The following is a 115343-nucleotide window of genomic DNA, read 5'->3' as shown; positions in this document are numbered from 1 at the left end:
CGAGCCCTGCCCAATCAGCAGCAAGGGGAAACCATCCGGAAACGCCGCACGGTCACTGTTGAAGCCGTATCCATTGGGCAGGTAACGCGCACGCTGCTCCGGGCAATGTACCAGGCGTACGGCTTTGCCCAGCAACTCACTCAACCAGGCCGCCGCGGCATCGCCAGCGTCCGGCACACGCAGGGTATCGCGCCAGATCGTCACGCCGCGCAGGGCGTCATCGGCAGGCGGCACTGGCACCCGCAACGGCGCCTGTCCAGGGGCTTGCAGCAGCAAATGGCCGCTGTCGTCATCGCTCGCGTCGATCTGGCCAAGTTGTGGCCAGGCACGCTGGGTCAGGAAGCGTCCGTTTTCTTCCTCGACCACCATCCAGCGCCGGTCGCCTTGCAACCCCAGCAACCCCACCGGTGATGCCTTCAGGCTTTGCGCCTGCCCCGACTTCACCGGGTATCGATACAACTCACTGAGAAACATCCCTGCTGCCTCGCTTCATGCCAAAAGCCAAGCTTATACCTGGCCGGCACAACGTTCACGCAGCGGTGGTATCCAGCAGCAGGCGCTGCTTGACCACATCGACCAGGCGATCAGGCTGGAACTTGGAAAGGAAGTTGTCACAGCCCACCTTCTTCACCATGGATTCGTTGAAACTGCCCGACAGCGAAGTGTGCAGCACCACATAGAGCTGGCGCAGACGGGCATCGCTGCGGATCTCGGTGGTAAGCCGATAGCCGTCCATCTCCGGCATTTCTGCATCGGTGAACACCATCAGCAGCTTTTCGCACACGTCCTCGCCGGCGTCGGCCCAAGCCTTGAGCATGCGCAGCGCCTTCAGGCCATCACTGGCCACATGCAGCTTCATGCCCAGCTGGGACAGGGTATCGCGCAATTGCGCCAAGGCCACACTGGAGTCGTCCACCAGCAGCACTTCGCGGCCGCGGGCGCGGGCCAGCACTGGGTCGGCGAGCTTGTCGCCAGAGACCCGGGCGTTGTAGGGCACGATCTCGGCCAGCACCTTTTCCACGTCGATCACCTCCACCAGCTTCTCATCGACCTTGGTGATGGCAGTCAGGTAGTGCTGGCGACCGGCACTGGAAGGCGGCGGCATGATCGACTCCCAGTTCATGTTGACGATGCGGTCGACACCGCCCACCAGGAAGGCCTGCACCGAGCGGTTGTATTCGGTGACGATGATGGTGCTGTCCGGCCCCGGCTGTAGCGGGCGCATACCGATCGCCTGGGACAGGTCGATCACCGGCAGGGTCTGCCCACGCAGGTTGACCACACCGCAGACATAGGCGTGGCGCTGGGGCATCAGGGTCAGCTTGGGCAGTTGCAGTACTTCCTGCACCTTGAACACGTTGATCGCGAACAGCTGGCGACCGGCCAGGCGAAACATCAGAATTTCCAGGCGGTTCTCACCCACCAGTTGTGTGCGTTGGTCTACCGTGTCGAGAATGCCAGCCATTGGAAAGCCCCCAGGCTTGAGTCGTAAAAGGTGAAGTCATCTACCCTGTATCGGCGGCTTCACGCACACCTTGACCCTTGCAGGAAAATGCCGCGCGGATAATTGATATCACTTTACCATCATGCTTTACTGCCGACACGCCGGGGCAAATCAGGGGCACGACAAAAGTTCCCTACCCTAGCCGTTGATCAGGGAAACCCTTAGCAGCAATCGGGTGCAACCTGATGTTCGCGATATCCTTTAGCCATTAATGTGACGCCATTCTCATTGCATGAATGGAGTCAGGCTTTTGCTAGCTATCGTTTCGGCGTGCCCGCCCCCTGCGCCTACCCCACGCGCGGGGATATGATGATGGACACTGCCTTATCGTTCGATGACGCCCTGCAGGGCTTTCTGCTGGATGCCCAGGTACTGCTGACCCAGGCCCAGGAATGCCTGCAGCATCTGGAGCTTATAGACAATGACCCGGATGCCTGCAGTTGCCTGAACAACACCCTCGACACTATCGCCCGTCAAGCTACGCGCCTGGGCCTGCGTGAAGTTGCCCACTACACCACCGCCCTGCAACAGTTGCTCGCCCCGGCCTGTCACGGTGGCTGCCTGCAGCGTGAAGCCCTACCCGCGATAGGGGCGTGCCTGACCTTGCTGGCCTGGCAGTTGGAGCTGGTCGATAGCCGTACAGGGCGGCTGAACCTGGACATCGGCGAGCAACTGGTGCTGCTGGGTGAATTGGCCAAGGTCGTACAACCCCCCTTTGCGCCAGCCTGTGCGTCCTGCGATGAAGAAGGCAACGCGTGCATTCACCCGCACAGTGACGCGGCAACCGGCACTCTCCCCAACCGCTCTAACCGCATGCATTAACCTGACGCAAAGTGCAACTAAGCAACTTTATTGAAACCCGACCATGGTCGAACTTTGAAAGTTCACCAGGCTTTCGGTGCATGCCGTTGAATCATTGCCGCGCTAGTTACAGCACAAGTGGGTACAGCGCGATTAAAGGGTGGCACTTTGCTACCCGAAAGCGCCCGACCAGTAGGCGTTTCAACGCGTTACCCGGCCGCGACCGATGCAATGCAAAGTGGTAATATGCGCCCCCACAAACGCTTGCGACCGGAACAACGGTGGCAAGAATACGTGTTCAAAAAAACAACGAAAGTACTGCGCCAAAGCCTCTGAGCAGCATTGTGCAAGGCCTCCATCAGCAATACTTCAGTGGCCTCCCTACCTATGTTTCCACGCTTGAAGACTTCTTTGCATTGCTGCTCCCGCGCCGCCGTGCTGCGCTGGGCAACAGTCGGGCTGTGCGTGGCCTCACTGGTTGCCAACATGGCGCTGTACCTGGCCAACCAGACAATCCCGGCCAGCCTGCTGGTGCTGCAGTTGGTCGCCACGCTGGGGGCTGTTGTACAACTGGGCCTGGGCGCCAGATCGATCCACCTGCGCCCCGCCGAGCTGGCCGAGCGCATGCTCAAGGTGCAAGAAGACGAGCGCCAGCATCTGGGCCGGGAACTGCACGACGACATCGGTCAACTGCTCACCGCTGCCAAGCTGCAACTGCAGTGGCTGCAACGGCGCATGCCCGACGAGTTGCAGGGGCACTGCGACGCCCTGCGCAGCACGCTGGATGACACCCTCGGTAACGTGCGCGATGTTTCCGCGCTGCTCAACCCCCGGCAGTTGGCCAGCCTTGGCCTGGAAGCCAGCCTGCGCGCACACCTGGTACGCACCCTGGCCAGCAGCGGCGTGCACTGGAGCCTGGCGTGCAACCAGCGCCTGGGCGGCATCGACGAAGCCGTGGCCATGGCAGTGTTCCGTATTACCCAGGAGGCAGTGACCAACATGCTGCGCCACGCCCAGGCACACAACTTGGTCATCCGCCTGCAACGCACCCCTGAGGGGCTGGCGCTGTCGATCCACGACGATGGTCGTGGTTTCGCCCCTGCCCGGCACCCGGCCGAGGCCGGTCAGCGCGGCCTGGCCGGCATGCAGGAGCGGGTAATCGCGCTGCAGGGCAGCCTCGAGATCACCAGTCAGCCTGGCCGAGGCACGCAGATCGAAGCGATGTTCCCGTGGTCCCCGCGCACCCAGCAACGCGCCAGGAGTATTATCAACCATGACCTGTAGACTACTGCTGGTAGATGACCACTCGCTGATCCGCGCCGGGGTGCGCGCACTGGTCTGCGACATCCCCGGCTATGACGTGGTCGGCGAAGCCGACGACGGCAACCAGCTACTGGACCAGGTGCGCGCACTGGCGCCCGACATCATCTTGCTGGACATCTCCATGCGTTCGACCAGTGGCCTGGACGCCCTCACCCAACTGCGGGCCAGCGGCAGTACCTGCAAGGTGCTGATCCTGTCCATGCACACCGACCCGGACCTGATCATGCGGGCCCTGGAAAGCGGCGCCCACGGCTACCTGCTCAAGGATACCAGCGCCAACGAGCTGGAACAGGCGCTGGGTGCCGTCCGCCACGGTGAGCGCTACCTCAGCCCGGCCATCGCCCACACCGTCATCAACCAGGCGCTGCGGCACACCCAACAAGGCAAGCCAAGCGCTGGCGAACGGCATAATCTGACTTCACGGCAACTTGAGATCCTGCGCCTGATCGTGCGCGGCAAGTCCACCCGGGAGATCGCTGGGGGCCTGGGCCTGTCCATCAAGACCGTGGAAACTCACCGCTCGCAAATCATGAAGCGCCTGCAGATTCACGACGTGGCCGGCCTGGTGCTGTTCGCCGTACGCGAAAAAATCATCAGCCTGGATGACTGAGCAACGGCGACCCGGCCGGCAGGTGCAGGTGCAACGCCGCCGGCCTTGCCTGAAAGCGCAGGCTGGCAGCCTGCAACGGCTCGCCATCGAGATTGATGTCCAACCCTTGCGAACTCTTGATCTCGACCCATGGCAGCCTGGCCCGAACGAACAGGCCGTCACCACCCAACAGGTCCCGCAGAGCCCCCACCACTTCCTGTGGGGCAGGCAGAATAGCGACGTCAAGCAAACCGTCGTTGACCATGGCTTCGGGGCACAGCACCTGCCCTCCCCCAGCCTGTCGGCCATTGCCGATACCCAGCGCCAGCAAATCCCCTTGCCAATGGAAGCCCGGCCCCTGTAGCTCCACCGAAGCCGCCTGTAGCTCACTGAAGCGGGACAACCCGGTGAACAGGTAAGCCGCAGCGCCCAGCACTTTCTTGAGGTCTTCGGAGGTATTGGCAGTGACCTGGCTGCCAAAGCCACCCGTGGCCATGTTGAGGAACAGCTGATCGCCAGCCTGCCCCAGGTCTATCGGTTGTGGCGCGACATTCAGCAAGGCCAGCGCCGGTGCCGGCTCCAAGGGGATGCCAGCGGCTTTGGCAAAATCGTTGGCCGTCCCCAAGGGCAACAAGGCCAGGCTGGCTTGAGCAGCAGCCAGGCCCATTGCCTCAGCCACATCACGCAACGTGCCGTCCCCGCCACCGGCGACGATATGGCTGTAGCCCGCTGCCAGTGCCTCGGCGACCAGCCGTTGGGCGTCGCCCGCCTCCCAGGTAACCCGTACGTCCAGCACCCAGCCACTATCGCGCAGGTCGCCCACGGCGCTGCGCACGTCTTCGTTCATCGCCTGCTTGCCGTGCAGCACCAGCATTGCCTTGCGCCCTTGCATGTATGCGTCTCCGTAAAATGGACCACCCCCTATCTCGACCACTGGCCCGCCCGGATCGTTGCATGCCCTGGAAAAAACACTGGGCCGGCGCCACGCCGGCAACTGATCGCGTCGCCGGTCATTTTTTCCACACTTGGCAATCCCGGCTATGCTCAGAAAATACCCCTATTGCCATGGACGCGCCCGGCAGTGGCTCCCCCACTGCTGCCAACGGGCGCGTTTTGCTATCTGCAGCCTTTCTTGAGGACTTCGGGTCATGCGCATTCTCTGGACACTGCCCTACCTGCCTTGGCCGACCACCAGCGGCCACAAGACCCGGCAATACCATCTGCTGCGTGCGCTGGCCCAGCGCGGTCACCGGATCACCCTGCTGGTGCAGTCGAAAATCCCTCTCAGCGATGCAGCACGCGAGGCCCTCGAGCCACTCCTCGAACGCCTGATCGTGCTACCCCGCAGGCCGCTGCACAGCCCACTCAACCTACTGGCATCCCCCATCATCGACTACCCCATGCGGGCAATCATCAATGGCCTGGCGCCTTGCCTGCGGCACCGGTTCGAGCAACTGCTGGACGAACCCTGGGACGTGATCCAGATCGAGCACAGCTACAGCTTCCAGCCGTTCGAAAAAGCCCTGCAGGCTCGCAGGCTGCCCTACATGCTTAGCGAGCACACCCTGGAGTCGGTAATGGGCGGTGCCTGCCACGATCGCCTGCCGCTGTGGCTGCGCCCGCTCAACGCCTTCGACCGCTGGCGCTACCGGCGCTGGGAACACCGTGTGCTGCGCCAGCCCACCGAACTGGTGGCTGTCAGCGCCCACGATGCCGAGCTGATCGCGCAGATCAGCGGGCGCCCGGTGAATGTGGTGGTCAACGGCGTGGACTGTGATTTTTACCAGCAGGTGCAACCTGCGCTGCACAGCCAGCGTTTGTTGTTCGTCGGCAATTTCGAATATGGCGCCAATCTGGAGGCCATCGAGTGGGCACTGGACGACATCATGCCGAAGGTGTGGATGAGCAACCCGGCGGTGCGTCTGGCGATCGCCGGGCATGCCATGCCGGCCAACTGGAAGCTTCACTGGAACGACCCACGCATTGAATGGTTCGGCTACCGCCCCGACCTGCGTGAACTGCAACGACGTTCCGCACTGTTCTTTGCCCCCCTGCGCTATGCCGGTGGCTCGAAGGTGAAAATCCTCGAAGCGATGGCCGCAGGCTTACCCGTGATCACCACCGAAAAGGGCGTTTCAGGCCTGACCGTGAATAACGGCGAGCACTACCTGGGCAGTGACGACGGTGATCAACTGGCATTGCTGATCACCCAGTTGCTCAATCAGCCCTGGCGCATGAGCCAGTTGAGCGATGCCGGGCGCCAGTTTGCCCGCCAGCGCCACGACTGGAGCGTGGCTGCCCAACAACTGGAAACTGTGCACATACGCCTGACTCAGGCGGCACCGGCCGAGGCCGCGCCGCTGGCCAGTGCCTGGCTGGGCCGCTCAGCCAAGTAGCTCGCTGAAGGGGATGAATGGCACGTTGTCGCCCTGCTTCGGCGTGCTGCCCTCACGCACTTCCACCAGCCCCTGCGCCCAGGCGGCGCTGCGCAGCACACCCGAGCTCTGGTTCTTGTAGATGCTCACCCGGCCTTGCTCGATGCGCGCGCGCAGATATTCGCGGCGCGTACCCGGCTTGGGCCAGTCAAACCCAGCCGGCATGTCGAAACGCAACGGCGTAACGTCAATCACACCCTGACGACGCAGCAGGTAGGGCCTGGTCAGCAGACCGAAGGTGACCAAGGTCGAGGCGGGGTTGCCCGGCAAGCCAATCACCGGCACGCCCTGGAAGTGGCCGAAGGTCAGCGGCTTGCCCGGTTTGATCGCCAGCTTCCACAACGCCAGTTCGCCGGCCTCGCGCAGGGCAGCACCGAGGTAGTCGGCCTCGCCCACCGAGACACCTCCGGTGGACAGAATCAGGTCTACACCACCCAGTTCAGCCAGGCAGGTGCGAGTGCGCGCCAGGTCATCCGGCAGGATGCCGGCATCGACCACTTCGCAACCCAGCCGCTGCAACCAGCTGATCAGCAGACTGCGGTTGCTGTTGTAGATCTGCCCGGGCCCAAGCGGCAGGCCTGGCTCGACCAGTTCGTCACCGGTCGACAGCACCGCCACTTTCACCTTGCGCACCACGTCCAGACGGCCATGCCCCAAGGTCGCCGCCAGGCCCAGTTCGATCGGTCCAAGGCGGGTGCCGGCGCTCATCACCTGCTCGCCCTTGCGGGTTTCCTGGCCTTGAGGGCGTATGTTCTGCTCGGCGCGCAACACTTCGAGAAAGCGCACCCGGCCATCTTCGAGTACTTCGGTGTTTTCCTGCATCTCGACGCAGTCGGCTCCCTCCGGCACAGGCGCACCGGTGAATATCCGCGCGCAGGTACCCGGTTGCAGCGGCTGGGGCGCATGACCGGCGAAAATACGCTGGCTGACCGGCAGCGGCTGGCCCTGCCAGTCAGCCAGGCGCAAGGCATAGCCGTCCATGGCGCTGTTCGGCCAGGGCGGCAGGTCGAGCGAGGCCATCAGGTCGGTGGCCAGCACGCGGCCCTCGGCTTCGGCCAGCGGCAGGTTTTCGGTCTCGCGGATCGGTGCAGCTTCGGCCAGCGCCAGCAGTTGCTCCAGCGCCTGTTCCACCGGCATCAGCGGCCGGGCCTGGCTGACCTCAGCCACGGCTGTCACAGGCCGCTGCCTGCTTCAGGTGCGCCACGAAGTTGCAAGGGCGATGACGGGCATCGAGCTGCTCGGCCAGGATGCCATCCCAACCGGTACGCACAGCGTTGGTGGAGCCCGGCAGGCAGCACACCAGTGTGCCGTTTGCCAGCCCGGCCAAGGCACGCGACTGCACGGTGGAGGTGCCAATGTCGGCCACGGAAATCTGCCGGAACAGCTCACCAAAGCCGTCTACTTGCTTGTCCAGCAGGCACGCCACCGCCTCTGGGGTGCTGTCGCGACCAGTAAACCCGGTACCGCCCGTAATCAGCACCACTTGCACGTTGTCATCGGCGATCCATGTGGCGACCTGGGCCCGGATCTTGTACAGGTCATCCTTGAGCAGCACGCGCTCGGCAAGGCGGTGACCGGCGGCGCTCAGGCGGTCGACGAACATCTGGCCAGAGGTGTCGGTGTCGAAGGTACGGGTGTCGCTGACCGTGAGTACGGCGATGCTTAGCGCCACGAAGGGGGTATCTGCCTTGGCTTTCATGGGTGTCCGTCACAACAGGATGAGATGGACGCAGTTATATCACAGCGCACCTTTTCCAGCGTTGCCCCCCTAAGCCTTGCCTTGGGTCAAGGGGACAAATTAGTCGCTATGCTGCACTTGGAGTGAACTTGCACTAACGTCCTGCGTCATAAATGTCATCTAGCACCATCGCACTTGGAGAAACACGATGATCAAACGGACCCTACCCGCCTTCCTGCTTGCCTTGGGTTTGGGCGCCCTTGCTGGCTGCTCGACCCCAACCGTCATTACCCTGAACGATGGCCGGGAGATCCAGGCAACCGACAAACCGTCCTACGACGAAGACTCTGGCTTCTATGAATTCGAGCAACTCGACGGCAAGCGCACACGCCTGAACAAGGACCAGATCCGCACCGTCAAAGAGCTCTGATCAAGGCCCCGTTCAGGCTATGGCCCTTTAAACAACAAGGGCTTGCGAGCAAAAACGGGATGCAGTAGGATTTTGTTCATCGGAGTGTAGCGCAGCCAGGTAGCGCGTCTCGTTCGGGACGAGAAGGCCGCAGGTTCGAATCCTGTCTCTCCGACCAAATCCTTGTCAGAAAGCCCGCCATGTGCGGGCTTTTTGTTGTGTGCGAAAAATACGTCAGTGCGCGGTTTCAGCCTATATGGGCACCTGCAACCCCTGCAGATCCAGTCAGGCACTCAGGCGGGAGGTGACTTCGCCCAACTGCCCTGACAAACCATGCAGGCGCTGCCCCGCCTGCTCGGTATGCTGCACCGCTTCCTGGTTGGCCGTGGCAATTCGGGTGATTTCGATCAGGTTGCGCGAGATATCTTCAGCCACACTGGTCTGCTCCTCGGCCGCTGTGGCGATCTGCCGGTTCATGTCGCGGATCGCCTCCACCGCCTGGGTGATACGTTGCAGCATCTGGCCGGCCTGCTCGACCTGCTCAGCCCCTTCCCGGCTACGTTGCTGGCCACTTTCGATGGCCTTGACCGCCTCCACAGCCCCCGACTGTACCGCCTCGATGATCTGGTGAATTTCTGCAATCGACGCTGCCGTGCGCTGGGCCAGGCTACGCACTTCATCGGCGACCACCGCAAAACCACGCCCGGCTTCGCCAGCACGGGCTGCTTCGATGGCCGCGTTAAGCGCCAGCAGGTTGGTCTGTTCAGCAATGCCGCGGATCACTTCCAGCACTTTGCCTATCCGTGTGCTGTCATGCTCCAGATCGCGAATTACCGTTGCCGTGCCGGCGATTTCGCGGTTGACCAGCCCGATGATGTCGATGGTCTGCTGCATCACCTGCTCGCCGGCCTGGGCGCTGTGGTCGGCGTCATCGGCCGCGCGGGCAGCCTCGGCGGCGTGGCGAGCGACCTCTTGGGCAGTGGCGGACATTTCGTGCATGGCCGTGGCCACCTGGTCGGTACGCTGGAACTGGTCATGAGTACCGCGGGCCATATCACCGGCAATACTGCGCAACTGGCCGCTGGCACCTTCCAGCTCCTGAGCGTTGTCCTGCAGCCGGCCGACGGTATCGGCAAGGAAGTCACGCAGGGTGTTGGCCGCTCGCGCCAGGCGCCCCAGCTCATCCTCCCGACGGCTGTCGACCCGGGCAGCAAAGCAGCCCTGGCTGAGCTGCGCGACGTACTCGATCAACTGGCGGATCGGCTCGATCAAGCTTCGGTTGACCAGCCACAGGCTGAGCAGCCCCACCAGCCCCGCAGAAGCCAGCATCACCACCAGGCCCAACCATACCGTGCGCTCGGCACTGGCATTGATGCTGGCTGCACGCTGGCGAGCATCGGCGCGCAGTTGCTCGACCAGTTCGCTCATCTGCTCACTGGCGGCACGATCCACGCCTTTGACCGCCCGGTCGCCCGCTACCGGGTCGCCGCCTGCCGCAAGGAAGGCCTGGCGGCCTTGCGCATAGGCCTGGCTCAACTGGCGGTGGCTGTCGCGCAATTGCTGCAGCGACACCTTGAGCCTGGCATCGCTGTTGTCGATCAATTGCCCGAGCAGTTGCTGTACTTGCTGTTCGCGGGCCTGGAACTGCTGCCAGTACTTGTCCATCTCCGCAGGCTGGCGCCCGCGCAGCAGCACGTTCTTCCATTCCTGCACCTGGATCTTGAACTGCAGGTTGGCTTCGTCAATCAATTGCGAGGCCCGCAGCGGCCCGTCGACCAGCTCGGCGTAGCCACGCACGCTGGACGACAGGAACTGGAAACACACCAGGGCGATCAGCAGCATCGCCAGCACACTGCCGCCGAGCAGCGAGAGAATTTGCACTCTGAGGGATTTACGCAACATCGAGGGTCTCGGAACCAGAGGGAGTAGGCTGAGGCCGCTGTACAGCCTCATTACTGGCAGGCCAAAAAAAAGCTGCCATTACGCAATGGCAGCCAGGTCGAGCACTTACGCAACAGTTGAGGCAAATCTTCTCAGGCAATTACTACAGAAATGTTACAAAGCCACGACACGCTAGCCCGTGGTGAACTGCAGCGCTGCCAGCCGCGCATACAGCGGGCTGTCCTCGATCAACTGACGGTGGGTGCCGACCGCCACCAGCCGGCCTTGGTCGATGACCGCGATGCGCTCGGCATGCTGCACCGTGGCCAGGCGATGGGCGATCACCAGCGTGGTACGGCCGGCCATCAGGCTGGGTAGCGCTTGCTGGATCAAGTATTCGCTTTGTGCATCAAGGGCACTGGTGGCTTCGTCGAGCAACAGGATCGGCGCATCGACCAGCAAGGCCCGGGCAATCGCCAGGCGCTGGCGTTGCCCGCCAGAAAGGCCGATGCCGCCCTCCCCCAGTTGTGTCTGGTAGCCTTGGGGCAGTTGCCGGATGAATTCGTCGGCATGGGCGCCGCGGGCTGCTGCTTCGACTTCGGCCAAGGTCGCCTCGGGCCGGCCATAACGAATGTTGGCCTCCACTGTGCCACGGAACAGCGAGGGGTTTTGTGCCACCAAAGCGAACTGCCGGCGTAGCTGGTCGGGATCAAATTCGGTAACCGGCTGGCCATCGAGCAGGATGCGCCCTTGCTGTGGGTCGTAAAAGCGCAGCAACAAATCGAACAGGGTCGACTTGCCTGCCCCGGAAGGGCCAACCAGGGCGACGGTCTGCCCGGGCTCGATGGTCAGGCTCAGGCCGTCGACAGCTGCCACCGTGGGCCGTGAGGGGTAAGCGAACACCACCTGCTGCAGTTCGATTCGCCCGCTGGCCCGCTGCTGTGGCAGCAGCTGCGCCACGGCGGGCGGCAGGATGGCACTTCGCGCTGCCAACAGTTCGGCAATGCGCTCAGCGGCACCCGCGGCCCGTTGCAGTTCGCCGATCACCTCACTGAGGGTACCGAAGGCGCTGCCGACGATCAGACTGTAGAACACGAATGCAGCCAGCTCGCCTGCGGATATACGCCCGGCGATCACATCCATGCCGCCGACCCACAGCATCACCCCCACCGCCCCCAACACCAGAACGATCACCAGGGTAATCAGCCAGGCACGCTGTGTAATCCGCTTGCGGGCAACAGTAAACGCTGCTTCGACCGTATCGGCGAACAGTTCGCGGTCGTGCGCCTGGTGGTTGTAGGCCTGCACGGTCTTGATCTGCGCCAGCGTCTCAGCCACGTAGCTGCCCACATCGGCGACCCTGTCCTGGCTCTGCCGCGACAGGCTGCGCACACGACGGCCGAACAACAGGATCGGTGCCAACACCAGCGGCAGCGTTACCACCACGATGCTGGTGAGCTTGGGGTTGGTGATGAACAGCAATACCACACCGCCAATGACCATCAGCGCATTGCGCAGGAACATCGACAGCGATGAACCGATCACTGATTGCAGCAAGGTGGTGTCCGCAGTCAGCCGAGACTGGATCTCGGAGCTGCGGTTGTCCTCGAAAAAACCTGGGTGCAGGCCGATCAGGTGATTGAAGACGGCACGACGGATATCGGCCACACAACGCTCGCCAATCCACGACACCAGATAAAAACGGCTGAAGGTACCCACCGCCAGCGCCAGCACCAGCAGCAGGAACAGCCCGATGGTTTGATTGAGCTGGTGCGCGGAGCGGGTCATGAAGCCTTGATCCACCAGCAGGCGGATACCTTGGCCCATCGACAGGGTGATGGCAGCGGTGACCACCAGCGCCAGCAATGCCAGCAGCACCTGGCGGCGATAAGGGCGAACGAACTGCCAAGCCAGGCGCAAGGCGCGGCGTTGGCGCGGGGAAACCGATTCGGGCATGACGACGACCACAAAAGGTGGGGAAGCGGCAGCCTACCACTCATCCCGGTCGGGAGACTGCATGAAGGTTGCTATAACGCATCGATCTAAACAGCTTATGGAGCTTTCACAGGGTTTCTGCTGGACTGTTGCTGCCGTGACCCGGAAGCTGTCACAGGCCAGTCACGGCGCAGGGCTACCCTGAGCTTGAACCTGAAGAGGAGACAGTGCATGAGCTTGCAGCATGGCAGTGATAACCAGAAGCCCCAGACCTCCCCGCAACAGCAAGTATGCGGTTCGATCATCGACGCCAAGGGGCGCGAAGTGCCGATCACCGAGCAGATGATCCAGCAGGCCTGCAAGGCCCTGGAAGAAAGCCGTGTCGAGCGCGTACGCAAAGGTTGATCGGCGAATTCTTTGCAACCCGGCGCTTGCGCCGGGTTTTTATCTGCCCAGCCAGTGGGCTTGGCCGCCCCAACGGGCAACCGCACCTACCTGCAAGATCAAGACAAGGCTTGCTTAGACCAACACCCCACCCAAGGCACTGACCAACTGTGCCAACTGCGGCGCCTCCCCGTGCAAGCGCACTGCCAGCCCCTCGATCTCGCGCCTAGGTGGGTATTGCTTGCGCAACTGGTCGAACGCCGCTCGCTGTTGCTGCGGATCATCGCTCAGGCTACGGCGGAAATCGGCATCATCACGGCGCGGGTCATACACGGCGCGACACAGGGTGGCCATGGCCCATGACAGGTCGGTGCTGGCATCCAGCTCGATCTGCGCCAGCGGTGGTTTGGGCAGCAGCTCGGCCAGTCGCACCTGCTCGTTCACACCGAGGAAGCGGCAAAGCGCTTGGTAGATCTGCGCCGTGCCACGTTGGCGGCCATCGAGGCTATAGCCGGCAATGTGCGGCGTAGCGAGGGTGCACAGGTCGGCCAACGTCAGGTCGACCTGCGGCTCCCCTTCCCACACATCCAGCACCGCGTGCACGTCTTCACGGTCCAGCAGCAGCTCGCGCAGGGCCACGTTGTCCACTACCGGGCCACGGCTGGCGTTTAACAGCCAGGCGCCCGGGCGCAACTGTGCCAGCTGCGCCTGCCCCAGCAGGTGCCAGGTCGGGTGCTGGCCGCCGCGTTGCAACGGGGTATGCAAGCTGATCACATCGCACTGCTGCAGGATGGTTTCGAGGCTGACGTAGTCGCCGCCCTCGGCGGCCTGACGCAACGGGTCGCACACCAGCACCTTCCAGCCCAGGCCATGCAGCACCCGCACGAGGCGGCCACCCACTTCACCCGCGCCCACTACGCCATACACGCGTTCAGGCAATGCCACGCCATCCAGTTCGGCCAGGGTCAGCAGGCTGCCCAGCACGTAATCGACCACGCCGCGGGCATTGCAGCCAGGTGCGCTGCTCCAGCGGATGCCAGCTTCTGCAAAGTAATCCAGGTCCAGGTGATCAGTGCCGATGGTGCAAGTGCCGACAAAGCGTACACGGCTGCCTTCGAGCAGCTGACGGTCGACCTTGGTCACGGAGCGCACCAGCAGGATATCGGCATCCTTGACGCTGGCAGCATCGAGGCTTCGGCCAGGGTAGCGGCGAATTTCACCGAAACCCTGGAAGAAGGCATCGAGCAGCGGGATGTTCTCGTCGGCAACTATCAGCATGGCGCTCTCCTGTCTGGGGAGCGCAGTGTAGGCGCAACGCCGGGCGTGTTCCAGAGCGATTCAGTCGGCTTTCTTGCGGATCCAGTACAGGAAAGTGCCGGCGTCCTCTTGCTGCTGCAGCAGCTCGTGGCCGAGGAAGTTGCAGAACTTGGGGATGTCGCGGCGGGTCGACGGGTCGGTGGCGATGACCTTGAGCAGGCCGCCAGCGGCCAGGTTGCGTACGTGCTGGTGCAGCATCATCACGGGTTCCGGGCAGTTCAGGCCGGTGGCATCGAGGATGGCGTCGGGGGTGAAATCGGTCATGGGGGGCTCCGAAAATGATCGCTATTGTCGCGCATAGCGCGACGCGGTCCAAGCACGGCTTTCAAACCCAGCGCTCTTGATCTTGATCTTGATCTTGATCTTGATCTTCGCGACTTCTGGAGGCCGAACGCAGGCCTTGCGGAGGCAGGTGACGGGCATGGATGCCCGTCAAGCGCTGAGGCCCCAGGATGGGGCCTTCGGCGCGGTCCTGCCGGGAGCAAGGCCGGAGTGAGGGGACCCCGGAGCGCAGCGCAGGGGCCGGATGATGGGAGCGCAGCGTTTTTTGGTTACTTTTTGTCGCGTTTGACAAAAAGTGACTCGCCGTAAGGGCGAAAAGGTGAGTCAGAGTCGCCATCGCAAACGGACGGTTCGCTGAGTCAAAACAGACGAATTTGCTTCTTGCTTCTTGCTTCTTGGATGTGAGCATCCACATCAAGTAGGTATTCATTTGCGACGGTGGCGCATAGTCACCTTTCCGCCCTTACGGCGGGTCCCTTTTTGTCGTGGCAAAAAGGAACCAAAAACCGTCGGCTCCCATCATCCGGCCCCTGCGCTGCGCTCCGGGGTCCCCTCGGCTCCGGGCTTGCTCCCGGGAGGACCGCGCTGCAGGCCCCATCCTGGGGCCCAGCGCTTGACGGGCATCCATGCCCGTCACCTCCCTTCGCAAGCCCTGCACTCGGCCTCCTGAAGTCGCAATCTGCGTCGCCTGAACTATCGCGCGCTTAGAAGCAAAAGCAGAAGCAGAAGCAGAAGCAGAAGCAGAAGCAGAACGACGTGCTGGCCTCAGCGTGGCTTCAAGTCGAGCCGCCGCAGGTGGCAGGTTACTTCTTCACGGTCGTGGTACAGCTGCTTGCAGGCAATCGACACCCTGATCTTGCGTGCCTTGAATGTTGCCTCCATACGGTCGAGCAGGCGCCGTACTTCGGCATAACGCTGCTTCATTGGCAACTTCAGATTGACCACCGCCTCGCGGCACAGCCCCTCACCCAGCCAGGTTTCAATCAGCGAGGTGGTACGCGCCGGCTTCTCGACGATATCGCACACCATCCAGTCTACCGGCTGCTTCGGCTGCCAGGTAAACCCATCGGCCATCAAGTGCTGGACCAGGCCGGTGTCCATCAGGCTTTCGGCCATCGGCCCGTTGTCGATGGCTGTCACCAGCATGCCGCGGCGCACCAGCTGGTAGGTCCAGCCACCCGGCGAGGCTCCCAGGTCGACGCCGGTCATGTCATCACCCAGGCGCTGCTCCCACTGCTCACGCGGAATGAACTGGTGCCAGGCCTCTTCCAGCTTGAGTGTCGAACGGCTAGGTGCCTCGCGAGGGAACTTCAGGCGCGGGATGCCCATGGGCCACAAGGCGCTGTTGCTGGCCGATGCAACGCCGACAAACACCCGGCGGCCGCTGATGAAGGTCAGCAGCAAGCGTGGGCGACCAGGGTCGTCTACCAAGCGGCCGGCCTTCTCCAGGGCCTTGCGCAACGGCACTTCGAACTTTCGGCAGAAGGTGGACAATTCCTTGCCTTCGTTGCTGTCCAGCACCTCTAGCCAAAGGCTGCCGAACACCGGGAAATCAGCCAACTGCGCCAGCAACACACTGATGCGGTCACTTTCCGGCAGTTCGACGTAACCGCCACGTGCCCACTGCCGCGGGAAAATCAGCTGGTTGAAACGCAGTTCCCCCATCAAGCGCTCGGCACCGCCCTCCTCGCTACAGACAAACTCGGCACTGGCACTTTGCGGCTTGCCTTTGGCATAGCCGGCAACACCCAGGCGGGCGGCATGTTCGCTGATTTCGGCGCAAACCTCGCCCTCGAAACCGGGCCGGCAATGCATGAACAGGGTATTCATCTCTCACTCCACTACGGCTGGCGCACCACAGGCGCCGGCAGGGCGGCGATGATAAAGGAAGTTCGGAACCTGCGACACGCCCCGCCGGTCCAGAAAAAGGTCAGGTAGCGTAAACCGGTCTAACCTGACCATTCAGCCAGGTCCGTGCCGTGCGGACCGATACAGAGCGGTGCTGCAGGCAAACCGTGAATATTTGCCGGGCACCGGTGCAGAAGGAGTTGGCAATGCCCTCGCTCGATAGCCTGAACACCCTCAAGCCCCTCAAGGTCGGCGACAAGACCTACCACTACTTCAGCCTCACCGAGGCCGCCCGCCAGCTGGGTGACCTGCAGCGCCTGCCCATGTCGCTGAAAGTGCTGCTGGAAAATCTGCTGCGCTGGGAGGATGGCGCGACCGTCACCGGAGAGGACTTACGCGCCATTGCCCAATGGCTTGGCGAACGGCGCTCCGACCGCGAGATCCAGTACCGCCCGGCGCGGGTGTTGATGCAGGACTTCACCGGCGTGCCCGCCGTGGTCGACCTGGCGGCCATGCGCGCCGCCATGGCCAAGGCTGGTGGCGACCCGCAACGGATCAACCCGCTGTCACCGGTCGACCTGGTGATCGACCACTCGGTAATGGTCGACCGCTACGGCACGCCGCAAGCCTTCGCCGAAAACGTCGACATCGAGATGCAACGCAATGGTGAGCGCTATGCCTTTCTGCGTTGGGGCCAGAGCGCATTCGACAACTTCCGCGTGGTCCCGCCGGGCACCGGCATTTGCCACCAGGTCAACCTGGAATACCTGGGCCGCACGGTATGGACCCGTGAGGCTGATGGCCGCACCTATGCCTTCCCCGATACCTTGGTGGGCACAGACTCGCACACCACTATGATCAACGGTCTGGGCGTCCTCGGCTGGGGTGTCGGCGGCATCGAAGCGGAAGCGGCCATGCTCGGCCAGCCGGTATCGATGCTGATCCCCGAAGTGATCGGCTTCAAGCTGACCGGCAAGCTGCGAGAGGGCATCACTGCCACTGATCTGGTGCTGACCGTGACGCAGATGCTGCGCAAGAAAGGCGTGGTGGGCAAGTTCGTCGAATTCTACGGCGACGGCCTGGCCGAGCTGCCCCTGGCAGACCGCGCGACCATCGCCAACATGGCACCGGAATATGGCGCCACCTGTGGCTTCTTCCCGGTCGACCAGGTCACCCTGGACTATCTGCGCCTTTCGGGCCGCCCCGAAGCGACCGTAAGGCTGGTCGAGCAGTACTGCAAGGCGCAGGGCATGTGGCGCCTGCCCGGCCAGGAGCCGTCATTCAGCGACACGCTGGCACTGAACATGGACGAGGTCGAAGCCAGCCTGGCCGGGCCCAAAAGGCCGCAGGACCGCGTAGCACTGGGCCAGGTCAGCCAGGCCTTCGACCACTTCATCGAGCTGCAGCCCAAACCGCTGGCCAAAGAGGTTGGCCGCCTGGAAAACGAAGGTGGCGGCGGCGTGGCGGTGGGCAACGCCGATCAGGCCGGCGAGATCGACTACAGCCATCAGGGCCAGACCCACACCCTGCGCGATGGCGCCGTGGTGATTGCCGCGATCACATCATGTACCAACACGTCCAACCCCAGCGTGATGATGGCTGCCGGGCTGGTGGCGAAAAAAGCCCTGGAAAAAGGCCTGCAACGCAAACCTTGGGTCAAGAGCTCGCTGGCGCCGGGCTCCAAGGTGGTCACTGACTACTTCAAGGCAGCCGGGCTCACGCCTTACCTCGACCAGCTTGGCTTCGATCTGGTCGGTTATGGCTGCACCACCTGCATCGGCAACTCCGGCCCGCTGGACGAGGCGATCGAAAAAGCCATTGGCAGCGCCGACCTCACCGTGGCCTCGGTGCTATCGGGCAACCGCAACTTCGAGGGCCGCGTGCACCCACTGGTCAAGACCAACTGGCTGGCCTCGCCCCCACTGGTGGTGGCCTACGCCTTGGCCGGTAGCGTGCGCCTGGACCTGACGCGCGACCCGCTGGGGTCAGACAAGGACGGCCAACCGGTCTACCTGCGGGATATCTGGCCGAGCCAAAAGGAAATTGCCGAGGCCGTGGCCAAGGTCGATACGGCGATGTTCCACAAGGAGTACGCCGAAGTGTTTGCCGGTGATGCGCAATGGCAGGCAATCGAGGTGCCACAGGCCGCCACTTACGTGTGGCAGGCTGACTCCACCTACATCCAGCACCCACCGTTCTTCGACGGCATCGGCGGGCCGCCGCCACAAATTGCCAATATTCACGGCGCACGGGTGCTGGCGCTGCTGGGCGACTCAGTGACCACCGACCACATTTCCCCCGCCGGCAACATCAAGACCGACAGCCCGGCCGGGCGCTACCTGCGGGAACAGGGTGTGGAGCCACGCGACTTCAACTCCTACGGTTCGCGGCGTGGCAACCACGAAGTGATGATGCGCGGCACCTTCGCCAACATCCGTATCCGCAACGAAATGCTGGCAGGCGAAGAAGGCGGCAACACCTTGCATGTGCCCACTGGCGAGAAGCTGTCGATCTACGACGCGGCCATGCGTTACCAGCAGGAAGGCACCCCGCTGCTGGTGATTGCCGGCCAGGAGTACGGCACCGGCTCGAGCCGCGACTGGGCAGCCAAGGGTACCAACCTGCTGGGGGTCAAGGCCGTGCTGGCAGAAAGCTTCGAGCGTATTCACCGCTCCAACCTGGTGGGCATGGGCGTGTTGCCGCTGCAATTCAAGGCTGGGCACAACCGCAAACAGCTGGGGCTGACCGGCAAGGAGCAGATCGATGTACTGGGGCTGGACGGCGCACATATCCACCCCGGCATGAGCCTGCCATTGCGCATCACCCGCGAGGATGGCCAACAGGAACAGATCGAGGTGCTATGCCGCATTGATACCCTGAACGAGGTGGAATACTTCAAGGCGGGGGGGATTCTGCATTATGTGTTGCGCCAGATGATCGCCGGTTGAGTCTGGCCGAAGATTCGTTCCGTTCTTGAAACCGAGCGCCGCGGGGGCGGCGCTCAATCTCTGCAATCAATGAATCAAATATCCATTCAATAAAACCAGCGGCTTGCCGATACCTGTCGAAAGCCCTGCGGACTATCACCCATGCGTAACAACCAGCCGATTACCCAGAGAGAACGGACTTTCCCTGCCCAGCAGCGGTTGATCTCCACTACCAACGCCAAGGGTGTGGTCACCTACTGCAACGATGCCTTTATCGAAATCAGTGGATTCACCCGCGAGGAGCTGACTGGCGCACCGCACAACCTGGTGCGCCACCCCGACGTACCGCCTGCCGTGTTTGCCCATATGTGGCAAACCCTCAAGCAGGGCCAGCCGTGGATGGGTATCGTCAAGAACCGCTGCAAGTCCGGCGACCATTACTGGGTCAACGCCTATGTCACCCCCATCTTCGATAACAACCAGGTTGTCGGCTTCGAGTCGGTGCGGGTCAAGCCCACCGCCGAGCAGATCCGCCGCGCCGAGGCCCTGTACCAGCGCATCAACCAGGGCAAGCCGCCGGTACCGCGCCGCGACAAGTGGCTGCCAGTGCTGCAGGACTGGCTACCGTTCATCTTGATCAGCCAGGTGGGCTTCCTGATCGGCAACTGGCTGGGTCATTCCTGGGGCTTTGCCTTGGCCGCAGGGCTTTCGGTACCACTGGGCCTGCTCGGCCTGAGCTGGCAGCAGCGCGGCCTCAAGCGCCTGCTGCGCCTGGCCGAGCAAACCACTTCCGACCCACTGATCGCGCAGATGTACACCGACAGCCGTGGCGTGCAGGCGCGCCTGGAAATGGCCATGCTCAGCCAGGACGCACGCATGAAAACCTGCCTGACGCGGCTACAAGACAGTGCCGAACACCTGAGCGACCAAGCACGCCAGTCCGATGCCTTGGCGCACAAGAGCTCTTCTGGGCTGGAGCGCCAGCGGGTGGAGACCGAGCAAGTCGCCGCCGCAGTAAACCAGATGGCCGCCACCACTCAGGAAGTGGCCAACCATGTACAGCGCACCGCCGATGCCACCCAGGAAGCCAACCGGCTGACCAGCCAGGGCCGGCAGATTGCCGGAGAAACCCGCGAGGCCATCGAGCGCCTGTCGGCGGCAGTGGGCGAGACCGGCCAGACGGTTACGCAACTGGCCAAAGACAGCGACGAGATTGGTGGCGTGGTCGACGTGATCAAGGGCATCGCCGACCAGACCAACCTGCTGGCGCTTAACGCAGCCATTGAAGCGGCGCGCGCAGGTGAAATGGGCCGTGGCTTTGCAGTGGTGGCTGATGAAGTGCGTCAGTTGGCCCAGCGCACCGCCGAATCCACCGGGCAGATCCACGGCCTGATCGCCAAACTGCAACAGACCGCCAGCAACGCAGTGCTGACCATGGAAACCGGCCACCGCCAGGCACAGGAAGGCGTCGATCGGGTAATGCAGGCCGACGAGGCGCTGGTAGGCATCAGCGAAGCGGTGGCCAATATCACCGACATGGCCACCCAGATTGCAGCTGCAACCGAGGAGCAGACCGCAGTGGCTGACGAGATCAGCCGCAACATCAGCACCATTGCCGAACTGGCCGACCAGACCGCGGAACAGGCGCAGCACTCGGCACTGCTGAGCGAAGAACTGACCAGCACGGCGGGCAGCCAGTATTCGCTGGTAGAGCGCTTCAACCGCTGAAGCTCGCGACTTGGCCCTCCACCGCGGTGGAGGGCACCGGCTCTGCCGGTGTTCGCGGGCAAGCCCGCTCCTACAACGGAATGTGCCGAATCACCTACGCGTAGGAGCGGGTTTACCCGCGAATACGGTAGCGGCGGCGACAGTGAACGGCGGGTGGAGATTGGCCAGCAGGCCCGGCCCTTTCCCGGGTAAGTTCGCTTGCGGTGTTACCAGTCCAACCGCAAGCGGCTCTCGAAGTAGCGCTCTTCGCCACTCAGCGGGTCCTCGAAACGCAGGCTCTGCGCCAACAGTTTCAGCGGCCGCTGGTAGTCATCCTCTTCGTTGAGCAATTGCGGATAGAACGGGTCATTGCTGATCCCTGCCCCCAAAGCCGCCATGTGCACACGCAACTGATGGGTCTTGCCGGTCACTGGCGACAGCCCATAGCGCCATCGCTCACCGTTCTTCTCCAGCACCTCGGCCAGGGTTTCACTGTTGGCCTCCCCCTCCACTTCATGCATGCGGAAAAATGGCTCGCCATGCACCAGGCGGCTTTTGTGCACCAGCGGAAAGGCATGCTGTGGCATGGCAGCGGCAATGGCTTGGTAACGCTTGTCGATACGCCGCTCGGGGAACAGCCGCTGGTAGGCGCTGCGGCTGTGCGGGTTGGCGGAAAACAGCACAAGCCCGGCGGTGTGCCGGTCAATGCGGTGCAACGGCACCAGGTGCGGGTTGTCCAGGCGCCGGATCAGGCGGCGCAACAAGGTCTGCTCGACGTATTCACCGGTCGGCGTCACCGGCAGGAAATGCGGTTTATCGGCCACCACCAGGTGCTCGTCCACATGCAGCACCACCTCTTGCACCGGGATCGGCCGTTCGTTCGGCACTTCGCGGAAATAATGCAAACGCATGCCACGCTTGTAAGGCAGGTCGGCGGCAACTGCCTGCCCCTCGGCATCCAGCACCCGGCCACGGGCGAAGCGGTCAAGCCACTGGGCGCGGTCGATGGCCTTGAAATGATCACACAAGCAATCGAGCACAGTCACCCAGTTACCAGGTGGCAGGCACACCGTACTGGCTTGCTGGCGGGCGGGGTCGAAAGGCGTGGTCATGGGTGGACTCGAGACGTTCATGGCCGCGCATTATCGCCCAAGCCCGCCCCCTCAACCAGCCTGGGCCATCGCCTCGCAGCGATCCTTCAGCCAGCGCAGTACTTGCACCGGCTCCCAGCGGCCAGGGTCGTAGAGTGCATAGAGCAACCCCTCATAGCCCACCACATCCAGCCCTCGGTGGTAACCGGCCCGCTGGAACAAAGCCTCGATCTCGGCGAAGCAGGTATTGAAGTGGACTTTGCCGAACGGCGTGCAGTCGCCGGTCACCAGGCCTTCGAGGCGCAGTTCCAGAACGGCGTCAGCCACCCGGTCCACGGGCATGCGGTTGACGCTGTACTTGAGTTGCTCGACATTGAGCATGGCTTCACCTCGATACTGTATTTATATACAGCATACGAACATCCCCTTGCTGCCGTCAATGCGCTTCATTGCAGCCCCGCCAGGTAGCCGCTGCCTTTGCGCACGGTCAGCACCTGCCTACGCGGCGTGCCGCGCGTCACCGACAGATGCACCCATTTGTCGAACTCCAGGATAAGCTGATCGAAGGGCACCGCACTTTCGCTGATTCGCCGGACGGTCTCGCGCGGGCTGACCTCGATCACCGTGAAGTCCGCCGCCAGCCCTTGCACGTGCTGGCTATCGGAGGCGCCACCGATCAACCGATTGACCCTTTCACTGCGATACCCACTGCTGATGATGATGGGCGCGTCGAACAATGCACGTACCTGTTCCAGCGCACCACACAGTAATTGCAGGTTGGCCCTGGCTTCGAGGGGCGGTGCATTATCGAACCCGTCGCGGGCGGCGAGCTGGGAAACGGTCATTTCATCGAGGGTGAAATGTGGAGTGATCAACATGGCGAGCTATTCCGATGATGGAGAAGGTTACCGGCGACGGTGCGCCTCCACCGGATCATCAGCTCGCTTCACAGATCATGGAGCAGGGTTGCAACTCCTCTGCAGCCATCATTGCCCAAGAAAGGCCACCACTTGTTCGGTATCGAACGGCCAGTGCAACTCGGCGCCGTTGTCACAGCGCCGCAGCACCGGAATGATCAGGCCATAACGTTCGAACAAAAGCTCGCTCTCGGCGATATCGACCAGCTCTACCAGCAGGCCATGATCGACGAGAGGCATCAACACAGCCTCGGCCACTTCGCACAGGTGGCAGCCGAGGGTGCCGAACAGTTGACATTCAGGCAGCATGTGGCAGGTCCCGGGTTGGCATACACAGAAGCCTATTCTAGGCGCGCCACGCCCACCCTGCACCTGACCAGGCTCAATCCTGGCTGGTAGCACCGATCCGGTGCAGCGACAGGTCCGCCCCCTGGAACTCCTGCTCATGGCTCAAGCGCAGGCCATGCAACGCACGAATGGCTCCGTACACGGCAAAGCCACCGGCCAAGGCCACCAGCACGCCCATCAGGCTGCCCAGCAGTTGGCTGACCAGGCTGACACCCCCCAAGCCACCCAACGCCACCTGGCCGAACACGCCACAGGCAATGCCACCCCACACGCCACACAGACCATGCAACGGCCACACACCCAGGACGTCGTCGATTTTCCAGCGATTTTGCGCAGCGGTGAAGGTCCAGACAAACAGAGCCCCCGCCACCAGGCCGGTGGCGAGCGCACCCACCGGGTGCATCAGATCGGAACCTGCGCAAATCGCCACCAGCCCGGCCAGCGGGCCGTTATGCAGGAAGCCCGGGTCGTTGCGCCCGGCCAGCAACGCTGAAAGGGTGCCACCCACCATGGCCATCAACGAGTTGATCGCCACCAGGCCGCTGGCGCCCTGCAAAGTCTGCGCACTCATGACGTTGAAGCCGAACCAGCCGATGATGAGGATCCACGAACCCAACGCCAGAAAGGGAATGCTCGACGGCGCAAACGCCACCAATCGCCCATCACGGTAACGCCCACGGCGCGCCCCCAGCAGCATTACCGCGGCCAGCGCCAGCCAGCCCCCCATGGCGTGTACCACCACAGACCCGGCAAAGTCGTGGAACGGTGCGCCGAAGCGTGCCTGCAGCCAGGCCTGCACGCCCAGGTTGCCGTTCCACACCACCCCCTCGAAGAACGGATAGACGAACGCCACGATCAACGCCGTAGCACACAACTGCGGCACGAACCGCGCCCGCTCGGCAATGCCCCCGGAGATGATCGCCGGAATCGCCGCCGCGAAGGTCAGCAGGAAGAAGCACTTGACCAGCGCATAGCCATGGTCGACAGCCAGCGTTGTCGCCGGCTGGAAGAAGTTGACCCCATAGGCGATCCAGTAGCCTATAAAGAAGTAGACCAGCGCCGAGATGGCGAAGTCGCTGAGGATCTTCGACAAGGCGTTGACCTGGTTCTTGTGGCGCACCGTGCCCACTTCAAGGAACGCGAAGCCGGCATGCATGGCCAGCACCAGAATGGCGCCCATGAGAATGAACAGGGTGTTGGAACCGTGGACCAGAGAGTCCATAGCGCTGTGCATGTTTTCCATGAAATAGGCAGACCTGCTGAAAAAGGCACCAGGACAGTTCAAGAACCTGCATCCCTGCACCGAATCGGTGCCAGCCACTACCCTGTTCAGGTGAGCGGGGTGAAGCCTGCGTGGTTTTTTCTTGGGTTTGTCGTGGATTGGGTTAAGGTTTATCGGTATCCGCTGCGCGGGCGCTCTGAATTGGCGCAAAACCTGTCAGGGGCGCTCCGCAACGTGGCAAAAACTTAGCAAGGCCCGTACCAGCAGCCGCACTTGAACCTTCCATGCGTGCTGTCACTCGAACTACCAACACTCATCGACAGGGAGAGACCCATGGCCAGCAAATCGGCAAAGAATGCACAAGAGATATTGATGGCTGACTTCCAGGCCTTGGTGCGAGACACCGAGAAGCTGCTGGCCGACACCGCCAACCTGGCCGGCGACCAGGCCGACGAATTGCGCGAGCAGATTCACGAGCGCCTGGCCCAGGCCCGCGAAACCCTGCAACTGACCCAGGACTCGGTACGTGAACGCGGTCAGGCAGCGCTTGGCAGCGCCGAGCAGTACGTGCAGGAAAACCCGTGGCGCGCAATCGGCATCGCAGCCGGCGTCGGCCTGTTGATCGGTCTGCTGGCCAACCGGCGCTAAGGGGAACCCATGGAGAATGACGCCAACGGCGCTGGCGCTTCGGGCAAGCGCCTGGGCGCGGCCATGCTGGGGCTGCTGCACAGTCACATCGAACTGTTCGGTATCGAGTTGCAGGAGCAGAAAGGCCGTACCTTGAGCCTGCTGCTGTTCGCCGGCCTGGCGCTGGTGTTCGCCCTGCTGCTGTTGACCGCGCTGTCCGGGCTGCTGCTGGTGCTGCTGTGGGACAGCTATCGACTGGCCGGTATCATTGGCCTGTGCGTGTTCTATGGCATTGCTGCACTGTACTGCGGCGTGCGCCTGAAGGCGGCGGTGTTCGACGAATCATCGCCCTTCGGCGCCACCCTCGACGAACTTGCCAAGGACAGGGAGCGCCTGTTGCCATGAGCCTGCCAGAACTGCCAAACACGCGTAACCCGCGCGAACTGCGCAAGGCGCTGCTGCGCCTGCGCATGGAAATGCACCGCCAGGAAATCCGTCATGAGTCCGGTCAGTTGCTTGAACCGCTGCGCCGCGTGCGCGGTATGGGCAGCTCGCTACATGAAGGCCTGGGTATCAAGCATGCGCCACTGTGGGGCATCGGTGCCGTGGTGGCGCTGGGCTTTCTCACCGGCAAGGGCGTACGCAGCGGCAACCTGACGCGCCTGGTACGGTTGGGCAGCACCCTGCTGCCGCTGGTACGCCTCTACCTGCAGGGCAGCCGCCGCCCCTGACCAGGGTTCGCCCCGGCAGAAGCAGCCTTGTGCTGCGAAGAGGCCCGTTCGATCGATACGAATGCATCGTAGGGCTGACCTCTTCTTCGCAGCACAATGCGCTTCCTGCAGGGTATGCTGCTGCCTTCGAACGACAGGAGACCGCGCCTTGGACTGGCACACCTTGCTTACCCGCGAACGGCTGGGCAAAGCCCTGTACAGCGCCGATGAACTCGGGCGCAGCCCCTTCCACAAAGACCATGACCGCATCATTTTCTCCGGTGCCTTCCGCCGCCTCGGCCGCAAGACCCAGGTGCACCCGGTGTCGAGCAACGACCATATCCATACGCGCCTGACTCATTCGCTGGAAGTCAGCTGCGTCGGCCGCTCGTTGGGGATGCGCGTCGGCGAGACCCTGCGCGACAACCTGCCGGACTGGTGCGCCCCCAGTGACCTGGGGATGATCGTGCAGTCTGCCTGCCTGGCCCACGACATCGGCAACCCGCCATTCGGCCACTCCGGCGAAGACGCCATTCGCCACTGGTTCCAGCAGGCGGCCGGGCGTGGCTGGCTGGACGACATGAGCGATGACGAACGGGCCGACTTTCTCAACTTCGAAGGCAATGCCCAGGGCTTTCGTGTGCTCACCCAACTGGAATACCACCAGTTCGATGGGGGGACCCGGCTGACCTATGCCACCCTCGGCACCTACCTCAAGTACCCGTGGAGCGCCCGCCACGCCGACGCCCTGGGCTACAAGAAGCACAAGTTCGGCAGCTATCAGAGCGAACTGCCCCTGCTCGAACAGATCGCCCGCAAACTCGGCCTGCCGCAGCTGGAACACCAGCGCTGGGCGCGCCATCCGCTGGTGTATCTAATGGAGGCTGCCGATGACATCTGCTACGCGCTGATCGACCTGGAAGACGGCCTGGAAATGGAGCTGCTGCAATACGCAGAAGTCGAGGCACTGTTGCTCGACCTGGTCGGCGAAGACCTGCCAGAAACCTACCGCCAGCTCGGTCCACGCGATTCTCGTCGGCGCAAACTGGCCATCCTGCGCGGCAAGGCCATCGAACACCTGACCAACGCCGCCGCCCACGCATTCGTCGAGCAGCAGCAGGCGTTGCTGGCCGGGCAACTGCCGGGCGACCTGGTGGAACACATGCATGGCCCAGCCAAACGCTGCGTACTGCAAGCCAAGGACATGGCACGCAACAAGATCTTCCAGGACAAGCGCAAGACCCTGCACGAAATCGGCGCCTACACCACCCTGGAGATTCTGCTGAACACGTTCTGCGGTGCGGCCCTCGAGCAGCACGGTGGACGTACGCCATCGTTCAAGAGTCGCAGGGTGCTGGACCTGATCGGCAACAATGCGCCAGACCCGCATGCCTCGTTGCACAGCGCCTTCCTGCGCATGATCGACTTCATCGCCGGCATGACCGACAGCTATGCCAGCGAAATGGCCCGGGAGATGACCGGGCGTTCCAGCCCGACCTGAAACGCGTCGGTGCAGCGCAGGTTCGGCCAGGCGCTGCACCACGCTTGCAGGAAACTTCCTACACCAACGGGGGCCACACTAAACGGCATGAATAAAAACTAATGAAAAGTTACCAAAATCGCTTTGACAGCGAGTTAAGCACACCTATTCCGTAGCCCATTTTGTTTTATCTTGTAAGCCGTTTCCCATATAGGCCTAACAGCCACTCCTCGCACGCCTGAGGACTTCCAACTGCGATAAGGTGCCCACTGTCACCCTCAATCGACCGCAGGGAAGTTGAACATGCACTCCATATTTATCGTTGACGACCATCCGGTGATTCGCCTGGCCGTCCGTATGCTGCTGGAAAACCAGAATTACAAGATTGTCGGCGAGTCGGACAACGGCGTAGACGCCATGCAGATGATCCGCGAGAGCAACCCCGACCTGGTCATCCTCGACATCAGCATCCCCAAGCTAGACGGCCTGGAGGTGCTGGCCCGTTTTCAGAGCATGGCCCTGCCCTTGAAGGTTCTGGTATTGACTGCACAGTCCCCGGCATTGTTTGCCGTACGTTGCATGCACTCAGGCGCAGCAGGTTATGTCTGCAAGCAGGAAGACTTGAGTGAACTGCTCAGTGCTATCAAGGCCGTACTGGCTGGTTATAACTACTTCCCCAGCCAGGCAATAAAAAACAACCAGACGACCGACAGTGACCTGCAACTTTTCCGCCAGGTAAATGACCGCGAACTGATGGTGCTTCAACTTTTCGCCCAAGGCCGCAGCAACAAGGAAATTGCCAAAGGCATGTTCCTCAGCAGCAAGACTGTCAGTACCTACAAGAAGCGTCTCATGCACAAACTGCAAGTCAATACGCTGGTCGATCTGATCGAGATGGCCAAGCGCAACGCGCTGGTCTGAACGTGGTCATGGCCCGAGCTATCAATCGCCTGCTGCTCGTCCTGCTGCTGCTCAGCGGCGCGACACAGGCTGGCCATCGCGAAGCCGCGTCCTTTACGTTACTGGCGCGCTCATCGGCCCACCCCGTCCAGCCCGTGCTCACGCCCGAACAACGGCAATGGCTCGAAGGCCGGCAGGAACTGGTGCTGGGCACATCGGCACCCGACTATCCGCCGTTTGACATCACCGGTGGCGGCAACGACTACCAGGGCCTGACCGCCGAGTACGCAAACCTGATCGGCAAGGCCTTGCAGTTGCCAGTGAGGGTGCTGCGTTTCTCCAGCCGGCAGGCGGCGGTGGAGGCGCTCAGGCACGGTGATATCGACCTGCTGGGCAGCGCCAATGGCTACGAAGCGGCCAGTGACGGCCTGGCACTGTCGCGCCCCTATGCCGTCGACCAACCTGTACTGGTAACCCGTGAAGACGAAAACCGGGCACTGGACACGGACCTTGCCGGCATGCGCCTGGGCATGCTCTACCACTATTTGCCCAGACAGGAAGTACTCACCGCCTACCCCAAGGCCGAGCTGCTGGCCTTCGGTTCTTCCAGCCAGGCACTGAATGCTGTCGCGTTCGGGCAGGCCGACGTGTTCATCGGCGATACCATCTCCACGCACTACCAGCTCAACCGTGGTCATCTGCCCCGCCTGCGCATGGCCAACTTCGGCAAACACGAGGCCATCGGCTTCGGTTTTGCCTTGCGTCAGCAAGATACCGTGCTGCTGGACCTGGTGAACACCATCCTGGACAGGCAAAGCCCGGCCATTCGCTCCAGTATCTTCAAACGCTGGAGCGCCGGCAGCGACCTGTTGCTGAGCGATCGCCAACTGCAATTGAGCGCGGCCGAGCAGCAGTGGCTGGAGAAGCACCCCGTGATGCGCGTGGCAGCCGATGACGCGGCTGCACCACTGTCCTACTTCGATGATTCGGGGCATTTCCGAGGCATCACCGCCGACCTGCTGGACCTCATTCGCCTGCGCACCGGGTTGCGTTTCGAAGTGCAGCGCGCCAGTGGCATTGCCGACATGGTCGCCCGCCTCAAGGATGGCCGGGCCGATGTCATCGCCGCACTGGCCAGCGCCGGCAAAGCAGGGGACGACCTGCAAATCAGCCGCCCCTACCTCGAAAGCGCTTATGTGCTGGTCAACCACAAGGACAACAACACATTGAGTTCACTGGAGCAGTTGCAGGGGCATCGCATCGCCATTACCCGCTACAGCACCATGAACGCCATGCTGTCCCGGGATTATCCAAAGATAAGCTGGGTCGAGACCGAAAGCGCGTTCTACTCCATGGCGTTGCTCAACAGCGGGGCTGTCGATGCGGTGATCACCACCCTGATCGACGCCAACCACGCCTTGGCCAGCAACCCCGAACTGGTCATCCGCACCTCGGTCGGCAGCGAACCCGCCAACTTCGCCATGGCCACCACTGCCCCGTCACCGGCGCTGTTGTCTATCCTCGACAAGGCTTTGCTGAGTATCTCACCCGAGGAGCTGGGGGTAATCAACAACCGTTGGCGCGGCTTTGGCAGGCATGAGGATGACAACACCAAAGGCTACAGCCGCCTTGCCCTGCAGGTGGTGCTGGCCACGGCCGTGCTTTTGTTGCTGGCCCTGCTCTGGAATGCCCGCCTGCGCCTGCAGATTCGCCAGCGCCAGCGCGCCGAACGCGCGCTGAACGACCAGTTGGCATTCATGCGCGCCCTGCTCAACGGTACGCCCCACCCCATGTATGTGCGCGACCGCGAGGGTTGCCTGAAAAGTTGCAACTACAGCTACCTTGAAGCCGTGCAGGCCCGCTCCGATCAGGTGATCGGCAAAAAACTCAAGGACAGCCTGTTTGCCGATTCCGAGCAGGCTCGGCAGATCCAGGCGGATTACCAGAAAGTCATGGCGGCGGGTTCACCACTGATCAAGGACCGTCCATTACGGATCAAGGACCGGGACCTGACCATCTACCACTGGATCCTGCCGTACCGTGACTCCCTGGGTGAGGTGCAGGGGATCATCGGCGGCTGGATCGACATCAGCGAACGCCGCCAACTGGTCCTTGAGCTGCGCCAGGCCAAGCAGCAGGCCGACGATGCCAACCGGGCCAAGAGCACGTTCCTGGCGACCATCAGCCACGAAATCCGCACCCCGATGAATGCCGTCATCGGCATGCTGGAACTGGCGGTCAAGCGCGCCGACCAGGGCCGGGTGGACCGCAGCGCGCTGGAACTGGCACACCATTCGGCCAAAGACCTGCTGGGCCTGATCGGTGACATTCTCGACATCGTGCGCATCGAGTCCGGGCACTTGTCCCTGGCCCCGGAGGTGGTCGACCTGGCGGCGCTGGTCGAATCGGTGGCGCGCATTTTCGATGGCCAGGCGCGGCAGAAAGGGCTGGCCCTGGAGGTGCAGATCGCCCCGGCCGCACGCTGCCATGTCCTGCTTGACCCGCTGCGCTTCAAGCAGGTGCTGTCCAACCTGGTGAGCAATGCCATCAAGTTCACCGAGCACGGTCAGGTGCGCATCTGCGTCAGGCTGCTGGATGACGGCACCAGCACACCAGCCGTACTGGAGCTGGAGGTGCGCGACAGTGGCATCGGCATCCACCCCGACGACCTGCAGCGCCTGTTCAACCCGTTCATCCAGGCCAACCCGCACAGCCAGGGCGCCCGCGCAGGTACCGGGCTGGGCCTGGCCATCTGCCGCAACCTGTGCGAAATGATGGGCGGCAGCCTGTCCATGAAGAGCCTGGAGGATGTCGGTACCCAGGTGCGCCTGAAGATGCCGCTGCAACGGGTGGATGGCGCAGAGCAGCCGAAACCGCTGCCCGAGCAGCTCGACGTGCCCGACCCACGGCTGAACGTGCTGGTCATCGATGATCACCCGGCCAACCTGCAACTGATGGCGCAACAACTTGGCTACCTGGGCCTGGAGCACGCCAGCGCCCGCGATGGGCAGGAAGGCCTGGCGACCTGGCGGGAAGGCGACTTCGATGTGCTGGTACTCGACTGCAACATGCCGCACATGAACGGTTACCAGCTGGCGACTGCCGTGCGCGCCGAAGAACGCCAGGGCAAGCGACCACCCTGCACCATCCTCGGCTACACCGCCAACGCACAGCCGGAAGTACGCCGCAAGTGCCTGACCGCCGGCATGGACGACTGCCTGCTCAAGCCCATCAGCCTGAGCACCCTCAGCCAGCGCCTGGCTGGCATTCGCCCGCGCCGCCAGCAATGCCCCCGACGCAAGCTGTACCAGCTGGACGGCCTGGCCGCCGTGGTCGGGCCTGACCCGGTTGACCGTCAGCGCTTCCTGGAAACCTTGCATCAGAGCCTTCAGGCCGACCTGGCCAGCCTGATGGCGCTTCACCCGCAACACGACAGCGGCGCCATTGCCGAGCAGGCCCACAAGGTGCTCAGCGCCGCACGCATGCTGGAAGCCCCTGACCTGATGGCGGCCTGTGAAGCCCTCGAGGCCAGCGACTTGCCCATTGCCCAGGTGCGCCTTCGGCGCCAGGCACTGGCACGGCATATGTGCCGAGTGGAACGTGCCCTGGCCAAGGAATTGGCCACAAGCACGAATACTCAGGCAGGCAACCACACGTGTTAACTGGTAGACTGCGCGGCGTTATTACCTAAGAGGATTGTTTCATGGCCACAAACCGCTCCCGTCGTCTGCGCAAGAAGCTGTGTGTCGACGAGTTTCAGGAATTGGGCTTCGAGCTGAACCTGGAATTCAAGGAAGATCTGGATGACCAGGCAATCGATGCTTTCCTCGACGCGTTCCTGGAAGAAGCCATGGACGCCAACGGCCTGGATTATGTAGGCGGTGACGATTTCGGCCTGGTGTGCTCGGTCAAACGCGGCTCGGTCAGCGAAGAACAGCGCGCTGCCGTTGAAGCCTGGCTCAAAGGCCGCAGCGAACTGACCAAGATCGAAGTCAGCCCGCTGCTGGATGCCTGGTACCCGGAAAAGCCTATCAACAAGGCTGAGTGATACTTGTCAGCTTCGGGCTGAAAGGTTGATTGCTGAAAAGGCCACCCCATTCGGGTGGCCTTTTTATTGGCGATGCTTTTCCGTCGAACGTGACGCATCGCGGCTGCGCTTGGGGCATAATGCGTACTGTTTACGTCGTGGGGCCATCATCTCTTACAGCCCCAAAGCCCTTTTCCCTCGCCGCAGGGTATTCACTCGCTATGATCAAAACGCTTCGTCCCTTCATACTTGCCGGCCTGCTGTTGCCACTTGCCTTGCCCAGCCACGCCGCCGTCAATACCACCCTGCCTGCCAAAGTGCAGCAGGCGCTCAAGGCCAACAAACTGCAGGACACAGCACTGTCGCTGGTGATGCTGCCGCTGGACGGCCCCGGCACCCCGACCGTGTTCAATGCCGATGTGTCGGTGAACCCGGCGTCGACCATGAAACTCGTCACCACCTACGCCGCCCTCGAACTGCTCGGCCCGACCTTCCAGTGGAAAACCGAGTTCTACACCGACGGCACCCTGAGCAACGGCGTGCTTAACGGTAACCTCTACCTTAAAGGTGGCGGTGACCCCAAACTGAACATGGAAAAGCTGTGGCTGCTGATGCGTGACCTGCGCGCCAATGGCGTGCGCACCGTCACCGGTGACCTGGTGCTGGACCGCAGCCACTTCGTGCAACCCAACCTGCCGCAGTTCAACGACGACGGCGGTGATGAAAACAAGCCGTTCCTGGTCAAGCCCGACTCGCTGCTGGTCAACCTCAAGGCCCTGCGCTTCGTGGCGCGCAATGATGGTGGCAAGGTCACCGTCGCAGTCGAGCCGCCGATTGCCAGTATCCGTATCGACAACCAGATCAAGCCGGTAGCCTCGAAGAAATGCACCGGTGATGTGCGCTACAACCCGGTGCCCCAAGCCGACGGCATCAGTGTAACGGTCAGCGGCCAACTGGGTGACGGCTGCAACTCGCAAACCTACCTGTCACTGCTCGACCATCCCACCTACGCCGCCGGTGCCGTGCGCGCAATCTGGAACGAACTGGGTGGCAACATCCAGGGTGGCGACCGCATCGAGAATGTGCCCAAGAGTGCTCGCCTGCTGGCCCGAGCCTTCTCGCCAGACCTGGTGGAAGTGATCCGCGACATCAACAAGTACAGCAACAACACCATGGCCCAGCAGCTGTTCCTGAGCCTTGGCGCGCAGTTCCGCACCGATGCCGATGGCGACGACGCCCGTGCTGCCCAGCGCGTGGTACGCCAATGGCTGGCGAAAAAGGGCATCACCGCGCCGCATCTGGTGATGGAAAACGGCTCTGGCCTGTCGCGTGCCGAACGGGTCAGTACCCGGGAAATGGCCGAGATGCTGAAAGCCGCCTGGAAGAGCCCTTACGCTGCCGAGTTCATGAGCTCGATGCCGCTGGTGGGCATGGACGGCACAATGCGCAAACGTCTCAAGCGCACCGCGATGACCGGTGAAGGGCACATCAAGACCGGCACACTGAACACTGTGCGGGCGATTGCCGGCTTCAGCCGCGACAGCAACGGCCATACCTGGGCGGTAGCGGCAATTCTCAACGACCCGAAACCGTGGGGTGCCTCGCAGGTGCTGGATCAGGTGTTGCTTGACCTGTATCGCCAGCCGAAGCTGGCTGGCAGTACAGCGGCCAACTGACGCCAGCTGCCACTCAGCCGGGCCCGATTGCGCAGTCGATGCAGGAGCGGCTTTGCGTCCCGAAAGGGCCGCAAAGCGGCCCCCACGCCGACCGCGCGCACGGTTTTATACCAGCTCACCCTCCACCCGGTCCCGCCCGGCCTGTTTGGCCGCATACACGCCGGCGTCGGCGCGCAACAGCAAGGCATCGGCGCCTTCGCCCGACCGCCAGCCCGCCACACCGAAGCTTGCAGTCACCTGGCCCACGCCTTCCACCGGTACATTGCGCACCCCTTGCCATAACTCCAGCGCCAGCAGCCGGGCCTGATCGGCATCGCTGCCCGGGCAAAGCACCATGAACTCTTCCCCGCCCAAGCGGCAGAACACATCGGTACGGCGCAAACGCTGAGCGATGCGCTGGCAGAGGCTACGCAGCACCCGGTCGCCGACAGCATGGCCGAAGCGGTCGTTGATGCGCTTGAAGTGATCGATGTCGAGCATGATCACCGCCAGCGGCAAGCCATCGCGCTGGGCCCTTTCCAGTTCGATCTTGAGCCGCTCCTGAAAATAGCGACGGTTATGGATACCGGTCAGCGAGTCGGTGACCGACAGCGCCCGCAACTCTTCCTCCACGCCCTTCAGGTCGGAGATGTCAGTCAGGTAGCCATGCCACAGGGTGCAGCCCTGCTCGCCCACTTCCGGGGTCGCCTCGCCACGCACCCAGCGCATTCCGGCCCGTGGCAGGCAGACTCGATACTCCTCGCGCCAGGGTGACAAGTGTTCGGCCGAATAGCGCACCGAGCGGCGCACGCGTTCCAGGTCATCGGGGTGGATACGCTCGAACACCGCCGAGGCATCCTCACGCAACTGCATCAGGTCGATCTCATAAATGTCATACAGGCCCATGCTGGCGTATGGAAAACACGAATGGCCGTTGGCATCCAGGCGATATTGGTAGATACCGCCCGGCACCTCGGCGCTGAGCTTTTCCAGCAACCGGTCACGCGCTGCCAACGCCTCATGCACCCGGCGCCGCTCGGTCACGTCAATGCAGATGGCCAGGTAGCCAACCCACAACCCCTGTTCGTCGAGCATGGCAGTCACCAGCATGTTGGCGACCAGCTGGCTGCCATCGGCCCGTAGCAAGGTCCACTCGCCAGGCTCGGCCCCGTGCTCCTGCACCGTTTCAGCGAACATCGCCTGGCCGCCAGCAATGGCGCGGCCAAAACGCAAGCTCAAGGCCTGGGCACGCAGGTTCAGCTCCTCCGGCAGTACCAGGTCTTCAAGGCGCAAGCGGCCGATCGCTTCGCTGGCCGCGTAACCGAGCATGCGTTCGGCACCGGCGTTGAACGTGCTGACCACCCCCTTGAGGTTGGTGGCGATGATCGCCACCTGGGTCGCGGCATCCAGCACACTTCGTAGTTGGTTGTGGGTGCCACGCAACGACTGCTCGCTGACCTGCAACTCGGCAGTACGCTGAGCGACCAGGGCCAGGGCGCGCTGACGCTGGCTGAACAGGCTGTAGAGCAGCACGCTGAGCAACAGGCTCAACAGTCCGCCCAACAAACCGACCGCCATCACCGCCGAGGAGCGGTTCGCCTGCGCGAACGCCTGGCTTGGCTGAATGCTCAGCTGGAAATGGTGATCGGCCAGGCGCAACAACTGATTGCTGGCCAGGGCCAAGGGCGCGACCGGATTTTGCGAATCGAACATCACGACGGGGCCTTGTAACCCGGACGGGTCCGTGATGCGCACGACCAGGTTGTCATCAACCGCTACCGGTCGACCGTCGCTGACCAGCTCGCGCATGCTCAGCAACGCCATCACATAGCCCACTGCCGCACCGCGGGGGTCGGCATCGGAAAATACCGGCGCTACCATCAGCAGGCCGCGCCCTGCCGATTGGGTATCGAACAGGGCCAATGGCTCGGACACCGCCATGCTGCCCGGCGCCAGCGCCCGCGCCAGGGCCGCCTGAGGCCCGCTTTGACCAGCGAGGTCCAGGCCATAAGGCAACCCGGGCCGTTCGCTCGATTGGGTATAGAGCACCGGGAAGTAATGGTCGCGCTGCGAAGCCGGGCGCCATTGGCCTTGCGCGTCCTGGTCACGGATCACATAGCCTGGGCCGGTATGGGCACTGGCCAGGCGCTCGAATTCGGCGCGTTGCGCAGCCTCGACGCGCGGCGCCCAGGCATAGGCCAAGGTGCGTTGCAGCAGTGGTCGGGCATAGCCGTCGAATTCGCGCGGGGTGATCTCGCTGGAAAAACTGAAGAACCGCCGCAGCCCATCCAGGCGCTGCTGCTGTTCGTCAAAGCGCTCGGCAATACGGCTGGCGCGCTCGCTGGCCAGCAGCTCGAAGCGCTGGCGCAGCTGCTGTTTATAGAAGGTGTGCGCGGCAAATGCCAAGGCAGCGGTCAACAAGCCGCCCGCCACCAGTGCAATCAGCGCCATCGCCCACGCGGACGCCCTCTCTGTGCACAAGCCAAGCAACCGCGCACGCACGCCACACTTTGACATACACCCATCTCGTCACGTCAGCGTCCTGCGGATTATCTTGCCCTGCCCTCAGTTATAGCTATTGGCCATTAGCCGTGCAATGTACCTCGTCGCCTCAACGAAGCTGCAAACGCCAGGCGCGATGGATACGGTTATTACGGGCGAAGTCCGGGTCCAGGGTCTGCGCGCTGATTTCTTCCACCACGTAACGCGCCATCAGGTGCTCGTCCAGCTGGAACTTGCGGAAGTTGTTGGAGAAATACAGCACACCACCCGGCGCCAGACGGGCCATGGCCAGGTCCAACAGCTGAACATGGTCACGCTGCACGTCGAATACACCTTCCATGCGCTTGGAGTTGGAGAAGGTTGGCGGGTCGATGAAGATCAGGTCGTAGCTGTCACGGTTGCCTTCCAGCCAAGCCATTACATCGCTTTGCTCCAGGCGGTTGCGCTCGGAATAGCCATTGAGTGCCAGGTTACGCCGCGCCCAGTCCAGGTAGGTTTTTGACAGGTCGACGCTGGTGGTGCTGCGCGCACCGCCCTTGGCCGCGTGCACGGTGGCCGTGGCGGTGTAGCAGAACAGGTTGAGGAAGCGCTTGCCGGCAGCCTCACGCTGGATGCGCATACGCATCGGGCGGTGGTCGAGGAACAGCCCGGTATCCAGGTAGTCGGTGAGGTTGACCAGCAGCTTGACGCCACCTTCGTTCACTTCCTGGAAGCGGCCCTCGGTAGCCTGACGTTCGTACTGGCGCGTGCCGCTTTGCCGCTCGCGACGTTTGAGCACTACACGCTGCGGCGAAATGCCCAACGCCTGCGGAATGGCCGCCAGTGCATCGAGCAGACGCGCCTGAGCCTTGTCCGGGTCGACCGAACGTGGCGCGGCGTATTCCTGCACGTGTACCCAGTCCTGGTACAGGTCGACCGCCAGGGCATATTCAGGCATGTCGGCATCGTACAAGCGGTAGCAGTCGATCTGCTCGCGACGGGCCCACTTGCCCAGTTGCTTGAGGTTCTTCTGCAGGCGGTTGGCAAACATCTGCGCCCCTTCCGATAGCCGCGCGGGCTCGCTGGCCTGCGGCACCTGCTGGCGGGCTTCGGTGCCTTCAGGCTGCGCTTCGCGGCGTTCACCGGTGACGAACTGGTCAGGCTGCACCTTGAACAGCAGCAGCTTGCATGGCAATGCGCCGTTCCAGAACGCGTACTGCTTGTGGCTACGAATGCCCATGCGCTTGCCCAGTTGCGGCGCACCAGTGAATACCGCTGCTTCCCAGCCCATGCAGGCCTGGCGCAGGCGCTCGCCCAGATTCTGATAGAGGTACAGCAGGCTGGCTTCGTCACCCAGACGCTCACCGTAGGGCGGGTTGCTGATGACCAGGCCTTTCTGGTTCTGGTCCGGGCGTGGCTCGAAGGTGCTGACTTCGCCCTGGTAGATCTTCACCCAGTCGCCCAGGCCGGCACGCTCGACGTTGTTGCGGCCCGGCTGGATCAGCCGCGGGTCAGCCTCGTAGCCACGGATCCACAGCGGTGGCTTGGCCAGGCCGGCCTGCGCGCGCGCCTGCGCTTCGTCATGCACCTTGCGCCACAACGCCGGCACATGGCCGAGCCAGGCACTGAAGCCCCAGCGTTCGCGCTTGAGGTTGGGGGCAATATCGGCGGCGATCATCGCTGCCTCGACCAGGAAGGTACCCACACCGCACATCGGGTCGGCCAGCGCACCACCTTCGGCCGCGATACGCGGCCAGCCAGCACGGATCAGCACCGCCGCCGCCAGGTTTTCCTTCAGCGGCGCGGCGCCTTGCTGCAGGCGGTAGCCACGCTGGTGCAGGCTGTGCCCGGACAGGTCGAGGGACAGAATGGCCTCGCCGCGGTCCAGGCGCAGGTGCACGCGCACGTCAGGGTCGATCTTTTCCACGGACGGGCGCAGGCCTTCGCGGTTACGCAGCTTGTCGACGATCGCATCCTTGACCTTCAGCGCACCGAAGTGGGTATTGTCGATGCCAGAGCCATGGCCGCTGAACTCCACAGCCAGGGTGCCGTCGGCTGCCAGGTGGTCAGCCCAGTCGACCGCGTGCACACCGTCGTAAAGGTCGTCGGCGTTCTTCATCGAGAAGCGCTTGAGCACCAGCAATACGCGGTTGGCCAGACGTGACCAGACACACAGGCGGTAAGCAGTTTCCATGTCGGCGGCGCCGCGAATGGCCGAGGTGTGCTCGCGCACCTCGTCAAGGCCGAGGCCCCTGGCCTCTTCGGCGAGCAGGCTTTCAAGGCCTTTGGGACAGGTGAGGTAAAGTTCGAAACGGTCCGACATGAGTATTCCAGCGCCTTGGGCTATTTGACTGACGGGGCGACGCATCGCCCCGCGATGTTTGCCCGTACACCTTTCCAGCAGGCGTGCGGGTGGCTTTCTGCGGCACACAACGCGCTGCAGAAAAGCCGGGCCGCCTGACCGATCCGTGCCTGGCCCAGTGGCAAAGACAGCTTAGATCATCAGGCAGTACGCGTAATTCTGGCGATCTGCGGGCCAATGTGACCCTTCGTCGCATTTCAAATTATTTCTGTCATCCGCAAACAACGCTGGCGAAATGACGTCAAAGAACGGCAAACCCCGATCATTGCAGGGCTAAACACCAAATAAGGTTGAGTCGCATTTATTTACTTATCCCCTCACCCTTGGAAAGGTTACGTGCTTATGACAAATCGATCATTCACACCGTGACTCGCATTCGATAGAACTGGTCTCAGGCCGCTTCGCAACGAGGCGGCACTTTCAGCTCGCCACGCCGGCAGCGAGCGCAAACCGGCAGAACGACTCTGCCCGGCCTCGGAGAGGCCGACGGGACATTACAGTCAACAAGTGAGGGCAACACCCTATGAGAAGACTTAAGCGTGATCCGTTGGAAAGAGCATATTCACGTGGCTACCAATACGGGGTCACCGGCAAATCCCGCGAACTTTGCCCCTTCAATCTTCCTTCTGTTCGCCAAGCCTGGATCAACGGCTGGCGTGAAGGTCGCGGTGATAACTGGGACGGAATGACTGGCACCGCTGGCATCCATAGACTCAACGAAAATCACGCCGTTGGCTGAACGAGGACACTGAATTCGATTTACCATGCACGCCCCATCCGGGCGGCGGGCTAAGGCCCAGGGGCCCCTTGAAGGGGCCCTTTTTATGCCTTGGCAAACCTCATCAGCTGTACCCACACTCCCCCTGCAGGGGCGGGCTGGTGAGGTTACCGCGGCATTGCCGCGATAGCATCCACCGCTTCGCGAATCAGCGCCGGCCCTTTGTAAATGAAGCCCGAGTAGATCTGCACCAGGCTCGCCCCGGCTGCGATCTTCTCGGCAGCATGACGGCCTTCGGTGATGCCCCCAGCGGCAATGATCGGCAACTTGCCGCCCAGCTCACCTGCCAGCACCTTGACGATATGGGTGCTCTTCTCCAGCACCGGTGCGCCCGACAGGCCGCCCGCCTCGCCACCGTACGGCAATGCTTCGACACCTTCACGGCCCAGCGTGGTGTTGGTGGCGATCACCGCATCCATGCCCGACTCCATCAGCGCGGCGGCCACCAGCGCCGTTTCTTCGTCGCTCATGTCCGGCGCGATCTTGATTGCCAGGGGCACGCGCTTGCCATGTGCACCGGCCAGTTGTTCGCGGCGCTCGGCCAGGGCGTCGAGCAACTGCTTGAGCGAGTCGCCGAACTGCAGGCTGCGCAGGCCCGGGGTATTGGGCGAGCTGACGTTGACCGTGATGTAGCTGGCGGCGGTGTAGACCTTGTCCAGGCAGATCAGGTAGTCATCGACGGCACGTTCGACCGGGGTATCGAAGTTCTTGCCGATGTTGATGCCCAGCACCCCCTTGTAGCGCGAGGCGCGTACGCGCTCGAGCAGGTGATCAACGCCCAGGTTGTTGAAGCCCATGCGGTTGATGATGGCCGTGGCTTCCGGCAGGCGGAACAACCGGGGCTTGGGGTTGCCAGGCTGCGGACGCGGGGTGACAGTGCCGATTTCGACAAAACCGAAGCCCAGCTGGGCGAAGCCGTCGATGGCCGCGCCGTTCTTGTCCAGGCCAGCTGCCAGCCCCACCGGGTTGGCGAAGTTCAAGCCCATGACCGAAACCGGCAATGACGCCGGTTGCTTGCACAGCATGCCGTTGAGGCCCAAACGGCCACCGGCGCCGATCAGGTCCAGGGACAGGTCGTGGGAAGTTTCCGGGGAAAGCTTGAACAGCAGCTGGCGGGCCAGGGTATACATGGGCGGGCAAGGCTCAGGGTGAGTGAGGGGGCGATTATAGCCAGCGCGGGGCTGACAGGACAGCAAATCGTGGAGCGCTTGGCACATCGGTTGCACCCGTTCAGCCCACAGCCTTATCAGTAAGGGCGAGGACTCTTGTGAACACTGTACCCCGAGCAACGCCCCTGGCCTGGGTCAACGGCAGCGACGCGCCGGAAAAAACCAGCCTGAACATCGGCTACATGGCCCTGACCGACTGCGCCTCGGTCGTGGTCGCCGCCACCCAGGGCTTTGCCCAGCAGCACGGCCTTACCCTCAACCTCCAGCGCCAGGGCTCGTGGGCCGGGCTGCGCGACAAGCTGGTCAGCGGCGAACTGGACGCCGCGCATTGCCTGTATGGCCTGGTCTACGCCGTGCACCTGGGCATTGGCGGCGTACCTGCCAGCGACATGGCCGTGCTAATGGGGCTGAACCAGAATGCCCAGGCTATCAACCTGTCCCCTGCCTTGCAGCGCAAGGGCGTGACCAACCCTGAGGCACTGGCGCGTCTGGTGCACCAGCATGGCGCACGCCTGACGTTCGCCCAGACCTTCCCCACCGGCACCCACGCCATGTGGCTGTATTACTGGCTGGCCAGCCAGGGCATTCACCCGCTGCGCGACGTCGACAGCGTAGTGGTGCCACCGGCGCAGATGGCTGCACACCTCCAGGCCGGGCGCATTGACGGTTTCTGCGTCGGCGAGCCCTGGGCCGCCGACGCCGTGGCCAAAGGCCAAGGCTTCACCCTGGCCACCAGCCAGTCGATCTGGCCGGATCACCCGGAAAAGGTCCTGGCCTGCGCCCGCGTCTTTGCCGAGCAATACCCCAACAGCGCCCGTGCGCTGATCAAGGCGATCCTCACCGCCAGCCGGTTCATCGAGCAAAGCCCGGAAAACCGCCGCAGCACCGCGCAACTGCTCAGCGCAAGCGCCTACCTGGACACCCCGCTGGACAGCATAGCCCCCCGCCTGCTCGGCCATTATGAGGATGGCCTGGGCAACCAGTGGCAAGACCCACACGCCCTGCGCCTGTTCGACCAAGGCCGGGCCAACCTGCCCTACCTGTCCGACGGTATGTGGTTCATGACCCAGTTCCGCCGCTGGGGCCTGCTGCGCGAAGACCCCGACTACCTCGGCGTGGCCCGGCATGTCCAGCAACTGCAGTTGTACAGCGAGGCCGCACAGAGCCTGGGCATCGCTTGCCCAGGCCAACCGATGCGCAGCAGCCTGCTGATCGATGGCTCCCGCTGGGACGGCAGCGACCCCTTCGGCTATGCCCGCAGTTTCAGCTTGCATGCCTTGGGCGACCTGCCCGATGCCCGTGTCGGCGCGTGAGGGGGACGAACATGTTGCGCATCCTGCTGATCGACGATACCCAGAGCAAGCTCGGTCGCCTCAGGGCGGCGTTGAGTGAGGCCGGCTTCGAGATCATCGAAGCCCCAGACCTGACCATCGACCTGCCCGCCTGCGTCGAAACGGTGCACCCGGACGTGGTGCTGATCGATACCGACTCGCCAGACCGCGATGTGATGGAACAGGTAGTGCTGGTCAGCCGTGACCAGCCGCGGCCCATCGTGTTGTTCACTGACGAGCACGACCCCGGGATGATGCGCCAGGCGATCCAGGCAGGGGTCAGTGCCTATATCGTCGAAGGCATCCATGCTGCGCGGCTGCAGCCGATCCTGGACGTAGCCATGGCCCGCTTCGAAAGCGACCAGGCACTGAAGGCGCAGTTGCTGGCGCGCGACCAGCAATTGGCCGAACGCAAGCGCATCGAGCAGGCCAAGGGTTTGCTGATGAAGATGAAGGATTGCAACGAAGAGCAGGCCTATACCCTGATGCGTCGCCAGGCCATGAGCCGGCAGCAGAAGCTGATCCAGGTGGCCGAACAGATCATTGCCATGCATGAGATGCTCGGCTGATGCGCTGAAAATCTCAAGCCAGCCCCACCAGAAGTTGGCCCATCTCTTGCTCAACAAATTTCACCGGTAGCCAACGGCGGTTACCCCACTTGAATCCCGACAAAGACGTCGCTCTCCCCTCCACACCCATGGAGCGGGTAGCGGCGTCTTTTTCGTTCCGTTGTACTACCGAGTGAGGTGTTCGATGAGTGCCAGCTTCTGGAAATCCGGGCATGTGCCCACGCTGTTCGCCGCATTTCTGTACTTCGACCTCAGCTTCATGGTCTGGTACCTGCTGGGCCCGTTGGCGGTGCAGATTGCTGCCGACCTGCAACTGAGCGCACAACAACGGGGCCTGATGGTGGCCACGCCGATCCTGGCCGGGGCGATTCTGCGCTTCGCCATGGGCGTTCTGGTCGACCGCCTGTCGCCCAAGACGGCTGGCCTGATCGGCCAGGTGGTGGTCATCGTCGCCCTCGCCGCAGCCTGGTACCTTGGCGTACACAGCTATGAACAGGCGCTGCTGCTAGGTGTTTTCCTGGGCTTTGCCGGTGCGTCCTTCGCCGTCTCGCTGCCGCTGGCCTCACAGTGGTACCCGCCACAGCACCAAGGCAAGGCCATGGGCATCGCCGGCGCCGGCAACTCCGGCACGGTGTTCGCGGCCTTGCTGGCACCGGCACTGGCAGCGGGCTTTGGCTGGAACAATGTGTTCGGCTTTGCGCTGATCCCGCTGTCACTGGCGCTGGTGGTGTTCGCCCTGTTGGCGCGCAATGCCCCGCAACGGCCCAAGCCGAAAGCCATGGCCGACTACCTCAAGGCACTGGGCGACCGTGACAGCTGGTGGTTCATGTTTTTCTACAGCGTTACCTTCGGCGGCTTCATCGGCCTGGCCAGTGCCCTGCCCGGCTACTTCAGTGACCAGTACGGCCTGAGCCCGGTCACCGCCGGCTACTACACCGCCGCTTGCGTGTTCGCCGGCAGCCTGATGCGCCCGCTCGGCGGCGCCCTGGCTGACCGTTTTGGCGGCATCCGCACCCTGCTGGGCATGTACGGCGTCGCCGCCATCTGCATAGCCGCAGTCGGCTTCAACCTGCCCTCTGCCGCAGCCGCACTGGCGCTGTTCGTCAGCGCCATGCTCGGCCTGGGTGCCGGCAATGGCGCAGTGTTCCAACTGGTGCCACAACGCTTCCGCCAAGAGATCGGGGTAATGACCGGCCTGATCGGCATGGCCGGGGGCATCGGCGGCTTCCTGCTGGCGGCCGGGCTTGGCACCATCAAACAGCACACTGGCGATTACCAACTGGGGCTGTGGCTGTTCGCCAGCCTGGGCCTGCTGGCCTGGTTCGGCCTGCACGGGGTGAAACAGCGCTGGCGCACCACCTGGGGCTCGGCTGCAGTCACTGCAGCGCGGGTCTGAGGCACGCCGATGAGCCTGCTACTGAGCTTTGCCCAGGCCAGCGCCACCGGGCCGCGCGCGGAAAACCAGGACGCCCTGCGCCTGGTGACGCCGGCACCAGAACTGGCCGCCAGCAAAGGCTACCTGTTCGCCTTGGCCGACGGCGTCAGCCAATGTGCCGACGGCGGCCTGGCGGCGCGCGCCAGCCTGCAGGCACTGGCCCTGGATTACTACGCCACCCCGGCCACCTGGAGCGTGGCCCAGGCCCTCGACCGCCTGCTGCTGGCGCAAAACCGCTGGTTGCGCGCCCAGGGCAGCGGCCAGCCGTTGCTGACCACGCTTAGCGCGCTGGTGTTGCGCGGCCGGCGCTTTACCTTGGCCCATGTAGGCGACTGCCGGGTGTACCGCTGGCACGAGGGGAACCTGCAATGCCTGAGCGAAGACCATGTATGGGACCAACCGGGCATGCAGCATGTACTGAAACGGGCACTGGGCCTGGACCAGCACCTGCTGGTGGACTACCTGGAAGGCGAGCTGCAACCGGGCGAATGTTTTCTGCTGCTTAGCGACGGGGTCTGGGCCAGCCTGGGCGAACAGCACATCCAGGCCGTGCTGCGCGAGCAAACTGACCTGCAACTGGCCGCCGACACCCTGGTGGCCAGTGCCCACCTCAACGGCAGCAAAGACAACGCCAGCGCCTTGCTGGTACAAGTCGAGCAACTGGGCACGGCCAACCTGGGCGATACCCTGGCGCAACTGCAACAATGGCCAGTGCCCGGCGCGCTGCGCGAAGGCCAGGTGATCGACGGCTGGCAGGTCGAAACATTGCATGCGCACAGCCGCCAGTCCTTGCTGTACAAAGTGCGCGATAGCCAGAACCAGCCTTGGCTGCTCAAGACCCTGCCCACTGCACGTGAACAGGAACCGGGGGCGGCGCAAGGGCTGTTGCTGGAAGAGTGGTTTCTGCGCCGCATCGCCGGCCGGCACTTCCCCGAGCTACACGCCGCCAGTCAGCGCCAGCACCTGTACTACGTAATGCGCGAATATCCCGGCCAGAACCTGGCGGCGTTGCTGGCCGAACAAGGCCCGCTGCCCCTGCCGCAATGGCTGGAAGTCGCCCGGCAACTGCTGCAGGCAGTCGGTGTGCTGCATCGGCGCAACTTGCTGCACCGCGACATCAAGCCAGACAACCTGCACCTGGGCCGTGATGGCCAGCTGCGCCTGCTGGACTTCGGCCTGGCTTATTGCCCAGGCCTGTCCGAATACCCGCTGCACGAGCTGCCGGGCACGCCCTCGTACATCGCCCCGGAAGCATTCGAAGGCCACCCGCCCAGCCCGCGTCAGGACTTGTATGCAGTGGGCGTGACCCTGTACCACCTGCTGACCGGACACTACCCGTACGGCGAGGTAGAGGCTTTCCAGCGCCCGCGCTTCGGCCAGCCGGTCAACGCCGCGCGCTACCGACCCGACCTGCCGGAATGGCTGCAGCACAACCTGCTGCAGGCTGTGGCGAGCGACCCGACGCAGCGCTTCGAAACCGCCGAACACTGGTTGCTGCTGCTCGAGCGTGGCGACCGCCAGGAACTGCCCAGTCGCCCCCGGCCGCTGCTGGAGCGCGAGCCGCTGAAGGTGTGGCGCACCCTGGCCCTGTTGTCGTTGCTGATCAATCTGATACTGCTGTTCACCCTGCTCAAGGGCTGAACGCGCCTTGCCGATGAGGAAACGCTGATGAATGCAAAAGTATGGCTGGTCGGTGCCGGCCCTGGTGACCCTGACCTGCTCACCCTCAAGGCAGTGCGTGCGTTGCAGCAAGCCGCCGTGGTCATGGTCGACGACCTCGTCAACCCGGCAGTGCTCGAGCATTGCCCGCAGGCCCGGGTAATGACCGTGGGCAAGCGCGGCGGCTGCCGCTCTACACCGCAAGCGTTCATTCAGCGCCTGATGCTGCGCCACGCGCAACAGGGCCGTTGCGTGGTGCGGCTCAAGGGCGGCGACCCTTGCATCTTCGGCCGTGGCGGTGAGGAGGCACTGTGGCTGCAGGGACATGGCATCGAGGTGGAGGTGATCAATGGCATCACTGCCGGCCTTGCCGGAGCCACGCAGTGCGGGATCCCCCTGACTTCACGGGGCGTGAGCCGAGGGGTGACGCTGGTGACGGCGCACACCCAGGACGATAGCGAGCTGAACTGGGCGGCCTTGGCTCAGGGCGGGACAACGCTGGTGGTCTACATGGGGGTGGCGCGGCTGGAACAGGTGCGCCAGGGATTGCTGGCAGGGGGCATGGCGCCGGGAATGCCGGTGGCGATGATCGAAAATGCCTCGTTGCCGCAGCAGCGGGAGTGCAGAAGCGATGTGCAGGGAATGGTGGAAGCTGCGCGGGCGTTTGGTTTGCGTAGCCCGGCAATCCTGGTGATTGGGGAGGTGGTTGGGGAGCAGCAGGCTGTGGGGCGGATCGCAATCGCAGGCTGACTGCAGGAGCAGCCTTCGAGGCCGGTTAAAACCCAGGCAAAGAAAAACCCGGCCGAGGCCGGGTTTTTCATGAAGCTTCAAACCAATTACTTGGCCTGGGCTTCTACCTGAGCTTCAACGCGACGGTTGACAGCACGGCCTTCTTCGGTGGCGTTGTCAGCAACCGGACGGGTTTCGCCGTAGCCAACCGAGTCAACACGGCTGGATTCTACGCCGTACTGCTGGGTCAGCACTTGCTTGACAGCGTTGGCACGACGCTCGGACAGCTTCTGGTTGTAAGCGTCTGGACCCACGGAGTCAGTGTGACCTTCAACCACGGTGGTGGTTTGTGGGTACTGCTTCATGAAGTCAGCCAGGTTTTTGATGTCGCCGTAGCTGTTAGGCTTGACGACCGACTTGTCGAAGTCGAACTTGACGTCCAGCTCAACGCGAACGACTTCGGCAACAGCCGGGCAGCCGTCGGCGTCAACGGTAACGTTGGCCGGGGTGTCTGGGCACTTGTCGACGTTGTCGCACACGCCGTCGTTGTCGGAGTCGGAGCAGACTTCAGCAACTGGAGCAGGAGCAGCTTCAGCTTGCTTCGGGCTACCGCCGAAGTTCAGGCCAACACCAACGCTCGGGGCCCACTCGGTGTCGCCCTGGTCGATGTTGTACTGAGCTTCTACGCCGGCACGGGCATAGAACATGTCGGTGATGTACCACTTGGCGCCAGCGCCAACGTTGGCGAAGGTGGAGTGGTCACGACCGCCACGGCCGGTCTGGCCCAGCGACTGGTGCGAGAAACCAGCGGAAACGTACGGACGGATGGCGTCGTACGGGTTGTTGAAGTGGTAAACGGCGTCCAGGGCGGTGTTCGAGCCCTTGATGTTCTTGCCGTCTTCGCCACGAGCGTTGTGCACTTCGTCGTAGCCCAGACGCAGCTCAACGTCGTCGGTCAGGAAGTAACCGATCGAGCCGCCGAACAGGTTGCCGTCGTTCTTGAAGTCGCGCTGGCTGTCGAAGAATTCTTTCTTGTAGAAGATTTCAGTCTCGACGGCGCCTTGACCTTGTGCCATAGCGCCAATCGAAGTGGCGGCTACAAGCGAACCAATGGCCAAGCCCAAGGTGTTTTTCAATTTCATCCGTTAAATCCCCATCTGGTGATAGTTAAGCAGTCCCACCACAAACAAGAGGGACAACTCGACGGCGAGTCTAGCAGAACTCGCCGGTTCGTTAGAGATATTTGCACGCCACTAAGTTTCATCAAGGCCGGCAAATTTCTCCCGAAGCTTGTCTAGCGCGCGCTTGTAACGCATTTTCGTCGCGCTCAGGCCCATGTGCATGATGTCGGCAATTTCCTGGAACTCCAGTTCTGCGACAAAACGCAGCACCAGAATTTCCCGGTCAATCGGGTTCACATGCACCAGCCACTTGTCCAGCCCGCCTTTTTCTTCCGGCTTTGGAGCTTTGTCCTCGGACGCCTCTTCAACAGGGTCCAGACTCAAGGCATCCATCAACCGACGTTTGCGACGCTCCTTGCGGTACTGGGTAATGCACTCGTTGTAGGTGATGCTGTAGAGCCAGGTCTTGAACTTCGACTTACCCTCGAAGTTTTTCAGCCCGTACAGCACTTTCAGCATCACTTCCTGACAGACATCGTCCGCGTCACGGTCGTTCCCCAGATAACGCGCACAGACGTTGAACAGGGTCCGTTGGTAGCGCCGCATGAGCTCTTCATAGGCGCGGGTAACGTGGTACAGCTCCTCATGCGAACGCGCCACCAACTCTTCGTCTGTGAGCTCGCGGGGGTCATAGCGCATGGGCGGCGAATGAACTTTATTCAAAACGGATCTGGCCGACAGTCAGGTCAATGTCGCCGCGCGACCCCGTGGGTCGAATTTCGCGGCGGCATACATTAACAGCTTTTGTGCGGTTAGCGGCTATTGACGCGCTGTTCAAGCAGCTCGCGGTTAGCCAGCGACACCATTTCGCCATCATCGGTCAGCAGCGTCGTCTTCACCGTACCGATCTCCTCGATATGCCCTTCGACCTCTCCAATCCGCACCTGCTGGCCCACTTGGTACAGCTCGCGCACGTAGATGCCGGCAAGGATCTGCCCGGCAATTTCGCGACTGCCAAGGCCCATGGCCAAGGCAACGGCCAGACCAACGGTAATCAGCCCGATAACGATGACGTGGTTCAGCAGGTCGGTTTTCACTTCAAGCTGGCTGATGGCCACCGAGATGCTGATGATGATCACAAGGCCTTGGGTAATACGCCCCAGACCCGCCGAGTATTCCAGGCCGATACCTTCGGCAGCGCCACGCACCAGGCCGTTGGCCACCTGCGCCAGCAGCACGCCGGCCAGCAGCACCAGGGCCGCGCCGAACACCTTGGGCAAGTACAGGGCAAGCATGTCGAGGGTTGCCGAAACCCGCTCAAGGCCCAACGATTCGGCGGCCGAGACCAGGAAGATGAGCAGCACGAACCAATAGACGATCTTGCCGATCAGGGTCGAGATCGGCACCTGGATACCGCCGCGACCGAGCATTTTGGTGAGGCCGGTGCCGGCCATCAGGCGGTCCAGGCCAAATTTGGCCAACAATTTGGACAGCAGCGTGTCGAGCAGCTTGGCCACCACGAAACCGAGCAGCACCACGACCAGCGCGCCGAACAGGTTGGGGATGAAGTTCGCTACCTTGGTCCAAAGGGCAGTCATCGCGGTGACCAGGCTCTGGGTCCAGAGATCGAGTTCCATATTCAATCGGCCTTATCTGCTTTGCTGCCGGTGGCAGCGTTGCGGGAAGAGTGTCGACGCACCGGCGCAACATGCGCCGAGCCATTGTTCACGGCAATCAGCAGCGCCTGGCTCCAGCGGCCAAGCAGGCTGAACAGATCACCCGCGCCAACCTGGCGGTTGGCGGTTTTCAGCACGCGACCCAGGCAAGCGGCGTCGTCCCGGTCGTCCCGGTCATTGCCGGAGGGTGACGCCTTGAGCAGGTCGCGCAGGGATTCTTCAAACGGATCGTGCATGGGCACCTCGCGCAGTGTCAGCAAGAGACGAGATGGCCGGGCGACGGGTCACACATCCTGTTGGCACGAAGGTTTCAAATTGCACAACTATACCCACCGCAACCGCCGGAACAGCCACCACTGCCCCACGGCCAACCCCAGCACGACGATGCAGGCGAACAGGAAGCCCAAAGGGTTTTCCGCCCCGGGGATGCCGCCGACATTGATGCCCAGCAGCCCGGTGACGAAGCTCATGGGCAGGAAGATGCAGGTGATGATGCCAAAGCGGTACATCGTGCGGTTCATCCGCTCGCTACGCCGCCGGTCCTCGCTTTCCAGCACCAGCGCAGCGCGTTCGCGGGCCAGTTCCAGCTCTTCGAGGTAGCGGATCAGGCTGTTGTTGAGTTCATTCCAGTAATCGGCGTCGGCATTGGCGAACCAGCTCCATTTGCTGCGCGACAACTGCGCGTAGATTTCCCGTTGCGGGGCGAGAAAGCGGCGCAAGCCAGCGGCACGGCGGCGGATCTGCTGCAGGCTGCCCTGCTCCGGGGTGTACCGCTCGTCGGATTCGACCTTTTCTTCCTCCAGGTCGACGAGCTCGGCCAGGTCGCTGACCAGGCCCTGGACCTTTTCGGTCAGCAACTCACCCATCAACAACAACAGTTCCGAGGCCGATTTCGGTCCCCTGCCCTGTTCCAGCAACTGGAGAATTTCATCGCTGGCGCGCAACGGCCGCAGGCGCAGCGAGATAACCCGCTGCGCCTCGGCGAAGATGCGTACCGAAACCATGTCTTCGGGCTCGGCACCCGGGTTGAGGTTGACCCCCCGCAGGAACAGCAACAGCTGTTCGTCCGCCATGGGCAGCAGGCGCGGCCGGGTGTTTTCTTCCAGCAGCAGCTCGCAGGCGAACTCGCTCAGGCCGCTGTCGTGCAGCAGCCAGGAACGGGTTTGCGGATGGCTGCGGTCCCAGTGCAGCCACAGGCTCTGCTCCGGTTGCAACTGCAGGTCGTCCAGTTCGGTACGGGCAATCGAGCGCGCGCCACCTTTGCCATCGAGCACCAGGGCATGCACCAGCCCCCACTGCGCGTTGTCTTCCTCGAACATCAAAGCTCCATCAGCGCGTGCGGCGCATTACTCCGGCATTTTCAGCGGGCTTGGCGAGACCAGCACGCCATTGTTGTCGGCATATACATACTCACCCGGGCGGAAGGTGACCCCGGCGAAGGTGACCACCACGTTGAGATCGCCGATACCGCGCTTGTCAGTCTTCATTGGGTGGCTGGCCAGGGCCTGCACGCCAACGTCGGTCTGGATCAGCACGTCGACATCACGCACGCAGCCGTAGATCACCAAGCCTTCCCAACCGTTTTTTGCGGCTTTTTCGGCGAGCATGTCGCCGAGCAGCGCACGGCGCAGCGACCCCCCGCCATCGACCACCAGCACTTTGCCCTTGCCGTCGAGTTCGACCTGCTCCTTGACCAGCGAATTGTCCTCGAAACACTTGATGGTAACGATCTGGCCACCGAACGAATCGCGGCCACCGAAATTGCTGAACATCGGTTCCAGCACTTGCACCAGGTCCGGGTAGGCGTCACACAGGTCGGGCGTTACGTAATGCTGCATGGGAAGCTCCTGTCAGTCACAACGAAAGCGGGTATCGGCCAAGGCTACACCTTGGAGGCTGTCGTAGTCATCCGGGACCGGGCAGTCATTTGTATTCATCCTGTACCGGTCCTTCCACGCGGGACCGCACCTGCACAGGAACGCGCCGCTATCCAGCGTAAGAGTGGGTTTACCCGCGAATACGGTGGCGGCGTCAACAGTGAACGGCGGGTGGAGATTGGCCAGCAGGGCCGGCCTCTTCGCGGGTAAACCCGCTCCTACACGACGGCCTGCGCCCAATCACCGATGTGGGTNATTGGCCAGCAGGGCCGGCCTCTTCGCGGGTAAACCCGCTCCTACACGACGGCCTGCGCCCAATCACCGATGTGGGTCCACCACCAATCCGGTGTAGGAGCGGGTTTACCCGCGAATACGGTGGCGGCGTCAACAGTGAACGGCGGGTGGTAATTGGCCAGCAGGGCCGGCCTCTTCGCGGGTAAACCCGCTCCTACACGACGGCCTGCGCCCAATCACCGATGTGGGTCCACCACCAATCCGGTGTAGGAGCGGGTTTACCCGCGAATACGGTGGCGGCGTCAACNGCCCAATCACCGATGTGGGTCCACCACCAATCCGGTGTAGGAGCGGGTTTACCCGCGAATACGGTGGCGGCGTCAACGGTGAACGGCGGGTGGAGATTGGCCAGCAGGGCCGGCCTCTTCGCGGGTAAACCCGCTCCTACACGACGGCCTGTGACCAACCACCGACCTGTGTCCACCACCGATCCGGCGTAGGAGCGGGTTTACCCGCGAATACGGTGGCGGCGTCAACAGTGAACGGCGGGTGGAGATTGGCCAGCAGGCCCGGCCCTTTCGCGGGTAAACCCGCGAAGAGGCCATGACAGGTACAGCGAACTCAACTGGCAGGCACAGGGTCGGCAACGACAGTGGACGCATGCACCGGCAGCAGCGGGTTGCGCAGCCAGCGCTCCACCAGCGGCCACACCTGCACCTGCGCGGCCTTGCTCACCAGCATGTCGACATGCCCGAAGGCCTCGAAACCTTCTTCACGACCCAGCCGCAGGAACTGCTTGCGCTCGCCGCCCAACTGCTCGAACAGCTTGCGACAGGCCCACACAGGGTCCTGGAAGTCCCCGGCACCGGCCACCGCCAGCAGCGGTACATCCACTTCAGCCAGCCCTGCCCACCAATCGTGCTTCTTGTCGCCAAAGCGCCCGAACAGGCCGTGCCAGCGCATGCTCTCCAGGGCGAGGCCTATCGGCTCGTCTTCAGGCCCACGCTTGAAACGTGGCCCGGATATCTGCCCCCAACGCTTGAGCACCAGCTTCGCGCCCCAAGCCAGCGGCGGCACTTTCAACGGCCAATAGACACGGCTGATCTGGGTACCGAACACCGCCACGCTGGCCAACTGCTCGGCAGCCAGAAAACCACCGCCCAGCGCAGCTACCAGGGTGGTGCCACCCAGGGAATGGCCAACCCAGTGCGGCGCCTGGCCCGATTGCTCGCGCACGAACGCGTTGATCAACGGCAGGTCATCACGGGCGTAGGCGGCAACGCTGTTGTGTTTCCAGTCATGGTTACGCGGCGACAGGCCGTGGCCTCGCATTTCCGGGATCCAGACATCGAAACTGGCGCGCGCAAGGTAGGCACCCAGGCCAACCCCTTTGGGCGAATACCAGAAGCGCCGATTGGAAAAACTGCCGTGCAGGAGAATGACCGGCACGCCTTGGGCCTGAACCTGGTCGGCCAGCCCCAGACGGGTGATGGCGAGCTCGACGCTGGGATCCGGACCATTACCGGCCTTGATCCGATACACGTCTTCGCTGAGATCGCCGCGGCGCTCGGCACTGAGCAGGGCCACGGGGAATAAAGTGCTGCTGCTTTGCATAAGGTTGCTTGGTGCACAAAAAAGGGCGGGGTCCATTGCTGGAACTCGCCCTGGAAAAAAACCAGGCAGGAGGGCGCCAGACGCCCCCCCGCGTTTACTGCATCAGGCCGCGCCTTGGCCTTCGGCCAGGAAGAACCAGGTCTCGAGTACCGAGTCCGGGTTCAGCGACACGCTTTCGATGCCCTGCTCCATCAGCCACTTGGCCAGGTCCGGGTGGTCCGATGGGCCTTGGCCGCAGATGCCGATGTACTTGCCAGCCTTGTTGCACGCGGCAATGGCGTTGGCCAGCAGCTTCTTCACCGCAGGGTTACGCTCGTCGAACAGGTGGGCAATGATGCCCGAGTCACGGTCCAGGCCCAGGGTCAGCTGGGTCAGGTCGTTGGAACCGATCGAGAAGCCGTCGAAGTATTCCAGGAACTCTTCGGCGAGGATGGCGTTGGACGGCAGTTCGCACATCATGATCACGCGCAGGCCGTTGTCGCCGCGGGCCAGGCCGTTTTCGGCGAGCAGGTCCACGACCTGGCTGGCTTCGCCCAAGGTGCGTACGAACGGCACCATGATCTCGACGTTGGTCAGGCCCATCTCGTTGCGCACACGCTTAAGTGCACGGCACTCGAGCTCGAAGCAGTCACGGAACGATTCGCTGATGTAACGCGAAGCACCGCGGAAGCCCAGCATCGGGTTTTCTTCTTCCGGCTCGTACAGCTTGCCGCCGATGAGGTTGGCGTACTCGTTGGACTTGAAGTCCGACAGGCGCACGATGACCTTTTTCGGGTAGAAGGCCGCCGCCAGGGTGCTGATGCCTTCTACCAGCTTCTCGACGTAGAAGCCAACCGGGTCGTTGTAGCCGGCAATGCGCTTGTCGACGCTTTCTTTCAGGTCGGCAGGCAGGCCCGCATAGTTCAGCAGCGCCTTGGGGTGCACGCCGATCATGCGGTTGATGATGAACTCCAGGCGTGCCAGCCCGACACCGGCGTTGGGCAGCTGGGCGAAGTCGAAGGCGCGGTCCGGGTTGCCGACGTTCATCATGATCTTGAACGGCAGTTCCGGCATGGCATCGACCGAGTTCTGCTTGATGTCGAAGCCCAGCTCGCCTTCGAAGATAAAGCCGGTATCGCCTTCGGCACAGGAAACGGTCACGCCCTGGCCGTCTTTCAGTATCTGGGTAGCGTTGCCGCAACCGACAACCGCCGGGATACCCAGCTCACGGGCGATGATCGCTGCGTGGCAGGTACGGCCACCGCGGTTGGTGACGATGGCACTGGCGCGCTTCATCACCGGTTCCCAGTCAGGGTCAGTCATGTCGGAGACCAGCACGTCGCCTGGCTGGACCTTGTCCATTTCCGATACGTCGTTGATGACGCGAACCTTGCCGGCGCCGATACGCTGGCCAATGGCACGGCCTTCGACCAGCACGGTGCCTTTCTCTTTGAGCAGGTAGCGTTCCATGACGTTGGCGCTGGAACGGCTCTTCACCGTCTCAGGGCGGGCCTGGACGATGTACAGCTTGCCATCGTCACCGTCCTTGGCCCACTCGATGTCCATCGGGCGCTGGTAGTGCTGCTCGATGATCATGGCCTGCTTGGCCAGCTCGCTGACCTCGGCATCGGTCAGGCAGAAGCGTGCGCGCTCGGCGCGGTCGACTTCGACGGTCTTGACCGAACGGCCGGCCTTGGCTTCGTCGCCATAGACCATCTTGATCGCCTTGCTGCCCAGGTTGCGGCGCAGGATGGCCGGGCGGCCGGCCTGGAGGGTGTTCTTGTGCACGTAGAATTCGTCAGGGTTGACTGCACCCTGTACGACGGTTTCGCCCAGGCCATAGGCGCCAGTGATGAACACCACGTCGCGGAAGCCCGACTCGGTGTCGAGGGTGAACATGACGCCGGCGGTGCCGGTTTCGGAGCGAACCATGCGCTGCACACCGGCAGACAAGGCAACCAGCTTGTGATCGAAGCCCTGGTGCACGCGGTAGGCGATGGCGCGGTCATTGAACAGCGAAGCGAACACTTCCTTGGCCGCGCGGATCACGTTATCGACGCCGCGGATGTTGAGGAAGGTTTCCTGCTGGCCGGCGAACGAGGCGTCTGGCAGGTCTTCAGCGGTAGCCGAGGAACGGACAGCAACGGCCATGTTGTCGTTGCCGGCGGCCATTTCTGCGAAGGCCGTACGGATTTCCGAATCCAGGCGTGGCGGGAATTCGGCTTCCATGACCCACTGGCGAATCTGCGCGCCGGTCTTGGTCAGGGCATTGATGTCGTCAACATCCAGCGCGTCGAGCGCGGCGTGAATGCGGTCGTTCAGCCCGCTCTGCTCGAGAAAGTCACGGTACGCCTGAGCCGTAGTGGCAAAGCCGCCCGGCACCGACACGCCGGCACCGGCGAGGTTACTGATCATCTCGCCCAGGGATGCGTTCTTGCCCCCCACATGCTCCACATCATGGACGCCGAGCTTATCGAGGGAAACTACGTACTCTACCAAGGTGATCTCTCCACTAACTGTGTTGGAAAAGCTCAAAAGGCGCCCGCCTGTCTTCTGTGACTTGGCCGGGCGTTTGTGGCCTGTACCTGGAAAATAGGCTCTGCAAATGTGGCAGAATGTCGACAGCCGCATTCGGCAAACCGAACTTATCATATCCAAGAATCGTCATCAGCTTAAGGCCCAGATCGCAAATGAAACGAACCGCGTTCTTCATCTCCGACGGCACGGGTATCACTGCCGAAACCCTGGGCCAGAGTTTGCTCGCGCAATTCGAGAGCATTCCATTCAACAAATTCACCCGTCCTTACATCGATTCGCCGGACAAAGCGCGGGCCATGGTCCAGCAAATCAACGCTGCGGCCGAGCGGGATGGGGTCCGCCCGATCATCTTCGACACCATTGTCAACCAGGACATCCGCGAGATCCTGGCGACGTCGAATGGCTTCATGATCGACATCTTTTCTTCGTTTTTATCCCCACTTGAGCAGGAATTGATCGCCCATTCGTCGTATTCCGTGGGCAAATCCCACTCGATTGGTGGCAATTCCAACTACATGGAACGCATCGAGGCGGTGAATTTCGCCCTGGATAACGACGATGGTGCACGCACCCACTACTACGACAAAGCCGACCTGATTCTGGTTGGTGTGTCGCGCTGTGGCAAAACCCCAACCTGCCTGTACATGGCCATGCAGTTCGGCATCCGTGCCGCCAATTACCCGCTGACCGAGGACGACATGGAGCGCCTGCAGCTGCCGGCGGTGCTGAAAAAGCACCACAGCAAGCTGTTTGGCCTGACCATCGACCCCGACCGCCTCACCGCCATCCGCCACGAACGCAAGCCCAACAGCCGCTATTCCAGCTTTGCCCAGTGCGAATTCGAAGTGCGTGAAGTGGAAAGCCTGTTCCGCAGGGAGAACATCCCCAATATCAATTCCACGCATTTTTCGGTGGAAGAGATTTCCGCCAAGATCCTGGTCGAAAAAGGCGTGGAGAGGCGGTTCAAGTAACGGCCCCGCCCCCTGTAGGAGCGGGTTTACCCGCGAATACGGTGGCGGCAGCGACAGTGAACGGCGGGTGGAAATTGGCCAGCAGGGCCGGCCTCTTCGCGGGTGAACCCGCTCCTACACGACGGGCTGTGTCCAACCCCCGATGTGTGTCCACCACCAATCTGTGTAGGAGCGGGTTCACCCGCGAAGGGGCCAGCCCAGGAATACAAAAAAAGCCCCGGCATCACTGCCGGGGCTTTGTTTTACCTCACCAGAAGGCTCAGGACGGCACCACCGCCGCCTGCCCGCTCATGGCCAGGTCGACCAGCTCGCGGTTCGCCACCGCGTACATCGCATAGTCAGTGCCCGTGGCATTGCGCAAGTCGTCGAGCATGGCGCGCCAGCGCTCCACCATTCCCCGATGCTGCTCTGACCACAACGCCACGCGGGCATCCATGTCTTGCGGTGCATCGACCATCTGCAGGACCGAAATGGTGATCGCCCGCTGCTGCAAGTCGATATCGTCGCGGAAAGCCTCGCGCGCCAGCGCCTGCCAGTTGTTTTCCACCGGCAGGTTGCTGATTTCCTGCAAGTACCAGGTCAGGTCCAGTGCGCTGCCCACGGCGAAGAATGCCTTGGCCACCTGCGCTGGCTCATGGCCGGTCACGTCGGCCGCCTCAATGATCGGCAGCAGGGTGTACAGGTGGCTGGTACCCGCCACCATCCGCGCCAGCAACTCCGGCACACCGGCGTCGACAAAGCCTTGGTAGCGCACCATCCAGCGTTCGCGGGTGGGGCCTTCGAGCAGCTCATCCAGCTTCAGACCCAGCTGCGCGATCTTCGGCCCGAAGTGCGCGGTATCGCGCCCGGCGTCCTGTTCGTTGCGGCGGCTACGCAGGAACCAGCGGGTGGCACGGCGGCCCAGGCGCATCAGCTCGTCCATCAGGGTGAGCTGGATTTCCGCCGGCACCTGATAGTCCAGCGCCTCGATCTGGCGGAACCAGTGCGGCAGGTGGAAGATGTCGCGCACGATCACGTAAGCGCCGGCCACGTTGGCCGGGCTCATGCCAGTCGACTCCTTCAGGCGCTGTACGAAGGTGATACCCATGTTGTTGACCAGGTCGTTGGCGATCTGGGTGCTGACGATTTCGCGCTTCAGGCGGTGGCGGCGCATGGCCTCGGCGAACTTGCTGACCAGGGACGGCGGGAAAGCGGTTTCCATGTCACGGGTCAGGTAGTCGTCGTCCGGCACCAGCGACTTGAGCAGTTGCTCCTTGAGGTCGATCTTGCTGTACGAGATCAGCACCGACAGCTCGGCGCGGGTCAGGCCCTGGCCGGCAGCCAGGCGTTCGGCCAACTGCTCTTCAGACGGCAGGAATTCAATGGCACGGTCCAGCTTGCCCCGCGCCTCGAGGTCGGCCATCAGGCGCTTGTACTCGGCAATCCGCTCGCGGGCGCGGCGGGCGGCCAGCGAAAGCGCCTGGGTCTGCTTGTAGTTGTTGCCCAGCACCAGGCCGGCCACTTCGTCGGTCATGCTGCCCAGCAGCTGGTTGCGCTGCTTCTCGGTCATGTCGCCACCCTGCACCACTTCGTTGAGCAGGATCTTGATGTTGACCTCGTGGTCGGAGCAGTCCACGCCGCCGGCGTTGTCGATGAAGTCGGTGTTGGTGGCGCCGCCATTCAGGCCGAACTCGACGCGGCCGAGCTGGGTCATGCCCAGGTTGCCACCCTCGCCCACCACCTTGCAGCGCAGTTCGTTACCGTTGACCCGCAGCGCATCGTTTGCCTTGTCGCCGACATCGGCGTGGCTCTCCGTACTGGCCTTGACATAGGTCCCGATACCACCGTTCCACAGCAGGTCTACCGGGGCCTTGAGCAGCGCATTGAGCAACTCGGTCGGGGTCAGGCGGTCGGCTTCGATGGCGAAGCGCTCTTTCATCTGCGGGCTGATGGCGATGCTCTTGGCACTGCGCGGGAAGATCCCGCCGCCTTCGGACATGATGCTGGTGTCGTAGTCGCTCCAGGCCGAACGCGGCAGATCGAACAGGCGCTTGCGTTCAGCGAAACTGGAAGCGGGCTCCGGGTTGGGGTCGATGAAGATATGCAGGTGGTTGAACGCGGCCACCAGTTGCAGCTTGTCGGACATCAGCAGGCCATTGCCGAACACGTCACCCGCCATGTCGCCGACCCCGATGACGGTGATCGGGTCTTCCTGCACGTTGATGCCACGCTCGCGGAAGTGACGCTGCACGCCCACCCAGGCACCGCGTGCGGTAATGCCCATTTTCTTGTGGTCGTAACCGGCCGAGCCGCCCGATGCAAAGGCATCGCCCAGCCAGAAGCCGTAATCGATGGCAATGCCGTTGGCGATGTCGGAGAAGGTCGCGGTGCCTTTGTCGGCCGCCACCACCAGGTACGGGTCGTCATCGTCATGACGCACCACGTTGGCCGGCGGCACCACGCCACCGTCCTTGAGGTTGTCGGTGATGTCGAGCAGGCCGGAAATGAAGATGCGGTAGCACGCCACGCCTTCGGCGGCAATCTCGTCACGGCTGCCGCCAATCGGCAGACGGCGCGGCAGGAAGCCCCCCTTGGCGCCGACCGGCACGATGACCGAGTTCTTCACCTGCTGGGCTTTGACCAGGCCCAGCACTTCGGTGCGGAAGTCTTCTTCGCGGTCGGACCAGCGCAGGCCGCCACGAGCGACGTTGCCAAAGCGCAGGTGCACGCCCTCGACGCGTGGCGAATAGACGAATATCTCGAACTTTGGCACCGGCTTGGGCAGTTCGGGGATCAGCTTGGGGTTGAACTTGAAGCTGAAGTACGACTTGTTCTGGCCGTTTGCGTCGGGCTGGTAGAAGTTGGTACGCAGGGTGGCCTTGATCAGGTCCAGGTAGCGCCGCAGGATGCGGTCTTCGTTGAGCACCTGCACGTCGTCCAGGGCGCTCAGGATGGCCTGTTCCAGGCGCAGTTGCTTGTCGTCAAGGTCGTCCTGGGTAAGCTTGCGCGCCAGGTAGAAGCGGGTCTTGAACAACCGGGTCAGCTCACGGGCGATGTCGGTGTGGTTGTTCAGGGTGCTGGCGATATAGCCCAGATCGAAGCCCAGACGGATCTGTTTCAGGTAACGGGCGTAGGCACGCAGCAAGGCCACGTCGCGCCACGGCAAGCCGGCGGTGAGCACCAGGCGGTTGAAAGCGTCGTTCTCGGCATCACCACGGACGATGTGGATGAAGGCATCCTGCAGGGTGTCGTTTAGCTGCTGGATGTCCAGGCTCAGGCCTTCGCTGTAGGTGAAGGCGAAGTCGTGGATCCAGTATTCGCGGCCATTGGCATGGCGCAGGCGATACGGGAACTCGCCGAGCACGCGCAGGCCGAGGTTTTCCAGGATCGGCAGCACGTCGGACAGCGCCAGCGGGGTGTCGGCGTGGTACAGCTTGCAGTGCAGGATGCGCTCGCCCATCTGGGTCAACGGCTGGTAGAAGCTCATGGCCAGCGGCTTGCTTTCCGACAGGTTCAGCACATGCTGCAGGTCGACCACCGCCGAGTGCGCGGCGAAGCGCTCGCGGTAACCGGCCGGGAACCCTTTGGGGAAATCGGCAAGGATGTTGGTGCCCTGGGCTTCGCCGAAGTTCTCCACCACCAGTGCCGAGTAGTCGTCATGCCACGAGCGGCAGGCCTGGATGACTTCGCGTTCCAGCTGCTGCGGGTCGATGTCGATACGGTTCTTGGGGTCGACCCGCAGAATAAGTTGCACACGGGCCAATACCGATTCGGAGAAGAAGGTCCAGAACTCGCAGTCGGTGGCCTTCAGGCGCTCCATCAGCACCTGCTGGATCTTCTGCCGCACTTCGGTGGAGTAGATTTCCCGCGGGACGTAGGCCAGGCAGTAGCAGAAGCGGCCATACGGGTCTTTGCGCAGGAACACGCGGATCTTGTTGCGCTCCTGGATCTGCACGATTGCCATGACCGTGCTGAACAGCTCGTCGATCGGCGTCTGGAACAGGTCGTCGCGCGGCAGCACTTCCAGCACCTGGGCCAGTTCCTTGCCCAGGTGGGCCTTGGGATCGAAGCCCGAACGGCGCTCGACTTCGGCCACCTTCACGCGGATGTACGGAATGGCATGTACGCTTTCGCCATACACCGACGAGGTGTACAGCCCCATGAAGCGGTGCTCCTTGATGACCTTGCCGTCGGCGTCCAGCTGGCGGATCGACACATAGTCCGGGTAGGCCGGGCGATGCACGCGGCTGGGCAGCGCGGCCTTGGCGAACGACAACAGCAGCGGCTCGTTGAGGTAGGCCACAGCGTAGTCTTCGATGCGCAGCTCTTCTGCGGTCAGGCCCACACGCAGACGACGCGGCAGGCCGAGGAACGACTGCTCGTCGTAGACCATCTGGCCGCCATCCGCGTCGCCCTTGACGGTGAATTCTTCATAGCCCAGGAAGGTGAAGTGGTTATCCAGCAGCCACTCAAGGAAGGCCTTGACTTCGCCCTTCTCGTTTTGGGCAGGACCAAAGCCGGTCTGTTCCACCTGCGCCACCACTTCACGCAGTTTGGCCTTCATCGGGTCGAAGTCGGCCACCACCACCCGTACCTCGGCCAGCACCTGCTCGATCTCGCGGGTCAGCACTGTCAGCTCGGCGGCATTGGCGCAGCGGTCGATCTCCAGGTACATCAGTGACTCGTAGCGCACGCCTTCGCCCTGGGTTCCCTTGGGCAGCAGTTCCAACAGCTCGCCCTTGGCGCCACGGCGCACGCTGAGCACGGTGGTTTGCAGGGTGTGGATGCTGTAGCCACGGCGGTTGAGCTCGGTGCGCACCGAGTCGACCAGGAACGGCAAGTCATGGTGCAGCACTTCGACCACGGTATGGGTCGACTGCCAGCCATTGCGTTCGTAATCAGGGTTGTACACCCGCACTTGCGGGTATTCGGGGTCGAAACGCTCGATGATGCGCCAGGCTGACAGGGTGCAGCCGGCCAGGTCGGAAAGCCTGCGCTGGGTGAGTTCGTCCAGAGAGATGATGCCGAAAAACTGCTCGGCGAACAGCGCCACTTGTGGCAGGGACTGCTCGCTGATGTGCTGCGCCAGGGCCGCTTGCAGTTGATGCTGGAAGTCGGCTTTGCTGGCTGCGGTGAAGAACGCCATCTGTGGTACTCCGCTTGGGCTTTGTAATAATTGAAGCGTCGCTGCGTGCGCCGTGTACGGATCAACGATAGCCAACCCGTGGCATGACGGACGGTAAAAAAAACCAGACGTTGAACGTGCGCAGGCACGCCCAGGGCTCGCCGAAGCTTAACGACTGATCGGTCATCTACGCTTGCAGCGCTGCGACAATTTCGGTCAAGGGGCGGTAACTTTACGTTTATGCCTGTACGCAAGACTGTCAGAATTCCCTTCCGTTTCCTTTGACCCGAGCCTGCTCATGCAAATCAACACCGCCCTGCTGTTCGCCACCCCTTGCGATGACGAGGAAGACAACATGGCGACCCTGTGCTGCCACAGCGACAAGGGTCAGATGTTCCTGCTTACCCGTTACCCGGACGAGGACACCGTCGACCTGACGCTGGATGACGAGCCGTCGACGCTGGATGGCCTTAAAGTGACCCTGAGCGCCAAGCGCCTGCTGATCGAAGTGGCGGCCGGCGACCGGGACGCGCTGAAGGGGGATGAAGTACTGGAAATCAACCTGACCAGCGAGCTGAGTGACATGGATGAAGTGAAGGAAACCCTGGAGAATATCCTGGCCGGTACTGGAACCTTGGTCTGCGAGCTTTGAACCCTGCCCCTGCCTAGTGGGAGCGCGCTCCCACAATGATCAGGCCAGCGCCTGCTGCATCTCTTTGGCCTGCACCCGCAACGCCTCGCAAAACGGCTCCACCGCTGCCGATGCCGGCCGATGGTCCGGGCGTATGAGCATCACCTGATAGGGCACCGATACCCGTAACCTGCGGATCGGTAGCCCGCCTTGCGCCGCCTCCAGCCCGCTCAGTGGGTTGATGATCGCCACCCCCAGGCCTTGCCTGACCATGGCGCACACCGAAGCGGCACTGGTGGTTTCGATGACCGTGCGGCGGTTAACCCCGGCCGCACGAAAGTGCTGATCCAGACGCTGGCGGTAGGTATCCAGGCTGGCCAGGTTGATGAAGTCGACCTCATGGAAATCACTCAGCTCCAGTTCAGCCTTCACCTGCAGCGGGTGATGCTCGGGCAACACGCACACCATGTTGGCACTGAACAGCAATTCACCATACGCGCCGCGCGGTATCTGTTCGACTTCAGTCAGGCCAAGGTCATGCTGCTGGGCAACCAGTGACTCCTCCAGCAACGGCGACTCCTGCGCAAGAATGCTCACGCTCACGCCACTGTGCTGCTGGTGAAAGCGCTGGCAAGCCTTGGGCAACAAGGTTTGCGAGAACAGCGGCAGGCAGGTGATGGCCAGCCGGCCCTGCTCGAAGTTGCGGATGGCCTGGGCAAAGCGATCGATCCGCTCCAGCCCGACGTAGGCGCGTTCGACCTCTTCGATCAACAGCAGCGCCTGGGCCGTCGCCACCAGGCGCCCGCCCTCGCGCTCGAACAGGTTCAGGCCAGTTACCTGCTCCAGCCGCGCCAGTTCGCGGCTGACGGTGGGCTGCGAGGTGAACAGCAGGCGCGCCGCACCCGTGACACTGCCAGCGGCCATGATGGCGCGGAACACTTCGATGTGGCGGACGGACAATTTCACGGCAATACCCTGAGATTCGACAATGGGTATATCAGATATGAATGGCAGACAGAAGAATAGCTATTTTTCTGAATCCACCCTTTGGCTCATCCTCGTGGCCTTCCTTATACGAGTAACGCCACCATGACCGCACCCTTCACCCTCCTGGCCGAGGCGGTTCGCCAGCACGGCTCGCCACTATGGGCATACGACACCCGCACCATCGCCGATCGTGTCAAGCAGTTGAACGTGTTCGACACCGTACGTTTCGCCCAGAAAGCCAACCCGAACTTGCATGTGCTGCGCCTGATGCGCGCCCATGGCCTGGTGCTGGACGCAGTGTCGCTGGGAGAGATGGAACGGGCCTTCGCCGCCGGCGCGAGTGTTGACGGTGACCCTGCCGGCGTGGTTTTGACCTGCGACGCGCTGGACCGCCCCACCCTGGAACGCGTGGTGGCGTCAAAGATCGAAGTCAATGCCGGCTCCATTGACATGCTGCGCCAACTGGGTGAACGCTCGCCCGGCCACCGCGTGTGGATCCGCATCAACCCAGGCTTCGGCCATGGCCACAGCCGCAAGACCAATACCGGCGGCGAAAACAGCAAGCATGGCATCTGGCACGAAGAGCTGGACGAAGCGCTGGCGTGCATCAAGGCCCATGGCCTGCACCTGGTGGGCGTGCACATGCACATTGGTTCCGGGGTGGACTACCAGCACCTGGAACAGGTGGCCCGCTCGATGATCGAGCTGATCGGCCGTCTGGGCGTGGACATCGAGGCGTTCTCCATCGGCGGCGGGCTTTCCACCCCTTACCGCAGCACCGACAAACCGGTCGACCTGCAGCGTTATGCGCAGACCTGGGCGGTGGCGCGCAAGGAGATCGAAGCGATGCTCGGCCACCCGGTGCGCATGGAGATCGAACCCGGGCGCTTCCTGGTGGCGGAGTCGGGCTACCTGGTGGCCGAAGTCCGTGCCGTGAAACAGGTGGGGCGCAATACCTTCGTCATGATCGACGCCGGCTTCAACGACCTGATGCGCCCGGCGATGTACGGCGCCTACCACGGCATGACCCTGCTCGATGCCGATGGCCAGGCAGTAGATCGCCCGCGCCAGCCGACCGTGGTGGCCGGGCCGTTGTGTGAATCGGGTGACGTGTTCACTCAGGATGACCAGGCACTGACCCCGCAGGACCTGCCCCAGGCACAGGTGGGCGACCTGCTGGTAATCCACGATGCCGGGGCCTATGGCGCGTCGATGTCGTCGAACTACAACAGCCGGCCGCTGCTGCCGGAGTTCCTGATCGAGAACGGTGCCCTGCGGATGATCCGCCGGCGCCAGACGGTGCAGGACCTGCTGAGCCTGGAGGCGGATATCTAAACACCGTCTCCCACAAGATGTGCGCATGCACAGGATTCTTGCAATCGGCTTGCCCTGCCACGACAATGCGATCAATTCCCATTAATATTGCGATCTTGACGCCATGGCAACGCTCGATCCCCAGGCCCTGCACCAGCTGTACAGCGAAAACAACAGCTGGCTGAAGGGCTGGCTGCGCGCCCGCCTGGGCAACGCCGCCGACGCTTCCGACCTGGCGCACGACACGTTCTTGCGGGTAATGACCGCGCGTAACCCGTTGCCGATCCGTGAGCCGCGCAGCTACCTCAGCGCTATCGCCCGCGCCCTTCTGATAGACAAAGCTCGCCGTCGCATCATCGAAAAAGCTTACCTGCAGGCTCTGGCCCTGCGTCCGGAACCGGTCGAGGTGTCGCCGGAGGTGCGCTTGTCCATCATAGAAATGCTGGTGGCCGTGGACAGCCTGCTCGACGAACTCGGCGCCAAGACCCGCGCCATCTTCCTTGCCGTTCAACTCGAAGGCCTGACCTACGGCGCTGCGGCCGAGCGCTTCGGCGTGTCGATCACCACCGTGAAGAATCACCTGATCAAGGCCATGACTCGCTGCCTGCTGGCAGTCGAAGGCTGACGCCCATGGATCTCAAGACACTCGAAGCCGCTGCCACCTGGTATGTTCAGCTCAACGACGGCGCCAATAGCGAGGCCCGCACCCAGGCCTGGCGACAGTGGCTACAGGCCAGCCCCCTGCACGCAGCCGCCTGGGCGCGGGTAGAAAAGCTGCAGCAGCAATGGGCCATGGTGCCGCCGCAGGCGGCGCTGTCCGGCCTTGGCGCGGCCCAGGCGCAGCGGCGTGACGTGCTGAAAGTGCTGGGCCTGCTGATGGCCATGGGGGGCGGCAGCTGGCTGGCGGCCGAGCAGGTGCCCCATCGTGCCTTGCTGGCCCAGCACAGTACCCGCAGCGGCGAGCGCCGCGCCCTGCACCTGGAAGATGGTTCACAGCTGGAGCTGAACGTGGATACCGCGCTGGATGTGCGCTACGCCACAAAGGTGAGGGCGATTCAGCTGTATCAGGGGGAAATTCTGGTGCGTCCGGTCAGCGATCGTCAGCAGCGCCCGTTCATCGTGCACACCGATGACGGCAGCGTACTGGCCCGCAGTACCGCGTTCAGCATCCGCAAACTGGCGCAGCAGACCCGCGTGGGTGTGCTTGAGGCCAGCGTCGAAGTTCGCCCCCTGCGCCACCCTGATCGAGTGCTGCAACTGCACGCTGGCCAGCAAGTGAGTTTTGATCAGGATGTCGTCCTCGACGCCCATGCACTCCCCGCCGATTCCACGGCCTGGTTGCAAGGCATGCTCAGCGTGAACGACTGGCGCCTTGGCGATTTCCTCGAAGAACTGGGGCGCTATCGTCCAGGTGTGCTGCGCTGTGCCTCGTCGATCCAGGCCATGAGCATTTCCGGTGCGTTCCGCATTGACGACACCGATATCGCCCTGGCCAACCTGCCGAAAACCTTGCCCGTGAAAGTGCGCTACTTAAGCCGCTACTGGGTGAGTGTGGAGCCCGCCTGAGCAACTGCGGAAAAATTTTCGCCGCAATCTTGCTGATTTCGATTCTCGTCCGTCCCTGACACAAGCCGCGACGACAGCGACTTTCTGCCATGACTCGGAAGGACCACGAAATGCCACACCTGCACCCTACCCCAGCAACCAAGCTCAGCCAGGCCGTCCGCCTGGTGCTGTTCGGCATGTCCCTGGCCAGCGCGCCCGGCCTGCTGCTGATGCCTGCCCAGGCAATGGCCCAAAGCCAGGCCACCTACCATGTCCCCGCTGGCTCACTGGGCAACGCCATCACCCAGTTTGGCGTACAGGCGGGTGTGACCATTTCGTTCGACACCGCACAGACGCGCAACCTCGACAGCGCGGGCCTGGAAGGCAGCTTCAGTGTCGAGGAAGGTCTGGCGCGGCTGCTGGGCAACAGTGGCCTGCAGGCGCAGCGTCAGGGCAATGGCGGCTATGTGCTGGTCCCTGCGCAAAACGGTTCGGCCATGGAACTGGCGCCGATGAACATCGACGCCAACCGCCTGGATGCGACCAGCGAAGGCACCCAGTCCTACGCCGCCCGTGCCATCACCATCGGCAAGGGCGTACACACGCTGAAAGAAACCCCGCAGTCGGTCACCGTGATGACCCGCAAGATGCTCGACGACCAGAACCTCAACACACTGGAGCAGGTACTGGACAAGACCCCGGGCATCACCGTGTATGACTCGCCCATGGGCGGCAAGTATTTCTATTCCCGTGGTTTCAACCTGGATGGCCAGTACCAGTACGACGGCGTGCCCTTGGACGTGGGCGGCAACTACGTGCAGGCCAACAGCTTTTCCAGCGACATGGCGTTCTATGACCGCGTCGAGGTGCTTAAAGGTGCGGCCGGCATGATGAAAGGCTCTGGCTCCTCCGCCGGTGGCGTCAACTTCGTGCGCAAACGGGGGCAGGAAAAAGCCGCCACCACCGTCACCCTGTCAGCCGGCAGCTGGGACAACTACCGCGGGCAAGTGGACGTGGGCGGCCCGCTGAACGCGTCGGGCACCGTGCGGGGGCGCGCCGTGGCGACGCTGCAGGACCGCCAGTACTTCTATGACACGGCCAAGCGCCAGGACCAGATACTGTACGGCGCCATCGACTGGGACGTCACGGCCGACACCACCGTGGGCTTTGGCCTGGCTTACGAGGATGTCGATGCCACCCCGTGCTACGCCGGCCTGCCACGCTACGCCGATGGCAGTGACCTGAAGCTGTCGCGCTCCACCTGCCTGGGGGCCAGCTGGAACGACATGCAAAGCCAGCGTATTACCGGCTTTGCCGACCTCAAGCACCGCTTCAACGATGACTGGACCCTGAACTTCGCCTCGATCTACACCCACAACACCCAGGACATCGAATACGCTTATTCCGAAGGCACGGTACCAGTCGGCGCCAGCACCGCCAGCATGAACGTCCGGGCCGGCCGTTTCGACTACGACCAGGACGACTACGGCTTCGATAGCTATGTCGATGGCAAGTTCGAGGCGTTCGGCCTGCAGCACGAGCTGATCATGGGGGTCAACGCCAGCCGACAGAAAACCCATGATTACTTCGCGCTGATGCTGCTGGACGGCAAGCAGGACCCGTTCAACCCATCCTCGAACTTCACACACCCGTCCAAGGCCGATTACCTGGTCAACCCGAGCCGCGGTGGCAGTGTGCCAACCGATACCACTACCACCCAGTACGGCACTTACGCCAACCTGCGCCTGAAACTGGCAGAGCCACTGACCCTGGTGCTGGGCGCGCGGGTCAGCTGGTACCGTAACAAGAGCGACTCCTATACCCAGTTCTACGATTACTGGGTGCATAATCGCAGCCAGGAAAACGGTCAGGTCACGCCGTTTGCCGCCGTGCTGTACGATCTGAACGAGCAGTGGACCGCCTATGCCAGCTACGCCGACATCTTCCAGCCACAGAGCGACAAGGTGAATGCCGAGCGGCAGGCGTTACAGCCAAAGACCGGCGCCAACTATGAAGTCGGCATCAAGGGCGAGCTGCTCGACGGCGCGTTGAACACCTCCTTCAACCTGTTCCGCACTGTCGAGAATCACCGCGCAGAAACGGACTACGTCGATACCTGCCCCTCAGGCGACGGGTATTGCTACAACGACAGCGGCAAGGTCCGCGCACAGGGGTTCGAAGCCGAGATCAGCGGCTCGCCGATCGAGCGGTTGCAGCTGTTGGCGGGCTACACCTACACCCAGACGAAGTACCTGAGTACCATCGAAGACACTGACCCGACCGAACTGACCTTCACCTCCAGCTTCATCCCACGGCACATGCTCAAGGTATGGGGTGACTACCAGTTGGGGGGTGCTCTGGAGCGCTGGACCCTCGGCGCAGGCCTGAACAGCCAGAGCGAGAACTTCCGTACCACCGGCACTACCCGTGTCGAGCAGGCGGGCTACACCGTGTGGAACGGCCGTGTGCAGTACCGCCTAGACCCGAACTGGACTGTCGCGCTCAACGGCAACAACCTGTTCGACAAGAAGTACTACGCCACCATCGGCGCGCCGGCGTGGGGCAACTTCTATGGTGAACCGCGCAATTTCATGGTGACGTTGCAAGGGGCGTTCTGAAGTACTTCCCTGGGTGCGATCGGGCCGCTTTGCGGCCCTGTCAAGCTGCTGGTCGCACAGTCGTTCCTGCAAATCGAAAAGCTCTACCCGCAGATGGTGGCCGAGCAGATCGTCAAGCGCGAAGTCATGGCCGAAAACGTTCGCAACCAGCCCTACCTGCATCCCAGAAATACGCAGTATGTACAGCCATCATTCCATGACCGCTTCCCGTAGTCCGCCCATGTAGTGCTCCAGGCGACTTCGCAGCCAACGCTCGGCCGGGTCGCTGTCGGTGGTGCTCAACCAGACCATGGCAAGCTCCAGTGCAGCAGTCTCGAACGGCAGCGTCTCGGCCTGCAGGTTGCCCCAGCGTTCCATACCCTGTGCGGCATAGTCCGGGCAGCATGCCAGCAGGTCGGTACCGGCCAGAATCGCCGGCAGCGAACTGAACTGCGGCACCGACAACACCACCTTGCGTTCACGGCCGATGTCTTTCAACCAGTCATCGACCACACCCTGGGTGTTGGCGGTTGGCGAAACCTGGACATGCGGACGTTGGCAAAACTCATCCAGTGAAAGCGGCGTGCTGGACTTGTCGGCCCGCACCACCCTGGCTTGCAGGGTGCGTAGAACCTTGCGTTTGGCATTGGCGGGCAGGCCCTTGGTCTGGCTGATACCCACCGTCACGTCGCCCGCCGCCAGCAGGTCCGGAATGCGCCAATAGTCCACATGCTGCACGACCACCACCACGTTTGGCGCCTCCACCCGCAGCGCCCGCAACAGCGGCGGCAGCAGGCCCGACTCGACATCATCGGACAAGCCGATGCGGAAGGTCATCTTGCTGGTCAGCGGGTCGAAATCATGGGTCATGCTGAGGGCGACAGACATCGCATCCAAGGCTGGCGTGAGGTACTTGATCACCTCTTCGGCCCTGGCCGAGGGTTCCATGCGGTTGCCCACTCGAACCAGCAACGGGTCGTTGAACATCGCACGCAACCTGGCCAGCGCGGCGCTGACCGTGGGCTGGGCGACGAACAGCTTCTCCGCGGCACGGGTGAGGTTGCGTTCCTGCATCAGCGCTTCGAATACCACCATCAGGTTGATATCGGCTTTGCGCAGTTCGTTGCGGTTCATGGGTGCTCCCGGGCCGTGCTTGTTGTTCGGGTTCAATTCCAGCATCGACATGCATCCTAGCCGAGTCGAAACCTGCACTGCACTTTATGCAATCGCCATTGCCCCCTACTGCGCGACCGGGGTAATCTTCCGCTCTCTTCCCTTCCGGCCTCCCCTGCCGTGCACCGCCCAGGCGTTGACTCGCGAAGCGGTCATTCATGATGCCGACACTTGCATGGCCGCCGCTCACTGGCGCGCCCATTCGCCATCAATACACTCAGGATGACACCATGATCATTCGCCAAGGCATCGCTGCAGACTACCCGCAGCTGCTCGACATCTGGCTGCGCGCTGTTCGCGCGACGCACCACTTCCTGCAACCCTCCGACATCGACGCACTATTGCCACAGCTGCGCGACGTGTACTTCCCGGCCGTCGACCTGTGGGTTGCGGAAGACACCGATGACCAGCCACTGGGCTTTATCGGCTTCAATGAAAACCATGTGGAAATGCTCTTCGTCGATCCAGCGCACCACCGCCAGGGCATTGGCCGTGCACTGCTGGATTTCGGCCGCCAGTCACGCAGTGCGATGAGTGTCGATGTCAACGAGCAGAACCCACAGGCAACAGCGTTCTATCAGCACTATGGCTTCGTCCAGACTGGCCGTTCACCGCTGGATGGCGAAGGTCGCCCGTTCCCTTTGCTGCACATGAACCTGCCCACCCGGGCTTGAGCACGAGGCACTCACCGCGATGGCCCGCAAAGCGAAGCCCCTACCGCCATCCGACTGGGTCATCCGTAGTGCCCAACCGGGTGGTATCGAGCGTATCGAAGCCTGGTTCGGTAGCCACGGCTACGACCCGCATCGCCACGATACCTATTCGATCGGCCGCACGCTGGCTGGCGTGCAAAGCTTCCACTACAAGGGTTCGCTGCGCAACGGCCTACCGGGCAACACGCTGGTGTTGCACCCGGACGAACTGCATGACGGCATGGCCGGCACCGACGCAGGCTTTCGCTACCGCATGGCCTACGTCGACCCGGCACTGATCCAGAACGTGCTGGGTGGTCAGCCTTTGCCCTTCATCGCTGGCGGGCTGTCCAGCGACCCTCGCCTGTACCACGCCAGCGAAGCGTTCGTGCAGGCAGTGGACCACGCGCTGGAGCCATTGGAAGAACAGGACGCCCTGTATGACCTGGCGATCGCCTTGCGGGCAGTCGGCGGCAAGCCGCGCGGGCGCAAGCGCCTGGATTACCAGGCAGCCGAACGCGCTCGGGCCTTCATCATGGAACACCTGCATGTGGGCATAACACTGGACATGCTTGAACAGGCCAGCGGCCGCGAACGCTGGAGCCTGTCGCGGGACTTTCGCACGCTGTACGGCACCAGCCCCTATCGCTTTGTCACCCTGCGCCGCCTCGACTGCTTTCGCCGAATGATCCTGGATGGCTTCACCTTGGTCGACGCTGCCCTTGCCGCAGGCTTTCATGACCAGAGCCACATGACCCGGCACTTCACCCGCTGCTACGGCGTACCGCCCTTACGCTGGCTGGAGCGTTTGCGAGCGTCACGCTGAGTTACCGCAGGCGCCCGCGCCCCCCGTGAGAACAGGCTTGCAGGATCGTACAAGAACCGGACTCGCCCGGAGCGATAGGCTGACCACTCCACTTTCCGAGGAACTGTCATGCCTGAATCCCGTCACCCACATCCCTCCCTGCCAGTGAACCTGGTCTACAAGGCAGCGCTTATCGAACAGCAATGGAGCCCCAGGGTCGTTGCCGAGATGAACGATTACCAGTTCAAGGTCGTGCGCATCGAAGGCGAATTCATCTGGCACGCGCACCCGGAGACCGACGAAGCATTCCTGGTGCTGGAAGGCACCCTGCGTATCGACCTGCCGGATGGCTGCGTGCATGTGAACCCCGGGGAACTCTATGTTGTGCCACGCGGCGTCGAGCACCGGACCGCTGCGCAAGGCGAAGCGAAACTGATGATGATCGAACCGCGGGGCATTCTGAATACCGGTCATGAAGGGGGCGATCGCACAGCAGAGAGCGATGTCTGGATTTAACAACATTCACCACTTTCAAGCTGTAGTCTCTAGCTTCACAGCAATAATTAACCCTAAAAGATCGTCTTACAGCCATCTGTAACCGTGGCAATTCGCTCGCAGCCCACACTTCGCAACCCGGCACAGGTTCGCCTCGATATAATTGGATCCAATAACGAGGGTGGCCTGCATGCAAGCACTGGAAAGGGACTACGGACACGGCGATGAAGTGGCCAGCCACTGCCACGCCGAAGACCAGCTGATCTACGCCGCCAGCGGCGTGATGCGGGTCAACAGCGAGGGCGGTAGCTGGGTGATCCCCGGCGGGCATGCCTTGTGGATGCCCGCCGGGGTCAGCCATGCCATCCGCATGGAAGGCGTGGTCTGCATGCGTACCTTGCTGCTCGACGCCCACATCGAACGCTGCCAGGTGATCGTCGTGTCTGGCCTGCTGCGCGAACTGATCCTGGCGGCGTCACGGGTGCTGAACCTGCGCGACGGCGCGCATGCTCGGGCGCTGATCCTGTACGAACTCGCCGCCGCCCGGCGCATCGATGCCTTCGTCCCGACGCCGCAGCACGCACGCCTGCGTGCCTGGTGCGAGCGCTTCCTGCAGGACCCGGCCCAGGACCTGACCTTGGAGCAATGCGGCGCTCAACTGAACATGAGTGCCCGCAGTGTGGCCAGGCTGTTCCAGCGCGAGGTGGGCATGTCGTATGGCCAATGGCGCGCCCGTGCCCGGGTGATGCTCAGCCAGCAGTGCCTGGCCGATGGCAAGCCGATCCTGAACGTTGCGCTGGAGCACGGCTACCAGAGCGCCAGCGCATTTACTGCCATGTTCAAGCGCATCCTCGGCTATGCGCCAAGTGATTGGCAAAACGGTACCGCGCGCGAGTACTGAGCCTCAGGTTGTCCCGCTTGCGCGCAGGGTTGTCCCGCTTGCGACAGCGACGCCCATGCAACCCTGGTTAACCTCGTGTCACGACCCTTGAGCGACAATCGTGATGCCCTTACTGCACTCATTTCCCGGCCCTGCCCGGCTTGCCACAGCCCTCGGCATGCTCGCTGCACTCGCGGCGTGCGGCCACCAATCCACTCCTGCCGAACCCCCTCTAGCGCTGCAGGCAGACCCGCTGGCGAACATGCCGGCCGGCGTCAGCAAACAGCCCCTGCCCGAACGCTGGTGGGCACTGTATCAAGACCCCCAACTCAATCGCTGGGTACAGCAAGCCCTGGCGCACAACCAAGGCCTGGCACAGGCCGAGGCCAACGTGCAGGCCATGCTGGCTGGCATCGGCGAGTTCGACGCCAGGCGCTGGCCGTCTACCGACATAGGCGTTGCCGCTACCTATGGCAGAAGCGCCGATGACCAGACGCTGGCCGAGGCGACCGACAGCAATGCGCCGTCGCAATGGCAATTCAACCCGGGCATCGAGCTGGCCTATCAGGTGGACATCTGGGGCCAGGTACGCGCCGCCATCCAACGTGCCAGGGTGCAAGCCGAAGCCAGCGCTGCGGCGCTAGACCTGGTACGCCTGCAGGTGGTCGCCCAGACCACCCGCGCCTACATCGACCAGTGCACCTACGCGGCGCGCCTGGAGGCAGCGAAGCAGGCCTTGCAAACCCTCGACCACAGCGTGCAACTCAGCCAGCGCCAGCGCCAGGCCGGTGTGGCCACTGCCCTCGACAGCGAGCGCCTGCTGGGCTTGCGGGAACAGGAGCGTGCGCAACTGCCGATGCTCTCAGCCCGGCGGCAGATGGCGCTTTACGAACTGAGCATGCTCAGTGGCCAGGCCTCGGTGGACGAGCCCACGACCTGCGTAGCCATCCCCACGCTGTCGACGCCGCTGCCGGCTGGCGATGGCTGGCATTTGCTCGAACGCCGGCCAGATGTGCGCCAGGCCGAACGGGAACTGCAAGCGGCCACCCTGGAGACCGACATCGTGCGGGCCGACCTTTACCCAAAGGTCAGCTTCGGCGCTTCGTTGACGTCTTCGGACCATCACCTTGCCAACCTCGGCGACAGCCGCGCGGTGATGTTCGGCATTGGCCCGCTGATCCGCTGGGAGTTTCCCAACCTGAAAGCCAACCGCGCACGGGTGAGCAAGGCCGAGGCATTGCAGCGGGCACAGGTCGCCCGTTACCACGGCGTGGCGCTGAGCGCGCTGAAAGACGTGCGCCAGGCACTGGCCCGCTACGACGGCGAGCGACAACGGTTGCAGGCGCTGGACGCAGCCCTGGCACACAGCCAGCACAGCTTTGCCCTGGCCCAGGGTAATTACCGTGCCGGCACCGTGGACGGGCTGGCCCTGCTCGACAGCGAGCGCGAAATGATCAGCCTGCGGGCCAGCCACACAGAAGCCCAAGGGCGCCTGGCGCAAGCGCAGGTAAACCTGTTCCGCGCGCTGGGCGGGCGGTGGTAGCGAGAAGCAAGACCAGCAGCGAGCACCGCCCACTGTAGGAGCGGGTTTACCCGCGAAGAATACACCGCGGTGGATGGCACGGGCTTCGCCCGTGTTCGCGGGCAAGCCCGCTCCCACACGGATCGCGCCAGCTTTTAGAAATCGAGCAAGACAGTGGCTCCCACAACCGACAGCCAGCAGGCCCAATTCGAGAATGGAAACCAACCATGAATGTTGCCGTAGACAAACCCTCACCCGCCGAAACTGAACAGCGGCCGAGCGCTAAAACCCGTCGCCGCCTGGCAATCATCGCCAGCGGCAGCCTGGCCGCAATCACCACCCTGCTGGCCTTCACCAGCTACTGGTTCAGCACCGGCCGCTATCTGGAAACCACCGACGATGCCTACGTCCGCGCCGACTGGGTGGCCCTGAGCCCACGCGTGGCGGGCTACGTAGCCGAGGTCGAGGTGGCTGACGACCAGACGGTGAAAGCCGGCGATGTGCTGGTGCGCCTGCAAAACCGCGACTACCGCGCCCGCCTCGACCAGGCCCGGGCTGGCGTGACCGAGGCACAGGCGGCACTGGCCGCCGCCCAGGCCAGCCAACAGGTAGCGACCGAGCGCATCGACCAGCAACAGCAAGCCATCCTGCAGGCCGAGGCCGTCGTGCGCAGCGCCACCGCCGAACAGCGTCGCAGTGAACTGGATGTCCAACGCTACCGTGGCCTGGTGCGTGACGACGCAGCGACCGTGCAGCGCCTGGAAACCGCCAGTGCCCATGCCAGCCAGGCACAAGCCGCGCTGCAAGGTGCCCAGGCCGCGCTGCGCCAGCAACGCTCACAACTGGCCATGGCCAAGGCCCAGTCAGCCCAGGCCGAGGCCAAACAGCAACAACGGGCTGCGGCCCTGGCACGCGCCCAGGCCCACCAACAACTCGCCGAGCAGGACGAGCAGGACACCGTGATCCGCGCGCCGATCACCGGCGTGGTCGGCCAGCGCCGCGTGCGCACCGGCCAGTACGTGGTGCCGGGCCAGCCGCTGCTGGCTGTGGTGCCCCTGCAGCAAGCCTATGTGGTGGCCAACTACAAGGAAACCCAACTGGCCCGCATGCGCCCCGGGCAACCGGTAGAAATACGTGTCGACAGCTTCGCCAGCCAGCCACTGCATGGCCATGTGGCCAGTTTTTCGCCAGCCTCGGGCAATGTCTTCGCCTTGCTGCCGTCGGACAACGCCACCGGCAACTTCACCAAGATCGTCCAGCGTTTCCCGGTGCGCATTCTGCTCGACAAACCGCTGGATGGCCCGCAGGTACTGCCCGGCATGTCGGTGGTCAGTACAGTCGACACACGCCCCGCAGAGGTTGCCGATGCGCACTGAGCAAACGGTCTCGCTGCGTGCCTGGGTAGCGGTGCTTGGCGGCCTGTTCGGCTGCTTCATGGCGGGCATGAACGTGCATGTCACCAGCGCCGCACTGCCGGAAATCCGCGGCTCGCTGGGTGCCAGCTTCGAGGAAGGCTCATGGATCTCCACCGCCTACCTGGTGGCGGAAATCGTGATGATTCCGCTGACGGCCTGGTTGGTGGACGTGTTCTCGCTGCGCCGGGTCATGTGGACCGGCTCGCTCATCTTTCTGATCGCCTCGGTGGCCTGCTCATGGGCGCCCAACCTGGAGGCGATGATTGTAATCCGGGTGATCCAGGGGGCTGCGGGCGCGGTGCTGATTCCCCTGTCGTTCCAGCTGATCATCACCGAACTGCCGGCCAGCAAGATGGCCATGGGCATGGCGCTGTTCAGCCTGGCCAACAGCGTGGCACAGGCCGCCGGGCCGTCGATTGGCGGCTGGCTGACCGATGCCTATTCGTGGCGCTGGATCTTCTATCTGCAACTTTTCCCCGGCATTGCGCTGCTGTTGGCCATCGCCTGGTCGATCGAGGCCAAGCCGATGAAGCTCGAACTGTTACGCAAAGGTGATTGGCTGGGTATCGCGGCCATGGTGATCGGCCTGGGCGGCTTGCAGATCGTGCTGGAAGAAGGCGGTCGGCTGGACTGGTTCGGCTCGCCGCTCATTGTCGGCATGAGCGTGGTCGCTGCCATTGCGTTGGTGGTGTTCGTGGTGACCCAGCTGTTCGGCCAGCGCGCGTTCATCAACCTGCGCTTGCTCGGGCACTACAACTTCGGTGTCGCCAGCGTGGCGATGTTCATCTTTGGCGCTGCCACGTTCGGCCTGGTGTTCCTGGTGCCCAACTACCTCTCGCAGTTGCAGGGGTTCAGCGCGCACGACGTGGGCGTGGCGCTGATCGCCTATGGCGTGGTGCAGTTGCTGCTGGCGCCGTTGATGCCCCGGCTGATGGGCTGGACCAGTGCCAAGTTCATGGTCGCCAGCGGCTTTTTGATCATGGCGCTGGGCTGCTGGCTGGGGGCTAGCCTGAGCGCCGACAGTGCCGACAACGTGATCATCCCGTCCACGGTGGTACGTGGTATTGGCCAGCCTTTCATCATGGTTGCGTTATCGGTGCTGGCGGTGGCCGGGCTGGACAAGCGTGAGGCCGGCTCAGCCTCGGCGGTGTTCTCGATGTTGCGCAACCTGGGTGGCGCCATCGGCACGGCCGGGTTGACGCAACTGGTGGCGACCCGTGAACGCTTTCACAGTGAGCGCATTCACGAGCAGGTGACGCTGTTCGAGCCAAGCGTCCAGGCGCGTATCAACCAGACGGTGCAAAGCTGGCTGCCGCATCAGCAGCAAATGCTGGAAGCGTTGGCGGCGACCATTCGGCGAGAGGCTTACCTGATGGCCTACAGTGATGCGTTCTACCTGGCGTGCCTGGCATTGGTCGGGTGTGCCCTGGCAGCGTTGCTGCTGCGAGCCAGGCAGCAGCATTGACGGCGGTATCGACCTCTGTGGGCGGCCGGAGCGCTCGGCATTCGGCCGCTGTTACACTGTCAACCGATGAAATTGGCGAGCCCGAGCAAAGGTATGAACCCGACGCGCTACTCCACCGTGGCAAAGGACTTGATGCAAGCGATTGCCAGCGGCCGCTACCCGGTGGGCAGCCTGCTGCCGACCGAGTTCGAGCTGTGCGACCTTTACAATGTGAGCCGGCACACGGTGCGTGCCGCTATCAACCAGCTGCTCACCCAAGGGCTGGTGTCGCGCCGCAAACGCGTGGGTACCCGGGTGGAGGCCAGCAGCCCGCGCGGCGGCTATTCGCAGTCGTTGCCCAGTGTGGCTGACCTGGCGCACCTGGCAGACACCCAGCAGCGGGAAATCCAGGGCGTGCGCCACTTTGTCGCCGACCTGAGCGAGGCGGCGAGGCTGGGGCTGGTGCCGGGGGAGCATTACTTCTGCGTGTCGAGCATCCGCGTCGACCGGCAGCACGATGGCGCGCCGCTGTGCTGGGTAGACGTGTATGCACAGCGCGACTACATCGCGGTCATCGAGCTGGCCCGCGAGCACCCTGACCAGCTGATTGCCGGCTTGATCGAACAGCACTACGGCCGGGCAATCGCAGTGGTCGACCAGCAGGTCCGTGCGGTGTTGCTGACTGCGGAAATGGCCCGGGCGCTGAAGGCCGAGGCGGGCTCGCCGGGGCTGAAGATCATCCGCCACTACCGCGAGGAAAATGGTGATTTGATGGCGGTTTCCGAGACCGTGCACCCGGATGACCGCTTTACCTTGGTCACCCAGATGCGCCGCGACCGCTCCCCCGCCTGAACCCGCTCGTACAGGGATGGTCCAACTTTCAGCTAATGAACAGACCGTTGCCCCTAAAGCGCCCCCAGTTGCCTTTCAGCTTCGACCAACTGCCTCGCCCGCGCCGTGCTCACCCGGTGATCGCGTGCCAGCCAGGCGTAGATCGTCGGTAGCACGAACAAGGTGAACAAGGTCCCCACCAGCATCCCGCACACAATCACCACCCCCAACCCAAAACGGCTGTTGGCGCCGGCGCCGCTGGCGAACAGCAGTGGCAGCACGCCAAAAGTCATCGCCGCCGTGGTCATCAGCACTGGCCGCAAGCGTATTTGCGCCGCGCGAACAATGGCGGCGGCACGATCGAGGTTGTCGCGCACCTGAATCTCGTTGGCGAACGCCACCATCAGGATGCCATGCTTGCTGATCAGGCCGATCAGCGTTACCAGGCCAATCTGCGTGTAGATGTTCAGCGTGGCCCAGCCCAGCGCCAGCGGCAGCAGCGCACCGCAGATCGACAGCGGCACGGTCACCAGAATGATCAGCGGGTCGACCAGGCTTTCATACTGCGCCGCCAGCACCAGGTAGATCACTACCAGGGCGGCGAGAAATGCCCACATCAAGGCAAAGCCCTCCTGCACATACTGGCGCGATTCCGATTGCCAGTCGTGGCTGAAACCCGGTGGCAGTTCGGCGGTGAGCTGTTCAAGAAATGCCACGGCGTTGCCCATCGATACACCTGGCGCCGGGATTGCCTGCAGGGTACTGGCGTTCTGCTGATCGAACTGCAACAGGCGGTTGGGTGCCACTTCGATATCCAGGTGCACCAACGTGGCCAACGGCACCAGGCTGCCATCTTCGGCGCGCACATACTGGCGGCTCAGCGCCGCAGGCGTCAGGCGTTGGTCCTGGATACTCTGCGGGATCACGTCATAAGAGCGCCCGAACAGGGCGAAGCGGTTGAGATACTGCTCGCCCACCAGCACCCCCAGCGACTCACCAATGGCCCGCATGCTGATGCCCAGGCTCGCCGCCTTGGCCCGGTCCACGCGTACCTTGACCACGGGGTTGTTGTAGTCGAGGTCACTGTCCACCACGGCGAACAGGCCGCTGTCGCGGGCGCGCTGCTTGAGCACTTCCATGGTCTGGTACAGCTCGGGGTAATCCTGGGCGCTGCGCAGCACCATCTGCACCGGCAGGCCACCGCTGGAGCCCGGCAGCGACGCGACCTGGAAGGCGAAGATGCTGCTGCCCTCGATATCCGCAACGGCCTGCTGCAACTGCGCCTGCACCTGTGCGGCGGAACGCTCGCGCGCCTGCCAGGCGCTGAGGTTGATGCCACCGAAACTGGCGGCCGGGCCGTCGGTACCGTTGATGATCCAGGTGTCGGTGGTTTCGGCAATGGACTTCATCACCTGGTCGAGCTTCAGCGCGAAGCGTTCTGCGTATTCGAGGCTGGCATGCTGCGGCGACTTGATGGCGGTCAGCACCGCCGCCTGGTCCTCGGGCGGCGCCAGCTCGCGTTGTGGCAGCAGGTACAGCCAGGGCAGGCTCAGGCACACCAGCAACGCCACGCCGCCACTGATCCAGCGGTGTGCCAGCGTGTAGGCCAGCACCCGTCCATAGGCCCCGCTCAGCACACCAAACAACCGATCGGCGATGGCGGCCATTGCGCCATGCTGCTGACCGGGCTGCAGCAACAGCGAGCTCATCACCGGCGACAAGGTCAGCGCCACAATGCCGGACACGATCACCGCCCCCGCCAGGGTCAAGGCAAACTCACGGAACAGCGTGCCGGTCAGCCCGCCCATCAAGCCAATGGGCGCATACACCGCCGCCAAGGTCAGGGTCATGGCGATCACCGGCCCGGCAATTTCCCGCGCCCCGGCCAATGCTGCCGCGACCGGCGACTTGCCCTCCTCGATATGCCGGTGCACGTTTTCCACCACCACAATGGCATCGTCCACCACCAGGCCGATGGCCAGCACCATCGCCAGCAAGGTCAGCAGGTTGAGGCTGAAACCAAACATCAACATCAGGCCCGCAGCCCCCAGCATCGACAGCGGAATGGCCACCACCGCGATCAGCACGCTGCGCAGCGAACCCAGGCACAGCCAGATCACCAACACCACAATAAGCATCGCCTCCACCAAGGTGCGCAGCACTTCATGGATCGACGCATCGATGAAGCGTGCGGTTTCATAGGCCAGCGCCACTTTCACACCAGGCGGCAAGGTCTGCTGGATCTGTGGCAGCAGTTGGCGAATACCCTCGACGATCACCAGAGGGTTGCCGCTGGGCGTGGGGAACAGCCCCAGGTGCACGGCAGGTTTGCCGTCCATGGTGGCGCTGGTTTGCGTGGCCGCCGCACTCAGCTCGACGGTGCCGATATCGCGCAGGCGCACCAGGTCGGTGCCATCGTTGCGGATGATCAGCTCGCGGAAGTCTTCGACCCGGCTCAGGTCGGTGTCCACCTGGATATCGGCCAGCACATACTGCCCGCGCACCTGGCCCGGCGTTGCCTGGTAGTTGTTGGCACGTACCGCCTGTGCCACGTCCGCCGCCGTCACCCCGCGCCCGGCCATCTGTTCACTGTCCAGCCACAGGCGCATGGCCAGGCGCTGCCCGCCGAACGACTGCACCTTGGCCACGCCGTCGATACCGGAGAACTGCGGTTCCACCACCCGCGACAGGTAATCGCTCAGTTCCGGTATCGACAGGCTGTCGCTGGCAAACCCCACATAGGCCACGGCAGTGGAGTCGCCTGCCGACAGCTCCACCACCGGGTCGTAGGCTTTTTCCGGCAGGCGATAGCGCACCTGGTTGACCTTGGCCATGGTCTCGGCCAGCGCCTGGGTCGAATCGCGGTTGAGCACCATGCGCAAGGTGATCAGGCTGCGCCCCTGCTGCGACGACGAGGACAGGTAGTCGATGCCCTCGACCGACGACACCGCCTGGGTGATCGGCTGCGTCACGAAACCCTGCATCAACTCGGCGGAGGCACCGGGGTACTCGGTGCTGATGGTAATGGTCGAGCTTTCCAGCAACGGGTACTGGCGGATCGGCAACTTGCCCATGGCAAACAGCCCCATCAGGATGATCAGGCTGCTGACCACCAGCGCCAGCACCGGGCGGCGCACGAAGACGTCGGTAAACCTCACGACTGCCGCCCTCCCTGGCTAGCCTGCAGGCTGTCCTGCGCCACTGGCTCGACCGGCATGCCATCACTCAGTTTCAGCTGGCCGGAAACCACCACACGGTCACCGGGCGTCAGGCCGGAGGTGATTTCCACCCGCCCCTGCCAGCGCTCACCGGTGGTTACCTGCACCCGGCTCACCCGGGTGCCATGCTGCGGGTCCTGGGTAGCGACAAACACCGTCTGCCCGTAGGCGGTGTAGGTAATCGCGGTTTCCGGCACGGCCAGCACGGTCGACGGCTGCGCAGCATCCAGCCGCACGCCGGCATACATACCCGGCTGCAACTGCCCTTGCGGGTTCGGCAAGGCCGCCTGTACCTGTACAAGGCGTGCTTTGCTGACAACCGGGTCGACCGCCACCACCCGCGCCTGGAAGTCTTGCCCACGCACCGCGTCCACCGTCAGTGCCAGCGCCTGCCCGGCGTGCACTTCGGGGGCGGCCTGCTCGCCCAAGGCAAAGTTCACATGCAACTGGCTGATGTCGGCCAGGCTGACGATGGTCTCGCCAGCGCCCAGGTACTGGCCCTGATGCACACGGCGGATGCCGAGCTTGCCGGCAAACGGTGCGCGAATGGCCTTCTGCGCGATCAGCGCCTCGACATGCTGCAGCTCACCACGGGCCACGTCCACGGCCGTGGCTGCGTTGTCCAGCAGCTCTTGCGACACGGCATTCATCGCGCGCAGTTTGCGGCTGCGCTGCAGCACCACGTCAGCGTTACGCAACCTGGCCTGCAACTGCACGCGCAGGGCCTGCTCGGGTGCGTCGTTGAGCTGCACCAGCAACTGCCCGGCCGCTACCGTCTGCCCCGACTCGAAGGCGATGCGGGTAATACGCCCTGCCATCTCGGCCGCCACCTGCACCTGGTTGACCGCCTCCAACTCCCCCGAAGCAAAGCGCTGCCGCGCCAGTTGCACCTGCTCGGCCGTGGCCAGCGCCACCTTGGTCGCCGGCCACACCGCCGCAGCGGGCTGCGCCGAGCCGCTTCCCACCAGCGCATAGGCAACGGCCAGCGCACCGGCAACAGCGCCGGCCCAGGCCAGTAACGTCCGATTGTTCATGCTCAGCTCCGATCACAGGGAAAGCGGTTGCAGGAAAGATCGGGCAGGACTATAAGAGCTCAACTTAACTTGAGGTCAACAGGCATGGCAGCGGACAACACACGGATGCTCACAGTGGGTGAAGTGGCCAAGCGCAGCGGCGTGGCGGTGTCTGCGCTGCACTTCTACGAAACCAAGGGGCTGATCGCCAGCGTCCGCACGGCAGGCAACCAGCGCCGCTATCCCTCGCTGGTGCTGCGTACCCTGGCGATCATCAAGGTAGCCCAGCGCACGGGAATTCCGCTTGAGGAAATCAAACAGGCCTTCAGCCGTTATGCCCCCAACAGCAAGCTCACAGCAGCACAATGGAGCGAGATGTCCACGGCCTGGCGCGAAGACCTGAATGCCCGCATTCGCACACTGGAAGCACTGCGCGACAGCCTCGACAACTGCATTGGCTGCGGTTGCCTGTCGCTGGAGGACTGCCCGCTGCGCAACCCCGAGGATGTGCTGGGCAAGGAAGGGACCGGGGCGCGGATCCTCGAAAAGAAGGCGCGCTAACCTCGCGCGCTCATGCCAGGTGCGACTCTATGCCGGCGCGCATGACCTGCAGGTGACAAACAGTCGCTTTGAACCATTGCGACGATTCACCGCCCTAACCCTGTGCTGTTAACCCAAAGCCGCTCACAGGAAGGAACTAAGCCATCATGAAACGCGAACAGATCGAAGGTGTAGCAGAAGACCTGGCTGGCAAGGCGCAAAGCGCCGTAGGTCGCCTGGTCGAAGACCCGGCGCTGGAAGCCGAAGGCGATGCGCGTCAGGCCGCAGGCCAGGTGACCAAGACCTACGGCGACACCCTGGACAGGGTGTCCTCGTTCGTCAAGGAAAAGCCCTTCGCCGCACTGGCCATCACCGCCGCCGTCACTCTGGTGGTCTCTCGCCTGCTGCGCCGCTGAACCACGGCGCCTCAGGTGGTTCAGGGCCGGATATCTTGTCCGGCCTGCGCCATCACCAGATGGCGATATCATAGGTCAGGTAAAGGCGATTGCTGTCTCGGCCGCGGGCGAAATCTGATCGATACACATAGTTTCGCAGCTTTACGCCCAGCCCTTTCAGCGGTCCGCCCTGCACCACGTAGGCAATCTCGGCGTCACGCTCCCATTCTTTGATGCCCTCGCCACCTGAGCGGCCATTGTCGCCACTCAGGTAGCGCGTCATGAAGGTCAGCCCCGGTACCCCGGCGGCAGCGAAGTTGTAGGCGTAGCTGGCCATCCAGGTCTTCTCTTCCTCTTCGATGAACTTGCCGATGCCGACGTTGCTGAACGAATAGACCGTTGCCCCACTGATATACGGCAGCCCCGCTTCACCATCGAGCACCTGGTAACCTGCGCCGACGGTATGCCCGGAGTGGGCGTACGACAGTTGGCTGCTGAACATGTCGTTGTCGATGCCACCGCCATACGCCGTACCGCTGTCGCGGCTTTTGAAGTAACGCAGGTCGGTGGTCAGCACGCCGCCGCCCAGCGGCAGATCGTGCACCAGCCCGGCGAAGTCCTGGCGGTAGAAATGCTCGAGCTCGCCATGAAAATAACTCAGGCGCAGTTGCTTGCTGACGGCGTAGTCAGCACCAGCGAAGCTGAAATCACCAGACGCTGGGCCGCCATACCCGTCCAGGTACAACCCGGTGCTATCGGATGAGTCGCGCTGTTTGAAGCGATCCAGGTGGCCGGCAGTAAGGGTGAGGTTGTCGATGTCGGTGCTGGTCAGCTGGGTTCCCTGGTAAGTCTGCGGCAGCAGCCGCGCATCGTTGTACACCAATACCGGCGTCTTGGGCAGCAAGGTGCCATGCTTGACCACGGTGCTGCCCAGACGGGCCTTGGCCGTGATACCGGCGCTGGCGAATTCGTCGGCCGCGCGGCCATCGTCATGCACTGGCAGCAGCCCGGTGCCGCTGCGCCCACGGCCGGAGTCGAGCTTGAAGCCGACCAGGCCCAAGGCGTCGAGCCCCAGGCCGAGGGTGCCTTGGGTGAAGCCGGACTGGTAATCGAGCAGAAAGCCTTGAGCCCATTCCACCCGTTCGCTTTTGGCAGTGGCGGCGGCGCGGGCGCTCATACCCTGCTCGTCACGGAAATTCTCGTTGAAGTACACGTTGCGCAACTGCAGCTTGAGCTTGCTGTCTTCGATGAAACCGGCGGCACCGGCCACAGGCAGCCAGCCGCACAGCAGGCCACAAGTGGCCCCACGGAAAAGAAATCGGGACATGATGGTTACTCTGTTGTTGTTCTTGGGTGAGTCAGAGGGGCGCCGAGCGGCGCCCTGAGTGCTTCAAACCATGAAGGACAAGGCGCCCGTCAGCAGTGCCAGCGCAGTGATCACCAGAGAAGTGAGCACGGCCCACTTGAAGGTGGCTTTCTGGAAATCACCGATATCCCTGTCGACCATGCCCACCAGCAACAAGGTNGTGAGCACGGCCCACTTGAAGGTGGCTTTCTGGAAATCACCGATATCCCTGTCGACCATGCCCACCAGCAACAAGGTGGAAGCCACCAGCGGGCTCATCAGGTGCACAGGCTGCCCCAGCACCGAGGCGCGGGCGATTTCCACCGGGTCGATGCCGTACGCGGCCGCGGCATTGGCCAGGATCGGCACAACGCCAAAGTAGTACGCGTCGTTGGACAGCACGAAGGTCAGCGGCATGCTGGTCAGCGCCACTACCAGCGGGAACCAGTGGCTCCACGCTTCCGGAATCCAGTCCACCAGCGTCTGGGCCAATGCATCGACCATCTTGGTACCCGAGAAAATACCGGCAAAGATGCCCGCGGCGAACACCAGCAGCACCACGGTCATGGCGTTGCCCGAATGGGCGAGGATGCGCTCTTTCTGCAGGTCCAGCTGTGGGTAGTTGATCATCAGCGCGGCGACGAAACCGATCATGAACAGGATGGCCGCGTGCATCAGCCCCAGCACCAGCGCGGTCATCACGGCGATCACCAGCACCAGGTTCACATAGGCAAGGCGCGGGCGCTTGTGCGGGTTGTCGCCGAGGATTTCCTTGATGTAGCAGTTGCCGCCACCGGACTCCAGGGCAATATTGCCGATACGCCGGCGCTCGGCACGGCCCAGCAGGTAGGCGGTGAACACAACCCATGCCGCCCCACCGATGACGGTGGGCAACATCGGAATGAAGTACTCGGTCGCATCCAGACCGAGCGCGGCAATGGCGCGGGTGGCGGGACCACCCCACGGGCTCATGCCGCTCATGATGCTCAATGACAGCATCGATACGGTCGCCAGGATCATCGGGTTCATGCCGATGCGCTTGTACAGCGGCAGCATGGCAGCGCAGGTAATCATGTAAGTCGTGGTGCCATCACCGTCCAGCGCCACCAGCAGCGACAGCAGGGCGGTGCCGATCGCGATCTTGATCGGGTCGCCATTCACCCGCTTGAGAATCTTGCGGATCAGCGGGTCGAACAGGCCTGCGTCGATCATCAGGCCGAAGAACAGGATGGCGAACAGCAGCAGCGCGGCAGACGGTGCGACCATTTTCAGCCCATCGAGCATCATCTTGCCCAGGTCTGGCGCGAAACCGCCAATAAGGGCGAAAACAATCGGCACGATGGTCAGCGCAACGATCGGGGACAGGCGTTTACTCATGATCAGGTAGGTGAAGGTCACCACCATGATCAGGCCCAGAAGTGCGAGCATGGTTTGTTCTCTTGTTTTTATTGTCTATGTGGCCNAGGTGAAGGTCACCACCATGATCAGGCCCAGAAGTGCGAGCATGGTTTGTTCTCTTGTTTTTATTGTCTATGTGGCCGCCCAACGGGTAGACGGCCCCCTTCCCCATCCGGCATCGCTTGATGCCAGGTAGGCGTTTGTGTCATTCGGTCGGCCGTGGCGATGAGGTTCGGCGGACCCTTCAGGCGGCGCAGCAGGGTTTCGCGTTCTCAGGCACCCTGGGACAGCGAGATCAGCACGGTGGCCACTGCGTTGCTCGCCAGGCTGAACACACGGTGTCGCATCGCATTCCGTGCAGGGTTCAGTCCCCGCCCAAGCTATGAGGGTCGGGCCGGCGCTTTTCGATCGCAAACTTCAGCAGCGCGGCACTGCGGAACAGGCCATGGGCGAACTTGCCATAGGGCAAGGTCACGAACAGTGCCATGACGGTGCCCAGGTGCACGGCCAGCAGGATCGCCATCACCTCGGTGTCACGCAGGGCCAGCAACGCCATACCGGTCGTGCTGACCAACAGCAGAAGCAGGATGAACGCACGGTCCATGGGGCGCTGCGCGGCATCGCCATGCTCTGGCGGGCGGCGCAGGTTCAACGCCAGCAGGCCCGCTGGCCCGACGATCAGGCCGATACCCCCGAGGGTGCCGAGGACCACCGGCAGGCTCAGCAGCGGGTATGGCGCATGCAGGCCCAGCAGGTAGTGATAACCGGTAGCGACCACGGTGGCGGCAAAGCACAGCATGAAGCCGTAGAAGGTCAAATGATGGTAGCGTCGACGCCACAGCGTGTAGCGATCGTCGGCGTTGTTGCAGCCTTGGCCATGGCCGCCATCCAGATACTTGAGCGTCAGCACTGCGCTCGCCGCCTCCGGCAGCGCACCGTTGGCCGGTTGCCGCGCTTGGGCGGGCGACACCGTGCGCCAGAAGCGCCTCAACGCCACGGCCAGCGCCACCCCGGCAGCGCTGAACACGCCACCGAACAAGAGCGCCAAGGTGTTGTGCGGGAACACAGCGTAGAAATCTCCGGCCAGCCGCCCAGGCAGCAAAGTGCCGTTGACCTGCAAGGCCAGCAGCAAGAACAGCGACAGCGCTAGCGCCAACGCCACGGCGACGAAGGTGCCATTACGCCGGTAGAGCTGCCCGAACCGGGCCGGCCAAGCGTACTCAGCGTAGGTCTGCCCGCGCACCTTGGCCATGGCCTGCGGCACGTTCACCGCAAACGCATGCGGTGCGGCGTACTGACAAGCGTGCAAGCAGGCGCCACAGTTGTGGCAGAGGTTGGCCAGGTAGTGGATGTCGGCCTTGTCGAAGTCGAGTCGACGGGTCATCGCCGGGAACACGGCACAGAACCCCTCGCAATAACGGCAGGCGTTGCAGATGCGCATCTGCCGGTCCACCTCCTGCTCGTCCAGGTTCAGCAGCGGGATCAGCTCGGCCTGTGGCGGGGCGGGGTCGAACACGCGGGGATCAGGCATTTGCACAGTCATGCTGGGCCTCCAGGGGGTAAATACAATGGCCGGCGGCGGCCGCCGCCTGAGTGCCGGCGATGCGGCCAAACGCGGTACCGATGGACATGCCGACACCGGCGGTGTAGCCCTTGCCCAGCACGTTGCCGGCCATCATCTCGCCGGCGACGAACAGGTTGGGACTGGGCCGCCCGCCGAAATGCACGGCAGCCGTGGCATCGGTGCGCAGGCCGAGGTAGGTGAACGTCACCCCCGGACGCAGCGGGTAACCGAAGAACGGCGGCTTATCGATCGGCAAGGCCCAATGGCTCTTGACCGGTTGCACGCCGTCGGTGCGGCAACCGTCCAGCCGGGTGTGGTCGAACGTGCCGGGGCGGCATGCCTGGTTGTAGGCGCGCAGGGTCTCGAGAAACGCAGGCACCGGCAGTTCGAGGGCTACGGCCAAGGCCTCGAGGCTGTCGGCGCGGGTGCCAGGGAACACCGGTGGCATGAAGCGGCCCAGGGCCTTCTGATCGATGATCGAGAACCCCACCTGGCCAGGCTGCTGGGCCACCAGCCGCCCCCAGATGGCATAGCGCTTGGGCCAGAAATCCTCGCCTTCGTCGTAGAAACGCTGGCCGTCGCGGTTCACCACCACGCCAAGCGACACGCAGTCGATGCGCGTGCAGATACCACCGTCGTACAGCGGTGCGCGGGCATCGATGGCGACCATGTGGGCCTGGGTCGGGTCGCCAATGGTGTCGGCACCTAGGTCGATCATGCGCCGCAGCAGCGCGCCGTCGTTGAAGCGCGTGCCCCGCACCAGGAAGTTGTCCGCCGGCCACTCGCCGCGATCATTCTGCCCCCAGGCCTCACGCAGCCATTGGCGATTGGACTCGAAGCCGCCGGCCGCCAGCACGCAACTGCGCGCCTCGATGCGCTCGGCGGGCAGGCGCCGCCCGTCGACGTCGCGGGCCGCCAGGTGGGCAGCGATGAAGCGTCCATCGCGCAATTCCAGATCGCACACCGGGCTGTCGTAGCGCACCTGCACACCAAGCCGCTCGGCGCTGCGGTAATAAGCATTGACCAGGGCCTTGCCCCCGCCCATGAAGAAAGCGTTGGTCCGCGCAGTGTGCAACGCACCCGACAACGAGGGCTGGAAGTGCACGCCGTGGCGGCGCATCCAGCCGCGACAGTCGGACGAGGCACGAATCACCAGACGCGCCAGGGCCTCGTTGGTCTGGCCATCAGTAACCTTCAGCAGATCCTGCCAGAACTCTTCTTCGGGGTAAGCCTCCACCAGCACGTCCTGCAGGGCATCGTGCATGCACCGAAGGTTACGGGTGTGTTGGGAGTTGCCGCCTCGCCAAGCGCGGGGCGCGGCTTCCACCAGCATCACGCTGGCGCCGGCCTCGCGCGCCATCAGCGCGGCGCAGAGGGCAGCATTGCCGCCGCCAATGACAAGTACATCGATCATGTCGCCTCCAGGGAGCGAGAAGCCAGGGTTGGGCAGCTCCTCGCGGACCCCGGACTCTAGGGGGTCTCGTACCTTGGGCGAAACACGATTGCAGGGGGGAGGTCTTCAGTTTTTCTAAAGGGACGGTCATTCGCAGGCGCTCACAGCAAACGCGCCCCAGGCCAGCGATCCTGCTGCACCAAATCGCGGGAAACTTCATGCAGCACGATTCGCGTGGCAAGTGCAGCAGGCGAGAGTTCATCATCGACCAGGCTCACCACCAAGTTGCGCCGCTGAGCTTGCGGATCGTCGATCGAAAACACCCGCAGGCCTGCCTGCATGGCCCGGGCCACAGTGGCGCCGGGTTGAATCGTCGCGGCGTGACCTGCGCTGACGCAATCCATGAGAAGCGACAGGCCATCAACCTCCATGACGATATTCGCGTCCAATCCGACGCGCTCAAGGATGACGCGTAACGTGGCGCGAAGACCATGCTGGGCACTGGGCATCACCAAGGGCAGCGAGGCGATCTGCTGCAACGTCAGCGACGTCCCCCAATCAGCCTTGACCAAGGCTACCGGAACCAATGCGAACAGCCGCTCCTCCAGCAGCGGCCGCGCATCCAGCCGCATGCCAGCCTCCAGCTGGAACAACACCGCCAAATCCAGGTGCCGAGTATTGAGCTGGTTCACCAGGTAGCCCGACAGCATTTCCACCAAATGAAGACGGATATCAGGGTAGCGCTCACGCATCCTGGCGATCAGCGCCAGGCCCAACACCGAAGCCGTGGTGGGTGCCATACCGACGCTGGCGTACCCACTCATACGCCCACTGCGTGCGGCCAACATGGCGTAATCGGCCTGGCGCAGCGTCAGGCGCGCATGGTATTCGAATGCCAAGCCTGCCGCGGTGGGCGTGACGCCAACGCTAGAGCGTGTCAGCAGGCGGGTACTCAACTCACTTTCGAGCTTCGTGAGTTGCTGGCTCAACGCAGATACCCCAACGCCCGTTTCGAGCGCGGCTCTGCCGAGGCTGCCACACTCCAGCACACTCAGAAAGTAACGAAGCTGGCGTAACTCCATCAAAGGCATCTCCTATTCAGCAATTTCGGCGGCTCATTGAGTATCAAGCTTTGGCGCAGATAAATGTTAGCGGCCGGCGAACACACTTTTAGAATTTCAGAATCAAGGGTGATGGTGTCCGCCTGAGTTGTCACCTGCGCAGAACGCGGCGATAAACGACGCACCGCAACCGTTATCGAAGCTGACATTCAGCCAATCTTGATAAATATCAAGGTCATCGAGCCCCACTGCGTCACGCTTGGCCTGAACCGGTGGGCCTTCATCGAGGCTGCCACCGCGGTGGAGGCCATCATGAACACTTACTCAAGACTCCTGCTGATCTGCCATCCAGACCTGCACCCTTCGCCTGCCCTGACGCGTGCTCAGGCGCTGAGCAGTGCGACAGGTGCCACCTTGCATCTGGTGGCGCTCAGTCAATTGCCCTCGCGCCTGGCAACCCTGGACCAGGTGCTACGCAAAAACGCCCGCAAGCAGGACGCCGAGCATCGAAAGGCTTGGCTCGCTGACCAGGTGAAGGCGCTGGGCGAACTGGGCATTACCGCCTACGCCGAGACACTGGACGATCAAGACCCGCTCAAGGACTTGATCCGGCTGGCCCAACTGCACCGGATAGGGATGGTGATCAAGGACATCCAGCACGAAACCGCCTTGAGCCGTGCCCTGCTCACGCCATTGGACTGGCAATTGCTACGCCGCTGCCCGATCCCGCTGCACCTGGTAGCCCAGGCTGAAACGAAGCTGCCAGCGCGCGTACTTGTCGCCGTGGACCTGGTCGAGCACGACCCGCTGATCGACAAGCTCAACGACCACATCCTGCAATCGGCACAGGCACTGGCACAACGCTGCAAGGCGCAACTGCACCTGCTGCAGGCCTACGAACCCAGCGCCAGCTTCGTCGCCTATGCCGCCGCACCCGTGGCCTGGACAGACAAACTGGTCGAGGAAATGTCCGGTCGTGCGCGCGAGCGCATGGCGACGTTCGGCGGCCGTTATGGCATCAAGCCAGATCACCTGCACCTGGTGCGGGGTGCTGCCCGTAACGTGGTCAGCGAATACGCGAACCAGCAAGGCTTCGATGTGGTGGTGATGGGCACGCTCTACCACGAGGGGGTGAGCAAGGTCGTCGGCAGTACTACAGAGCAAACCCTGTACAAGATTCACTCCAGTATTCTGGCGATTCACGGTTGAACGATCGCCCGCTGGCTATGCTCAACTGGATACTCATCAAACCGCACAGTGCCATGCAGCTCATGTTGCTGTGAACGACCTCTGGAGCGCAGGGCATGAATGACACACCGCCGTTGCTGTTCGCCTTGCAAGGCAGCCAGGCCTATGGGAGTGCCGTGGCGCAACGCCTGGGCAGGACACTGTCTGCACATGAAGAGCGCGACTACGAGGACGGAGAGCACAAGTGCTGGCCTGGCGAATCGGTGGACGGTCGATCGGTCATCGTCTTTCACTCGCTGTATGGTGACGCGCACCACAGCGCGCATGACAAGCTATGCCGGTTGTTGTTCTTCTGTGGCGCGCTCAAGGACGCTGCTGCCCGCCAGGTGACGGCAGTCACGCCTTACCTCTGTTATGGTCGCAAGGACCGCAAGGTGGAGTTTCAGGACGCTATCATCACCCGCCATGTGGCTAGGCTGATGGAAAGCTGCGGCGTGGACCGCATTGTGGCGCTGGACGTGCACAACCCCAGCGCCTTCGACAACGCCTACCGAATCCCGAGCTGGAACCTGCAATGCACCCAGCTATTCGCCCAACGCCTGGCCCCGCTACTCGGTGAGCAGGCGGTCACGGTAGTATCACCGGATATCGGTGGCGTCAAACGCGCCGAGCAGTTTCGCCAGGCCCTGGCCCACCTGCTGGCGCGCCCGGTCTCGGTGGCCATGATGGAAAAACACCGCCAACAGGCAGGCCTGAGCGGCGAACACCTGGTCGGTAACGTGGCAGGCAGCACCGTCATCGTGTTCGACGACCTGATCAGCACGGGGCAGACGCTGTTACGCGCTGCCCAGGCCTGCCGGCAGGCCGGAGCCAGCCGCATGCTGGCCGCGGCCACCCACGGCCTGTTCACCACCGGTGGCGAGCTGTTCGACAGCGGCGCGTTCGAACGGGTATTGGTGGCCGACAGCATCGCCCCCTTTCGCCTGCCTGTGCGATGCCTGGAGCAACTGGATATCGTCGATACCAGCGCCCTGGTCGCCGAGCTGATTGCCAACCGCCCGGGCTCTGGCGCATGACCCCGGCGCATTTGATGTGGGCGGAGCGTCCCTGCTCTTGGACGATCCGCTTTCGATCCCCGCCTGACCGATGACACAAACCGGCAACCGTGGAATTGACAACTATCAAGTCCGCGCAGGGCCAAGCGTCGAAACTACACCTCCATTGTTCATTTCCGACACACGAGGATGACTGCCATGGCGCCCACAGAACCCTCCCGTCACTACACCGCTCCCTCGTTTCCCAAGCCGGCGGGGGAGCATTGGATCGAAGCCCTCGACAATGGCACCCATGTCCTGATCAGGCCACTGCAAGCCAAGGACCGGGAGCGCGAAAGGGCCTTCATCGAGCGACTGTCACCGCAGTCGCGGCATTTTCGCTTCCTGTGCCAGATCAAGGCGCCCGATGAAGCCATGCTCGACCAGTTGATGGCAATCGACCAGGACCGACAAGCTGCCTTCGTCGCCCTCGCCCATGTGGACGGTGAGCTACAAGAGGTGGGCATTTCCCGTTACGCCGCCATTGCCGGCAAGGATGAATGCGAGTGCGCGGTCACGGTGCTCGATAGCTGGCAACATCATGGGCTGGGCCGCCTGTTACTCAAGCACCTTACCGACCATGCCCGGGCCAAGGGCCTGCGGCAGATGTACTCGATCGACTCAGCCGCCAATTTGGCGATGCGCGACCTGGCCAAGGCAGCAGGGTTCACCACCAGTACCGACCCGGATGATCCGACCCAGGTCATCCATCGCCTCAACCTGGCCTGAAGCGCCGTTGCAGCAACACCTGGGGCAGCCACCGCGCTGCCCCGCCCGTTTTTCGCCTTACGACCTCCGGCGACTGCACGATTGATTACCCAAGCCATCCTGAGCCTTGTACGGCCACGAGCATTTGGGCATGAGGGCAGTGTCGCACGCCATGCTGATGGTGTTCGCGCAGAGCATCATGGGAACCGCTATAACCGTCTACCCTGCCCCCAGCCAAAGGCGTAACCCTTGAAAACTGACCCCGGCACCATGGGAGCACTGTACATGCCTATCGACTTCAGACCCGCTCGAGTCTCGGACGCGCATGATATTGCGCGCTTCTTTCAACTGACATCGGAGGGTATGGCCGATTACATATGGAGCAAGCTCGCCGCACCTGGAGAAGCATTGCTGAGTGTCGGTGCGTCTCGCTATGCCAGAGAACAGGGCGACTTTTCATACAAGAACTGCCTGATGGCCACTTTCGAAGGGCGCGTCATCGGCATGATGCATAGCTATGCCTTGCGCGCGACCCCTGACAGGCCAGTCGAAACCGACCCCGTCCTCGCGCCTTATTCCGACATGGAAATACCCGATACCTTGTACATATCCAGCCTGGCACTGGATGAGGCCTGGCGGAGCCAGGGGCTGGGTGCCGAGTTTCTTCGCCACGCCCAGCAGCGCGCTGACGACGCAGGCCTCGATGGACTGTGCCTGATCGATTATGCGGAAAACCACGGTGCACGCCGCTTCTACGAACGTCATGGTTTTCAAATTGTGAAAACCTGCCAGATCGTTCCGCACCCGATGCTGGGCGTCACGGGTGAAGCCTATTTAATGTATCGCCCTACTCACAACGTGCTCGAGAAACAGCCATGAACCAGAAACTGACCGTGTTCCGCGAACTGGATATCCAACCGCTGCGCGACCTGCCCTTCTTTGAAGAAGTGTTGGAAGGCACCCCTCACACGCTGACGTCCAAGTACTATCACGATGAACAGCAAGGTCGCATTTCCGGAGAATGGGAAGCCAGCACCGGGGCGTGGCGCATTGACTACAAAGTCTGGGAGTTCTGCCATGTCCTGAGTGGGTGCTGCGTCATCGAGCTTGAGGGTTGCGCCCCGGTCACACTGGCCGCTGGCGACACGTTCATTATCGAACCGGGCGCCAAGGGCAAATGGACCGTAGTGGAAGACATGAAGAAGAACTTCGTGATCCTCGTGCCCGCGAACTAAGCACTGTGCGAACCCCCGTAAACCTCGTGCCCAGGGAGCAGTGACACGCGAGCCCGTCCAAACCTGAAAACGATGCGTGAGCAATGAGGCCTCGGGAGCCGGTCAGCGCAATGAGCAGTGACCTTCCGCCAAGAGGACATTGGCGGCGCCGTAGCAGACGGTGAAGCCGATGACGGGCGTGTTGCGCCCCGATTGCTCGAGGATCTTGTTTCGGTCTGCGCCCCCCCAGCAGGGGAGCGAACAGACCGGGATGATGCCGACAAGGGGCCAGCATGCCGAGCAGGCCCCCACGAACCCGCTATGCGCCCAACCCCCTTGAGCATCGCGCAGGGCCAGGCTCAAACGTCCAGCGCCCCCCTGAGCAAGGCGTCAAGCACGCGCGCGACGTCAGCACCCTGCTCGTCCAGCAGGCATACCGGCAGCCCGTGCAAGGCCGCTTGCACACCGGCCAGCCCCTCGCCCGTCAAGGCCAGCGGACAATCAATTTCCATCTGCAGCGAGCGCAGGCGCTTGGCCAAGGCAGGGCTCACCGGTGGCTGCAGCGCGATCACCAGTGCCGCAGGCTGCATCGCCGCACACAGCAACGGGAGCTCTTCCAGCGGCTGCCCGCAGCCGAGCACTTCGATGCGTTGTCGCTCGCTGCTCAACAGCAGCCCGGCGCACAACACCTGGCATTCGGCTTGCCCCTCGGTACCCGCCAGCAGCACCCGCGGCGCATCGACCTGGTTCATCTGCAAGCGCAGTAGCAGCCGGGCGCGCAAGAACGTATCGAGAAACAGCCATTGGCTACGCTGGCCTGGCGCACTGCCTGAAGCCAGCTCATGCCAAACCGGCATCAGCACTTCGCGCAGCACCGTGGCCTTTGGCAAGAGTGTGAACAGCTGTCCATGGATCGCTTCCAGCGCCTGCGCATCGAATGCCCTGCAAGCGCGCGCAACGGCGGCGCGCCAGTCGTCAAAGGCCGAGGGCTGCTGCACAGGCGCCTCAGGCTGGCCGGCGAGCCTGTCACCCACCTTGCTGATGGGCAGGCCGTTGGCGGTCCAGCGCAAGATGTCGCGTATGCGCTGGACATCCTGGGCCGTGTACAAGCGATGGCCGCCCTCGGTGCGCTGCGGGCGAATCAACCCATGACGCCGCTCCCAGGCACGCAAGGTCACCGGATTGATGCCGGTCAGGCTGACCACATCGCGCATGGGTAGCAATTCGGGTGGGGTGGCGTCGGTCATAACGAGGTGTCATTCAAGGGGTGATACATTCTAAACCCAGATGCACCTTCTGCGGCGAGCCTCCTTGGTTCATCATGCAACAAACAGCGCCAAAAGCTACTGCACGGAAGCCTTTGGCGCACATCGCATACGAAATGCCTGTAGGTGAGCCCCATGATCAACGCAAAACTCCTGCAACTGATGGTCGAACATTCCAACGATGGCATCGTTGTCGCCGAGCAGGAAGGCAATGAGAGCATCCTTATCTACGTCAACCCGGCCTTCGAGCGCCTGACCGGCTACTGCGCCGACGATATCCTCTATCAGGACTGTCGTTTTCTTCAGGGCGAGGATCACGACCAGCCGGGCATCGCAATTATCCGCGAGGCGATCCGCGAAGGCCGCCCCTGCTGCCAGGTGCTGCGCAACTACCGCAAGGACGGCAGCCTGTTCTGGAACGAGTTGTCCATCACACCCGTGCACAACGAGGCGGACCAGTTGACCTACTACATTGGCATCCAGCGCGATGTCACAGCGCAAATATTCGCCGAGGAAAGGGTTCGCGAGCTGGAGGCTGAAGTGGCGGAGCTGCGCCGGCAGCAGGGCAAGGCCAAGCGCTGACAAAAAACCTATACAAGACCGTTGACTTGTATAGATAAAGGCTTAGGCTTCAGTTATACCTGTACAACAATTCGATTTTGTACAGGATTGCCCTGGAGCCCAGTATGTCAGCGTACCTACAGCAATTCGCCGAGCGCTTCGCCCGCCTTGATGGGGCTAGCCTCGACACGCTGGATAAACTGTACAGCGACGATGTCACCTTTCGTGATCCCCTGCACCAGATACAGGGGCTGCAGGCCCTGCGTGCCTACTTCGAGCAGTTGTACGCCAACGCCACCGATATCCGCTACGCCTTCACCAGCGCCGACGAGGTAACGCCCGGGCAGGGCTACCTGCGTTGGACACTGCAGTTTTGTCACCCGCGCCTTGCTGGCGGCCAGCCGATCACGTTGCAAGGCTGTAGCTGCCTGCATTGGCGCGACCGTGTGCATTTTCACCAGGACTATTTCGACGCCGGTGCCCTGCTTTATGAGCACCTTCCCGTCATGGGCACTGCGATCCGCTGGCTCAAAGGCAGGCTGGCATGAGCCGCTGTTGGCTGACTGGCGCCAGCAGCGGTATCGGTGCCGCGCTCGCGCAAGTCCTCCTGGAGCAAGGCCACCAGGTTGCCTTGGGCGGGCGTAACGTCGACCGCCTTGCCCCGCTGGCCGAACGGTTTCCCGGGCAGGCATTGCTGGCCATTGGCGATCTTGACAACCCGGAGCAGGTCGCCGACATCGCTGCGCAAATCGAGCAGGCCTGGGGAGGCCTGGACATGGCCATTCTCAATGCCGGCACCTGCGAATACCTGGAGCCTGGGCATTTCGATCCGGCGTTGGTCGAGCGCGTCATGCGCACCAACCTGCTGGGCGTCAGCTACTGCCTGGCGGCAGCACTGCCCTTGCTGCGCGCCGGCCAGCGCCCCCACCTGGTGGTGATGGGCAGTTCGGTAACCTGGCTGGCCTTGCCCCGCGCCGGCGCCTATGGCGCGTCCAAGGCCGCGGTGCGCTATCTGGTGGAGTCACAGCGAATCGACCTGGCCCGCGAGGGCATCGCGGTCACCCTGGTGAGCCCAGGCTTCGTGGACACACCACTGACCCGTCGCAACGATTTCCCCATGCCACAGCTGTGGTCTGCGCAGCGTGCCGCCCGGCATATCGCCAGGCGCCTGCCCCGCCGCCCCCTGGAAATCAACTTCCCCGGTCTTTTCACCTTGGTGTTGCGCCTGCTCGGGGCGCTACCCGCGCGCCTGCGCCTGGCGCTGGGCCAACGCCTCGCCCGTCATGAACAGGAATGATGATCCATGCGTATAGCAATCATCGGCAGTGGCATCGCGGGGCTGACCTGCGCCCATTTGCTGTCACGCAAGCACGAAGTCACGGTTTTCGAGGCTGAGCAATGGGTCGGGGGCCACACGCACACCCTTGATGTGGTCTGGAACGGCCAGCGCCATGCAATAGATACCGGTTTCATCGTCTTCAACGACTGGACGTACCCGAACTTCATCCGCTTGCTCGACCAGCTTCAGGTGCCATCGCAGCCGACCGAGATGAGCTTTTCCGTGCATGACCCGATTACGGGCCTGGAATATAACGGCCACGACCTGAACACCCTGTTCGCCCAACGCAGCAACCTGGTGTCCCCAGGGTTCTGGGGGATGATCCGGGACATTCTGCGTTTCAACCGTCAGGCACTGGCCGACCTGGACAACCAGCGTATCGATGCCAGCACCACGCTGGGCGACTACCTTCAAGCGAACCGCTATGGGCAACGCTTCATCGATCATTACATCGTGCCGATGGGGTCGGCGATCTGGTCGATGTCTCGCGCAGACATGCTCCACTTCCCGCTTGAGTTCTTCGTGCGCTTCTGCCGCAACCACGGCTTGCTGTCGGTCAACCAACGTCCACAGTGGCGGGTGATCAAAGGCGGCTCGCGCAGCTATGTCGCACCGCTGTGCCGGCCCTTCGCTGAGCGCATCCGCCTCAACTGCAAGGTCTACCGGGTCAGCCGCGACGAAGGTGGCGTGACCCTCGTGAGCGCGGCTGGCACCGAGCGCTTCGACAATGTGGTGTTCGCTTGTCACAGCGATCAGGCCCTGGCACTGCTGGAAAGCCCCAGCAACCAGGAGCGCGCCGTACTCAGCGCCATCGATTACGCCAGCAACGACGTGGTGCTGCACACTGATACCCGCCTGCTGCCACGCCGCCAGCGCGCCTGGGCCAGCTGGAACTACCGCCTGGGCGGCCCTGAGCGGGCTCCCGCCGCGCTGACCTACAACATGAACATTCTGCAGGGTATCCAGGCCCCGACAACCTTCTGTGTGAGCCTCAACCAGACCGCACTGATAGACCCGGCGCAGGTCATCGCCCGCTTCCAGTACGCCCATCCCCAGTACAGCGTTGCAGCGTCGGCTGCCCAGGCATGCCAAGGACAACTGCAAGGGCAACAGCACAGTTACTTCTGTGGCGCCTACTGGGGCAATGGCTTTCATGAAGACGGGGTGGTCAGCGCACTGAAGGTGGCCGCGCACTTCGGAGAGCAACTGTGAACAGCAGCCTCTGCATGGGCTGGATCAGCCACCGACGGCTGACGCCGCGGGTCCACGCGTTTCGCTACCGGATCGGCATGTTCTACCTGGACCTGGACGAACAATCCTGGCTGATGGGCCTGTCACGCTTGCTGGGACGCTGGCGCCTGGCGCCGTTGTGCTGGCGCGAGACCGACTACCTGCCCGCCCTGACCCGCCAAGGCGAATCGCTGGCCCAGGCTGCACGCTTGCTGGTCGGGCAGGCGACGGGGCACCTGCCCGAAGGCCGGGTACAGCTGCTCACGCAACTGAGGTGCTGGGGGCTGTCGTTCAACCCGGTGAGTTTCTATTTCTGCCATGACCGCGACGGGCGCCTGACCGCGATCCTGATGGAAGTGCGCAACACGCCCTGGCGTGAACGCTTTCATTACGTGCTCCCGGTGCAAGGCAACCTTGCCAGGCCCTTCAGCGTCGGCAAGGCCTTCCATGTGTCGCCGTTCATGTCGTTGGACATGGACTATCGCCTGCGCTTTTTCCTGGACACGGACCATGTACGCATTCAGATGCAGAACTGGCAAGGCGGCACAAAGGTGTTCGAGGCCGATCTCGCCCTGCGCCGCAAGCCACTGGATGGAGCAGCGCTACGTCGGTATGTCCTGAACTTCCCATGGATGAGCCTGCGCACTGTCTCGGCTATCTACTGGCAAGCGCTTCGCCTGTTACTCAAACGCACCCCCGTGCATGACCACACCACCTGCCAGCGTGACCTGGCACTCGGCCAACCTTGCGAGGACCTTGATGATGTCAAATCCCACCCTGAGCGTTAGCAAGTTCGCAGGCCTTGCGCCACTGCTCGGCGGGCTGGCACGAAGCGCCGTGCTCGCCCAGTTGAGCAAGCTGCGTCACGGCCACCTGCGCCTGCTCAGCCACGGGCAGCAGTGGAGTTTCGGTGATGCCGACAGCCCGTTCCAGGCCGAGGTGGAGATCCTCGATGACGCCACCTGGAGCCTGATCGCCGGCAATGGCTCGATCGGTGCTGGCGAAGCCTACATTCACGGCTATTGGCGCAGCCCCGACCTGGCGCTGGTGACCCGCCTGTTCGTCGCCAACCTTGAAGTGCTTGACGCGCTAGAGGGCGGCCTGGCCCGCTTGGGCCGCCCTGCCCTGCGCCTGCTGCACCGGCTCAACCGCAACGACAAGCGCGGTGCCCGGCGCAACATCCTGGCCCACTACGACTTGGGCAATGCCCTGTTCGAGCGGCTGCTGGACCCCACCATGATGTATTCGGCTGCGCAATTCGAACACCCTGAGCAAACACTGGAGCAGGCCCAGTTGCACAAGCTGGAGCGCATCTGCCAGAAGCTCGAACTGAGCCCTGACGATCACCTGCTGGAAATTGGCAGCGGCTGGGGCAGCCTCGCTATCCACGCAGCCACCCGCTACGGCTGCAGGGTCACCACCACGACGCTCTCCGAGGCGCAGTACAGCCATACCCTGGAACGCGTCAAGGCCTTGGGGCTGGGGCAGCGCGTGCAAGTGCTGCGCGAAGACTACCGCGACCTTCAAGGCACGTTCGACAAACTGGTTTCGATCGAGATGATCGAAGCGGTCGGTCATCGCTACCTGCCGGTGTATTTCCGCCAGTGTGCTTCGCTGCTCAAGCCTGAAGGCCTGATGCTATTGCAGGCGATCACCATCCGCGACCAGCGCTATGCCCAGGCGCAACGCTCGGTAGACTTTATCCAGCGGTACATCTTCCCCGGTGGCGCCCTGCCTTCGCTAAGCGTGTTGCTCGACACCGCCAGCCGGCACACTGGCCTGAACCTTGTGCACATGGAAGATTTTGGCCTGGACTACGCCCACACCCTGCGACACTGGCGCGAAAACCTGCGTCAGGCACGCACTGCGCTGACGGACCTTGGCTACGACGACATGTTCCAGCGCCTGTGGGAGTTTTACCTCTGCTACTGCCAGGGCGGTTTCGAGGAACGCGCCATCGGTGTTGCGCACCTGCTCTGGGCAGCCCCCCAGGCACGCCGCGCGCCCTTGCCTGGCGGTGCCTGATGCCCAGCCGCTGGCTGATCGCCAATGCCCTCTGGCTGCAAGCCGGCTGGTGGGTCTGCGTGCTGGGGGCCGAGCGGCCTTTGCTGTTGCTGCTGGTGATTCCGGGCGTGGCAGTGCACCTGCGCCTGTGCCCGGACATCAATGCCGAGCTCAAGGCGCTGTTGCGTGTCACCTTTGTCGGCTGCGTGCTCGACAGCGTGCTGGGAGTACTGGGAGTGTTCGGTTTCGACGCCTGGCCCCTGCCGCTGTGGCTAGCGCTGCTGTGGTTGGTGCTGGCCAGCGGAATGCGTCACAGCCTGGCATGGGCCGGCAGGCACTGGCGAATCGGCGCACTGCTGGGGGCGCTTGGCGGCCCCCTGGCCTATGTAGGCGGCGCCAGGCTGGCAGGTGTCGCCTTGCCATTGGGCGCGCTGGAAACCAGCCTGCTACTGATGCCGATATGGGCTTTGGCCCTGCCCCTGCTGGCGCGCATCGCGGCGCGGCGCTGACCGCCGACATCGCTCGGAACAGTAGCGCACCTGCTCCCAACAGCGTGCCCAGCGCTTGCGCCAGGTGAACGGCCGGCCACACGCCACGCAAACCTTGCTGGGCAGAAGGCTCTTTTTCATAACGCCTGCCCCGCATCGAGCCGCGCCAGCAATGACTGGCCACGTTGCCACACGGCATCGCGACGGCCAGCGGGCATGCCATCAAGGCTGCGATAGACCAGGGCCAGGCGCGGGTTAGCCGAGAGCTGGGGGCGATGGCGAATGAGAAAATGCCAATACAAGGCATTGAATGGGCAGGCCTCCTCTTCAGTCACCTGGTCGACCCTGTAACTGCAAGCCTTGCAATGATCGGACATGCGCTGGATATAACGACCACTGGCGCAGTACGGCTTGGACCCCAGGTAGCCGCCGTCGGCGTGCATCACCATGCCAAGCGTGTTGGGCAGTTCGACCCATTCGAAGGCATCCATGTAGACCGCCAGGTACCACTCACAAATTGCAGTTGGCACGATACCGGCCAGCAAGGCGAAGTTGCCGGTAACCATCAACCGCTGGATATGGTGAGCGTAGCCCAACCGCAGGGTCTGCCCGATGGCTTGCGCCATGCAGCGCATGCGGGTGCGCCCGGTCCAGTAGAATTCTGGCAGCGCCCGGTCGTTGTTCAGGTGATTGAGCTCGGCATACGCCGGCATGCGCTGCCAATAGATGCCACGCACATACTCACGCCAGCCGATCAGCTGGCGAATGAAGCCTTCGGCTGCATTGAGCGGCACCCGCCCCTCGCGCCAGGCTGTGTCGACGTCGTCGCACAGACGACGTACATCCAGAAGGCCGATGTTGAGCGCCGCACTGATGCGCGCATGAAACAGATACGGCTCGCCTTCGGCCATCGCATCCTGGTAGTCACCGAAAGCCGCCAGGCCGAAATCCAGAAAATGCTGCCACAGCTGTTGTGCCTCGGCATGGGTCACGGGGTAGTCGAAACCGTCGACGCCCCCGTAGTGGTCGCTGAAGCGCTGACGCACCAAGGCCACCACCGCTGCCGTGATGTCGTCTTGCGCAAAATGCGCAGCGAATAGGCCACGCAGCTGCCGTGGCAATGGCTTACGATTGTCGCCATCGAAATTCCAGGCCCCACCTGCCGGGCTGCCGTCAGGCTCCATGAGCAGGCCGGTTCGCTTGCGCATGCCACGATAGAAGTGCTCCATGCGCAGCTGGCGACGTTCTGTGGCCCAGCGCCCGAAGGCTTCACGGGAGCACAGAAAACGCGTGTCGCGAAACCACACAAGCGGCAGTGCGGCATCACGCAAGGCCTGCTCCAGGCGCCACTCACCGCACTCGGTCAAGTGAATGTGGGTAGCGCCCAAGGCTTGTTGCCATCGACGCAACTCACCCACGATGCTGCCGCTGTTACCCTCGGCATCCAGCTCGACATAGTGCACCTGCCAACCCCGTTCACGCAGGGCCTGGGCAAAATGCCGCATGGCGCTGAAGATGAGAACGATCTTCAGCGGATGATGCGGTACGTATCGGGCCTCCCCCTCCACTTCCGCCATCAGGACCGCATCGCGAGCAGGATCAAGGGACGCCAGACTTGCCAGGTCAAACGACAATTGGTCACCCAGCACCAGGCCCAGGCGCATCGTCCGGGCTACCACTGGCTGGTGAGCGTTACCGGTACGCGCAGCGGCGCGATGGGGCCGTCGCGTTGCCCGCACATCTCATCGTGCACCACCTGCTGCACCAGCATGCACGGCACCGGCGGCAGGTCGGCCAGCAACTGCCGCAGTTCGGTCGTGGAGCGCACGCGCACGGGCTGCCCCTGGGCATCGCTCAATGTCACAGGGCCGGCGTCGGTCAGGGCGCGCAGGAGGTAGAAGCCCCCCTCCAGCGACAGCAGTTCAAGTTCCTTGGCTTCGCCGGTCGAAACCAGCTGGGTCAGCGCGATCAGGTTCATGGTGTGCCCTCTGGCAGGCGGCGGAAGAACAAGGTGATCTGGCCAATCTCAACGCCCAGCTTGCTCATGCTCGAGCGGTTGATCAGGGTGTCGTCATCCATGAGGTACATCCAGTCGTCCAGGTCTACCTGCCAGTGCCGCCCATCGACCGGCAGGTCCAGTTGGTAACGCCATCGCAGCGCATTGCCCGCCACCTCGCCACGCGCCTCGCCTATCACGTCCCCCGCGGTTCCCCGCCAGCGCCCGGGGCCGTCCGGCACCAGTGTCCAGGTACGCTGCTGGCGTGTGCCATCGCTATAGAGAAAGTGTTCGTCGAGGATCAGCCTTTCACCCTCGCGGCGGCTGTCGATGCGCACGTGGAAGCGCTTGACCACCTCTCCGGAACGCTTCTGGAACATCCCCCACGCCTGAACCGGGCGCGAGAAAAACGCCGCCAGGTCCAGCTTCGGCTGCTCCTGGCCATAGTGCTCGATACCGACATTGCCACAACTGCCCAGAAGCAGGCAGGCAGCTAGCAACAGCGCTTTGTACATGTTCAGGCTCCTCGGTCATCGCCAGCCAGCCCAAGCAGCCGCTGACGCAATTGGGGGTCTCTGGCCCGCGGGTCAAGCCAGATGGCGAAGAAGGCCCGGGCGAACACCGGATCATCGATCGCGTGGCTCAGCTTGCCGTCGACGTAAAAGCGGCAACCCTGCCCCGGCAGGTATAGGCCCGTGATGCGCATGCCAGGCGTCACGTCCACAAATGCCTGCTCTATCGCCTTGGTCCATGCCGCGCGTTGCTGTGCCGTCATGCTGCCGCCACCCAGGCGTTGCATTTCCTCAAGGCTGGCCTTGACCAGCGTGTCCCTGGACAATGAACGGTGATAGAGCAGCTCAAGGGCGAACGGCTGGTTCCAGTCCTGAACCGGGCCAACTGCCCATAACCGGGCGGTATACAGCCGCAGGCCAAACCAGGTGAAATCACCGGCGCCCAGCCGTTGCGCCGCAGGCAGTTGCGCTCGCCAGTCTGCCGCCGACGACATGGCGGCTAGCAGCAGGCAAAGACAGGTCCAACGTGCAGGGTGCGCCATTCTGACCTCGAGCACTTTGTTAAATACTATACAATAGTAGACGCTTGTACACATATTTGACGAGCAATGTACAGATTTTGATGCCCAGCATGCACATTTCTGTAAGACTCGCCCCCGTTATCGAACACCCATGAAAGTCGAGATAGAAGGAATTGCTCATGCTGTACGTCGTCATGCTCGGTGGACGCCACCCACGGGCCAATATCGAGGTCCACGACGTGTTGTTCGCGCAGGCGGACTCACTTGAACAGGCCTACCCCCATCTGCGCCAAGCCTGGTTCGGGAGCCGAACGGGCCTGCACATCGACGCATGGATGGAAGTCGACGGTATCGATCGCTACCGCGTCGCGTTCAGTCAGGTAGCACCTGGCCCACACGATCCCAGGTTGTTCTTCATCAACCTTGGCGGCTACGAGCCCGGGGTGTTTGGCGAGGCACACCACTACCTGCTGGTGGTGGCCAGGGACAAGGCCGAGGCCAGGCAACTGGGCAAGCAGCGCCTGCAGGCAGACTGGCTCAAGCCGCATACCGACGCGGTACTGGACGTCGACGATTGCCTGCCGATCGACTGGGTGAACGACCGTTACGTGCATTTGATCGAAGGGCCCCATGACGGCTTACGGCAGTACAGCGACTATATCCTGCTGTGAGCTCACCCCTGCCATGTGCAAGAACGTTGGCAGGCATCACAGGACGAGGCGCCAGCGCCCAGCCAAGAGGACACTCCGATGAGCCTGATCAACGACCTTCACACACCCGCCAACGTGCTGGTCTGCGGGGCCAGCCAAGGGATTGGCCTGGCATTGTGCACGCAGTTGCTGGCGCGCGATGACATCGGGCTGGTGTTCGCCGTTTCGCGACGAGCCACCACCAGCCCTGCGCTGGATACCTTGTTCACAGAGCACGGGCGACGGTTGGTTCGCCTCGATTGCGACGCCCGATCCGAGCAGGCACTGCACACTCTGGCAGCACAGGTGGGCGCCTGCTGCGACCAGCTGAACCTGGTCTTCAGCACGCTTGGCGTGCTGCAAGAAGGCCCGGCACGGGCTGAAAAAGCGCTGAACCAGCTTGATATGGCGGGGTTGCTGAGCAGTTTCACCACCAACTGTTTCGCCCCTGTTCTGCTGCTCAAGCATTTGCTGCCGCTGCTGCGTCGGCAACCGATGGCCTTCGTCGCCTTGTCGGCGCGGGTCGGGTCGATCGGCGACAATCATTTGGGGGGCTGGTACAGCTACCGTGCCAGCAAAGCCGCGCTCAACCAGCTTCTGCGCACTGCAAGCATCGAGCTGAAGCGACTGAACCCCGCGTCAACGGTACTTGCATTGCATCCCGGCACCACCGACACCCAGCTTTCCCGACCCTTTCAGGGCAATGTGCCGCCGGCCAAGCTGTTCTCGCCCGCGTTTGCCGCCACCTGCATCCTGGCGCTTGTGAGCCGTCACGGCCCGGCGCAGAGCGGAACGTTCTGGGCGTGGGACGGCACGTCGATTCCCTGGTGACGCGCGCGCAGAGTTCCCAGGCAAAGTCGATGAACCAGCCCTGAGCGAGAAGGGTCAACCCTTTATCTGACAACGGCAGAAGGAAGGGTGGAACGAATGGTTTCGTTTGATCTGCAACGGATGCTGATAGGCGACTTCCCTTTTACCTTTCTGCTGGAAGTTGCTGTGCGTGTTTCAGCGGCCTTCCTGGCCGTGTTCTTCTTTCTGAAATTCAGTGGCCGGCGCGGTATCAGACAGCTGTCCCGGTTCGAGCTCGTGGTCATTCTCACCCTGGGCTCAGCTGCCGGCGATGTGACCTTTTACGAGGATGTACCGCTGCTTCCGGTGGCCTTGGTTTTCCTCACACTGTTCATGCTTTACCGAGGAACGGTCTACCTCATGAGGCGAAACAGAACCTGCGAGGCCTGGATCGACGGGCTGCCAGTCACGGTAGTGAAAGATGGCATGTACGAAATCCATTCGCTGCGTCACATGAACATTTCACCGAATGAGCTGTTCATGGAGCTACGCCAGCAAGGTGTCGAGCACCTGGGCCAGGTTCGACTGGGCCTTCTGGAAACCGATGGCGATCTCAGTTTGTATTTCTACGATCAGCAAGACACACGCCCAGGCCTGTCAGTGCTGCCGGTCGAGCATCGCCCGGAGTACACATCGCCGCCCGGCGCCGGGTTGCATTGCTGCGTGAGCTGTGGTTTCCCGGCCTACCATGAGCCTCATGACACCCTGGCGTGTTCACGTTGCGGTCATACGGTCTGGTCGCCTGCATTGGATACCGTGCGCAACCGTTAGCAGGTTCTCCCCATACCGCCAGGCATCGAGCAGGAACTTTGCTTGCTGTTTGCAGGCCCTTATGAAAGGCCTATCAGCACGAGGAGAAAATGATGAGTGCACAATTGAACGGTAAGCGCGTGGCCTTTCTGGTCACCGATGGCTTTGAACAGGTGGAACTGACCGGCCCGCGTGAAGCCTTGGAAAACAGCGGCGCGGTGGTCGATATCCTGAGCGAGAAAGAAGGCACGGTACGTGGCTGGAACCATGACGAACCCGCCGACGCGTTCAGCGTGGATGCGACTTTCGACAGTGCGCAGCTTGACCTCTACGACGCCTTGGTGCTGCCCGGCGGTGTGCAGAACTCCGACACCATTCGCTTGATCCCCGGTGCGCAGAAACTGCTAAAAAGCCATGATGCGGCCGGCAGGCCGCTGGCGGTTATCTGCCACGGCGCGTGGCTGCTGATATCGAGCGGGTTGGCCAAAGGCAAGCGAATGACCAGCTACAAGACCTTGCAAGATGACATTCGCAATGCGGGCGGTACGTGGGTGGATGAACAAGTGGTGGTCGATGGCAACCTCATCACCAGCCGCCAGCCGGACGATATCCCAGCCTTCAATGAGCAACTGATCAAGGCACTGGCAGACTGACCCTGCTACTGCTCAGTGCGTGCTGGTCGCCCATGGTGCCGACCAGCACGCACTGATCACGCCAGCTGGATGAAAACCGAATAGCTGCCCAGCAACACCCAGAAGCACAGGAAAATCCAGGGCGTGCGCAAGGAAAACAGCAGCGATTTGCGGTGCCCCGCCTGAGAGGTTTCGGCCTCGCAGAACAGCGGCGACTCGTCATAGGCCAGCCCCATCAGCGGTTCGCTGCGCAGCAAGTGGCTCTGCTTCATCTGCCAGTGCTCGATAATCCGGAAGGCCGCGCGGATGCCAGGCCACGCATTCAGTGTACTGAGCACGCCGAGCAGTGCGAGAAAAGCCGGGACCATCAGGGTGAACATTTCGCCCCAGCTTTGGTTCAGGTTACCCATCGATGACACGTAGGCGATCACCAGGAACGACTGGGCCGCAAGATAAGCGTCGGTACGGTTGGCCAGGATGGTGGTCTCATACTGAATTTCGCGTCGATAGAAATCCAGCCGCTCCTTGGGCGTACCGAACATCCTCTCGTTCGTCTGATCGATCTCATGTTCCGGCGTGGAAGGCGTGATGATTCGAGGCACCGCAGACTCCTTGATAACGTGGGCCTCACCCATGCCAGCAAGCCCCGTCAGCGGTAGAGCCATGCGGTGGGTAAAAATTCACTGGGAATGGGTGCATCAACCGCTCGTCGCTCAGCACGAAGATCCACTTCAACACTGGCCTGGCGCGCCTTTCGAATGGGAATGAGCGTTCCAAACCTGCAGGAGCTTCCAGCATGAGCGACTACCCTACCCCTCCATTCCCTTCCCAACCGCAAAGCGTTCCCGGTTCCCAGCGCGAGATGGATCCTTATCCGGACTGCGGTGAGCAGAGCTACACCGGCAACAATCGCCTCGCAGGCAAGATCGCCTTGATAACCGGTGCTGACAGCGGCATCGGGCGTGCGGTGGCCATTGCCTATGCCCGAGAAGGCGCTGACGTTGCCATTGCCTATCTGAATGAACACGACGATGCGCAGGAAACCGCGCGCTGGGTCAAAGCGGCCGGCCGCCAGTGCCTGCTGCTGCCCGGCGACCTTGCACAGAAACAGCACTGCCATGACATCGTCGACAAGACCGTGGCGCAGTTTGGTCGCATCGATATCCTGGTCAACAACGCCGCGTTCCAGATGGCCCATGAAAGCCTGGACGACATTGACGACGATGAATGGGTGAAGACCTTCGATACCAACATCACCGCCATTTTCCGCATTTGCCAGTGCGCTTTGCCCTCGATGCCAAAAGGCGGTTCGATCATCAACACAAGCTCGGTCAACTCTGACGACCCGTCACCCAGCTTGTTGGCCTATGCCGCGACCAAAGGTGCCATTGCCAATTTCACTGCAGGCCTTGCGCAATTGCTGGGCAAGCAGGGCATTCGCGTCAACAGCGTCGCACCCGGCCCGATCTGGACCCCACTGATCCCGGCCACCATGCCTGATGAGGCGGTGAGGAACTTCGGTTCCGGTTACCCGATGGGGCGGCCGGGTCAACCTGTGGAGGTGGCGCCAATCTATGTCTTGCTGGGGTCCGATGAAGCCAGCTACATCTCGGGTTCGCGGTACGCCGTGACAGGGGGCAAACCTATTCTGTGATCGTGCTGCCGACGCCCTGGTGCTGCCTGATCTGCTTCATACGCAAACAGGTACCCTTGAGTTCGCCGGTCGGGTCAAGGTGATGAAGGAGCTGCTTGAGCATCACATCGAGGAAGAGGAGGAAGCGCTCTTCCCTACCGCGAAAAAGCTGCTGGGAAAGACCAACTGGACGAGCTGGGGCTCGCCATGCAAGCGCAGAAAAAACTGCTTAAGGATGAGCAACGGGCCGCTTGAATCAAAAGCGCCAGGCCGGTTCGGGTGCGACCGGCCTGGCGCCATGGGTCAGTGTTTGGGACGCCGAGCACCACAAAGGCGCACTGCCGACATCCTCAAGGCTTTGCAGTGCGCCCTTTTTTCCACTGCGCCCTGGAGACACCTTCAGCGTAGCCGGTGACACCGATCGCTACCTGCTGAATGCGGCCGCCATGCTGAAGGAAGGCCTCGACCTGCTCGCAGATGCGCACATGGGCTTTTTGGGCCGCGCTGGGGTACGTCTGGGACATGTTGGCATCTCGGTTATGAGCCACTGAACGACAGTCACCCGAGCACGCACTATACACCCTGCATTGCCATCAGCGTCTGAAGCCTGCCAAAACCCTGCTTTTGTCGACCGAAGGGCGTGGCGATGGTGAGCTGCAAGCGCACAAGACCAGGAATGCTTGCCCCAACATATGGAAATACGTATATTCGGCTTTCCGTATGTACAGGCACCCCCATGATCACACCGCCCGATGTCTTCAAGAGCCTCTCTGACGAAACCCGCGCTCGCGCCACTCTGCTTATCGCCAGCCTGGGCGAACTGTGCGTCTGCGAACTGATGTGCGCGCTCAACGACAGCCAACCCAAGATCAGTCGCCATCTGGCACAACTGCGCAGCAATGGCATGCTGCTGGACCGCCGTCAGGGCCAGTGGGTGTATTACCGCCTGAATCCGGAGCTGCCTTCCTGGGTTCACGAAATGCTTCAGGTCACCTTGCAGGCCAATTCGCAATGGCTGGCTGACAATGCCCTTCGGCTGAAGAACATGGACGGTCGCCCCGTGCGTGATTCCGTCTGCTGCTGATCATCACCAAGCGAGATTTTCATGCTGCCCGCCATTGCTGTCTTCGTGTTCACCCTCATACTGGTCATCTGGCAGCCCAAGGGGCTCGGTGTTGGCTGGAGCGCCGCGCTAGGCGCCATCATCGCCCTGGCCACAGGCGTAGTTTCCCTGCATGACATCCCTGCCGTATGGGCCATTGTCTGGAACGCCACCGCCACGTTCATCGCGGTCATCATCATCAGCTTGCTGCTGGATGAGGCAGGTTTCTTCGAATGGGCCGCATTGCATGTGGCGCGTTGGGCAAACGGCAGCGGCTACCGCCTGTTCGCCTTCTGCGTACTGCTCGGCGCCGCTGTATCGGCGCTGTTCGCCAACGACGGTGCGGCGCTGATCCTCACCCCCATTGTCATGTCGATGCTGCTCGCGCTGCGCTTCTCACCTGCAGCGACACTGGCCTTTGTCATGGCCGCAGGCTTCATTGCCGACACGGCAAGCCTGCCGCTGGTGGTCTCCAACCTGGTCAACATCGTCTCGGCCGACTACTTCGGCCTGGGCTTCGCCGAATACGCATCGGTGATGGTGCCGGTGAATATCGCCAGCGTGGCGGCCACCCTGCTGGTGCTATTCCTGTACTTCCGTCGTGATATCCCCAAGCAGTACGCGCTCGATGCGCTGAAGGCGCCGAGCGAGGCAATTCATGACCACGCCACCTTCAAAGTCGGTGGGTGGGTGCTGCTGATGCTGCTTGCAGGCCTGTTCGCACTGGAACCTCTGGGCATCCCGATCAGTGCGGTGGCCGCCGTCTGTGCCGCAATCCTCTTTGCCGTGGCCGCTCGCGGTCACCGCATCTCAACCCGTCGCGTGCTGCGGGAAGCGCCGTGGCAGGTGGTGATCTTTTCTCTGGGCATGTATCTGGTGGTGTACGGCCTGAAAAACGCCGGCCTTACCGACATGCTCACCCACCTGCTGGACACGCTTGCCGGGCAGGGCCTGTGGAGCGCGGCCATTGGCACCGGGTTGATTTCCGCCCTGCTGTCCTCAGTCATGAACAACATGCCCAGCGTGCTGATCGGCGCATTGTCGATCCAGGCCAGCGGTGCAGAGGGCCTGGTACGTGAGGCGATGATCTACGCCAACGTCATCGGTTGCGACCTCGGCCCGAAGATCACCCCGATCGGCAGCCTCGCAACGCTGCTTTGGCTGCATGTGCTGGCGCGTAAAGGCGTGCGCATCACCTGGGGTTACTACTTCAAGGTCGGCCTGCTGCTCACGGTACCGGTTTTGCTGATCACCCTTTCTGCTCTGGCACTGCGCCTGAGCCTCTGACGTTCGCCCCCCAGCGGAGGAGCCCTCCATGCGAGTCCTGTTCATGTGCACGGCCAACAGTTGCCGCAGCATCCTTTCCGAAGCAATGTTCAACCACCTGGCACCGCCCGGTTTCGAGGCAGTCAGCGCTGGCAGTTTTCCCAAGGGCCAGGTGTTGCCACGCAGCCTGAGCACGTTGCAGCAGGCCAATATCTCGACCGAGGGCTTGAGCAGCAAAGGCAACGATGCGTTCGAGGGCAACCCACCCGACATCGTCATCACCGTCTGCGACAAGGCAGCGGGCGAAACCTGCCCGGTGTATTTCGGCCCTGCGCTGAAGTCGCATTGGGGGCTGGAAGACCCCTCCGATGTCGTGGGTGACGAAGCATCGGTCGATGCGGCTTTCCGGGCCACACTGGCCCGCATCGAGTCTCGCTGCCAGGCCTTCTTCGCGCTGCCGTTCGATCACCTCGACCGCGAGCAGCTCAAGCACGCGCTGGATCGCATCGGCTCGCTTTGAACAGGAAGAAAACATGTCCGAGCAACTGCCTAACCTCGACCTCACGCTGTTCGACCTGCCGCCTTCGGCAACCCCGACCTGCGAACACAAACCTCGCATCCTGCTGCTGTACGGGTCTACCCGAGAACGCTCCTTCAGTCGCTTGCTGGTAGAAGAAGCCGCGCGTCTGCTGGAGCACTTCGGTGCCGAAACCCGCACCTTCGACCCGTCGGGCCTGCCGCTGCCTGACGATGTACCCGTAGAGCATCCCAAGGTGCAGGAGCTGCGTGAACTGGTGCAGTGGTCAGAAGGCCAGGTGTGGTGCTCGCCGGAGCGCCATGGGGCGATGTCGGCGGTGTTCAAGGCACAGATCGACTGGATTCCCTTGGCGCTGGGGGCATTGCGCCCCACCCAAGGCAAGACCCTGGCCGTGATGCAGGTGTGCGGCGGCTCGCAGTCGTTCAACGTGGTCAACCAGTTGCGCGTGCTGGGCCGCTGGATGCGGATGTTCACCATCCCGAACCAGTCTTCGGTACCCAAGGCTTATCTGGAGTTCGACGACGCCGGGCGGATGAAGCCATCGCCGTACTACGATCGCGTGGTTGACGTCATGGAGGAGCTGGTGAAGTTTACCGTGCTGCTGCGCGACCGCCAGGCATTCCTGGTCGATCGCTATTCAGAGCGCAAGGAAAGCGCCGAGCAGCTTTCTGAGCGGGTCAATCAGCGATCCATTTGAAGCAAAGGTGATTCAAGACAGTGGAAACGACAAGGTAGCGGCCAGCCCGCTACCCGCTCTGTTTTCAAGACGTATCTGCCCCCCCATACGGTCGATGATGGTCGCGACGATGGACAGCCCAAGGCCAGCACCATTTGGGCTGTTTCGGCTGTAAAAACGCTCGAATACACGGGACAGGCTCTCCTCATCGATACCCGTCCCTTCATCCTCGACAACCAGTTCGACGCTGCTGTCCAGACGCCGCAGTGACACGGCTATGCGCCCCCCAGGCGGTGAGTGTTCTACCGCGTTGGACACCAGGTTCTGTAGCGCAATGCCCAGCGCGCCGGCGTCGATCTGCAGGTGGTGGTCCCCTTCGTCGATGTCCAGCGAGGGTTCCAGGCCACGGTCCAGTATCCATGGGGTGAGTTCAGCCAGGGTTTCGGTGACGACCTCGGCCAAGTCGATCCGGGTGCTGGCTCGCTGCCCCAGTCTTGGCTCGACGCGGGCCAATGTCAGCAATTGGTTGACCACACGTGTCAGCCGATCGACCCCGCCCACAAGAAAGCCCAGGGCTTTCTGGCGCTCGGCATCATTGCTGGCGGCCAGCGCGTTCTGCGCGTGCAGCCGCAGTACGGCCAGAGGCGTACGCATTTCATGGGCAGCATCGGCAATGAAGCGATGTTCACGCCGCAGCAGATCGTCGATCTGCGCCAGCAAACGATTGATCGCAGCCTGCATGGGCTCCAGTTCAGTGGGAAGCGGTACCAGTTGCAGCGGCTCCAGCGAATCTGCATGACGCCTGCGGATGACATTGGCCATGTTCTGCAATGGCCGCAGCCCCCAGCCGATCGCAGCCCACACCAGCAGTGCCAACGCCAGGCTGCCAAGCAGGAACGGGAACAGCGTGTGGCGAACGATGCGGTCGATCAGGTCGTAGCGCACATCATCACGCTCACCCACCCAGATAAGCCAGTGCTTTTCCGGCACCGGCAAAACGAAACCGCGCCATTGTTCACCGCCACTGGAAAAGTCGTAGAACCCTGGAGCAGTGGGTGGTGGGTCGATTGGCGGCGCACTGGGTGTATGCACCAGCAACGCCATGCCTTCTCCCCAGACCTGGAACGCCAGCTTGCTTTCGTAAGGATGGCCCACCTGGTGCCGCCCCGCTTTGCCCAAGGCATCGTTGAAGGCCTGATACAGCGCCTCACGCGAGCCCTCCTGTACCGGCATGCTCATGACGCCTTGCAGCAAACGCGCGTTCTGGGCCAGGTGCGCGTCATACACCTCGTTAATTTCGTGGCTGCTGTCGTGGTAGTTATAGAGCGCGAGCAGGCCGGTACCGAGTAGCAGCAAGAGCATCACGCGCCACAGCGTGCGCTGGCGAAGCGAGGTCATGCCTTGACCTCGACCAGATAGCCAATGCCGCGCACCGTGCGAATCAGGCCGTTGAACAGCTTCTTGCGCAGGTGGTAGATGTTTACCTCCAGCGTGTTGCTCTCCGGCTCTTCATCCCAGCCATACAGCAGTTGAGTCAGGCGCTCACGTGTGAATACCTTGCCGGGCTGTGCCAGCAACTCATGCAGCAGCACATACTCTTTGGGGGTGAGTACAACCTCGACGCCGTTGTATTGCACTTGCTGGGTGGTCGGATCCAGGCTGACCCCGGCATGCTCGATCAGCACCTTGGCGCGCCCGACGCTGCGCCGCAGCAAGGCGCGCAAGCGTGCCTTGAGCTCGTTGAGGTCGAAAGGCTTGACCAGGTAGTCATCGGCACCGGCATCCAGGCCGGCAATGCGATCATCGAGGGCATCCCGCGCGGTAAGGATCAGCACCGGCAAGCTGTCGCCGCCGGCGCGTAAACGCCTGAGTAGCTCGAGGCCATCCATACGGGGCAATCCAAGATCCAGGATCAGCAGGTCGAAGGTCTCGTGTTGCAGCGCATGCAAGCCACCGACACCGTCACGCAACCAGTCGAGGGTGTACCCCTCCTGGCGCAAGCCGTCGCAGATCCCTTCACCCAGCGCGATGTCATCCTCAACCAGCAACAGCCGCATGTTCAGTCCTGTTTGTCCTTGATGGCCTTGAGTAAAGCATCGATATCGGTACGCCGGCCCTGGTCAGCCAACTCACGTCCCGGCCGGGGCTGTGCCTGCAAGGCTTTCTGCAGGGCTGCGATAGCTTCAGGGTAGCGCTTTTGCCGATACAGATGATCAGCCCAGAAATAGTTGCTGTCGATACCGTTGGGGTTGATCTGCAAGGCTTTGCGCAGCATCTTGTCGGCCATCTCGGCATCACCGAAACCAATAGGCCAGCCTGGCACCTGATCATACAGCGTGCCCAGGCTGGTGTAGGCCGAACCTTGCAGGGCGGTGGGGTCCAGCTTCATGGCCTGCTCCAGGCTGGCTTTCGCCGCCTTGACCTTGCCCAGTGCACCGAGGCCGCCCGCCGCCCCTGCCCAACTGCTGTTGATGATGCCCTCCCAGATCAGGGGTTCAGGTGTGCCGGGATACTGATGAACAAACGTTGTTGCTTCGCCTGCCAGCTTTTCGAAGGCGTCGGCACGCTTGTCCTTGGGTATTTGGTACTGAATCTGCGCCCAGCGCTGCTGCAGATCGCTCAGGCGCTGGCTGCCTGCCTGGTCCAGTGCCCAGGTGAAGGGTGCAAATGCCAGCAAGCTGACAATGAACAGACGCTTCATTTGTTCGACTCCTTGGAGTGGCTGCCGATATAACGACGAATGACAGGCAGTTGCTTGCGCAGTGCGCGATCGACTATGCCCGGCAACATGCCGTTGATACGCACGAAGAGCTTTTCCGGCCACCCCAGATAAAGCTCGGTGCGCTCGGATTGCACCGCCTGGAGCACAGCACGGGCGACGTCCGCCGGGTCGTCCATGCCAACTTTCAGCGCTTGATTGAGCGCAGTCGCAGCGCTGCTGTTCATCGTTGTGCGGGTCGCCCGCGGGGCGGCATACAGCACGTTCACCGTGGTGTCGGCCAACTCGCGGCGCAGCGCTTGCGAAAAGCCACGCAACGCAAACTTGCTGGCGCAGTAGGTGGCATAGCCGGGGTAGCCGATCGACCCATAGGTCGACCCGACATTGACCACCAACGCCTTGGGCTGAGCACGCAGCAACGGCAGGCAGGCGCGTGTCAGTTGCAGGGGAGCCTTCAGGTTGATGTCCAGTAGCTCATCCAGCGCAT

General features: G+C 62.8%; 107 protein-coding genes, 1 tRNA gene and 1 pseudogene (2 of these 109 cut by a window edge). 61 read left to right on the top strand and 48 right to left on the bottom strand.

The genetic code is table 11. From position 1 onward, the window contains the following. Together FQ668_RS10420 and FQ668_RS10415 are read right to left on the bottom strand one after the other, a co-directional pair. Positions 1-474, bottom strand: partial view of an MOSC domain-containing protein gene (locus FQ668_RS10420; protein ID WP_014591785.1) — the 5' portion only. It extends 330 nt beyond the left edge of the window; the window shows 474 of its 804 coding nt (coding positions 1-474); its start codon is at positions 472-474; its stop codon lies beyond the left edge, outside the window. Positions 475-529: 55 nt separating this feature from the next. After that, positions 530-1465, bottom strand: coding sequence for a chemotaxis protein CheV (locus FQ668_RS10415; protein ID WP_014591786.1), 936 nt, complete (start codon positions 1463-1465; stop codon positions 530-532). A gap of 351 nt (positions 1466-1816) precedes the next feature. On the opposite strand from FQ668_RS10415, the gene FQ668_RS10410 reads away from it, so the two are divergent. The 3 genes from FQ668_RS10410 (at position 1817) to FQ668_RS10400 (ending at position 4238) form a co-directional block, all read left to right on the top strand. Then, a complete protein-coding gene (locus FQ668_RS10410; protein WP_026031879.1) occupies positions 1817-2326 on the top strand; it encodes a hypothetical protein in 510 nt (169 codons plus the stop codon). Between the two features lie 366 nt (positions 2327-2692). Then, complete coding sequence (locus tag FQ668_RS10405; protein WP_014591788.1) at positions 2693-3589, top strand: sensor histidine kinase; 897 nt, start codon at positions 2693-2695, stop codon at positions 3587-3589. Continuing rightward, positions 3579-4238, top strand: a complete 660-nt coding sequence (locus FQ668_RS10400) for a response regulator transcription factor (RefSeq protein ID WP_019437645.1) — start codon at positions 3579-3581, stop codon at positions 4236-4238. Before FQ668_RS10405 ends, FQ668_RS10400 begins: the two co-directional genes overlap by 11 nt. Here FQ668_RS10400 and yegS read toward each other — a convergent pair. Beyond that, positions 4222-5109, bottom strand: coding sequence for a lipid kinase YegS (gene yegS / locus FQ668_RS10395; RefSeq protein ID WP_053868121.1), 888 nt, complete (start codon positions 5107-5109; stop codon positions 4222-4224). The genes FQ668_RS10400 and yegS overlap by 17 nt on opposite strands. Before the next feature lie 256 nt (positions 5110-5365). On the opposite strand from yegS, the gene FQ668_RS10390 reads away from it, so the two are divergent. Further along, positions 5366-6613, top strand: a complete 1248-nt coding sequence (locus FQ668_RS10390; protein WP_019437643.1) for a glycosyltransferase family 4 protein — start codon at positions 5366-5368, stop codon at positions 6611-6613. Here the strand turns inward: FQ668_RS10390 and glp are convergent. Then, the gene (gene glp / locus FQ668_RS10385; RefSeq protein WP_019437642.1) at positions 6602-7828 is read right to left on the bottom strand and encodes a gephyrin-like molybdotransferase Glp; all 1227 of its coding nucleotides are present in this window, start codon (positions 7826-7828) and stop codon (positions 6602-6604) included. The two genes, FQ668_RS10390 and glp, sit on opposite strands and share 12 nt — an antisense overlap. Further along, positions 7812-8351 (bottom strand): molybdenum cofactor biosynthesis protein B, encoded by a 540-nt coding sequence (gene moaB / locus FQ668_RS10380; protein ID WP_014591793.1) that lies wholly within the window; start codon positions 8349-8351, stop codon positions 7812-7814. Before moaB ends, glp begins: the two co-directional genes overlap by 17 nt. A 187-nt stretch (positions 8352-8538) precedes the next feature. On the opposite strand from moaB, the gene FQ668_RS10375 reads away from it, so the two are divergent. Further along, positions 8539-8760 (top strand): YgdI/YgdR family lipoprotein, encoded by a 222-nt coding sequence (locus tag FQ668_RS10375; RefSeq protein WP_003248738.1) that lies wholly within the window; start codon positions 8539-8541, stop codon positions 8758-8760. 80 nt (positions 8761-8840) lie between these two features. After that, positions 8841-8917, top strand: a tRNA-Pro gene (locus tag FQ668_RS10370). Between the two features lie 107 nt (positions 8918-9024). Here the strand turns inward: FQ668_RS10370 and FQ668_RS10365 are convergent. Further along, complete coding sequence (locus FQ668_RS10365; RefSeq protein ID WP_026031878.1) at positions 9025-10641, bottom strand: methyl-accepting chemotaxis protein; 1617 nt, start codon at positions 10639-10641, stop codon at positions 9025-9027. Between the two features lie 171 nt (positions 10642-10812). Next, positions 10813-12576 carry an ABC transporter transmembrane domain-containing protein gene (locus FQ668_RS10360; RefSeq protein WP_023389407.1) on the bottom strand — a complete coding sequence of 588 codons (1764 nt, stop codon included), beginning with the start codon at positions 12574-12576 and terminating at the stop codon, positions 10813-10815. 210 nt (positions 12577-12786) lie between these two features. Between FQ668_RS10360 and FQ668_RS28520 the strand changes: the two genes are divergently transcribed. Next, positions 12787-12960, top strand: coding sequence for a PA1571 family protein (locus tag FQ668_RS28520; protein ID WP_014591796.1), 174 nt, complete (start codon positions 12787-12789; stop codon positions 12958-12960). A gap of 114 nt (positions 12961-13074) precedes the next feature. Here the strand turns inward: FQ668_RS28520 and pdxB are convergent, their stop codons facing one another. The 3 genes from pdxB to rlmM all read right to left on the bottom strand — a co-directional run bounded on the left by pdxB (position 13075) and on the right by rlmM (position 16368). Further along, positions 13075-14217 (bottom strand): 4-phosphoerythronate dehydrogenase PdxB, encoded by a 1143-nt coding sequence (gene pdxB / locus FQ668_RS10355; RefSeq protein WP_014591797.1) that lies wholly within the window; start codon positions 14215-14217, stop codon positions 13075-13077. A 60-nt stretch (positions 14218-14277) separates the two neighbouring features. Further along, positions 14278-14520 carry a sulfurtransferase TusA gene (gene tusA, locus FQ668_RS10350; protein WP_003248727.1) on the bottom strand — a complete coding sequence of 81 codons (243 nt, stop codon included), beginning with the start codon at positions 14518-14520 and terminating at the stop codon, positions 14278-14280. A 783-nt stretch (positions 14521-15303) separates the two neighbouring features. Next, the gene (gene rlmM, locus FQ668_RS10340; protein WP_004577178.1) at positions 15304-16368 is read right to left on the bottom strand and encodes a 23S rRNA (cytidine(2498)-2'-O)-methyltransferase RlmM; all 1065 of its coding nucleotides are present in this window, start codon (positions 16366-16368) and stop codon (positions 15304-15306) included. 224 nt (positions 16369-16592) lie between these two features. Here rlmM and acnA point away from each other — a divergent pair, with 224 nt between their 5' ends. Both acnA and FQ668_RS10330 read left to right on the top strand, forming a co-directional pair. After that, a complete protein-coding gene (acnA, locus tag FQ668_RS10335; RefSeq protein WP_014591798.1) occupies positions 16593-19334 on the top strand; it encodes an aconitate hydratase AcnA in 2742 nt (913 codons plus the stop codon). Positions 19335-19475: 141 nt separating this feature from the next. Next, the gene (locus FQ668_RS10330; RefSeq protein WP_014591799.1) at positions 19476-21041 is read left to right on the top strand and encodes a PAS domain-containing methyl-accepting chemotaxis protein; all 1566 of its coding nucleotides are present in this window, start codon (positions 19476-19478) and stop codon (positions 21039-21041) included. Between the two features lie 206 nt (positions 21042-21247). On the opposite strand, the gene FQ668_RS10320 is transcribed toward FQ668_RS10330, so the two are convergent. The 5 genes from FQ668_RS10320 to FQ668_RS10300 form a co-directional block, all read right to left on the bottom strand. Beyond that, complete coding sequence (locus FQ668_RS10320; RefSeq protein WP_014591800.1) at positions 21248-22132, bottom strand: pseudouridine synthase; 885 nt, start codon at positions 22130-22132, stop codon at positions 21248-21250. Positions 22133-22183: 51 nt separating this feature from the next. Then, complete coding sequence (locus tag FQ668_RS10315; protein ID WP_014591801.1) at positions 22184-22492, bottom strand: hypothetical protein; 309 nt, start codon at positions 22490-22492, stop codon at positions 22184-22186. Between the two features lie 65 nt (positions 22493-22557). Beyond that, entirely contained in the window at positions 22558-22989 is a 432-nt protein-coding gene (locus FQ668_RS10310; protein ID WP_019437379.1) for a D-Ala-D-Ala carboxypeptidase family metallohydrolase, read from the bottom strand. Positions 22990-23097: 108 nt separating this feature from the next. After that, positions 23098-23337, bottom strand: coding sequence for a glutaredoxin family protein (locus tag FQ668_RS10305; RefSeq protein ID WP_003248714.1), 240 nt, complete (start codon positions 23335-23337; stop codon positions 23098-23100). A 73-nt stretch (positions 23338-23410) separates the two neighbouring features. After that, complete coding sequence (locus FQ668_RS10300) at positions 23411-24619, bottom strand: ammonium transporter (protein ID WP_019437378.1); 1209 nt, start codon at positions 24617-24619, stop codon at positions 23411-23413. 312 nt (positions 24620-24931) lie between these two features. Between FQ668_RS10300 and FQ668_RS10295 the strand changes: the two genes are divergently transcribed. From FQ668_RS10295 to dacB, 8 genes are all read left to right on the top strand, one after another. After that, positions 24932-25246: a YqjD family protein gene (locus FQ668_RS10295; RefSeq protein WP_010953104.1), complete on the top strand. Its 315-nt coding sequence runs from the start codon at positions 24932-24934 to the stop codon at positions 25244-25246. Positions 25247-25255: 9 nt separating this feature from the next. Next, positions 25256-25630 carry a phage holin family protein gene (locus tag FQ668_RS10290; RefSeq protein WP_003248706.1) on the top strand — a complete coding sequence of 125 codons (375 nt, stop codon included), beginning with the start codon at positions 25256-25258 and terminating at the stop codon, positions 25628-25630. Further along, positions 25627-25956: a hypothetical protein gene (locus FQ668_RS10285; RefSeq protein ID WP_014591805.1), complete on the top strand. Its 330-nt coding sequence runs from the start codon at positions 25627-25629 to the stop codon at positions 25954-25956. The genes FQ668_RS10290 and FQ668_RS10285 overlap by 4 nt, the downstream gene beginning before the upstream one ends. A 148-nt stretch (positions 25957-26104) precedes the next feature. Then, complete coding sequence (locus tag FQ668_RS10280; protein ID WP_014753953.1) at positions 26105-27436, top strand: deoxyguanosinetriphosphate triphosphohydrolase; 1332 nt, start codon at positions 26105-26107, stop codon at positions 27434-27436. A gap of 282 nt (positions 27437-27718) precedes the next feature. After that, positions 27719-28336, top strand: a complete 618-nt coding sequence (locus FQ668_RS10275) for a response regulator transcription factor (protein ID WP_003248700.1) — start codon at positions 27719-27721, stop codon at positions 28334-28336. Between the two features lie 8 nt (positions 28337-28344). After that, positions 28345-31977 (top strand): transporter substrate-binding domain-containing protein, encoded by a 3633-nt coding sequence (locus FQ668_RS10270; RefSeq protein WP_014591808.1) that lies wholly within the window; start codon positions 28345-28347, stop codon positions 31975-31977. Between the two features lie 41 nt (positions 31978-32018). After that, positions 32019-32363: a YggL family protein gene (locus tag FQ668_RS10265; RefSeq protein ID WP_003248695.1), complete on the top strand. Its 345-nt coding sequence runs from the start codon at positions 32019-32021 to the stop codon at positions 32361-32363. A 200-nt stretch (positions 32364-32563) separates the two neighbouring features. Beyond that, positions 32564-34018 carry a D-alanyl-D-alanine carboxypeptidase/D-alanyl-D-alanine-endopeptidase gene (gene dacB / locus FQ668_RS10260; RefSeq protein WP_014591809.1) on the top strand — a complete coding sequence of 485 codons (1455 nt, stop codon included), beginning with the start codon at positions 32564-32566 and terminating at the stop codon, positions 34016-34018. A gap of 105 nt (positions 34019-34123) precedes the next feature. Here the strand turns inward: dacB and FQ668_RS10255 are convergent, their stop codons facing one another. Next, on the bottom strand, positions 34124-36514 hold the full coding sequence (locus FQ668_RS10255) for a diguanylate cyclase (protein ID WP_019437377.1): 2391 nt from the start codon (positions 36512-36514) through the stop codon (positions 34124-34126). A 94-nt stretch (positions 36515-36608) separates the two neighbouring features. Further along, positions 36609-38801 carry a bifunctional 23S rRNA (guanine(2069)-N(7))-methyltransferase RlmK/23S rRNA (guanine(2445)-N(2))-methyltransferase RlmL gene (gene rlmKL, locus FQ668_RS10250; protein ID WP_014591811.1) on the bottom strand — a complete coding sequence of 731 codons (2193 nt, stop codon included), beginning with the start codon at positions 38799-38801 and terminating at the stop codon, positions 36609-36611. Positions 38802-39363: 562 nt separating this feature from the next. Between rlmKL and FQ668_RS10245 the strand changes: the two genes are divergently transcribed. Continuing rightward, positions 39364-39579: a ribosome modulation factor gene (locus FQ668_RS10245; RefSeq protein ID WP_003248687.1), complete on the top strand. Its 216-nt coding sequence runs from the start codon at positions 39364-39366 to the stop codon at positions 39577-39579. Between the two features lie 146 nt (positions 39580-39725). On the opposite strand, the gene FQ668_RS10240 is transcribed toward FQ668_RS10245, so the two are convergent. Continuing rightward, positions 39726-40748: a quinone-dependent dihydroorotate dehydrogenase gene (locus tag FQ668_RS10240; protein ID WP_014591812.1), complete on the bottom strand. Its 1023-nt coding sequence runs from the start codon at positions 40746-40748 to the stop codon at positions 39726-39728. Between the two features lie 137 nt (positions 40749-40885). Between FQ668_RS10240 and FQ668_RS10235 the strand changes: the two genes are divergently transcribed. The 5 genes from FQ668_RS10235 (at position 40886) to cobA (ending at position 46531) form a co-directional block, all read left to right on the top strand. After that, entirely contained in the window at positions 40886-42100 is a 1215-nt protein-coding gene (locus FQ668_RS10235) for a CmpA/NrtA family ABC transporter substrate-binding protein (RefSeq protein WP_014591813.1), read from the top strand. A gap of 11 nt (positions 42101-42111) precedes the next feature. Beyond that, a complete protein-coding gene (locus FQ668_RS10230; RefSeq protein WP_014591814.1) occupies positions 42112-42687 on the top strand; it encodes an ANTAR domain-containing response regulator in 576 nt (191 codons plus the stop codon). 184 nt (positions 42688-42871) lie between these two features. Next, complete coding sequence (locus FQ668_RS10225; RefSeq protein ID WP_012053187.1) at positions 42872-44083, top strand: NarK/NasA family nitrate transporter; 1212 nt, start codon at positions 42872-42874, stop codon at positions 44081-44083. A 9-nt stretch (positions 44084-44092) separates the two neighbouring features. Then, the gene (locus FQ668_RS10220; protein WP_019437376.1) at positions 44093-45763 is read left to right on the top strand and encodes a bifunctional protein-serine/threonine kinase/phosphatase; all 1671 of its coding nucleotides are present in this window, start codon (positions 44093-44095) and stop codon (positions 45761-45763) included. Positions 45764-45790: 27 nt separating this feature from the next. Next, positions 45791-46531 (top strand): uroporphyrinogen-III C-methyltransferase, encoded by a 741-nt coding sequence (cobA, locus tag FQ668_RS10215; RefSeq protein WP_019437375.1) that lies wholly within the window; start codon positions 45791-45793, stop codon positions 46529-46531. 86 nt (positions 46532-46617) lie between these two features. Here the strand turns inward: cobA and FQ668_RS10210 are convergent, their stop codons facing one another. The 8 genes from FQ668_RS10210 to ppsA all read right to left on the bottom strand — a co-directional run bounded on the left by FQ668_RS10210 (position 46618) and on the right by ppsA (position 55510). Then, complete coding sequence (locus FQ668_RS10210) at positions 46618-47652, bottom strand: OmpA family protein (protein ID WP_010953090.1); 1035 nt, start codon at positions 47650-47652, stop codon at positions 46618-46620. Positions 47653-47763: 111 nt separating this feature from the next. After that, on the bottom strand, positions 47764-48330 hold the full coding sequence (gene sigX / locus FQ668_RS10205; RefSeq protein WP_003248665.1) for an RNA polymerase sigma factor SigX: 567 nt from the start codon (positions 48328-48330) through the stop codon (positions 47764-47766). 113 nt (positions 48331-48443) lie between these two features. After that, positions 48444-49268 carry a mechanosensitive ion channel domain-containing protein gene (locus FQ668_RS10200; protein ID WP_019437374.1) on the bottom strand — a complete coding sequence of 275 codons (825 nt, stop codon included), beginning with the start codon at positions 49266-49268 and terminating at the stop codon, positions 48444-48446. A gap of 2 nt (positions 49269-49270) precedes the next feature. Next, positions 49271-49543, bottom strand: a complete 273-nt coding sequence (locus FQ668_RS10195; RefSeq protein ID WP_014591816.1) for a hypothetical protein — start codon at positions 49541-49543, stop codon at positions 49271-49273. A gap of 87 nt (positions 49544-49630) precedes the next feature. Next, a complete protein-coding gene (locus tag FQ668_RS10190; protein WP_014591817.1) occupies positions 49631-50626 on the bottom strand; it encodes a zinc transporter ZntB in 996 nt (331 codons plus the stop codon). A 27-nt stretch (positions 50627-50653) separates the two neighbouring features. Further along, positions 50654-51145, bottom strand: coding sequence for a ribonuclease E activity regulator RraA (gene rraA, locus FQ668_RS10185; protein WP_003248652.1), 492 nt, complete (start codon positions 51143-51145; stop codon positions 50654-50656). 894 nt (positions 51146-52039) lie between these two features. Then, the gene (locus FQ668_RS10175) at positions 52040-53032 is read right to left on the bottom strand and encodes an alpha/beta fold hydrolase (protein ID WP_026031860.1); all 993 of its coding nucleotides are present in this window, start codon (positions 53030-53032) and stop codon (positions 52040-52042) included. 102 nt (positions 53033-53134) lie between these two features. Continuing rightward, positions 53135-55510 carry a phosphoenolpyruvate synthase gene (ppsA, locus tag FQ668_RS10170; RefSeq protein ID WP_019437371.1) on the bottom strand — a complete coding sequence of 792 codons (2376 nt, stop codon included), beginning with the start codon at positions 55508-55510 and terminating at the stop codon, positions 53135-53137. Between the two features lie 191 nt (positions 55511-55701). Between ppsA and FQ668_RS10165 the strand changes: the two genes are divergently transcribed. Beyond that, positions 55702-56520, top strand: coding sequence for a pyruvate, water dikinase regulatory protein (locus FQ668_RS10165; RefSeq protein WP_003248634.1), 819 nt, complete (start codon positions 55702-55704; stop codon positions 56518-56520). 259 nt (positions 56521-56779) lie between these two features. Here the strand turns inward: FQ668_RS10165 and FQ668_RS10155 are convergent, their stop codons facing one another. Continuing rightward, positions 56780-61645 (bottom strand): NAD-glutamate dehydrogenase, encoded by a 4866-nt coding sequence (locus FQ668_RS10155; RefSeq protein WP_019436883.1) that lies wholly within the window; start codon positions 61643-61645, stop codon positions 56780-56782. 277 nt (positions 61646-61922) lie between these two features. On the opposite strand from FQ668_RS10155, the gene FQ668_RS10150 reads away from it, so the two are divergent. Beyond that, on the top strand, positions 61923-62276 hold the full coding sequence (locus tag FQ668_RS10150) for a hypothetical protein (RefSeq protein WP_014591821.1): 354 nt from the start codon (positions 61923-61925) through the stop codon (positions 62274-62276). Positions 62277-62315: 39 nt separating this feature from the next. Here the strand turns inward: FQ668_RS10150 and FQ668_RS10145 are convergent, their stop codons facing one another. After that, entirely contained in the window at positions 62316-63221 is a 906-nt protein-coding gene (locus FQ668_RS10145; RefSeq protein WP_010953080.1) for a LysR family transcriptional regulator, read from the bottom strand. Positions 63222-63344: 123 nt separating this feature from the next. On the opposite strand from FQ668_RS10145, the gene lysA reads away from it, so the two are divergent. The 4 genes from lysA (at position 63345) to FQ668_RS10125 (ending at position 68719) form a co-directional block, all read left to right on the top strand. Continuing rightward, positions 63345-64577: a diaminopimelate decarboxylase gene (gene lysA / locus FQ668_RS10140; RefSeq protein ID WP_019436884.1), complete on the top strand. Its 1233-nt coding sequence runs from the start codon at positions 63345-63347 to the stop codon at positions 64575-64577. Between the two features lie 103 nt (positions 64578-64680). After that, a complete protein-coding gene (locus FQ668_RS10135) occupies positions 64681-65181 on the top strand; it encodes a sigma-70 family RNA polymerase sigma factor (protein ID WP_012053194.1) in 501 nt (166 codons plus the stop codon). Between the two features lie 5 nt (positions 65182-65186). Then, positions 65187-66122 carry a FecR domain-containing protein gene (locus tag FQ668_RS10130; protein WP_019436885.1) on the top strand — a complete coding sequence of 312 codons (936 nt, stop codon included), beginning with the start codon at positions 65187-65189 and terminating at the stop codon, positions 66120-66122. A gap of 110 nt (positions 66123-66232) precedes the next feature. After that, a complete protein-coding gene (locus tag FQ668_RS10125; RefSeq protein WP_019436886.1) occupies positions 66233-68719 on the top strand; it encodes a TonB-dependent receptor in 2487 nt (828 codons plus the stop codon). A gap of 189 nt (positions 68720-68908) precedes the next feature. Here the strand turns inward: FQ668_RS10125 and FQ668_RS10120 are convergent, their stop codons facing one another. Further along, complete coding sequence (locus FQ668_RS10120; RefSeq protein ID WP_019436887.1) at positions 68909-69877, bottom strand: LysR family transcriptional regulator; 969 nt, start codon at positions 69875-69877, stop codon at positions 68909-68911. A 224-nt stretch (positions 69878-70101) separates the two neighbouring features. Here FQ668_RS10120 and FQ668_RS10115 point away from each other — a divergent pair, with 224 nt between their 5' ends. From FQ668_RS10115 to FQ668_RS10075, 8 genes are all read left to right on the top strand, one after another. Continuing rightward, positions 70102-70545 carry an acetyltransferase gene (locus tag FQ668_RS10115; protein WP_019436888.1) on the top strand — a complete coding sequence of 148 codons (444 nt, stop codon included), beginning with the start codon at positions 70102-70104 and terminating at the stop codon, positions 70543-70545. A gap of 19 nt (positions 70546-70564) precedes the next feature. Next, positions 70565-71389, top strand: coding sequence for an AraC family transcriptional regulator (locus FQ668_RS10110; protein WP_019436889.1), 825 nt, complete (start codon positions 70565-70567; stop codon positions 71387-71389). A gap of 108 nt (positions 71390-71497) precedes the next feature. Then, complete coding sequence (locus FQ668_RS10105) at positions 71498-71884, top strand: cupin domain-containing protein (RefSeq protein ID WP_019436890.1); 387 nt, start codon at positions 71498-71500, stop codon at positions 71882-71884. A gap of 169 nt (positions 71885-72053) precedes the next feature. Beyond that, on the top strand, positions 72054-72764 hold the full coding sequence (locus tag FQ668_RS10100) for a helix-turn-helix transcriptional regulator (protein ID WP_019436891.1): 711 nt from the start codon (positions 72054-72056) through the stop codon (positions 72762-72764). Between the two features lie 103 nt (positions 72765-72867). After that, the gene (locus FQ668_RS10095) at positions 72868-74286 is read left to right on the top strand and encodes an efflux transporter outer membrane subunit (RefSeq protein ID WP_080590198.1); all 1419 of its coding nucleotides are present in this window, start codon (positions 72868-72870) and stop codon (positions 74284-74286) included. 206 nt (positions 74287-74492) lie between these two features. Continuing rightward, positions 74493-75641 (top strand): HlyD family secretion protein, encoded by a 1149-nt coding sequence (locus tag FQ668_RS10085; protein WP_144180069.1) that lies wholly within the window; start codon positions 74493-74495, stop codon positions 75639-75641. After that, entirely contained in the window at positions 75631-77145 is a 1515-nt protein-coding gene (locus tag FQ668_RS10080; protein ID WP_014591831.1) for a DHA2 family efflux MFS transporter permease subunit, read from the top strand. Before FQ668_RS10085 ends, FQ668_RS10080 begins: the two co-directional genes overlap by 11 nt. Positions 77146-77238: 93 nt before the next feature. Then, a complete protein-coding gene (locus FQ668_RS10075) occupies positions 77239-77976 on the top strand; it encodes a GntR family transcriptional regulator (protein ID WP_014591832.1) in 738 nt (245 codons plus the stop codon). A 53-nt stretch (positions 77977-78029) separates the two neighbouring features. Here FQ668_RS10075 and FQ668_RS10070 read toward each other — a convergent pair whose 3' ends face one another. After that, positions 78030-81113: a MexW/MexI family multidrug efflux RND transporter permease subunit gene (locus tag FQ668_RS10070; protein WP_019436894.1), complete on the bottom strand. Its 3084-nt coding sequence runs from the start codon at positions 81111-81113 to the stop codon at positions 78030-78032. After that, positions 81110-82207, bottom strand: a complete 1098-nt coding sequence (locus FQ668_RS10065) for an efflux RND transporter periplasmic adaptor subunit (protein WP_019436895.1) — start codon at positions 82205-82207, stop codon at positions 81110-81112. Before FQ668_RS10065 ends, FQ668_RS10070 begins: the two co-directional genes overlap by 4 nt. Positions 82208-82291: 84 nt before the next feature. Here FQ668_RS10065 and soxR point away from each other — a divergent pair, with 84 nt between their 5' ends. Further along, the gene (gene soxR, locus FQ668_RS10060) at positions 82292-82747 is read left to right on the top strand and encodes a redox-sensitive transcriptional activator SoxR (protein WP_003247276.1); all 456 of its coding nucleotides are present in this window, start codon (positions 82292-82294) and stop codon (positions 82745-82747) included. A gap of 146 nt (positions 82748-82893) precedes the next feature. Continuing rightward, positions 82894-83142 (top strand): CsbD family protein, encoded by a 249-nt coding sequence (locus FQ668_RS10055; protein WP_014591836.1) that lies wholly within the window; start codon positions 82894-82896, stop codon positions 83140-83142. Positions 83143-83194: 52 nt separating this feature from the next. Here FQ668_RS10055 and FQ668_RS10050 read toward each other — a convergent pair whose 3' ends face one another. The 5 genes from FQ668_RS10050 to FQ668_RS10030 form a co-directional block, all read right to left on the bottom strand. Then, a complete protein-coding gene (locus FQ668_RS10050; protein WP_014591837.1) occupies positions 83195-84448 on the bottom strand; it encodes an OprD family porin in 1254 nt (417 codons plus the stop codon). A gap of 63 nt (positions 84449-84511) precedes the next feature. After that, positions 84512-85894 carry a CitMHS family transporter gene (locus FQ668_RS10045; protein ID WP_144180066.1) on the bottom strand — a complete coding sequence of 461 codons (1383 nt, stop codon included), beginning with the start codon at positions 85892-85894 and terminating at the stop codon, positions 84512-84514. Positions 85895-86228: 334 nt separating this feature from the next. Further along, positions 86229-87407 (bottom strand): tricarballylate utilization 4Fe-4S protein TcuB, encoded by a 1179-nt coding sequence (gene tcuB, locus FQ668_RS10040; protein ID WP_019436658.1) that lies wholly within the window; start codon positions 87405-87407, stop codon positions 86229-86231. Next, positions 87388-88842 carry an FAD-dependent tricarballylate dehydrogenase TcuA gene (tcuA, locus tag FQ668_RS10035; protein WP_019436659.1) on the bottom strand — a complete coding sequence of 485 codons (1455 nt, stop codon included), beginning with the start codon at positions 88840-88842 and terminating at the stop codon, positions 87388-87390. Before tcuA ends, tcuB begins: the two co-directional genes overlap by 20 nt. 140 nt (positions 88843-88982) lie before the next feature. Then, complete coding sequence (locus tag FQ668_RS10030; protein WP_014591321.1) at positions 88983-89903, bottom strand: LysR substrate-binding domain-containing protein; 921 nt, start codon at positions 89901-89903, stop codon at positions 88983-88985. A gap of 198 nt (positions 89904-90101) precedes the next feature. Between FQ668_RS10030 and FQ668_RS10025 the strand changes: the two genes are divergently transcribed. The 5 genes from FQ668_RS10025 (at position 90102) to FQ668_RS10005 (ending at position 94107) form a co-directional block, all read left to right on the top strand. Then, on the top strand, positions 90102-91091 hold the full coding sequence (locus FQ668_RS10025; RefSeq protein WP_023390328.1) for a universal stress protein: 990 nt from the start codon (positions 90102-90104) through the stop codon (positions 91089-91091). A 95-nt stretch (positions 91092-91186) separates the two neighbouring features. Beyond that, positions 91187-92146 carry a ribose-phosphate pyrophosphokinase gene (locus tag FQ668_RS10020; protein ID WP_019436662.1) on the top strand — a complete coding sequence of 320 codons (960 nt, stop codon included), beginning with the start codon at positions 91187-91189 and terminating at the stop codon, positions 92144-92146. A gap of 177 nt (positions 92147-92323) precedes the next feature. Beyond that, positions 92324-92893 (top strand): GNAT family N-acetyltransferase, encoded by a 570-nt coding sequence (locus FQ668_RS10015; protein ID WP_014591324.1) that lies wholly within the window; start codon positions 92324-92326, stop codon positions 92891-92893. Positions 92894-93157: 264 nt separating this feature from the next. After that, the gene (locus tag FQ668_RS10010; protein ID WP_076403836.1) at positions 93158-93751 is read left to right on the top strand and encodes a GNAT family N-acetyltransferase; all 594 of its coding nucleotides are present in this window, start codon (positions 93158-93160) and stop codon (positions 93749-93751) included. Beyond that, a complete protein-coding gene (locus FQ668_RS10005) occupies positions 93748-94107 on the top strand; it encodes a cupin domain-containing protein (protein ID WP_003253997.1) in 360 nt (119 codons plus the stop codon). The genes FQ668_RS10010 and FQ668_RS10005 overlap by 4 nt, the downstream gene beginning before the upstream one ends. A 338-nt stretch (positions 94108-94445) precedes the next feature. On the opposite strand, the gene FQ668_RS09995 is transcribed toward FQ668_RS10005, so the two are convergent. Then, a complete protein-coding gene (locus FQ668_RS09995; RefSeq protein WP_014591326.1) occupies positions 94446-95333 on the bottom strand; it encodes a MerR family transcriptional regulator in 888 nt (295 codons plus the stop codon). A 153-nt stretch (positions 95334-95486) separates the two neighbouring features. Here FQ668_RS09995 and FQ668_RS09990 point away from each other — a divergent pair, with 153 nt between their 5' ends. The 7 genes from FQ668_RS09990 (at position 95487) to FQ668_RS09960 (ending at position 100994) form a co-directional block, all read left to right on the top strand. Then, entirely contained in the window at positions 95487-95933 is a 447-nt protein-coding gene (locus FQ668_RS09990) for a PAS domain S-box protein (RefSeq protein WP_014591327.1), read from the top strand. Between the two features lie 104 nt (positions 95934-96037). Next, positions 96038-96460: a nuclear transport factor 2 family protein gene (locus tag FQ668_RS09985; protein WP_014591328.1), complete on the top strand. Its 423-nt coding sequence runs from the start codon at positions 96038-96040 to the stop codon at positions 96458-96460. Then, on the top strand, positions 96457-97209 hold the full coding sequence (locus tag FQ668_RS09980; RefSeq protein ID WP_019436664.1) for an SDR family oxidoreductase: 753 nt from the start codon (positions 96457-96459) through the stop codon (positions 97207-97209). Before FQ668_RS09985 ends, FQ668_RS09980 begins: the two co-directional genes overlap by 4 nt. Before the next feature lie 6 nt (positions 97210-97215). Then, entirely contained in the window at positions 97216-98463 is a 1248-nt protein-coding gene (locus FQ668_RS09975) for an NAD(P)/FAD-dependent oxidoreductase (RefSeq protein WP_014591330.1), read from the top strand. Next, positions 98460-99269 (top strand): DUF1365 domain-containing protein, encoded by an 810-nt coding sequence (locus tag FQ668_RS09970; RefSeq protein WP_019436665.1) that lies wholly within the window; start codon positions 98460-98462, stop codon positions 99267-99269. Before FQ668_RS09975 ends, FQ668_RS09970 begins: the two co-directional genes overlap by 4 nt. Further along, positions 99244-100506, top strand: a complete 1263-nt coding sequence (locus FQ668_RS09965) for a cyclopropane-fatty-acyl-phospholipid synthase family protein (protein WP_019436666.1) — start codon at positions 99244-99246, stop codon at positions 100504-100506. Before FQ668_RS09970 ends, FQ668_RS09965 begins: the two co-directional genes overlap by 26 nt. Beyond that, complete coding sequence (locus FQ668_RS09960; protein WP_019436667.1) at positions 100506-100994, top strand: DUF2878 domain-containing protein; 489 nt, start codon at positions 100506-100508, stop codon at positions 100992-100994. The genes FQ668_RS09965 and FQ668_RS09960 overlap by 1 nt, the downstream gene beginning before the upstream one ends. On the opposite strand, the gene FQ668_RS09955 is transcribed toward FQ668_RS09960, so the two are convergent. From FQ668_RS09955 to FQ668_RS09935, 5 genes are read right to left on the bottom strand one after another with little or no spacing between them, the layout of a single operon-like run. Then, complete coding sequence (locus FQ668_RS09955) at positions 100932-101114, bottom strand: DUF2256 domain-containing protein (protein ID WP_076402962.1); 183 nt, start codon at positions 101112-101114, stop codon at positions 100932-100934. The two genes, FQ668_RS09960 and FQ668_RS09955, sit on opposite strands and share 63 nt — an antisense overlap. Continuing rightward, positions 101111-102637 (bottom strand): cryptochrome/photolyase family protein, encoded by a 1527-nt coding sequence (locus FQ668_RS09950; RefSeq protein ID WP_053868138.1) that lies wholly within the window; start codon positions 102635-102637, stop codon positions 101111-101113. The genes FQ668_RS09955 and FQ668_RS09950 overlap by 4 nt, the downstream gene beginning before the upstream one ends. An 8-nt stretch (positions 102638-102645) precedes the next feature. Further along, a complete protein-coding gene (locus FQ668_RS09945; protein WP_003254009.1) occupies positions 102646-102951 on the bottom strand; it encodes a DUF6482 family protein in 306 nt (101 codons plus the stop codon). Beyond that, a complete protein-coding gene (locus tag FQ668_RS09940) occupies positions 102948-103484 on the bottom strand; it encodes a DUF3833 domain-containing protein (protein WP_014591335.1) in 537 nt (178 codons plus the stop codon). The genes FQ668_RS09945 and FQ668_RS09940 overlap by 4 nt, the downstream gene beginning before the upstream one ends. Positions 103485-103486: 2 nt before the next feature. Next, a complete protein-coding gene (locus FQ668_RS09935; protein WP_053868137.1) occupies positions 103487-104023 on the bottom strand; it encodes a chalcone isomerase family protein in 537 nt (178 codons plus the stop codon). A 158-nt stretch (positions 104024-104181) separates the two neighbouring features. Between FQ668_RS09935 and FQ668_RS09930 the strand changes: the two genes are divergently transcribed. The 4 genes from FQ668_RS09930 (at position 104182) to FQ668_RS09915 (ending at position 106943) form a co-directional block, all read left to right on the top strand. After that, on the top strand, positions 104182-104673 hold the full coding sequence (locus FQ668_RS09930; protein ID WP_053868136.1) for a DUF1543 domain-containing protein: 492 nt from the start codon (positions 104182-104184) through the stop codon (positions 104671-104673). A gap of 78 nt (positions 104674-104751) precedes the next feature. Next, positions 104752-105522: an SDR family NAD(P)-dependent oxidoreductase gene (locus FQ668_RS09925; RefSeq protein WP_014591338.1), complete on the top strand. Its 771-nt coding sequence runs from the start codon at positions 104752-104754 to the stop codon at positions 105520-105522. 96 nt (positions 105523-105618) lie between these two features. After that, a complete protein-coding gene (locus FQ668_RS09920) occupies positions 105619-106311 on the top strand; it encodes a DUF421 domain-containing protein (protein ID WP_003254014.1) in 693 nt (230 codons plus the stop codon). A gap of 92 nt (positions 106312-106403) precedes the next feature. After that, a complete protein-coding gene (locus FQ668_RS09915; RefSeq protein WP_041167015.1) occupies positions 106404-106943 on the top strand; it encodes a type 1 glutamine amidotransferase domain-containing protein in 540 nt (179 codons plus the stop codon). Between the two features lie 56 nt (positions 106944-106999). Here the strand turns inward: FQ668_RS09915 and FQ668_RS09910 are convergent, their stop codons facing one another. After that, positions 107000-107524, bottom strand: a complete 525-nt coding sequence (locus FQ668_RS09910) for a hypothetical protein (RefSeq protein WP_010953640.1) — start codon at positions 107522-107524, stop codon at positions 107000-107002. A 194-nt stretch (positions 107525-107718) separates the two neighbouring features. On the opposite strand from FQ668_RS09910, the gene FQ668_RS09905 reads away from it, so the two are divergent. Both FQ668_RS09905 and FQ668_RS09900 read left to right on the top strand, forming a co-directional pair. Further along, complete coding sequence (locus FQ668_RS09905) at positions 107719-108576, top strand: glucose 1-dehydrogenase (protein WP_053868135.1); 858 nt, start codon at positions 107719-107721, stop codon at positions 108574-108576. Positions 108577-108586: 10 nt separating this feature from the next. Next, positions 108587-108810: pseudogene (locus tag FQ668_RS09900) on the top strand (hemerythrin domain-containing protein); the annotation flags it as partial. Positions 108811-108905: 95 nt separating this feature from the next. On the opposite strand, the gene FQ668_RS28515 reads toward FQ668_RS09900, so the two are convergent. Next, on the bottom strand, positions 108906-109079 hold the full coding sequence (locus FQ668_RS28515) for a hypothetical protein (protein ID WP_017147688.1): 174 nt from the start codon (positions 109077-109079) through the stop codon (positions 108906-108908). A gap of 212 nt (positions 109080-109291) precedes the next feature. Between FQ668_RS28515 and FQ668_RS09890 the strand changes: the two genes are divergently transcribed. From FQ668_RS09890 to arsH, 4 genes are read left to right on the top strand one after another with little or no spacing between them, the layout of a single operon-like run. Then, positions 109292-109639 (top strand): metalloregulator ArsR/SmtB family transcription factor, encoded by a 348-nt coding sequence (locus FQ668_RS09890; protein ID WP_010953634.1) that lies wholly within the window; start codon positions 109292-109294, stop codon positions 109637-109639. Between the two features lie 21 nt (positions 109640-109660). Beyond that, positions 109661-110944, top strand: a complete 1284-nt coding sequence (locus tag FQ668_RS09885; protein ID WP_014591345.1) for an arsenic transporter — start codon at positions 109661-109663, stop codon at positions 110942-110944. A gap of 28 nt (positions 110945-110972) precedes the next feature. After that, positions 110973-111443 (top strand): arsenate reductase ArsC, encoded by a 471-nt coding sequence (locus tag FQ668_RS09880; protein ID WP_014591346.1) that lies wholly within the window; start codon positions 110973-110975, stop codon positions 111441-111443. Between the two features lie 13 nt (positions 111444-111456). After that, on the top strand, positions 111457-112158 hold the full coding sequence (arsH, locus tag FQ668_RS09875) for an arsenical resistance protein ArsH (protein WP_010953631.1): 702 nt from the start codon (positions 111457-111459) through the stop codon (positions 112156-112158). 12 nt (positions 112159-112170) lie between these two features. On the opposite strand, the gene FQ668_RS09870 is transcribed toward arsH, so the two are convergent. The 4 genes in view from FQ668_RS09870 to FQ668_RS09855 are tightly spaced (at most 2 nt apart) and all read right to left on the bottom strand, a layout consistent with a single transcriptional unit that may run on beyond the window. Continuing rightward, the gene (locus FQ668_RS09870) at positions 112171-113535 is read right to left on the bottom strand and encodes a HAMP domain-containing sensor histidine kinase (protein ID WP_019436675.1); all 1365 of its coding nucleotides are present in this window, start codon (positions 113533-113535) and stop codon (positions 112171-112173) included. After that, on the bottom strand, positions 113532-114194 hold the full coding sequence (locus FQ668_RS09865) for a response regulator (protein ID WP_014591349.1): 663 nt from the start codon (positions 114192-114194) through the stop codon (positions 113532-113534). The genes FQ668_RS09870 and FQ668_RS09865 overlap by 4 nt, the downstream gene beginning before the upstream one ends. 2 nt (positions 114195-114196) lie before the next feature. Next, positions 114197-114838, bottom strand: a complete 642-nt coding sequence (locus tag FQ668_RS09860) for a tetratricopeptide repeat protein (RefSeq protein WP_019436676.1) — start codon at positions 114836-114838, stop codon at positions 114197-114199. Then, positions 114835-115343, bottom strand: partial view of an SDR family oxidoreductase gene (locus tag FQ668_RS09855; protein ID WP_014591351.1) — the 3' portion only. The gene runs 298 nt beyond the window's last position; 509 of the gene's 807 nt are visible here — the last part of the coding sequence; the start codon falls outside the window, past its right edge; the stop codon is at positions 114835-114837. The genes FQ668_RS09860 and FQ668_RS09855 overlap by 4 nt, the downstream gene beginning before the upstream one ends.

The organism is Pseudomonas sp. Kh14 (assembly GCF_900291005.1).
GTDB classification, from domain to species: domain Bacteria; phylum Pseudomonadota; class Gammaproteobacteria; order Pseudomonadales; family Pseudomonadaceae; genus Aquipseudomonas; species Aquipseudomonas alloputida.
This window is presented reverse-complemented; position numbering and strand designations above follow the sequence as displayed.

Coding starts and splice junctions, on each gene's coding strand:
- FQ668_RS10150 (WP_014591821.1), top strand. CDS start 61,923: ATGCAAATCAACACCGCCCTGCTGTTCGCCACCCCTTGCGATGACGAG.
- FQ668_RS09940 (WP_014591335.1), bottom strand. CDS start 103,484: ATGTACAAAGCGCTGTTGCTAGCTGCCTGCCTGCTTCTGGGCAGTTGT.
- FQ668_RS10300 (WP_019437378.1), bottom strand. CDS start 24,619: ATGGAAAACATGCACAGCGCTATGGACTCTCTGGTCCACGGTTCCAAC.
- FQ668_RS10195 (WP_014591816.1), bottom strand. CDS start 49,543: ATGCACGATCCGTTTGAAGAATCCCTGCGCGACCTGCTCAAGGCGTCA.
- tusA (WP_003248727.1), bottom strand. CDS start 14,520: ATGACCGATTTCACCCCCGACGCCATCCTCGATGCCACCGGCCTGAAC.
- FQ668_RS09985 (WP_014591328.1), top strand. CDS start 96,038: ATGTCAGCGTACCTACAGCAATTCGCCGAGCGCTTCGCCCGCCTTGAT.
- FQ668_RS10055 (WP_014591836.1), top strand. CDS start 82,894: ATGAAACGCGAACAGATCGAAGGTGTAGCAGAAGACCTGGCTGGCAAG.
- FQ668_RS09975 (WP_014591330.1), top strand. CDS start 97,216: ATGCGTATAGCAATCATCGGCAGTGGCATCGCGGGGCTGACCTGCGCC.
- FQ668_RS09955 (WP_076402962.1), bottom strand. CDS start 101,114: ATGAAAAAGAGCCTTCTGCCCAGCAAGGTTTGCGTGGCGTGTGGCCGG.
- FQ668_RS09905 (WP_053868135.1), top strand. CDS start 107,719: ATGAGCGACTACCCTACCCCTCCATTCCCTTCCCAACCGCAAAGCGTT.
- FQ668_RS10390 (WP_019437643.1), top strand. CDS start 5,366: ATGCGCATTCTCTGGACACTGCCCTACCTGCCTTGGCCGACCACCAGC.
- moaB (WP_014591793.1), bottom strand. CDS start 8,351: ATGAAAGCCAAGGCAGATACCCCCTTCGTGGCGCTAAGCATCGCCGTA.
- yegS (WP_053868121.1), bottom strand. CDS start 5,109: ATGCAAGGGCGCAAGGCAATGCTGGTGCTGCACGGCAAGCAGGCGATG.
- rraA (WP_003248652.1), bottom strand. CDS start 51,145: ATGCAGCATTACGTAACGCCCGACCTGTGTGACGCCTACCCGGACCTG.
- FQ668_RS10165 (WP_003248634.1), top strand. CDS start 55,702: ATGAAACGAACCGCGTTCTTCATCTCCGACGGCACGGGTATCACTGCC.
- dacB (WP_014591809.1), top strand. CDS start 32,564: ATGATCAAAACGCTTCGTCCCTTCATACTTGCCGGCCTGCTGTTGCCA.
- FQ668_RS10290 (WP_003248706.1), top strand. CDS start 25,256: ATGGAGAATGACGCCAACGGCGCTGGCGCTTCGGGCAAGCGCCTGGGC.
- FQ668_RS10400 (WP_019437645.1), top strand. CDS start 3,579: ATGACCTGTAGACTACTGCTGGTAGATGACCACTCGCTGATCCGCGCC.
- FQ668_RS10305 (WP_003248714.1), bottom strand. CDS start 23,337: ATGCTGCCTGAATGTCAACTGTTCGGCACCCTCGGCTGCCACCTGTGC.
- FQ668_RS10315 (WP_014591801.1), bottom strand. CDS start 22,492: ATGCTCAATGTCGAGCAACTCAAGTACAGCGTCAACCGCATGCCCGTG.
- FQ668_RS10075 (WP_014591832.1), top strand. CDS start 77,239: ATGAACCCGACGCGCTACTCCACCGTGGCAAAGGACTTGATGCAAGCG.
- cobA (WP_019437375.1), top strand. CDS start 45,791: ATGAATGCAAAAGTATGGCTGGTCGGTGCCGGCCCTGGTGACCCTGAC.
- tcuA (WP_019436659.1), bottom strand. CDS start 88,842: ATGATCGATGTACTTGTCATTGGCGGCGGCAATGCTGCCCTCTGCGCC.
- FQ668_RS10100 (WP_019436891.1), top strand. CDS start 72,054: ATGCAAGCACTGGAAAGGGACTACGGACACGGCGATGAAGTGGCCAGC.
- FQ668_RS10085 (WP_144180069.1), top strand. CDS start 74,493: ATGAATGTTGCCGTAGACAAACCCTCACCCGCCGAAACTGAACAGCGG.
- FQ668_RS10030 (WP_014591321.1), bottom strand. CDS start 89,903: ATGGAGTTACGCCAGCTTCGTTACTTTCTGAGTGTGCTGGAGTGTGGC.
- tcuB (WP_019436658.1), bottom strand. CDS start 87,407: ATGACTGTGCAAATGCCTGATCCCCGCGTGTTCGACCCCGCCCCGCCA.
- FQ668_RS10295 (WP_010953104.1), top strand. CDS start 24,932: ATGGCCAGCAAATCGGCAAAGAATGCACAAGAGATATTGATGGCTGAC.
- FQ668_RS10050 (WP_014591837.1), bottom strand. CDS start 84,448: ATGTCCCGATTTCTTTTCCGTGGGGCCACTTGTGGCCTGCTGTGCGGC.
- FQ668_RS10310 (WP_019437379.1), bottom strand. CDS start 22,989: ATGTTGATCACTCCACATTTCACCCTCGATGAAATGACCGTTTCCCAG.
- FQ668_RS10155 (WP_019436883.1), bottom strand. CDS start 61,645: ATGGCGTTCTTCACCGCAGCCAGCAAAGCCGACTTCCAGCATCAACTG.
- FQ668_RS10105 (WP_019436890.1), top strand. CDS start 71,498: ATGCCTGAATCCCGTCACCCACATCCCTCCCTGCCAGTGAACCTGGTC.
- arsH (WP_010953631.1), top strand. CDS start 111,457: ATGTCCGAGCAACTGCCTAACCTCGACCTCACGCTGTTCGACCTGCCG.
- FQ668_RS10285 (WP_014591805.1), top strand. CDS start 25,627: ATGAGCCTGCCAGAACTGCCAAACACGCGTAACCCGCGCGAACTGCGC.
- FQ668_RS10405 (WP_014591788.1), top strand. CDS start 2,693: ATGTTTCCACGCTTGAAGACTTCTTTGCATTGCTGCTCCCGCGCCGCC.
- lysA (WP_019436884.1), top strand. CDS start 63,345: ATGACCGCACCCTTCACCCTCCTGGCCGAGGCGGTTCGCCAGCACGGC.
- FQ668_RS10015 (WP_014591324.1), top strand. CDS start 92,324: ATGGCGCCCACAGAACCCTCCCGTCACTACACCGCTCCCTCGTTTCCC.
- FQ668_RS10065 (WP_019436895.1), bottom strand. CDS start 82,207: ATGAACAATCGGACGTTACTGGCCTGGGCCGGCGCTGTTGCCGGTGCG.
- FQ668_RS10410 (WP_026031879.1), top strand. CDS start 1,817: ATGGACACTGCCTTATCGTTCGATGACGCCCTGCAGGGCTTTCTGCTG.
- FQ668_RS10240 (WP_014591812.1), bottom strand. CDS start 40,748: ATGTATACCCTGGCCCGCCAGCTGCTGTTCAAGCTTTCCCCGGAAACT.
- FQ668_RS10375 (WP_003248738.1), top strand. CDS start 8,539: ATGATCAAACGGACCCTACCCGCCTTCCTGCTTGCCTTGGGTTTGGGC.
- pdxB (WP_014591797.1), bottom strand. CDS start 14,217: ATGCTGATAGTTGCCGACGAGAACATCCCGCTGCTCGATGCCTTCTTC.
- FQ668_RS10245 (WP_003248687.1), top strand. CDS start 39,364: ATGAGAAGACTTAAGCGTGATCCGTTGGAAAGAGCATATTCACGTGGC.
- FQ668_RS09935 (WP_053868137.1), bottom strand. CDS start 104,023: ATGGCGCACCCTGCACGTTGGACCTGTCTTTGCCTGCTGCTAGCCGCC.
- FQ668_RS09880 (WP_014591346.1), top strand. CDS start 110,973: ATGCGAGTCCTGTTCATGTGCACGGCCAACAGTTGCCGCAGCATCCTT.
- FQ668_RS10120 (WP_019436887.1), bottom strand. CDS start 69,877: ATGCTGGAATTGAACCCGAACAACAAGCACGGCCCGGGAGCACCCATG.
- FQ668_RS09890 (WP_010953634.1), top strand. CDS start 109,292: ATGATCACACCGCCCGATGTCTTCAAGAGCCTCTCTGACGAAACCCGC.
- FQ668_RS09945 (WP_003254009.1), bottom strand. CDS start 102,951: ATGAACCTGATCGCGCTGACCCAGCTGGTTTCGACCGGCGAAGCCAAG.
- FQ668_RS09930 (WP_053868136.1), top strand. CDS start 104,182: ATGCTGTACGTCGTCATGCTCGGTGGACGCCACCCACGGGCCAATATC.
- FQ668_RS09990 (WP_014591327.1), top strand. CDS start 95,487: ATGATCAACGCAAAACTCCTGCAACTGATGGTCGAACATTCCAACGAT.
- FQ668_RS09865 (WP_014591349.1), bottom strand. CDS start 114,194: ATGCGGCTGTTGCTGGTTGAGGATGACATCGCGCTGGGTGAAGGGATC.
- FQ668_RS09950 (WP_053868138.1), bottom strand. CDS start 102,637: ATGCGCCTGGGCCTGGTGCTGGGTGACCAATTGTCGTTTGACCTGGCA.
- rlmKL (WP_014591811.1), bottom strand. CDS start 38,801: ATGTCGGACCGTTTCGAACTTTACCTCACCTGTCCCAAAGGCCTTGAA.
- FQ668_RS09965 (WP_019436666.1), top strand. CDS start 99,244: ATGTCAAATCCCACCCTGAGCGTTAGCAAGTTCGCAGGCCTTGCGCCA.
- FQ668_RS10190 (WP_014591817.1), bottom strand. CDS start 50,626: ATGTTCGAGGAAGACAACGCGCAGTGGGGGCTGGTGCATGCCCTGGTG.
- FQ668_RS10255 (WP_019437377.1), bottom strand. CDS start 36,514: ATGTCAAAGTGTGGCGTGCGTGCGCGGTTGCTTGGCTTGTGCACAGAG.
- FQ668_RS10200 (WP_019437374.1), bottom strand. CDS start 49,268: ATGGAACTCGATCTCTGGACCCAGAGCCTGGTCACCGCGATGACTGCC.
- FQ668_RS09915 (WP_041167015.1), top strand. CDS start 106,404: ATGAGTGCACAATTGAACGGTAAGCGCGTGGCCTTTCTGGTCACCGAT.
- FQ668_RS10010 (WP_076403836.1), top strand. CDS start 93,158: ATGCCTATCGACTTCAGACCCGCTCGAGTCTCGGACGCGCATGATATT.
- FQ668_RS10360 (WP_023389407.1), bottom strand. CDS start 12,576: ATGCCCGAATCGGTTTCCCCGCGCCAACGCCGCGCCTTGCGCCTGGCT.
- FQ668_RS09885 (WP_014591345.1), top strand. CDS start 109,661: ATGCTGCCCGCCATTGCTGTCTTCGTGTTCACCCTCATACTGGTCATC.
- FQ668_RS10115 (WP_019436888.1), top strand. CDS start 70,102: ATGATCATTCGCCAAGGCATCGCTGCAGACTACCCGCAGCTGCTCGAC.
- acnA (WP_014591798.1), top strand. CDS start 16,593: ATGCCCTCGCTCGATAGCCTGAACACCCTCAAGCCCCTCAAGGTCGGC.
- FQ668_RS09960 (WP_019436667.1), top strand. CDS start 100,506: ATGCCCAGCCGCTGGCTGATCGCCAATGCCCTCTGGCTGCAAGCCGGC.
- FQ668_RS28520 (WP_014591796.1), top strand. CDS start 12,787: ATGAGCTTGCAGCATGGCAGTGATAACCAGAAGCCCCAGACCTCCCCG.
- FQ668_RS09870 (WP_019436675.1), bottom strand. CDS start 113,535: ATGACCTCGCTTCGCCAGCGCACGCTGTGGCGCGTGATGCTCTTGCTG.
- FQ668_RS09860 (WP_019436676.1), bottom strand. CDS start 114,838: ATGAAGCGTCTGTTCATTGTCAGCTTGCTGGCATTTGCACCCTTCACC.
- FQ668_RS10020 (WP_019436662.1), top strand. CDS start 91,187: ATGAATGACACACCGCCGTTGCTGTTCGCCTTGCAAGGCAGCCAGGCC.
- FQ668_RS10210 (WP_010953090.1), bottom strand. CDS start 47,652: ATGAAATTGAAAAACACCTTGGGCTTGGCCATTGGTTCGCTTGTAGCC.
- FQ668_RS09995 (WP_014591326.1), bottom strand. CDS start 95,333: ATGACCGACGCCACCCCACCCGAATTGCTACCCATGCGCGATGTGGTC.
- FQ668_RS10330 (WP_014591799.1), top strand. CDS start 19,476: ATGCGTAACAACCAGCCGATTACCCAGAGAGAACGGACTTTCCCTGCC.
- FQ668_RS09925 (WP_014591338.1), top strand. CDS start 104,752: ATGAGCCTGATCAACGACCTTCACACACCCGCCAACGTGCTGGTCTGC.
- FQ668_RS10110 (WP_019436889.1), top strand. CDS start 70,565: ATGGCCCGCAAAGCGAAGCCCCTACCGCCATCCGACTGGGTCATCCGT.
- rlmM (WP_004577178.1), bottom strand. CDS start 16,368: ATGAATACCCTGTTCATGCATTGCCGGCCCGGTTTCGAGGGCGAGGTT.
- sigX (WP_003248665.1), bottom strand. CDS start 48,330: ATGCGCTATGACCCCCGCGAGCTCACAGACGAAGAGTTGGTGGCGCGT.
- FQ668_RS10095 (WP_080590198.1), top strand. CDS start 72,868: ATGCCCTTACTGCACTCATTTCCCGGCCCTGCCCGGCTTGCCACAGCC.
- FQ668_RS10265 (WP_003248695.1), top strand. CDS start 32,019: ATGGCCACAAACCGCTCCCGTCGTCTGCGCAAGAAGCTGTGTGTCGAC.
- FQ668_RS10130 (WP_019436885.1), top strand. CDS start 65,187: ATGGATCTCAAGACACTCGAAGCCGCTGCCACCTGGTATGTTCAGCTC.
- FQ668_RS10135 (WP_012053194.1), top strand. CDS start 64,681: ATGGCAACGCTCGATCCCCAGGCCCTGCACCAGCTGTACAGCGAAAAC.
- soxR (WP_003247276.1), top strand. CDS start 82,292: ATGGCAGCGGACAACACACGGATGCTCACAGTGGGTGAAGTGGCCAAG.
- FQ668_RS10320 (WP_014591800.1), bottom strand. CDS start 22,132: ATGACCACGCCTTTCGACCCCGCCCGCCAGCAAGCCAGTACGGTGTGC.
- FQ668_RS10220 (WP_019437376.1), top strand. CDS start 44,093: ATGAGCCTGCTACTGAGCTTTGCCCAGGCCAGCGCCACCGGGCCGCGC.
- FQ668_RS10080 (WP_014591831.1), top strand. CDS start 75,631: ATGCGCACTGAGCAAACGGTCTCGCTGCGTGCCTGGGTAGCGGTGCTT.
- FQ668_RS28515 (WP_017147688.1), bottom strand. CDS start 109,079: ATGTCCCAGACGTACCCCAGCGCGGCCCAAAAAGCCCATGTGCGCATC.
- FQ668_RS10415 (WP_014591786.1), bottom strand. CDS start 1,465: ATGGCTGGCATTCTCGACACGGTAGACCAACGCACACAACTGGTGGGT.
- FQ668_RS09980 (WP_019436664.1), top strand. CDS start 96,457: ATGAGCCGCTGTTGGCTGACTGGCGCCAGCAGCGGTATCGGTGCCGCG.
- FQ668_RS10230 (WP_014591814.1), top strand. CDS start 42,112: ATGTTGCGCATCCTGCTGATCGACGATACCCAGAGCAAGCTCGGTCGC.
- FQ668_RS09920 (WP_003254014.1), top strand. CDS start 105,619: ATGGTTTCGTTTGATCTGCAACGGATGCTGATAGGCGACTTCCCTTTT.
- FQ668_RS10175 (WP_026031860.1), bottom strand. CDS start 53,032: ATGCAAAGCAGCAGCACTTTATTCCCCGTGGCCCTGCTCAGTGCCGAG.
- FQ668_RS10275 (WP_003248700.1), top strand. CDS start 27,719: ATGCACTCCATATTTATCGTTGACGACCATCCGGTGATTCGCCTGGCC.
- FQ668_RS10270 (WP_014591808.1), top strand. CDS start 28,345: ATGGCCCGAGCTATCAATCGCCTGCTGCTCGTCCTGCTGCTGCTCAGC.
- FQ668_RS10365 (WP_026031878.1), bottom strand. CDS start 10,641: ATGTTGCGTAAATCCCTCAGAGTGCAAATTCTCTCGCTGCTCGGCGGC.
- FQ668_RS10225 (WP_012053187.1), top strand. CDS start 42,872: ATGAGTGCCAGCTTCTGGAAATCCGGGCATGTGCCCACGCTGTTCGCC.
- FQ668_RS10125 (WP_019436886.1), top strand. CDS start 66,233: ATGCCACACCTGCACCCTACCCCAGCAACCAAGCTCAGCCAGGCCGTC.
- FQ668_RS10005 (WP_003253997.1), top strand. CDS start 93,748: ATGAACCAGAAACTGACCGTGTTCCGCGAACTGGATATCCAACCGCTG.